Consider the following 113919-nt stretch of genomic DNA (forward strand, 5'->3'; position numbering starts at 1 on the left):
GGCGAAACCGGCCATGGCCGAGCCTCCCATGAATGCCAGCCCGAGGTCACCGGCAAACGCGGTGGCGATCTCGAAAATCGACCAGGTGGCACCCGCAATCAGCCAGATGCGCTTGGCGCCAAAGCGGTCAGCCAGGATGCCGCCGATCAACGCCCCGAGGATGTAGCCGTAACCGAAGTAACCCAGGACTTTGCCCCAGTCGGCCTTGTCGAAACCGTACTCCGGGAGAATGCTCGCCGAGGCATAGGCAATCGCGCCGCGGTCAATGTAGTTGAGCAGTGCCATCAGCATGATCAGGAAGAAAATCTGGTAGCGGAAAGACGGAATAGCTGCGCTCTTCATAGGGATCTGACTCTTCAAAATGATGGCAGAAGTCAAAAAGTCGGCCGCGTCCGGCGTATTTTTATTGTGTTACCCAAACGTTTGGGTTGCCGAAATGTAGATACAGGAAAAGCTTTAGTCAATCGTTTGGGTAAAGGTTTTTTTTCCGGGAAGGGGGCCTGATTGAGGTAGAATCGCGCGCTGAATAATGCACGGTTGGAAGACTCTCAAACATGCCGAATCAATCTCGTCCCGCCACCCTGAAGTCCATGGCGACTGCACTCGGGTTGCACGTCTCCACGGTGTCGCGGGTGCTCAATGGCGACCCGACCGGGGTCGAGCGAGCGGCGTCGGCTGAGGTGGTGGAGCGTATCCGTGCGCTGGCCAAGGAGCTGGATTATCGGCCGAACACGCAGGCATCCAACCTGAAATTGCGCAAAAGCCAGGAGATCTGCGTGCTCATGCCACGCCTCACCGACCTGGTGATGGCGACCATTTATGACAGCATCGACAGCGCGGCGGAGGAGGCCGGCTACCTCACGTTCGTCTCCAATACCGACGACCTGCAGCCGCGCCAACTGGCACGTGCCGAGCACGCCTTGCGCCGCTCAGTGGCCGGGCTGATCGTGGGCGACTCGCACGTGGGTGAAAACCAGCCCTTACTCGATCTGCTCGCACGCAAGCACATTCCCTACGTGCTGGTCAGCCGGCAGATTGCTGGGCACCTCTCGGCGGCCAGCGACGACGAATTGGGCGGCTGGTTGGCGGCCGAACATTTGTATCAGTTGGGTTGTCGCGATGTGGCGATCCTGGCGGGTGAACGGCATGCGTCCACCGGGGCTGATCGTACCCGCGGCTTCATCCGCTATTACCGTGAACAAGGCGTCGCCCTGCGCCCGGAGTGGATCCTCAATGGTCCTTTTGACAGCCACACCGGACACCAACAAGGCGAGTATCTGCTGGGGCTCAATCCACACCCTCAGGCGTTTTTCGCGGTCAACGACTTCCTTGCCATTGGTCTGATGGGCGCCGCCCGCGACAAAGGCTTGCAACCGGGCAAGGACATCGCCGTCGTCGGCTTCAATGACATCCCGCTAGCCAATGAACTCATCGTTCCACTGACCAGCGTGCGCCTGCAGATGGCACAGATGGGGCGGCATGCGGTGGAGTTGCTGCTCAAACGCATCAAGGGCGAGGCCGCAGAGTCGATCATCCTTGCGCCGCAGTTGCAGGTGCGGGCGAGTTCCTCGCTGTTGCGCCGCGATAACTGAGTCGGAGTCAGTCAAATCAAGTGGTCAGGCGCTGACCGATTTCGCCCCAAAAATGTCGATCAACTCTGTCAAGAAGCTGCTCACCAGCTCACTCTGGCGAGTCGAATGTCGAACCGCTGCATGAAAGACGACCTCATAGCGCAACTGCTCTGGGTTAAGTGAGTGCAACTGCCCTAACGCTTCATGCTTGGCGCCGTAAAACTGCGGCAGAAAACCCAAGTGTTGGCCCGACAGGATGAGCAAAGCGGCGCCGTCCATACTGTCGGTAAGCGCCGTCAAACGTTCAATGGACGTGGGTGCCGGCATTTCGGGTAACGGGTGGCTGGGCCAAACCCAGTCGTGCTCCCGAACATCCTCGTTATTGAGCGCCCCGACCTTTTCAAAAAGAGGATGCGTGGGGCCGCAATAGGCGATTTGTGCTTCGTTAAACAATGGAAAGTAATCGAGGTTAGGTAGACGGCGCCAGAAATAACCTATCGCCAGATCGAGATGACCATTGATCAGTTTCTCTTCCAGGAACGATGACGACAGTTCCGTAAAGTGAAAGTAAAGCCCTTCGTGCTCGGATCGTAATCGGGCGATGGCCAAGGCAATTTTTTTATTGACCACGGGATCGATCTGGCCCAGTAACCCGATATTGATGTTGCCGGTGATCTTGCGATTGATGTGCTGGACTTCAATGCGAAATCCCTCCGTTGCGGCCATCAATCGGCGGGCTGCATCGAGGAACTGGTTCCCCTTGGGCGTGACAGAAAAACCTGCACGTCCTCGCTCGCAAAGGCGAAATCCGAGCCTGGCTTCCAGCGTGGCCAATTGCGCGCTGATGGTCGGTTGCGTGGTATTGAGCGCCGTTTGTGCTGCCGAAATTCCTCCCGCCTCAACGACGGCAAGAAACACCCGGATCAAGCGTAGATCCAGTTCCGATACAGTTCCCAGCATACGTGCTCCCGATAGATCAGCTACATAGACAAACATCTATGTAAACAGTTGGCCTGCGATATTTAACAGTTTCGATCAAATCCATACATTTCAAACGGCCGGTACTCAGCCTCAATGCCAGGGAGTGTGAGCGGATGCCTCGTGGTACCGGCGGGCAATGATAGGTCGTGATTGGGCGCAGTTACCACAACGTTTCAGCGACCACATCGCGATGTATTTTGGAGCGCAATCTGATCTGGAAGTCGAGCGAAGGTAGCCGTCGGCACGCACCGACAGCTCTACCCATATAAAAACAATTTCACTATCGATTCCAAGTAAAAGGAGAGTCGTATGTCCGAGACCAAAAGTTCAGCGCGCGCCATCGAGACGGGCGGGGGAATGGCCATCGAAGGCCACTCGATCGATTACATTCCGGAAAACGAACGGCACGCCAAACTCAGGAACCAGGGCCCATTCTGGTTTTTGGGGAACTTCCATTTCTTCACCATTTCCATCGGTTTTGTTGGCCCAAGCCTGGGACTGTCCGCACTGTGGGCTACCTTGGCGGGTACGCTCGGTATCATGTTCGGCACCATTTTTATGGCTTTCCACGGCTCTCAGGGGCCTGAGATGGGCCTTCCGCAAATGATCCAGTCGCGCGCCCAATTCGGCTATCGCGGCGTGATCCTCGCATTGATGGCGACGATGTTTGTGTTCGTCGGCTTCAACGTGGTGAACGTTACGCTCATCATGGGCGGCCTCAAGCATGTCTTCGGACTCGATCCAACCATTGTGGCTGTCACGGTGGTGCTGATCGGTGCGTTGCTGGCGATCTACGGCCACGACATGATGCACAAGGCGTTCAAATGGGCGCTGCTGGCCACCTTACCGCTCTATACGCTCGTCACCATCGCCTTGATGTTTGGCGCAGGCCAAAGTGATGTCGCTCCCGCAACTACCCTCGGCTTCAACTGGGTCGCGTTTGCCAGCATGTTTGCCATTGGTGCCAGCTACAACATCTCCTATGCGCCGTACGTGTCCGATTACTCACGTTATCTGCCTAAAAACACCAGTCGTACCAAACTGATTACCGCCTTGTTCCTGGGGGCATCCTTGTCGGGCGGCTGGATGATCGGCCTTGGTGCCTGGCTTGCGCAGCAGTTGCAGGCGACTGATGCTCTGGTTGCGCTGAATCAGGTCGGTTCCTCAATGATCCCTGGCTTGGGCAACTCACTGGTGCTGTTGTCGGTTTTGGGCTTCCTGCCGATTATCGCGCTCAACACCTACAGCGCAATGCTGACGCTGCTGACCGGTGTCGACTCGATCAAAAAAATCACCCCGACGCCTCGCGCTCGTGTGATATCGATCTTCGCCATCAGCGTCATCCTGTTGGTTTGTGTGCTGTCGATCAAAGGTGATGGTGTCGCGCTGTTGAACACCTTCCTGGTCGTGCTGTTGTATTTCCTGGTGCCATGGACCGCCGTCAACCTGGTGGATTACTTCTTTGTTCGTAAAGGCCGCTACGCCATCCCCCATTTTTTTACTCCCAAGGGCATTTACGGCGCTTGGCAATTTCGCGGGATTGTTTCGTACCTGATCGGATTCGCCGCCATGGTGCCGTTTTTCTACATCTTTGACGCCACTGCCGGCAAGGAAGTGTTCGTCGGCCCGCTGGCGCGCCAACTCGAAGGCGTCGACATTGCCTGGCTGGTGGGCCTGGTGGTCTCTGGCCTGACCTATTTCGTACTCAGTCGATCGATCGATCTTGAGTCCGAGCGCCGGATCATCGATTCAATCACCGAAAGCGATATCGTCTCGATGGCTCAAACGTCGACAGAAAAATGATCGTTGATCACTGCCAGCGAGCGCATGTTCTAACAATGGAAATCTGCACAATGAACACACCCAAAAGCATCACCGTCGCGTGCTGCCAATTGGCGCCGAAGATCGGCGATCTTGTCTATAACCGGACACTCACCGAGCAGGCGATCCGTTCGGCAGCTTCCCGCGGCGCCCAGGTGGTGGTGCTGCCCGAGTTGGTGCAGAGCGGTTACCTCTTTGCTGACCGTAACGAAGCGCTGTTCTCGTCTGAATCGACAGATGGGCCGACCTTACGCTTGTGGGAAGCACTGGCCCGCGAATTGGAGATCGTTATCGTCGCAGGATTCTGCGAGCGGCTGGAGGGCTATGAGGTGGCCAACAGTGCGGCAATGATCGATGCTCAAGGATTGCGCGCGGTTTACCGAAAGGCTCATCTCTGGGGAGCGGAAAACTCGATCTTCAGCGCCGGAAGCGCGCAGCCGCCGGTGGTGGACACTGCCTTTGGGCGAATCGGCATGATGATCTGTTACGACCTGGAGTTTCCTGAGTGGGTACGGCTACCGGCATTGGCGGGTGCGGAGCTGCTCTGCGCGCCTGTCAATTGGCCCGATGGCCCACGACCAGAAACCGAACGTCCAACTGAAGTCATACGAGTCCAGGCCAATGCGGCGGTCAACCGCATGTTCATCGCCGCGTGCGATCGCCACGGCCACGAGCGCGGGGTCGACTGGGTTCAGGGTTCGGTCATCGTCGACGCCGATGGTTACCCTCTGACAGGGCCGACGGAGCTGGCAGGCGAACAGACTTTGCTGGCGACGATGAACCTCGCCGAAGCGCGTAACAAGCGCATCGGTGACCAGAACGACGTGCATTGCGATCGTCGTCCTCAGCTCTACAGCCACCCGATCCAGTAACAGGCAATAGAGGGGGCGCACGGGCAACTTAGCGTGTGTCCTCTATATCCAGCGCTGCCAACTTGACCCGTTCGAGCTGAGGACGATTAGGTAATGGATGGGTGGGGGCCCGCTTGGGTTCGTTCGTGAAGACCCGTTTAAACCTCTGTTTCATTACCTCAAGTTCGCCACATGAACATTCTGAATCAGTCCAAATTCTCGACCAGGCTTTTGTCCTCGTTCGTTATCTGCGCCCTGATCACCCTGGCCGAACTGTCGCGGCTGGCCGTCTCCTTCAATGCCCTGGTAGCGCAGTTCAAGCTTTAAGGTCCTGAGGACGGCTTCACGTCGGCCACCGGTCCATGGTCATTCCGCCTGGCTTCTACCAGGCATGTCTATGCCGTGCTGATGCACCCGGCGATACAGGGTTGCCCGGGAGATGCCCAAAGCCTTGGCGGCGGCGGTGGGTTTCCAGCGGTGACGCACCAGGGCATCGAGCAGTGTCTGGCGTTCCGGGCTCGCGCAGCAATCAATGGTGGCGCCGGCGCTTGGGCCATTAAGCCTGTGGCCTTGCACTTGCTCGGGCAAATGGCTGACCTGAATCAGGTTTGAATCGCACACCGCACAGGCGTAACGCAGCACATGCCGTAACTGGCGAACGTTACCTGGCCAGCGGTAGCCAAGCAGGCATTCCAGAGCCGCGCCTCCCAGTCGCATGGGTTCTGCGCAAAGCGTCGATTCCTCATCGAGAATCCGGTTGATCAGCGCCAGGCGGTCACTGCGTTCGCGCAGCGGCGGCAACTGGAAACGCGCTCCACTCAAACGAAAGTACAGGTCTTCGCGAAACTCCCCCGCGGCGACCAGTGCTTCCAGATCTCGGTGACTCGCGCAGACGACCTGAAGGTCGATCACTTTGCGCCGTGAAGCTCCCAGTGGCGCCACTTCACCCTCGGCCAGAACCCGCAGCAGGCGGGTTTGCAAGGGCAGGGGCATGTCGCCGATTTCATCGAGAAACAGCGTGCCGCCGTCGGCCTGTTCCAGCAGACCTTGCATGCCCTTGCTCGAGGCACCCGTGAAGGCGCCGGCGACATAGCCAAATAATTCGCTTTCGATCAGGTTCTCGGGGATCGCCGCGCAGTTCACCGCAACGAACGGACGCTCACGGCGCTGGCTGGCCTGGTGCAGCTTACGGGCGAAGACTTCCTTGCCGGAGCCGGTTTCGCCCTGGATCAGCACCGGCAGGTTGCGGTCTTTGACCCGCACTGCAAGGCGCAGGCTTTCTTCCAGTCGCGGATCGAGTTCGGCGGGTGTCAGTACCGGGCGCGCGGGGTTGGGTTTCACCCGACGTGGCACGCTGAGTCGTCCATGCAGCACAGGGTGGCCACCTTGGCCGTGAAGTACGCAGAGCGATTCGTCGCTGGCCCGATGCAACAACTGCTGATCGAACACCTGGCCGATGTGTTCCGGCAGTTGGCCAAAGCTTTGCAAAAGCAACTGCCGCGCCGCCGGGTTCAGCGCCTGCAAACGGCCGTCATCGTCCCAGGCGAGCAAGTAATCGGGTTGGCTGTCGACGTAGCCCGGGCTGTTGTGGGCTCGCAGCACCCAGTAACCCTGGGCGCTGTTCATGAAAAACGCCTGTTCTATTTCCCGTGCGCTCTGCACCACCATCTGCCGGGTCAGGTGTTGGGAGCGACGGTCGTCGGGTGAGCGCACCGCCGACACATCGAGCACCCCGAGCAGTTCGCCCTTGGGGTCGAAGACCGGTGCCGCTGAGCAGGTGAGGCCGATAAACGCGGCGCGAAAGTGATCGCGTTTGTGCACCGTGACCGGTGTTCGCGCGGTCAGTACCGCCGCCACGCCACACGTACCTTCCTCACCTTCCGACCAGCAAGTGCCCAGGTAAAGACCGGCCTTGCGGCAGTCATTGCGGATGGAGGTTTCGACGCGGTAGTCGATGGTCTGGCCCTGAGCGTCGGTGAGCAGGACGCAGTAGTCGGCATCGCGGACCCGACCGTGGAGGCGGGCGACTTCTTCACTGGCGATGCGCAGAAACAGCTCGGACCGCTCGCGGCATTCCTGCAACACGTTCTGCGAAAGGATCCGTGGCCCTTGTAATGAGCCAGGGTCCAGGTGGTGCTGCTCCATGGAGCGGCGCCAGGAATCGAGTATCAAGCCCGGCACAGGCAACTGCGGCAGGTGTTCGGCATTTTTCAAAACACGGCTGACGCAATCCACATGCGCCTTCGAGTGTGCGGAAAGCATTAAGGCCTCCGGTTCTATCTTCTTTTAGTTGTGCGGCTATTAAGCGCCGTTCATTGGCCTCGGACAAGCGTCGGGTCACCCAGGGCTGGTGGTGAGACGCAACGTCTCACGGTCTCGCCGCCACCTCATGCAGCCTGACATGACGCGTCTCATTCGGGCTTGATTCCGAGCACCCTCAGGTTCTCGCTGGAGCGCTCTACGACGGGGTTTTGCAGGTGTTTTTGCAGATCTGGCACCGGCCTTGCTCTAGCTCTGGCAACCAGCCCGACTGGCAACCCGATAATAAAAAGAGGTGCCCGATGTCCTGCCGAGACCTTTTCCTTGTTCTGCCCGTGGTGGCGTCATGAGCCGTGCGCCGCTGACCGTCGGCATCATCGCCAACCCGGCATCCGGTCGGGACGTGCGGCGCCTGACCGCCAACGCCGGGCTGTTTTCCAGCACCGACAAAGTCTCGGTGATCCAGCGCTTGCTGGCTGCCTTTGGCGCCACGGGCATCGAACGGGTGCTGATGCCCACCGACATGACCGGCATCGCCGCCGCCGTGCTGAAAAACAGCCACGGTCGCCAGGCTCGCAGCAGTCACTGGCCGGCCCTTGAGTTCCTCGACCTGACCCTGCGCCAAAGTGTCGAGGACACCCGTCACGCGGCACGCTGGATGGCCGAACGCGGCGTTGCCCTGATCGCCGTGCTGGGCGGCGACGGTACTCATAAGGCGGTGGCCGCGGAGGTCGGCGACATTCCGCTGCTGACCCTGTCCACCGGCACCAACAACGCCTTCCCGGAACTGCGTGAAGCCACCAGCGCCGGGTTGGCCGGCGGGCTGTTTGTCAGTGGGCGGATCCCGCCCGAGATCGCCTTGCGCCGCAACAAACGCTTGCTGGTGCGCGAGCCGAGTCGTGGCCTGTGCGAGATGGCCCTGGTGGACGTGGCGGTGTCCTCGCTGCCCTTTGTCGGCGCACGGGCCATCAGTCGCGGGGCCGATCTGGCCGAGGTGTTTGTGACCTTCGCCGAACCTCAGTCCATTGGCATCTCGGCCCTTTGCGGCTTGTGGTTTCCCGTATCGCGTCAGGCTCCGGGTGGGGCCTGGATGCGCCTCGATGCGCAATCTCCCGAAGCGCTGCTGGTGCCTCTGGCTCCCGGCCTGCTGCAAGGCTGCGGCGTGCTTGCTGCCGCAAGCCTTGAACCCGGCGTCGCCCATGGTCTGTGCCTGGCCAGCGGCACCCTGGCTCTGGATGGCGAGCGCGAGATCGAATTCAACGCCAATGACCGCCCCACGGTCACCCTCGATGCCGGCGGTCCGCTGAGCATCGACGTCAATGCGGCCCTGGCCTATGCCGCGCAACAGCGACTTCTGGCCATTGGCCGTGAACACCCGCAACACCCTTTGAACCTTGAAACTTGAGCCTCAAGACAACCTGGAGAATAAAAATGTCGACACAGCTGACCGCTGATCAATTGCTGCATGCCTACCAGGTGATGCGCACCATCCGCGTCTTTGAAGAGCGCCTGCACGTGGAATTCGCCACCGGCGAGATTCCCGGTTTCGTCCATCTGTATGCCGGCGAAGAAGCTTCAGCCGCTGGGGTCATGGCCCACTTGGGTGATGACGATTGCATCGCCTCCAACCACCGTGGTCACGGCCACTGCATCGCCAAAGGTGTCGATGTGTACGGGATGATGGCCGAGATTTACGGCAAGAAAACCGGGGTCTGCCAAGGCAAGGGCGGCTCCATGCACATCGCCGATTTCGAGAAGGGCATGCTCGGCGCCAACGGCATTGTGGGGGCCGGTGCGCCGCTGATCGTAGGCGCGGCCCTGGCCGCCAAACTCAAGGGGACTGACAGTGTGGCGGTGGTGTTCTTTGGTGACGGGGGATCCAACGAAGGGGCGGTGTTCGAAGCGATGAACATGGCCTCGGTGTGGAATCTGCCGTGCCTGTTCATCGCCGAGAACAACGGTTACGCCGAAGCCACGGCCTCCAACTGGTCGGTGGCCTGCGATCACATCGCCGACCGCGCTGCCGGTTTCGGCATGCCCGGGGTCACGGTGGACGGCTTCGACTTCTTCGCCGTTCACGAAGCCGCCGGTGCCGCTGTGGAGCGGGCCCGGGCCGGGGAGGGGCCGTCGCTGATCGAGGTCAAGCTGACTCGCTATTACGGTCACTTCGAGGGCGACGCCCAGACCTATCGGGCGCCGGACGAGGTCAAGCATTTCCGCGAGCACAACGACTGCCTGATGCAGTTCCGCGAACGCACCCTCCGCGCCGGGCGGGTGCAGGCCAGCCAGTTGGACCAGATCGACAGCGAGGTCGACCTGCTGATCGAGAACGCCGTGCGCAAGGCCAAGTCCGACCCCAAGCCGAGCGCGGCCGATCTGCTTTCCGACGTCTACGTTTCCTATCCCTGAACGCCCCCTATAACAAGAATCGAGACCTTCATCATGGCGAGAAAAATCAGTTATCAGCAGGCAATCAACGAAGCGCTGGCCCAGGAAATGCGTCGCGATCCCAGCGTGTTCATCATGGGTGAGGACGTCGCCGGCGGTGCCGGTGCCCCCGGTGAAGACGACGCCTGGGGCGGGGTTCTGGGCGTGACCAAGGGCCTCTATCACCAGTTCCCTGGACGAGTGCTGGACACGCCATTGTCGGAGTTGGGGTATGTCGGTGCTGCAGTGGGCGCCGCGACCTGTGGTGTACGCCCGGTGTGTGAATTGATGTTCGTCGACTTCGCCGGTTGCTGCCTGGATCAGATCCTCAATCAGGCGGCCAAGTTTCGCTACATGTTCGGTGGCAAGGCCTCCACGCCACTGGTGATCCGCACGATGGTCGGCGCCGGGTTGCGGGCCGCCGCCCAGCACTCGCAGATGCTGACCTCGTTGTGGACCCACATTCCGGGGCTGAAAGTGGTTTGCCCGTCGTCACCTTATGACGCCAAAGGATTGCTGATCCAGGCCATCCGCGACAACGACCCGGTGATCTTCTGTGAACACAAAATGCTCTACAGCATGCAGGGCGAAGTACCGGAAGAGCTCTATACCATCCCCTTCGGCGAAGCCAACTTCCTGCGTGATGGCAAGGACGTGACGCTGGTCTCCTATGGCCGCACGGTTAACACCGCGATGGACGCCGCCCGCAATTTGGCCGCGCGCGGCATCGACTGCGAGGTGATCGACCTGCGCACCACCAGCCCGCTGGACGAAGACAGCATTTTGGAAAGTGTGGAGAAGACCGGGCGCTTGGTGGTCATCGACGAAGCCAACCCGCGTTGCTCCATGGCCACCGACATTTCGGCTCTGGTGGCGCAAAAAGCCTTCGCCTCGCTCAAGGCGCCGATCGAGATGGTGACTGCGCCGCACACGCCAGTGCCGTTCTCCGACGCCCTGGAAGACCTCTACATTCCCGACGCGGCGAAGATCGAGAACGCCGTGCTCAAGGTGATTGAGTGGAGCAAGCGTTCATGAGCCAGATCCATACCCTGACCATGCCCAAGTGGGGCCTGTCCATGACCGAGGGCCGGGTCGATGTCTGGCTCAAGGAGGAAGGCCAGGTCATCGCCAAGGGCGACGAAGTGCTGGACGTCGAAACCGACAAAATCTCCAGCAGTGTCGAGGCGCCGTTTTCCGGAGTGCTTCGTCGGCAGATCGCCCGCCAGGATGAAACCCTGGCGGTGGGCGCGTTGCTCGGCATCGTGGTCGACGGCGAGGCCAGCGAGGCGGAGATCGATGCGGTGGTCGAGCAGTTTCAAGCCGCGTTCGTGCCCGGTGACGGTGCCGAGGAAGACAGCGGGCCGAAGCCGCAAAAGGTCGAGCTGGACGGACGGTTGATCCGTTACTTCGAGCGCGGCGAAGGCGGGGTGCCGTTGGTGCTGGTGCACGGCTTTGGCGGTGACCTCAACAACTGGATGTTAAATCACGAAGCATTAGCCGCTGGCCGCCGGGTGGTTGCACTGGACCTGCCGGGCCATGGCGAGTCGACCAAACAGCTGGAGCGCGGGGACTTGGATGAGCTGAGCGGCGTGGTGCTGGCACTGCTCGATCACCTGGACATTCCCGCAGCGCATCTGGTGGGTCACTCCATGGGCGGCGCGGTGTCGCTGAACACTGCGCGTCTGGCTCCGGAGCGGGTCCGTTCCCTGACCTTGATCGGCAGCGCCGGTCTGGGCGAGGACATCAACGGCGATTACCTGCAAGGCTTTGTCGAGGCTGCCAACCGCAATGCCCTCAAGCCGCAGTTGGTGCAACTGTTCTCCAACCCCGAACTGGTCAACCGGCAGATGCTCGAAGACATGCTGAAGTACAAGCGCCTGGAAGGCGTGGACGCGGCATTGAGGATGCTGGTTTCGGGTCTGTTTACCGAGGGCCGGCAGCAGCTGGATCTGCGCCATGTGGTGCAAGAAGGCCAGCAGCCGGTGTTGCTGATCTGGGGCAGTGACGACGCGATTATTCCGGTGAACCACAGCGCCGGGCTGAAGGCCCAGGTCGAGGTCCTGCCAGGTCAGGCGCACATGGTGCAGATGGAAGCGGCCGAGCAGGTCAACCGATTGATTCTGGACTTTGTGCAACAGCACTGACGCCCCCCTCCTGGTGGCCTCTCGCGGGGCGCCAGGTCGATTCCTGCGTAAGGAATGCTATTAAATCAAGGGTTTGCGAGCGAAAGCTGATGCAAACCCTTGTTTGTTTCTGGCTTGCTGTTTTAGCCCGTGGCAGTTATTGACCCGGGCCGCCAGCCCCTGGATTAGCACCGCGTCGATCTTCGCCAGAAGGGTTGCCGGTATCGACAAGCCTTCTCTCGACCAAGACATTTTGAAGGGCCTGGCGGGCTGCCGGATCGAGCTGATGCTCTCTTTCTTTGAGTTCAAGCAAGATAGGGCTGGACCAAGTGCGATAGGTTTTCTCAGCAATACGAATAGGTGTCATCGGTCTCCTCCTTGATCAAGGCGCGCCAACACAGCCGGCGCGATTTCGATTCGATAGAACCCTAGTCGAGAAATCTGTTTGCCGCCAAGCGGCTTCGATTTCATCCCTCATTTGCCCAGGCGCCCGTAGCCGCCGTGCGCCGAACATAGTCGGAAAAGTCCCGCGCCGGCCGACCGAGCGCACGCTGTACGCCATCGGCCACCGGAGTGTTGCGGCCATCCAGCACGGTGGTGAAAAGATAGAGCACCAGGTCGATCAGTTGGGCAGGAAGTTCTTCCTGTTCCAGCGCCTGGCGATAAGCCTCGGGCGGCACTGCGGCGAAACGGATTTCGCGGTTTGTCGCACGGGCGATTTCATCGATGGCTTCGGCAAATGTCAGCGCTCGTGGGCCCGTCAGTTCATAGAGTTGGCCAGAGTGTTCCGGTTTGGTCAGCGCCTCGACCGCGATCTCGGCGATGTCTTCTGCATCGATGAACGGCTCTGCGATATGACCGACGGGCAGGGCCAATTCCCCTTGAAGGATGGGCTCCAGGAAATGCGCCTCGCTGAAATTCTGGAAGAACCAGCTGGCCCGCAGGATTGTCCAGTCGACTCCGCTGTTCTGGATGACGTGTTCGGCCTGCTCTGCTTCGACCTCGCCGCGCCCCGATAGCAACACCAGTTTGCTGACACCGCTTTTGACCGCCTGATCGGTGAATGCCTGAACTGTTTCCAGTGCGCCAGGGACAGCGAGGTCTGGTTGAAAGGAGAGGTAGACCGCGTGAATGCCATCAAGGGCTGCTTCCCAGGTAGCTCGATCTTCCCAGTCGAAGGGTGGGGTCGCCACGCGGGAACCTAGACGCACAGACCGGCCTTCCAGGCGTTGGGCAATTCGCCGCCCGGTTCTGCCAGTCGCGCCGAGGATCAGGGTTTTTTCTTGAGTGGTTTTCATCGCGTTCATCTCCATCGGGTTAATGTGAGTGATGCTCACGTTTAAAAGATGATAAACCCTCATGTTAAGCCGTCAACCGACAGAACCCTGGAAACCGACGTATGGAAGCTACCTGTTGGGCGCTCTGTTGAGCGGTGCTAAGGTGAGCCTATGTCATGTTTGTTGAAAGGGAAGTGCACCTATGCCCAAGAAAATTCCTGAGGTGCTCGAGCCCCTTGGTTCAGAGCCGACACGGCGCAACCCGACGCAACAGCGCAGTCGAGAGCGTCAGGAGCGAATTCTGGCCGTTGCAACTCAACTGATCGCGACCAAGGGCAGCGATCAATTGAAAATGAGTGAAATTGCCGAGCGTTCCGAAATATCGATCGGATCGCTTTACCAATACTTTCCCGACAAGAGTTCGGTGATTTGGATGCTGGCCGAGCGCTATAACGCCGAAAGCCGTCGCTGTATCGAAGAAGCGTTGGGTGCGGTCGAGGACGCGCAAGGATTGCAAGCAGCCTATTCGGAGCTGCTCGATCAGTATTACGAGATTGTTTTGGCTACACCGGCGATGCGTGATATCTGGTCCGGGATGCAGGCGGACAAACAGCTCATGGCGTTGGAACTGCAGGAGAGTCGTATTGCGGGCGGGTTGTTGGCCGACACGATGCTGCGGGTATTCCCCGACAGCGATGCGTTGCGGGTTCGGGAGTCTGCGTTTCTGATCTGGCATTTGGGGGAGGCGACCATGCGGTTGGCTATCGCCTGCGCACCCGAGGAGGGGCGTGGTCTGGTCGAGGCCTTCAAACGCATGTCGTTGCTGGAAATCATGGCGCCAGCGGCCGGATCGAGTGAACTCGATTCAGCCGCCGATGCTGTCAGCTAAACGAAAGGCTGACCGGTAAAACCACGAGGCAATCGTTGCCGTCCTTCCATGGCGGTGAGCCGTTCGACCCAGGCCGCGCGCCAGTCATTGGCGGTATGCGTAACTTTGGCTTTGCGTGCGGCGCGGCGTGCAGCGTTGCGCTGTTCTTTGCGCGCATCCTTGAACGCGTCGGTGTTGCGGCAGCTTCTGCATTTCACCCGGGCCAGTTCGCTGGTTGAAACGAGTTTGCTGCCTTTGTGACCGCAGGCCAGATGCCCGCCGACTTTGAAGTGAGTGACCATCAGACGCCTCCTTCGTGACGTGTGTTTGTTTGACCTCCAGCGTGCGGTGAACGTTCGTTGCCTGTGCAATGTGGACAAAAAAAGGCCCGCATGCGGGCGGGCCAGGGGGATTCTTCAAAGGAGTCCGGTCACTGTAGGGCGTGAGTTGTGAACACAGCGTGAAACAGGCTGCGCAGTCATAAAAAAGCCCAGCGTCAGGCTGGGTTGGGGATGCAGCAGAAAGCGCTCACGCAAGGACGCACCCGGTGACGATAAGGTCGCCGTTCATGCGTCCTGAATCAGGCCGTGTCCTTGAGGATGTCCAGATCGAATCATCTGAACCGCGGCAGGGGCGGGTCGACAGGTTTGAGCGACGACAGCGTATTGCGAATCAGTGGCGTGTCCTTCTCGATGTCGTTCAGACGATCACGGATTCTGAGGGCTGTCGGGTGCCCGCCTTGATGATCGACCCAGTCGGCAATTTCCTTGCATGCCGCTGCCAGGCGAGCCTGACGGGAGTCGAGCAGGGTGAGCAACGTGGTGATGGACTCTTTTTCGGACATGGCAAACACCTCCGTTCAAGAAACCTTTAACTGGCAGCAAAAAGCCCGCGGGGAGCGAGCTGTCTGCCGATGGGGTCGCTAATCCTTCAGCTGTTTTTCAGTATAGACCCGTGAAAGGCAGGTAGCATCAGCCTTGTCGGGCCGTCACTTGCGACCTGGCATTCAGCTGCCGGCATTCACGCAGGGCGTCTTCTTCACGATCGAAACCGTCCCCGATGAAGCCGCGGGTACGAGTATCGGCGATCCGATACCAGACGGCGGCGTCAGGTGGAGGATGATCGGTTTCTCCGGCTCGGCGACCATGGATGATGATCTTGTTGCATCGCTTCACAACGAAAATGTCTTCCATGGCGTCACCGCAGCTCATTCAGGTTCACAACAACTATAGAAGCCATTTGCGATCGTGCAAAAAATGGACAGGTCAGTTCGTCGCTTCAACGGTGGCGGTCATCTTCTCCAAAAACACCGCCAGCCCGACTTCCTCCGCCTTGAGCCCTTTGCGAGCTCGAGGCCTGGGCAGCTCAGCCAACGCCCCCAAGAGAAAACCATCGAGCACCGCCGGGTGGATGTAACACTTGCGGCAGACGGCCGGGGTGTTGCCCAGTTGTTTGGCGACGTTCTTGACCATCTCCACCACATGCCGCTTGGCATCCGACTCGGGCTCCCACTGCAGTTCCCGCAACATCGCCAATGCCAACGCGCTGCCGGCCCAGGTTCGGTAGTCCTTGGCGGTGAAGTCGGCACCGGTGAGGGTTTGCAGGTAGGCGTTGACGTCGGAGGAACTGACGGTGTGTCGCTCACCGTTTTCATCCAGGTACTGAAACAGGTTTTGCCCGGGAATTTCCAGGCATCGTTTGATGATCCGCGCCAGGCGTCGGTCCTTCACGGTGATCTGGTGCTCGACGCCGCTTTTGCCACGGAACTGGAACTGGATCGCGGTGCCGTTGACCTCGACGTGGCGGTTGCGCAGGGTGGTCAGGCCGTAGGATCGATTGTCCCGAGCGTACTGGGAGTTGCCGACCCGGATCAGCGTCGCATCAAGCAAGGTGATGACCGTGGCCATGACTTTGTCGCGACTGAAGCCGGGAGCCGCCAACAGCGTTTCAAGCCGTTGGCGCAGTTTCGGCAGGGCCAGGCCAAAGTCACGCAAACGTGAATACTTGTCGGCATCACGCACCTCTCGCCAGCGCGGGTGATAACGGTATTGCTTTCGACCTCGGGCGTCACGGCCGGTGGCTTGTAGATGGCCGCACGGGTCGGCGCAGATCCATACATCGGTGTACGCCGGCGGTACGGCGAGGGCATTGATGCGTTTGATCTCGTCTTGATCGGTGATGCGCTGACCCGCAGGGTCGTAATAGCAGAACTTGTCGCGCAGTTTCTTGCGGGTGATGCCGGGCTGGGTGTCATCGACGTAATGCAGGTCGGATGGCAGCACATCGGGCAGCGCAGTATCGGGCATGGCGGTAGTCCTTGGCGGTGGATCACGGGCCGTTACAGCCATTGACCGCACGCTGTAGCAGGGGTGCCAGCGGATTTACGCCAGCACCGCCACCGCCTTGATCTGTGCCCAGAGTTGCTGGCCGGGGTGCACGCCCAATTGGTCCCGGGAGTAGCGGGTGATCCGCGCCAGCAGCGGTGTGCCGGCAGCGTCCAGACGGATCAGCACGTGGGCGGCGTTGTCGGCGCCCAACTCACTGATCACGGTGACCGGCAGGCGATTGAGGATGCTGCTTTGCTCGACGCTTTGCAGGCTCAGGCTGACATCCCGCGCCTGAACCTTGCAGCGTAGAGCCTGACCCGGATTCATCGGTGAGTGAGCCACGCGAATGTTCAGGGTCGTGTTCGGCAGTTGCAGGGTCAGCAACTGATAGTCGGGGTCATAGGCACTGACGTGCCCCTCGATCACCACGCCGGCGTCGTCACCCAGCGCCAAGGGCAGGTCGAGACGGGCCAGCGTTTCGCCAATAGCGCCGCTGGCCAGCGCCTTGCCATTGCTGAGCAGAACGAGGTGATCGGCCAACCGCGCGACCTCATCCTGTGAGTGGCTGACATACAGCACCGGGATGTCCAGCTCATCATGCAGTCGTTGCAGGTAAGGCAGGATTTCGTTTTTGCGTTGGCTATCCAATGCTGCCAGCGGCTCGTCCATCAACAACAGTTTCGGGCTGGTGAGCAGGGCGCGGGCGATGCCGACCCGCTGCCGTTCACCGCCGGAAAGGTGTTGCGGATGGCGATCCAGCAAATGGCCGATCCCCAGCAGTTCAGTCGCGTGAGCCATGTCGACCCGTCGCTGCGGGCGAGGAATACGCTTGAGGCCGAACTCCAGATTGGCCAGCACCGACAGATGGGGAAACAGGCTGGCTTCCTGGAAGACGTAACCCAGCGCACGTTTGTGTGGCGGCACGAAAATCTTCTTGTCGCTGTCCTGCCAGACTTCATCGTTGACCTGGATGAATCCCTGCTCGGCCTTCTCCAGGCCAGCAATGCAGCGCAGGCAGGTGGTCTTGCCCGAACCGGAATGGCCGTAAAGTGCAGTGACGCCGCGGCCAGGCAATTGCAGATCCACCTCCAGGGCGAACCCTGAATACTTCAGTTTCAGACGCGTATGAATCATCGATCAGCTCCAGCCCGCTTTGGTTTTACGGCTGGAGTAGAGCGCCAGCAACACCATAAAGGAGAACACCAGCATCGCACCCGCCAGCCAATGGGCCTGGGCGTATTCCATGGCTTCGACGTGATCGTAGATCTGCACCGAGACCACGCGGGTCTTGTCGGGAATGTTGCCGCCGATCATCAGCACCACGCCGAATTCACCGACGGTGTGGGCAAAACCGAGAATGGCAGCGGTGATGAAACCGGGGCGGGCCAGCGGCAGGATCACGCTGAAAAACGTGTCCCAGGGATTGGCGCGTAAGGTCGCGGCCACTTCCAAGGGGCGAGTGCCGATGGCAGAAAAAGCGTTTTGCAGTGGCTGGACCACGAACGGCATCGAGTAGAGCACTGAGCCGATCACCAGCCCTGCAAAACTGAACGTGAGGGTGCCGAGGCCGAGTGATTGGGTGAAGTGGCCGACAAACCCGTTAGGGCCGAGCGCCAGCAACAGATAAAAGCCAATCACCGTCGGCGGCAGTACCAGGGGCAGGGCGACGATCGCCCCGACCGGGCCACGCAACCACGAGCGGGTGCGCGACAGCCATAACGCAATCGGAGTGCCGATGACCAGCAGGATGACTGTCGTCAGCGACGCCAGTTTCAGGGTCAGCCAGATGGCGGAAAAGTCGGCACTCGATAGCGTCATTTAGAGTTGGTAACCGTAGGATTTGATGACAGCGGCGGCTTTCGGACCTTTGAGGTAGTCAACCAGCGCCTTGGCAGCCGGGTTGTCCTTGCCTTTGTTGAGGATCACCGCGTCTTGTTTGATCGGGTCGTGCATGTCGGCTGGAACGATCCAGGCAGAGCCGCCGGTGACTTTGCCGTCTTTGTAGATCTGCGACAAGGCCACAAAACCAAGTTCGGCGTTGCCGGTGGAGACGAACTGGTAGGCCTGGGTGATGTTCTGGCCTTCAACGATCTTGGTTTTGACCTTGTCGGTCAGGTCCAGCTTGGCCAGCACCTGAGTGGCGGCCAGACCGTAAGGTGCGGCTTTCGGGTTGGCGATGGACAGATGCTGATACTGGTTGTCGCTCAACACTTTGCCCTTGGCATCGACGTAACCTTCTTTCGCCGACCACAGCGCCAGGGTGCCGACGGCATAGGTAAAGCGCGAGCCTTTGACGGTGTCGCCTTCGGTTTCGAGTTTTTGCGGGGTGGTGTCATCCGCCGAGAGGAACACTTCGAACGGCGCGCCGTTCTTGATCTGGGTGTAGAACTGGCCGGTTGCACCATAGGCTGCGACCAGTTTATGCCCGGTGTCTTTTTCGAAATCAGCGGCGATCGCCTGAATCGGTGCAGTGAAGTTGGCGGCGACGGCAACCTGGACTTCATCCGCCTGGGCGGACCCGAAAGCGAACACTGCGAGCAGGGTTGCCAGGCAGGTGGGGGCAAAACGTGAGGCACGAATGGTCATGAAACGGCTCCGTTGTAGGCAAGTGCAGCGAGGGGGTAAGCGCTATATAGAGGAATATATAGCGAAATGCCTGCAAACGGAATGTGCTAAATGCGCGTTATTAAGGCCGCGCTGAACCTGTAGCAGCTGCCGAAGGCTGCGTTCGGCTGCGCAGCAGTCGTAAATCCAGCTGCCGCGGTTAGCCTGAAAGACTGCGGTGTCTGGTTTCACGACCGCTTCGCAGCCGAACGCAGCCTTCGGCAGCTGCTACAGGTGAGTGCGTTACCGACCCACCAATTTCGCCAATCCTTCCTCAGCTAACTTCCGGGTCAGTTCAGCCGTAGTCATTTCAACGCCCAGCGTGAATGCCTGACCCGCCCAGAGATTGCTGAAATCCGCTTCTCCCTTGGCCCGCAACGGCATCAGCGCACCACCCGCCAGCGGGAAGGCCGGTGCTTTGGTGCTCATCGGTCCGAGTTCGCGCATTACCCGATTGAGAATTCCGCGCGCCGGGCGTCCGGTGAAAATGTTAGTGACGGCGGTTTCACTTTCCTTGGCCGTGCGCAACGCCTTGTGATGAGACGTACTGACCTTGGCCTCTGGCGTGAACAAGTACGCCGTGCCCACTTGCACCGCCGAAGCCCCCAACAGGAAAGCCGCCGCGACGCCTCGTGCATCGGCAATCCCGCCAGCAGCAATCACCGGCACTTTCACCGCATCAACGATCTGCGGCACCAGCGCAAAGATCCCCACCTGGCTGCTCAGATCATCACTGAGAAACATGCCCCGATGGCCACCGGCTTCATACCCCATGGCAATGATTGCGTCACAACCGTGCTGTTCGAGCCAAATGGCCTCTTCAACCGTGGTGGCCGAGGAGAGCACTTTCGCCCCAGTGGCTTTCACGCGATCCAACAGGGACTTTTCCGGCAGGCCGAAGTGGAAACTCACGACTTCGGGGCGAAATTCTTCGATCACTTCGCAGGCCGCGCTATCGAACGGCGCTCGATTGGACACCGGCGTCGGCGCGTCGAAGTCCACGCCAAGTTCCCGGTAGTAGGGCTCTAGCAGATTCTTCCAGTCTCGAGCGCGTTGCTCATCGGCGGCGGGCGGCTGATGACAGAAGTAGTTGACGTTGATCGGGCGCTGAGTGTGTTGGCGAATCGTTTTCAGCTCCTCGCGCAACTGATCGATGCTCAACATGGCGGCGGGCATCGAGCCCAAGCCGCCAGCGTCACTGGCTGCGATAACCATGGCCGAAGTGGTCGCGCCGGCCATGGGTGCCTGGATGATCGGCAGCTCAATGCCAAGCAGGTCAAGAATGCGGGTATCTGGCCATTTGCTCATTTGAAGGGTTCTCCGACGTCATAACAGGGCAGGGACGGTAGGACAGATTTTGTAACAGCTATGACTGACATAAGGCCAGTCGAGTTTTTGTTCCGTGTGTCACTCTTGGCTTAAAGTCGAGTACGGTGAAATGTTGCTATGTGTTATTTCAACTGCACGAAAACTGAGTGATTCCATCTGGAGGCAGCAATGTTCCAAGGCATTTTGATCGACAAAGACGACAGCGGTTACCGGGCCACACTGCAAGAGATCAATGACGATCAACTGCCCGAGGGCGATGTGACTGTGCGTGTGGCGTACAGCACGCTGAACTTCAAGGATGGCCTGGCGATCACCGGCAGCAGCCCGGTGGTGCGAAAATTCCCAATGGTGCCGGGCATCGATCTGGCAGGCACTGTCGAATCCAGTGAGCATCCGGACTACAAGGTCGGTGATCAGGTCGTACTCAATGGCTGGGGTGTTGGCGAAGGACATTGGGGCGGACTGGCGCAGAAGGCTCGCTTGAACGGCGACTGGCTGATTCCACTACCCAAGGCGTTCACCGCGGCGCAAGCGATGGCCATCGGCACGGCGGGTTACACGGCGATGCTGAGCATCCTGGCGCTGGAACATAATGGCGTGACGCCCGATCAGGGCGAAGTATTGGTCACCGGCGCCAATGGCGGTGTAGGCAGTTTCGCCATCGCACTGCTGAGCAAGCTCGGCTATCGGGTGGTCGCGTCCACCGGCCGAACCTCCGAGCACGATTACCTCAAGCAACTGGGTGCCAGCGAAATCATCGACCGCGCCACGCTGTCCGAGCCGGGCAAGCCCTTGGCCAGGGAGCGCTGGGCGGCGGTCATCGACTCGGTGGGCAGTCACACCCTGGCCAATGCCTGTGCCAGCACCAAGGCCAACGGCACTGTCGCCGCGTGTGGCCTGGCGCAAGGCATGGACTTCCCGGCTTCAGTCGCACCGTTCATTTTGCGCGGCGTAACCCTGGCTGGGATCAACAGCGTGACTCAGCCCAAAGCCAAGCGGATACTGGCCTGGAATCGTCTGGCCAAGGATCTAGACTTCGCCTTGCTGCCGTTGATCAGTCACGAAATCGGTTTGAGTGAAACGATCGAGGCCGCACCGCGTTTGCTCGCAGGTCAGTTGCGTGGTCGGGTGGTGGTCGACGTCAATCGTTGACTGTTGCACCATAATTAAAACAGACAAATGACAGAGACAAGGACTATTGACCATGGATGTAAAGCAGCGTGAAGTACGGCCCTTTAGCGTCTCGGGCCTGCAAGTGCGCACTTGCAATGCCGCAGAGCAGCAACCAGGCACTGCGCGCATTGGTCCGATGTGGGAACAATTCTTCGTTGAGGGGGTTTTTGACAAGATCCCCCACAAACAGCCGGATTCCTTCATGTACGGCGTCTACTCCAACTACGAGTCCGACGCTTCGGGCTACTTCGATGTGACCGCGGGTGTGGCGGTCACCGCGCCCTCCGAGAACTTTGCGCAGATTCAGGTGGAGGGAGGCGATTACCTGGTGTTCAGCGCCAAAGGGGCGATGCCGGAGAGCGTCATTCAGACGTGGGGCCTGATCTGGGCCTACTTTAAGGACAACCCGCAGATTTGCCGTTCGTTCGCCACAGACTTCGAGGTCTATACCAGCCCGGATTCAGTGTCGGTCTACATCGGCATTCAAGACTCAGACGGGTTTTCGCGCTCAAGCAACTGACGCTTGCGCTCCACACCCCAGCGATAGCCCGACAGGTTGCCGTCGCTGCGCACCACGCGGTGGCACGGAATCGCCACCGCCAGGTTGTTCGCGCCGCAGGCTTGAGCCACGGCGCGCATCGCTTTTGGCGCGCCGATTCGTTGAGCGATATCGGCGTAGCTGGCGGTGCAGCCGACGGGAATCTCCCGCAGGGCTTGCCAGACCCGTTCCTGAAAAGCGGTGCCGCGAACATCCAGCGGCAAGTCCAGGCCAAGGGCCGGCGCTTCGATAAAACCAACCACCTTGGCGATCAGTTGCTCGAACGCTTGATCGGCGCCAATCAGATTGGCACGCCGAAACTTGTCCTGTAGATCGCAGACCAGTTGGTGCGGGTCATCGCCCAGCAGGATCGCGCAAACACCCCGCTCACTCTGCGCCACCAGAATCGCTCCCAGGGAACACTGGCCGACGGCGAAACGGATGTCGTTGTTCTGACCGGCGGCGCGGTAATCAGCGGGTTTCATGCCCAATAGTTGATCGGCGGATTCATAGAAACGGCTGTTGGAGTTGAAGCCGGCGTCATACAGCGCGTCGGTCACTGAGTCTCCGTCCGCGAGGCGCTCACGGACCCTGCGTGAACGGTGGGCCGCAGCGTAACCCTTAGGCGTCAGACCGGTAACCGCTTTGAACACCCGATGGAAGTGAAAGCTGCTGAGGCCCGCCGCAACAGCCAGTTCGCTCAGGACAGGCAGATTCTCCGCGGTTTCGATCTGGCGGCAAGCGGCCGCCACAGTCGCAGCATGTTGCGCGGCGATGTCGCTTTGATCCTTCGCGGCGCGTTTGCTGGGGCGATAACCCGCCGCCTGGGCCTGCTCGGCGGTGTCGAAAAACTCGACGTTCTGCGGTTTCGGCAAACGCGCCAGGCTGCTGGGGCGGCAGTAAATGCCGGTGGTTTTCACCGCATACACAAACTGTCCGTCTGCCCGGGGATCACGCGCGACGACGGCGGCCCAGCGAGGATCGTTCTCGGTGGCAATCTTTGTCGAATGGCTTGTCATGGCTTCATGTCCGTTGATCCGTTTCATGCAGATTAGCCAGCCGACGGGGTCGCTGCACCCCGGGTCTTGCGGTCGAATTCGAAGGCTTCATCCGGCGGTACGAAAGGTGAAGTTGATCCGTTGTTCGCCCAGTCGCGGGTGTAGTCCGTCCTTGATCGGCAAGACCCCGTGATAACGCAAACGATCCACGCCACCCCAGACCACGATGTCGCCATGAAACAGCGGTACTCGTTGGCTTTTATCGCCGCGTTCGAAGCCGCCGAACAGGAACATCGCCGGCAATCCCAGAGACACTGAAACAATCGGTGCTGCGTAGGAAGCTTCGTCCTTATCCTGGTGCAACGACATCTTGGCTCCGGGAACATAGCGGTTGATCAGGCAGGAATCCGGCACGAAATCCGCAAACCCCGCTTCCCGCGCCGCCGCTTGTGCCAATTCGAGAAACACCTCGGGCATTTTCGGCCAGGGTTTTCCGGTCAGCGGATCATCGCGGGTATAACGATAACCGCTGCGGTCGGTGGTCCAGCCCAGCACGCCGCAACTGCTCAAGGCGACCGACATGGTAAAGCCCCCGGGCGTGATCATCTGCCGAAACGGTGCCTCCGCCAGAACCGCGTCCAGTGCGGGCAGCAACTGATCCAGCCAGGGCAGGGCAAAGCCTCTGAGGACGCAGGACTGTTCGCCGATACGATCGAGCCTGGGTTGCTGCTCGGGTTCCGCGTCGGCAAACAAGTCGAAGGTGATCGGGTTCATGGGGTCATAACGCGTCGTGAAAGATGATTCCAAGGGTATGCCGTTTTCCGCTGTGCAGGCGACTCACGCCGTGGCGCAGGGTCACTCGGTAATAGCCACGAACGCCTTTGACCGGTCGTTGGTTGACGGCAAAGATCAGCGCGTCGCCTTTCTTCAGGCCAATGACCTGAGGGCGCGACTGCATCCGCGGGCGCTGTTCCGTCAGCACGAACTCGCCGCCGGTGAAGTCGTCGTCCGGCTCTGACAGCAGAATCGCCACTTGCAGCGGGAAGACGTGCTCGCCGTACAGGTCCTGATGCAAGCAGTTGTAGTCCTGCGGTCCATATTGCAGCAACAACGGCGTCGGGCGTTCCTGACCGGCGGCATGGCAGCGGTCGAGGAACGCTTCATGCGCTTCAGGGAAACGGGTCGGCAGGTCCATGTGCTCGTACCAGCGATTGGCAATGGGCACCAATCGAGGATAGAGCGCACGGCGCAAACGGGCGACGATATCCGGCAACGGGTATTTGAAGTATTTGTACTCGCCACGGCCAAAGCCGTGACGAGCCATGATCACTTGCGAGCGAAACGGTTCGGGACTGGCATACAGCGCGCTGATTTCATCACACGTCTCGTGGCTTAAAAGCGACCTGATGATCGCGCAGCCATCCTGATCGAGCTGCTGTGCCAGCGCTTCCCAGTCCAGTTCATCGAGAGAGCGCTCGCTCATCGCTGTGCCTCACGATCCAGCAGTTGCCGTTTACGCTCCAGCCCCCAACGGTAGCCGCCAAGGCTGCCATCCTGGCGCAGCACTCGATGGCACGGCACGATCACCGCCAGCGGGTTTGCTCCGCAGGCATTGGCCACCGCCCGAAAAGCCGTGGGTTGACCCAGTTGTCGCGCGATATCCAGATAGCTGGCGGTTTCACCTACCGGTATTTGCCGCAGGGCATCCCAGACTCGCCGTTGAAAAACGCTGCCTGTCGGGTCCAGCGGCAAATCCAGGGTGATGCGCGGGTCTTCGAGGTGGCGCAGGGTTTGCTCCAGCGCAGGCATCAAGCCTTCATCGCGCTGCGGTGCTTGTTGGCCGGGGAAGCGTTGTGAAAGATCGCGTTCCAGCATTGCCAGGTCATCACCGATCAGCAGTGCACACAAACCGTCGGCGCTGAACGCGAGCAGCAAGACGCCAAGGCTGGAAGTGCCGCTGATGAAGCGAATCGAGGACGTGGACATGTTCTGACTCCTTAACCAAAGGTTGAGGTGGCCAGTCTAGGGAGCGGGGACTTCGTTAACACTCCGGCGCTTGCGGTTGAATTCCAGAGACAGGAGCAGACGTCCATGTTGTCGCTCCGGATCCCGTTACAGCGCTTTGCTGACGCTGATGTCGCTGATGACGTCTTCGCTCGAACCATGAAGAGCATCCAGTGCGGCCTTGGCTTCTTCTTCGGTGCCTTTTTCAAGCTGGGCAAATTCGAAGCGACGTTCACCATTGAGTTTGTATTTGATGACGTACTTGGTCGTTTGGGCCACGGTCATACCTGCTTGTCTTGGTGTTTGGGTGTCACTCAGCTCAGTTTCGTGCTGGAGCGGCGGATGATCTTGATGGTGTGAGTCAGGGTCGGTTTGCGAGTCACGCTGATCGGCCGGCGGTTGACCGTGTCGATGGTGATGTTCCAGAAACCGGTGCTCGGTGCAGTAATCCGGGCCGGGAAGGTGTCGAATGCACCACCGTGGTAAGTATGGCGGCCGCCATTCTTGAAACTGCGGAAATTGGCGTCGTTCATCAAGCGGATATTGCATGTTTGGGAGCATTGAATGACGACGATGTCGTCTTCGTTGAGGTGCTCGCGCTGGTGGATAAATTTCATGAGGCGCCTCCAGAAGGGCTTTTTCTACAAAATCAAAACGATAGCATGTGCGATTGGCGCAGTTTATCAGCCCGAACGGGTTATTATCCGGTCGTCGAGGTCTGCTTTGACAATTAAAAACAGTTATTCGGAATTCTATGAGCGATAAATGCAGCATGCCTCGGAGAAAAACAGCATTTGTACTGTCGGAGTGTCTTTATCGGAGGTGTTGTATGAAGTGGGGTGTGCTGTTCCTGCCTATGGCAATAGCGATGAGTGGTTGTGCGAGTGTCTCGGAGATCAATGAGTCGCTACCGACCATGAACGTAATTTCAGGCAAGAATCCTCATGAGTACGCGCAATGCCTGACCGAAAAACTGGCCGGCAGCCGGGGAGCCCTGCAAGTCGAGCCGCACAAGGACGGGATGCGAGTCATCGTGCCGCAGAAGTTCTCGTCGGGGCCGGCCGCGGTATTTGATATCGAAGACCGCTCCACTGGCAGCAGCATCAAGTTGCATGAACGTATCTCAAATGTGCCGTTGCGTCCCATGGATGTACGCAATGCCGCTACGGCGTGCATTTCCGGCTGATAAACTGTCGCCCGTCAGCACCGATGCCGCCAAAGCAGCGCTTTGGCGGCATTGTCATTTCTGGAGTCGAGCATGAAGCGAGAGCAGGTACGGGAGCGGCATGCAGAGGGTCACATCTCTGCCACCCATGTGATTCAGAATCCGGCGAATCCGGGCGAATGGATCGTGTTTTTCAAGAAAAGCGCCGGGCGCAGTTATTTTCTGGTGGATGAAAACGATGAAGTCGAATCCTTCAGTAGCCTCGATGAATTGATCGAGACGGTGCGCGGTCTCGGGATCAAGTTCGCCGAAATTCACATGTAGGGCAGGGCGCCTTACTTGCAGACCACCACAACGCTGCGGTTCTTGTAGTTGCCGACGTCGACGCCCAGCGTCTTGTCGCTTTCCTTGGTTGAAGGTGTTCCGTCGGTACCGACGATTCGATAGCCGGTGCCGGCGCAAGAGGCATCGGCTAATTCGTAGCAGGTCGCCCAGGAATTGGCTTCCCCAGAGCAGTCGATCGCCAGGCCTTGCTCGCCGTTGTTCAAATAGGTCGTTTCGGAAGTGGCGCAGCCGCTCAGGGCCAGTGCCGCAATCAGTGGCAAGAATTTATTCATGTCGTTGTCGTCATCAGGATGAAGGGGCTGAGCCTGTGACAGCGCTGGCATCAAAAGGTTATAGCGAATGGCCACTTAGTTGCAGGCAATCACAAAAAAGCCCTGCGCAAGGCAGGGCTTGGGCCAAGTCCGGTACTTCTCAGGACTTGTCCTTGCCGCGACGCTTCGGGGCTGGGTGTTCGAGCTCCAGAACGGATGCCACTTCAATCGCCGACGCTTCGGTAGGGAAAGGCCCGGCGATATTTTCGCCGCCTGCACTGTCTACCCACCACTGGCCGTCTTTCGCCTGACTGATCAGGAATCCGTTGACACTTTTTGCTTCCGACATCTATCTGCCTCGTTGGCTGGTTCAATCGCGCAATGATAGCGCCAAATGCACTCAACGGGTGCTGATGGTGTAGGGTGGTCCGATTCGCGGCCGTGCAGATCTGATGGTCTGTGCTATCTATAAAGGCTGCGGAGCTATCTCGGGAACTATCCGCGAAAATATTTCTCTATGATGGCATCGGTTAGCCAGCGCGGGGCATTGTAAGGTGCACGCCGCCTGATTAGACTGCGCCGAAACTCGTACACACAGCCCTATCAAGGACTTATATGATCAAGAAATGCTTGTTCCCAGCAGCCGGTTACGGTACTCGCTTCCTGCCAGCGACTAAAGCCATGCCCAAAGAAATGCTGCCGGTGGTAAACAAGCCACTGATCCAGTACGGCGTCGAAGAAGCACTGGACGCTGGGTTGACCGAAATCTCCATCGTGACCGGTCGCGGCAAACGCGCTCTTGAAGACCACTTCGACATCAGCTACGAGTTGGAAAACCAGATCAAAGGCACCGACAAGGAAAAATACCTGGTCGGTATCCGCAAACTGTTGGACGAGTGCTCGTTCTCCTACACCCGTCAGACCGAAATGAAAGGCCTGGGCCACGCGATCCTGACTGGCCGCCCACTGATCGGTGACGAACCGTTCGCGGTAGTGCTGGCGGACGACTTGTGCGTCAACCTCGAAGGCGACGGCGTGCTGACCCAGATGGTCAAGCTGTATGAGCAGTATCGCTGCACCATCGTTGCGATCCAGGAAGTGGATCCGCAGGAAACCAACAAATACGGCGTAATCGCCGGCGAGCTGATCGCTGATGATTTGTACCGTGTTCGCAACATGGTGGAAAAACCAGCTCCGGAAGACGCACCGTCGAACCTGGCGATCATCGGTCGTTACATCCTGACGCCGGATATTTTCGAGCTGATCAAACAAACCGAGCCAGGCAAAGGCGGCGAGATTCAAATCACCGACGCCCTGATGAAGCAGGCGAAAAACGGTTGCGTGATTGCCTACAAGTTCAAGGGCAAGCGTTTTGACTGCGGTGGCGCTGAAGGCTACATCGAGGCTACCAACTTCTGCTTCGAGAACTTCTACAAGACTGGCAAGGCTTACTGATAGCCTCTGACCCACTTGTATTGAAAAGCCACCTTCGGGTGGCTTTTTCATTTTCCGTCCCCATATCGTTTGCAGCGCTTGCCCAACGGATGTCTGCGGGTATGCTTGTGGACTGCCGAGGAGATTGAAAATGGCCTACGATTTTGACCTTTATGTGATTGGCGCCGGTTCCGGCGGTGTGCGGGCTGCGCGTTTTGCTGCCGGTTTTGGAGCGAAAGTGGCTGTGGCCGAGAGCCGCTACCTGGGTGGCACTTGTGTGAACGTCGGCTGTGTGCCGAAGAAACTGCTGGTCTACGGCGCGCACTTCGCCGAAGACTTCGAGCAGTCTTCGGGTTTTGGCTGGACGCCGGGCGAAGCGAAGTTCGATTGGGCGACGCTGATCGCCAACAAGGATCGCGAGATCAATCGCCTGAACGGTATCTATCGCAACCTGCTGGTTAACAGTGGTGTGACCTTGCATGAAGGCCACGCCAAAATCGTTGATCCGCACCAGGTCGAGATCAATGGCGAGCGCTACACCGCTAAAAATATCCTGATTGCTACCGGTGGCTGGCCACAGATTCCGGAGATTCCGGGGCACGAGCATGCAATCAGTTCCAACCAGGCATTCTTCCTCAAAGAGCTGCCCAAGCGCGTTCTGGTCGTAGGCGGTGGTTACATCGCCGTCGAATTCGCCGGGATCTTCCACGGTCTGGGCGCCGACACCACGTTGCTGTATCGCGGTGAACTGTTCCTGCGCGGCTTCGACGGTGCAGTGCGCAAACACTTGCAGGAAGAGCTGACCAAGCGCGGCATGGACCTGCAATTCAACGCCGACATTGAGCGTATCGACAAGCAGTCCGATGGCAGCCTGAAGGTGACCCTCAAGGACGGCCGTGAGCTGGAAGCGGATTGTGTGTTCTACGCCACCGGTCGACGTCCGATGCTCGACAATCTTGGGCTGGAAAACACCGGGGTCAAACTCGACAAGAAAGGTTTCGTCGAAGTCGACGAGCAGTATCAGACGGCTGAACCGTCGATCCTGGCGCTTGGCGATGTCATCGGTCGGGTTCAGCTGACGCCAGTCGCTCTGGCCGAAGGCATGGCTGTGGCGCGACGTTTGTTCAAGCCTGAGCAGTATCGCCCGGTGGATTACAAGATGATCCCGACCGCGGTGTTCAGCTTGCCGAACATCGGCACGGTCGGTTTCACCGAGGAAGAGGCGCGGGAGGCCGGTCACGATGTGGTGATCTTCGAAAGCCGCTTCCGCCCAATGAAGCTGACCCTGACCGAGTGCCAGGAGCGCACCCTGATGAAACTGGTGGTGGACGCCAAGACCGACAAGGTTCTGGGCTGCCACATGGTCGGTCCGGATGCTGGAGAAATTGTGCAGGGCTTGGCGATCGCCTTGAAGGCGGGTGCCACCAAGCGCGACTTCGATGAAACCATCGGCGTGCACCCAACTGCCGCCGAAGAGTTCGTCACCATGCGCACGCCGGTCGCGGGTTAATCGTCCTTTTTGGGGTCTGATGCGTCTGGCGCTGTCGCAATGACGGCCGCCAGGCGCACGCTTTCATCGAGGCTCGCCTGAGTCTTGAGCAACTCAATTTCCAGCGCTTTGTTAATCTGCGATTGCTCATCGACACTCTGTTTCAGCGACTGGCTTTCCAGCAGGGCAGCGCGCAAGCGTTCCTGGAGGAGGGTGCGTTCGTTGTCGATGCGGTTGACCTGTTCCAGCAACTGATCCTGTCGAGCGTTGGTTTGCTTGAGTTGATCCTGCAGCAGGCTCAATTCTCTCAGGGTGCCACGGTTCTCCGTCAACAAACGTTCGTTGTCGCGGTGCAGTTGCGTGATTTCATCCTGGCGCACCAATGCGCTTTGCTGGGCCTGGCGCAACTCCATCTGAATCTGCTGCACCTGGCTTTCGTGGCGGCGTTGCTCCTGCTCGCGCTGTTCTTTGACGGCGTTGCGGTAATGTTCCAGGGCATCGCGAGCGTGCAGGTGTTTTTCTTCCAGTGAGCGGATTTGCTCATCCTTGTCTTGCAAGCGTAATTCGAAATCGGCCAGCGCCTGGTTCAGTCCGGCGTTGCGGGTTTGCTCGGTCTGCAGCATGGCGCCGGTTTCTTGCAGGGCCTCGGACTCTTGAGTCAGTGCCAGGCTTTGAATCTCGTACTGCTGCTGCAATTGCGTGTTGGCTTGTTGGGCTTCATGCAACTGCGTATCCAGCGCTTTCTTTTGTTTATCGAACTGCTCGCGAGCCTGATCGATAGGCTCCTGAGCCTGCTCCTTGAGTCTTTGAGCCAGCCGCGAGACCAGTCCCGCCAGCTCGTCATCAATCGGTTCTGGCGGCACTTCGGCGCGCTCGGCGCCGTCATCCAGTTCCTTCAAATAGCGATGAATCGTGGTTTTCGAGCCCGTGTTGCCCATTTCGATCCGTACCGCATCGATGCTTGGGTTTTCACCGCGCGCCAGAATTGCCAGGCGCGCCGCTTGCACCACCGCTTTGTTTACACCGCCACGAGCCATGAGTTCTCCTACGATTTCGTACTGTGGTACATGCCACTTAAGTACACAATGTACCACGTCATACAAAAACTTAAAATACGACAAGTATTCATGCGGGATATACTGGTATTACCCCGTGTGATGAGCCCTATGACGCGTTTTCACCTGCCAAAGCGGTACGTTTTAGAGAGTTGAGCCCATGACTGAGCTGGATCGTTACCTGCAAGCCGCCACCCGCGACAACACCCGTCGCAGCTACCGGGCGGCCATTGAGCATTTCGAAGTCAGTTGGGGCGGTTTTCTGCCGGCGACCAGCGACAGCGTGGCGCGTTACCTGGTCGCTCATGCGGGTGTGCTGTCGATCAATACCTTGAAATTGCGTTTGTCGGCGCTGGCGCAATGGCACAACAGCCAGGGTTTTCCTGATCCCACCAAAGCGCCGGTGGTGCGCAAGGTCTTCAAGGGCATTCGCGCGCTACACCCGGCTCAAGAAAAACAGGCCGAGCCGTTACAGCTTCAACATCTGGAGCAAGTGGTTGCCTGGCTGGAGCAAGAAGCGCACACCGCAAAATCTGAACACGATCAGCCGGCTCTGTTGCGAGCCAGACGTGACAGGGCGCTGATCCTGTTGGGCTTCTGGCGCGGTTTTCGTAGCGATGAGTTGTGCCGGTTACAGATCGAGCACGTGCAAGCGGCAGCCGGTTCAGGCATCACGCTCTATTTGCCGCGAACCAAGAGCGATCGCGAAAACCTCGGCAAGACTTACCAGACGCCGGCGTTGCAGCGTCTGTGCCCGGTGCAGGCGTACATCGACTGGATCACCGAAGCCGCACTGGTCCGTGGACCGGTATTCCGGGGCATCGACCGTTGGGGCCATCTGAGCGAGGAGGGGCTGCACGCTAACAGCGTGATCCCGTTATTGCGCCAGGCGCTGGAGCGCGCCGGCATCCCGGCCGAGCACTACACCAGTCACTCCTTGCGGCGCGGCTTTGCCACCTGGGCCCATCAGAGCGGGTGGGACTTGAAGTCGTTGATGAGTTACGTGGGCTGGAAGGATATGAAGTCCGCCATGCGCTATGTTGAAGCCAGCCCGTTTCTCGGGATGACACCGCTCGCGGAAAAAACCATTGGCGCTGCCAAGTAAGTTTTCTTCTATTAATACGTTCGGCTAATAGCGAAAACCAATGAGCAGCATGAGCTTTGCCAATGAGCCATCCGGCAATCGAGTCGGTAGGATCCACTCCATCAACTTCTCAACCAAACTTTTCAACCCTGACGGAGAGTCATCGATGCCTATCATCAACAGCCAAGTAAAACCGTTCAAAGCTACCGCCTACAAAAATGGCGACTTCGTACAAGTGTCGGACGCTGACCTGAAAGGCAAGTGGTCTGTCGTGTTCTTCTACCCAGCCGACTTCACCTTCGTCTGCCCGACCGAACTGGAAGACCTGGCTGACAACTACGACGCGTTCCAGAAGCTGGGCGTCGAGATCTACAGCGTTTCCACCGATACCCACTTTGCCCACGCTGCCTGGCACAACACTTCGCCAGCCATCGGCAAAATCCAGTACACCATGATCGGCGACCCGACTCACGCCATCTCCCGCAACTTCGACGTGCTGATCGAAGAAGCTGGTCTGGCTGACCGTGGCACCTTCGTGATCAACCCTGAAGGCCAGATCAAAATCGTTGAACTGAACGATGGCGGCGTTGGCCGTGACGCTTCCGAGCTGCTGCGCAAAATCAAGGCTGCTCAGTACGTCGCTGCTCACCCAGGCCAGGTTTGCCCAGCCAAGTGGAAAGAAGGCGAGGCCACTCTGGCTCCGTCCCTGGACCTGGTCGGCAAGATCTAAGTCTGTGGATCGCAACATCAGGGCGGGTTTCCGCACCTAAGTAAGCTGCAACCGCCCAATAAAAACGCCCGGGCGAGATTCGCTCGGGCGTTTTTTTATGTCGGCTCTTTATGTAACTGCAAAAAAAGGAAATCGCCCGTATGTTGGACGCCAATCTTAAAGCCCAGTTGAAATCGTACCTGGAACGGGTCACCCAGCCGATCGAGATCGTTGCATCCCTCGATGACGGTGCGAAATCCCAGGAAATGCTCGCTCTTCTGAAAGACGTTGCCAGTCTTTCTACTCAAATTACCTTGCTCGATAACGGTGACGATGCACGTAAACCATCGTTCTCGATCAACCGCCCGGGTGCCGCTATCAGCCTGCGTTTCGCCGGCATCCCGATGGGCCACGAATTCACTTCCCTGGTGCTGGCCTTGCTGCAAGTCGGCGGTCACCCTTCGAAGGCCAGCGTTGAAGTGATCGAACAGATCCGATCGCTAAAAGGCGAGTTCAGCTTCGAGACTTACTTCTCGCTGTCCTGCCAGAACTGCCCGGACGTGGTCCAGGCACTGAACCTGATGGCCGTGCTTAACCCGAACATCCGCCACGTCGCCATCGATGGCGCGCTGTTCCAGGCCGAAGTCGATGACCGTCAGATCATGGCCGTGCCAAGCGTTTACCTGAACGGCGTGAACTTTGGCCAGGGTCGTATGGGCCTGGAAGAAATTCTCGCCAAGATCGACACCAGCGGTATCGAGCGTCAGGCCGAGAAGATCAGCGCCAAAGAAGCTTTTGACGTACTGGTCGTCGGCGGTGGCCCGGCCGGTGCTTCGGCCGCGATCTACGCTGCCCGCAAAGGCATTCGTACCGGTGTGGCGGCTGAACGTTTTGGTGGGCAGGTGCTCGACACCATGGCCATCGAAAACTTCATCTCCGTGCAGGAAACCGAAGGACCGAAATTGGCTGTGGCGCTGGAAGAACACGTCAAGCAATACGACGTCGACATCATGAACCTGCAATGCGCCGACAAGTTGGTGCCGGGCAAGAACGGCGAGTTGCACGAAGTCCACTTCGCCAGCGGCGCGACCCTGAAAGCCAAGGCCGTGATCCTGGCGACCGGTGCGCGGTGGCGTGAAATGAACGTCCCGGGTGAGCAGCAGTACCGTAACAAAGGCGTGGCGTACTGCCCGCACTGCGACGGTCCGCTGTTCAAAGGCAAGCGCGTGGCGGTGATTGGCGGCGGTAACTCCGGCGTCGAAGCGGCCATCGACCTGGCGGGTATCGTGTCCCACGTAACACTGCTGGAGTTCGACGTGCAGCTGCGCGCCGATGCGGTCTTGCAGCGCAAGTTGCACAGCCTGCCGAACGTCACCGTGATCACCAGTGCGCAAACCACTGAAGTGTTGGGCGACGGCCAGAAGGTCAACGGCCTGCGTTACAAGGATCGTCAGTCGGACGAGTTGCGTAGCGTCGAGCTGGAAGGGATCTTCGTGCAGATCGGTTTGCTGCCCAACACCGACTGGCTCAAAGGCACCATCGAGTTGTCGCCTCGCGGCGAGATCATCGTCGATGCCCGCGGTGAAACGTCGATGCCGGGTGTGTTCGCTGCCGGTGACGTGACCACCGTGCCGTACAAGCAGATCGTGATTGCAGTGGGCGAGGGCGCCAAGGCTTCCTTGAGCGCATTCGATCACCTGATCCGGACCTCGGCTCCGGCATAAAACCCGACGCTGAAAACACAAAAACCCCATGAGCGATCATGGGGTTTTTTTTAGGTGGATCAAAAGATCGCAGGCTTCGCCAGCTCCTACAAAAGCCAGGTCAGGCTCGATTCTGTAGGAGCTGCCGCAGGCTGCGATCTTTTTACAGCGGTGCAGGCTGGATGATCTCGACCCAGTACGCATCCGGGTCTTTGATAAAGGCCAGGCTCTTCATACGGCCGTCATTCAGGCGCTTCTGGAAATCGCAGCCCAGCGCTTCGAAGCGCTCGCACGCAGCGACGATATCCGGCACCGAGATGCAGATGTGACCGAAGCCACGCGGGTCGGTGTTGCCATTGTGGTAAGCGAAATCCGCGTCGTTCTCGGTGCCGTGGTTGTGGGTCAGCTCGAGAATGCCGGGGATCGACTTCATCCACTCGGTGCGAGCAGCAGCGTCGGCCGGGATCTGGTTTTTATCAACGAGCGCCAGGAAATACAGGCTGAACTCGGCTTCCGGGAAGTCGCGTTTTTCAACCAGCGAGAAACCCAAAATGCGCGTGTAGAAATCCAGCGACTTGGTGATGTCCTTGACCCGCAGCATGGTGTGGTTGAAGACGAACTTCTGGGTGGCGGTGTCAGGTTGGGCAGTCACGCCTGGGAAGGTGTTCAAATCGTGCAGGCTCATGGGCCCTCCGGAAAATAAGTGGGGCTAACGAATGGCGACAATGATACGCAAGGGCTCTGACATCACCAAACCCAAACAGTCGGCTATTGCCTGACCGACGGGCGAGGCTCAGACTTTACGGTTCAATCCGTGAGTGTTCATTGCAATGATGCGTTTCTGTAAATCAATGTTCGTCCTGATCTGTGTGCTTTCAGCTGTTAACAGCGCTCACGCAGACGAGCCAGTCATGACCTGGCCCAACGGCTGGGAGGTCGAAGCTGTCCCGCAAGATGACGCCAACGCTCAGGTATCCCGCCAGCGCGCGGTGAAAAACGATCAGGTCGGCACGCCGGTGATGGTAATGGAGTTGACCATGACTCAAGTGGAAAGCGGTCATCAGGTGAATCTGCAAGGCGTGTTGCTGGAGATGCGCAAGTCGGTGCAAAAGGACTTCTTTCAAGGCGGTTATCAAAGTGTCTGCAACAAGATTCACCCGGCGACCTTGAGCCGCTTATCAGCGCTGGAAACTACCTGCACGATCACGCAGAACGGAAGGCATGTGCTCTCTCAAACATTGGTTGCCGCCGTGGATGGCGATAAGGCCTATGTTCTTTCCTACGCGGGGCAGGCAGAGGTTTATAAGGCAAGTCAGGATGAAATAGAGACAGCCCGTAACAGCTTGAAACTTTAGTTAAAGATTTCAATGGCTGCCGGTTTCAGCGCATTCTGAAATTTTTAGATACCCAAACGGATTAAGCACAAAGTTATTCAGCAAGTAGCGAGTTGATCGACGCCAATCGTTGCATTTAGAGGGCGTCCATGAAAAAGCCCTGCATTGGCAGGGCTTTTTGGTCACCGCGAGTGCTTAGCCACGCAGCCAGGAATCAACGGTAGCGGCACCGTATTGTTCCTTCCAGGCTTTCAGGCCGCGGTGGTTACCACCCTTGGTTTCAATCAGTTCACCGGTGTGCGGATTCTGATAAACCTTGACCACGCGAGCGCGGCGGGTTTTAGGTGTTGCCTGTTGCAGACCGGATTTTGCCGGGTTCGGATCGAGAATGGCGATGATGTCGCGCAGGCTCTTGCCGTAGGTTTTCATCAGCCCCTGGAGCTTTTCTTCGAATTCGATTTCTTTCTTGAGCCCGGCATCATTCTTCAGGGTTTCCAGCTGCTTGAGCTGCTCTTGAAGGGCCTTTTCAGCTGCACGAAATTCAGCGAGTCTGGACAATATCTTTACTCCAATAGTGTGTTTGGCTGATACCAACCGCAAACAAAGCTATAAGCCAAGAGCCTTGAAGCGACCCGGTGATAGTGGCTCACCTGCCAATCTAGCGCAGGCATGAAAAATTGTAGTAGTTAATTGGCCAAGAGTAAATCCTGTCTTTTTCTTCATGTAACAACAGTAGTCTTTTGATTCAAATTGGTGCGCGATTTCCTTGTATCGTCGCTTAGCGCCGCTAGTTAATGGTGACTTAATACGTTAATGAAGTCCGCGCCGGGCATTGGCCGGCCGAACAGATAACCTTGCAAGAAGTTCACGCCGTGAGCGGTCAGATAATCGGCCGGACCGGACGCCTTCCAAAAAGAGTTGAGGTTGAGGCCATGATAGTTGGCCCTCGGCGCGTGCGCCGCTCAACGGTTGTTCAGGCGCTCTGCCAGTTTGATAAAGGCCAGCGTCGCGGGTGATGACTGGCGCTGATCGAGCACTGCCAGACCCACCTGGCGCGTGACCGTTGGCGACAGCGGTTTTTTCACGTAGCGACTGTCGCGATCATCGGGCAATGAGCTTTCGGCGACGACCGTCAGCGCGTCGCCTCGGCCAACGGTGTCCAGCGTGCTCAGTAGTTGCGAGCAGCGATAACGGATATTCGGTGTCAGCCGTGCGGCGCTGAACAAGCGCGACACCAGTTCCGACGAACCGGCCTCGGTCAACACAAACGGGTCGTGACACAAATCGCTCAAACTCAGGCTGTCGTGGCGGGCCAGCGGGTGATCGACGGGCAGCAGCGCGACCATTTGGTCTTCGATCAGCGCAAAGGTGTCGAACCGCTCCTCGGGCAACACCACGAAACCGACATCGATACGCCGTTCCTCCAGCCACTGGATCACCTGTCGGTCCGGGCCTTCATCTATATGGACCTCAATGCCCGGGTGAGCCGCGCGGTAATGCTGCAGGATCAGCGGCAGCAGTTTGATCGATGAGGTCGGGCCGAACGAGCCGATGCGCAACGTGCCGCGTTTCATCCCGCGCGCATCGGCCGCTTCCTGGCGCAAGGTGTTGGCCAGGCCCAGCATCGCCCGGGCGCGCAGCAAAAGCTGTTGGCCGATGTCGCTGAGTTCGACCCTGGACTGATGCCGGCGCAGCAGCTCGACACCCAATTCCTGTTCCAGCGACTTGAGGGCGTGAGAGACCGCGGATTGGGAAATCCCCAAGCGATTGGCTGCCGCGGTAAAACCGTGAAGCTCGGCGACCAGAGAAAAGATCTCCAGTTGGGTAAGGGTCATGAGTGTTTGCTCATTTTACGATGAGAAGGTATTAGCCGAATGATACGTCATCTCTCCCGATTTCTCGTTCTGGAAACCTATGACAACCTGTGAGCAAAGCCTGTCCAACCGTTCGGATGTCCCGGTTTATCTGAAACTGGCTGCCGTCACCATGATCTGGGGCGGCACCTTTGTCGCTGGGCGGTTTCTGGCCGACAGCCTCAGCCCCTTGTTTGCCGCCAGCCTGCGATTCTTGCTGGCCAGCGTGGCTTTGCTGGTGTTTCTGCTACTGGCCCGCGTGCCTCTTGCAAGGCCCATCCCCAGGCAATGGCTGCAATTGGCGCTGCTGGGGTTTTTCGGGATCTTTTTCTACAACCTGTGCTTCTTTTATGGGCTGCACTACATCAATGCCTCACGGGCGTCATTGATCGTGGCGTTGAACCCGGCCGTGATCGGGCTGGCGTCGTGGCTGTTGTTCAAGGAGCGCTTGAGTCGGGCAAAGGTTTTCGGGATCGCGATCTGTATTGCCGGGGCGAGCCTGGTGATCGTCAGCCGTAACCCACAATTGTTGGCCGGCAACGCCGACGCGTGGATCGGCGATCTGTTGATCTTCGGCTGTGTGCTTGGCTGGGGCGTTTATTCGCTGTTCTCCAAAGATTTGAATCAAACCCTGGGGCCGGTGCAAACGGTGACGTACTCGATTCTGTTGGGCACGCTGATGCTGTGGGTGACCAGTGCTGTTCGCGGTGAGTTGAGTGTGGCTGCACTCGCCAGCCTCGGACCCACGCAATGGCTGAGTTTGATGTACCTGGGCGTATTGGGTTCGGCGCTGGCCTATATCGGCTATTACGACGGCATTCGCAAAATCGGCGCGACCCGTTCAGGCGTGTTCATCGCCCTGAACCCGCTGACGGCAGTGATCCTCGGTGCGCTGCTGTTGGGCGAGCAATTGACCCCGGCGATGTGCCTGGGAGGAGGGCTGATCCTCGCGGGGATTTTCCTGTGCAACAAACCCCTTGCGCGAGCAGGGAAAAAGGGGATTTGATACAGAAGGCGGACAAACCTATTTACGCTGTGTAGAATCGGGTTACGCATATAAGAATAATCGTCTTCTGGCAGCAGAAGCCTCGCCCGCAATAGCCTTGGGTCGACAATGAAGAGTTTTGGGTTTCAATTGATCTACGGTGACTTCCTCGCCCGCAGCGTGCGGGGCATCTCCTGCGCGCCACCCGCCGGTCTCAGCATTGCTAGCAACTAACGATCCGTTAATTGACAAGAAAATGATGAGGCGCCAACCATGGCAGATTTATACGAAAACCCAATGGGCCTGATGGGCTTTGAATTCATCGAATTCGCATCGCCGACCCCGAACACGCTGGAGCCGATCTTCGAGATCATGGGCTTCACCAAGGTCGCGACCCACCGTTCCAAAGACGTGCACCTGTATCGCCAGGGCCAGATCAACCTGATCCTCAACAACGAACCCCACAGCGTCGCTTCGTACTTCGCGGCCGAGCACGGTCCGTCGGTGTGCGGCATGGCGTTCCGCGTCAAGAATGCCCAGCAGGCGTTTGCCCGGGCTCAGGAACTGGGCGCTCAGCCGATTCACATCGAAACCGGCCCGATGGAACTGAACCTGCCCGCGATCAAGGGCATCGGCGGCGCGCCGCTGTACCTGATCGACCGTTTCGGCGAAGGCAGTTCGATCTACGACATCGACTTCGTGTTCATCGAAGGCGTTGACCGCAACCCGGTCGGGGCTGGCCTGAAGATCATCGACCACCTGACCCACAACGTGTATCGCGGTCGCATGGCCTACTGGGCCAACTTCTACGAGAAGCTGTTCAACTTCCGCGAAATCCGTTACTTCGACATCAAGGGCGAATACACCGGCCTGACCTCCAAGGCCATGACCGCGCCGGACGGCATGATCCGCATCCCGCTGAACGAAGAATCGTCCAAGGGCGCCGGGCAGATCGAAGAGTTCCTGATGCAGTTCAACGGCGAGGGCATCCAGCACGTTGCCTTCCTGTCCGATGACCTGATCAAGACCTGGGATCACCTGAAAAGCATCGGCATGCGCTTCATGACCGCGCCGCCGGAAACCTATTACGAAATGCTCGAAGGTCGTTTGCCGAACCACGGTGAGCCGGTTGATCAACTGCAATCGCGTGGCATTCTGCTGGACGGTTCGTCCGAGTCAGGCGACAAGCGTCTGCTGCTGCAGATCTTCTCGGAAACCCTGATGGGCCCGGTGTTCTTCGAATTCATCCAGCGTAAAGGCGACGATGGTTTCGGCGAAGGCAACTTCAAGGCGCTGTTCGAATCCATCGAGCGCGACCAGGTTCGTCGCGGCGTGCTCTCCACCGACTAAGCCATTTCAGATGTAAAAAAAGCCCGGTCAGCAGCAATGCTGGCCGGGCTTTTTCGTGCCGGTCCTACATCGATTTTCGTCGATGCCGGACCAGGTGTTTGAACCCTTCGTACACCAGAACAACAACAGCCAACCAGATCGGAATGTAGGTCAGCCACTCACCGGGCTTGATGCTTTCCCCCAGCAGCAACGCAACGCCGAGCAACAGCACCGGCTCGACGTAACTCAACAACCCGAACAGGCTGAACGGCAACAACCGGCTGGCGATGATGTAAACCACCAGCGCCGATGCGCTGATGACGCCGAGCAACGGGATCAGCAGCGACAGCCACGGGTGTTGATCGAATACAGCGAAACCCTGTTCACCGCCTTGAACGAACCAGAACGCCACCGGAATCATCAAGGCCATGTCCATCCACAAACCGCCGAGGTTGTCGGTCGCCAGTCGTTTGCGCAGGATGAAGTAGAGCGGATAACCGATGACGACCAGCAAGGTCGCCCAGGAAAAACCGCCGACCTGATACAACTCGTTGAGCACCCCGAGGGACGCAAAAAACACGGCAACCTTTTGCAGGTAAGACAGTCGCTCGCCATAGGCGAACCGCCCGGTCAGCACCATGGCCAGCGGCAACAGGAAGTAGCCCAGGGACACGTCGAGGCTGTAGCCGTTGAGCGGCGCCCACATGAATAGCCAGAGTTGCAGGCCAAGCAGCGTCGCGGAAACGATCAGGCCGGCAAGCAATTTTGGTTGGCCAATCAGCCGCCGAAACAGGGCGACCACGCGTTTCCATTCACCGGAGACCACCATGAACACGGTCATGCACGGCAGGGTCAGCAGCATTCGCCAACCGAAGATTTCCACGCCGCTCAAAGGCGTGAGCAACGACGTGTAGTAATACATGACGGCAAACAGCACCGAGGCTGAAACCGATAGAGCGATACCTTTAGACAAACTGTCCTCGCGAAGTTGAACGTGAAACGGCTGCGGAGGATACGTGGTTTTTGTGTTGAATATTGGCCGAGTGATCAATATTCACAACATGGCTTTCTTGTGGGCTGAAGCTTAGCTAACTGATGAGCTAAGAACCTGCGGGAGCGAGCCTGCTCGCGAAGAGGCCGGCACATTCAACACCTTATCTGGATGACCCACCGCTTTCGCGAGCAGGCTCGCTCCCACCTTGATCTGCGCCGAACACAAAATCTGCATCCGCCACGAATCCCCTGTGGGAGCGAGCCTGCTCGCGATCAATTTCACGCCAGACGCGGTTTACGCCCCGACACAAAGTGGCTCACATCATTAAACCCCGGCGTCGACGCATGCCCAGGCACAACCAGCGAATCAATGAACGCTTCATCCTCAGCCGTAATCTTCACCGCTTGAGCCTTGGTGTAGGCATCCCATTGTTCTTCGGTCCGCGGTCCAACGATGGCCGAGGTGACGGCGCTGTTGTTCAGCACCCAGGCGATGGCGAACTCCACGATGCCCACGCCGCGACCCTGGGTGTACTGCTGGATCTGCTGAGCAATGCGCAGGGATTCAACACGCCATTCGGTTTCCAGAATGCGTTTGTCTGCGCGGCCGGCGCGGCTGTTGGCATCCGGCTTCACGTCCGGCGCGTATTTACCGCTGAGCACACCACGCGCCAGCGGACTGTACGGCACCACGCCCAGGCCATAGTTTTGCGCGGCGGTGATCTGCTCGGTTTCCGCCTGACGGTTGACTATGTTGTACAGCGGCTGACTGATCACCGGCCGGTCGATGCCCAGTTGATCGGCCACACGAATCACCTCGGCGATGCGCCAGCCACGGTAGTTCGACAAACCCCAATAGCGAATCTTGCCCTGGCGGATCAAATCGCCGATGGCCGACACCGTGACTTCCAACGGCGTGTTGTGGTCTTCGCGGTGCAGGTAATAGATGTCGAGATAATCGGTGCCCAAACGCGTCAGGCTGGCGTCGATGCCATTGAACAGGTGCTTGCGGCTCAAACCGCTGCGATTTGGAACGCCGTCCACCGGGCCGAAACCGACCTTGGTCGCCAGCACCCATTCGTGGCGGTTCCCGGCAATCGCTTCGCCGACGATCTCTTCGGAGCGGCCGTTGGTGTAAACGTCTGCGGTGTCGATGAAATTGATGCCCTGGTCCCAGGCCTTGTCGATGATCCGCAGGGAATCTTCGGTGCTGGTCTGTTCGCCGAACATCATGGTGCCCAGGGTCAGGGTGGAAACTTGTAAACCCGAATGACCCAGCGTGCGATAGCTCATGACGAAATCCTTTTACCGGTGGGAGAAAGGCTCAATCAAATACCAGAATGGTGGGGCGGGGCAAACGGAAATCTCAAACACCCTCAGATCAAATGTGGGAGCGGGCTTGCTCCGGGCGGCGTTCCGACGAAAGCGGTGTGTCAGCCGAAAAAATGTTGACTGACACTCCGTCTTCGCGAGCAAGCCCGCTCCCACAGGAGATCCGCCGTGATCAGACGCGAAGCGTACGGGTCATGCGCAGCGCCAACAAACTCCCGCACACAATCACGCCCGCCAGCAGGTAAAGCGCGGCATCGGTCGACCCGGTGCTGTCCTTGACCCAACCCACCAGATACGGACTCAGGAATCCGGCCATCTGCCCCATGGAGTTGATCAACGCCAAACCACCCGCCGCAGCGCCCGCGCTCAGCAGCGCAGTCGGTACCGGCCAGAACATCGGCAGGCCGGTGAGGGCGCCCATGGTGGCGATGGTCAGGCCGAGGATGGCGATGGCCGGCGTAGTCGCAAAGTTCACAGCGATCAGCAAACCGACCGCGCCCATCAGCATCGGCACCACCAAGTGCCAGCGGCGTTCTTTACGCAGGTCTGCCGAGCGGCCGACCATCAACATGAACAGCGCCGCCAGCAGGTACGGAATCGCACTGAGCCAGCCGATCACCAGGTTATCGCTGAAACCCAGGTTCTTGATGATCGACGGCAGCCAGAAGTTGATCGCGTAGACGCCGCTCTGGATGCAGAAGTAGATCAGACCGAAGGCCCAGATCGCCGGGTTCTTGAACACGGCCAGCAGCGAGTCGGTGGTGGTTTTCGGTTTGTTGGCCAGATCGATAGCGTGATCGGCTTCCAGCACCGAGCGCTCGAACGGCGTGAGCCATTTGGCGTTGGCGTAACTGTCGCTGAGCAGGAAGTACGCGAGGGCGCCGAGGATCACCGTCGGAATGCCTTGCAGCAGGAACATCCACTGCCAGCCCGCCAAACCCGCCTGGCCTGCGCCAAAGTGATTGAGAATCCAGCCGGAAAACGGGCTGCCGAGCAGGCCGGACACTGGGATCGCCGACATGAACAGTGCCATGATGCGGCCACGGCGGAAGGTCGGAAACCACTGCGAGAGATAAAGCACCACGCCCGGGAAGAACCCGGCTTCAGCCGCGCCGGTGAACAGGCGCAGGGTGTAGAACTCGGTCGGGGTGGTGACGAACAGCAGGCAGGTCGAGAGCGAGCCCCAGACGATCATCATCAGCGCGATCCAGCGGCGCGGGCCAAATTTGGTCAGGGCCAGGTTGCTGGGGACGCCGCACAACACGTAACCGATGAAGAAGATTCCGGCCCCGAGGCCGTACACGGTTTCGCTGAATTTCAGTGCGTCGAGCATCTGCAGCTTGGCAAATCCAACGTTCACCCGGTCGAGGTAGTTGAACAGGTAGCAGATGAAGATGAAGGGGATCAAACGCAGGGTAATGCGTTTGTAGACGGCGTTTTTTTCGTCAACGATGGCCTGGGTAACGGCGGCGCTCTGTGACATGGCGGGCTCTCTCTTTATTATGATTTTTTGCGATGCAAGGGTAACGTTGACCGCCCGGTGAGTCTCGGCCACCGCTTGGGTCATTGTCTTTGTGCCTGAGCACAGGGTTTGCAACCAAGGCCTGTGCGGGTGAACAATCCGCTCCATCACGCTTTCAAGGATCCCCGCTATGTTCGAACTCGATCACGACCTGGCCCAGGACATCGTCGACCGGGCGATGGCTATCCTGCCGTACAACGTCAATGTCATGGACAGCCAGGGCCTGATTCTTGGCAGCGGCGAACCGGAGCGGGTCAACACCCGGCATGAAGGCGCGCAACTGGTGCTGGCCAACGGGCGAGTGGTGGAGATCGACGCCCAAACGGCGATTCATTTGAAAGGCGTGCAGCCGGGTATCAACTTGCCGCTGTTGCTCGATCAGCGTTTGATTGGCGTGCTGGGCATCACCGGTGAACCCGAGCAATTGCGCACCTACGCCGAACTGGTGCGGATGACCGCCGAGATGCTGGTCGGCCAGCGCAATCAGCAGGCCGAACAGCAATGGCGGCGTCAGCGTTGCGACGATCTGCTGGCATTGCTGCTCAGCGAGGCCGGGGATTCGCCGCGGTTGATCGACGAAGCGCAGCAGCTGGGGCTCAAGCCGCAGATGACGCGGGTGCCGTACCTGTTCGAGTTAGGGATGGAACACGGTCCGGGGCAAACCGTCGAGGCGCTCAGCGCCTGGCTGACCTCGCGCTACCCGGACAGTTGGTGCGTGAGTTCAGCCAAGTCATCGTTGCTCTGGTGCCGACCGGCGGCGCAGGCGATCGAGAATGACCGGCTGCTGGAAAAACTCGACGGCCTCGGCTGGAACATTCAGCGCATCGCCGTGGGTGGGCAAGCCGATGGGCTCTCGGGATTGCGCCGCTGCTATCGACGCGTCGGCGACTTGCTGGCCTACGGGCGAGATGTGTTGCCGCACTCTCGTTTGCTGACGCTCAACCGTTATCGGTTGCCGGTGATGCTCTGGCGGCACCGCAACGACGACGCGCTGGACGAGTTGCTCAAACCGCTGCGCAAAGTCATCGCCAAGGATGGCAACGGCCAACTGCTGGCGACTTTGCGCAGCTGGTGCGATCACGATGGTCAGAGCCAGGCCTGCGCCGATGCGCTGGGCATCCATCGCAACAGTTTGCGTTACCGGATGGAACGGATTGCTGAGCTCAGTGGTGTTGATCCGCTGAAGCTGGACGGGATGCTTGCGCTCTATCTCGGCGTCCAGCTCCTGCCCCAAACCGACGCGCCCACCACTCTGTAGGCGCACGGCTTGCCGGCGATGGCGACTCCGAGGATGTCATCGCGAGCAAGCTCGGCTCCTACAGTGATCGGCGTCGTGCGCAAATATGAATTTCACCACGGACCACTGTGGGAGCCGAGCTTGCTCGCGATAGCAGACGATCAGCCAACTCGGAGCTAGATTTGAAAACACGGACTTTGTGGAAATGAACAATAAAGGCCACACCGGCTTGTGCAGCGGACCGGCGTTATTGTTCTTGCCTGCTGGCAGCATGGAACGCATTGGAACTGGAGAATTCGCATGAAAATCGTCATCGCCCCCGATTCGTTCAAGGACAGCCTGAGTGCCCAGGGTGTGGCTGATGCCATTGCTCTGGGGTTGGCGCAGGTGTGGCCCGATGCGCTCCTGGTCAAATGCCCGATGGCGGACGGCGGGGAGGGGACCGTCGAGTCTGTTCTGGCGGCGTGCGAGGGCGAACTGCAGCGCACCCAAGTCCGGGGGCCGCTCGGCGCAACAGTTGAGGCCGCTTGGGGCTGGCTACCCCAGAGCCACACCGCGATCATCGAAATGGCCGAGGCCAGTGGCCTGCAACTGGTTCCGCCGGGTAAGCGTGATGCGTGCTTCAGCAGCACGTTCGGCACCGGCGAATTGATCCGCGCGGCGCTCGATGCCGGGGCGCAACGGGTCATTCTGGCGATTGGCGGCAGCGCCACCAACGACGGCGGGGCGGGTGCGATGCAAGCCTTGGGCGTCAAACTGCTGGACGCACAGGGCCGAACTCTGGCACCGGGCGGCTTGGCCCTCGCGCAACTGGCGCGAATCGACATGAGTGAAATCGACCCGCGTCTGGCCGAGGTGCAATTCGACATCGCCGCCGACGTCAACAATCCACTGTGCGGCCCTCACGGTGCCTCAGCGATTTTCGGCCCGCAAAAAGGCGCGTCGCCCGAGCAAGTCCAACAACTGGATCGCGCGCTCGGGCACTTTGCCGAACGGTGCGCTGAGGTCCTGAACAAAGATGTACGTGACGAACCGGGTAGCGGTGCGGCAGGCGGCCTGGGGTTTGCTGCCAAGGCGTTTCTGGGGGCGCAGTTCAAGGCCGGGGTCGAAGTGGTCGCCGAACTGGTCGGCCTGGAGGATGCGGTCGAAGGCGCCGACCTGGTGATCACCGGTGAAGGTCGTTTCGACGCTCAGACCCTGCGTGGCAAGACGCCGTTTGGTGTGGCGCGTATTGCTCGGCAGCACGGCGTGCCAGTGATTGTCCTCGCCGGGACGCTGGGTGAGGGTTATCAAGCGCTGTATGAACATGGCATCGATGCCGCGTTTGCCTTGGCCAGTGGACCGATGACGCTGGAGCAGGCGTGTGCCGAGGCACCGCGGTTGTTGCGGGAGCGGGCGAGTGATGTTGCGCGGGTTTTGCGGGTGGCTTTGCGTAAGGCCTGAGTCTTGCGTTGAAGTTTAGATCCACCCCTCACCCCAGCCCTCTCCCCACGGGGGAGAGGGGGAAAGGGAGCAGATCTTCAAGCTTTTCAGAACCTGAGTTCGGCTCAAAACTTTCAGGTCGATGTACTTCGAAAAAACGCCTCGGTCAGTCCCCTCTACCCCCTGGGGAGAGGGTTAGGGTGAGGGGCGGTTCCAAACTTGAAATATATTTCCAAACCCCCCGCAACAATCCTCATCCCCAGCCGATACAGATAACAGGCCCACACAAACCTATTCCAACAGTGGCGCCAAACTGAACGCGCGTGCGCTGCCGCCCGCCCTTTCAGCGATCACGCAAGGATGCTCGTAGCCCCATCACCCGAGAATCATCCTATGTCACTGCGTAATCTGAATATCGCGCCTCGAGCTTTCCTGGGTTTTGCTTTCATTGCCTTGCTCGTCATCGTGCTGGGTGTGTTTGCCGTGAACCGCATGACGAGCATCCACCAAGCCTCCATCGACATGGAAACCACGCAGCTGCCCAGCGTCGGGTTTCTCGGTAACCTGACGGAAAACGTCCTGCGTCTGCGCATTCTCTCGTTCCGGGTGTTGGTCAACCGGGATCCGGCCGCGTTGCAGGAAGCCCAGACGCGTATCGGCGTGCTGGTCGACAAGGTTCGCAGCGCACAATCGAGTTATGCCGCGTTGTCGGCCACCCCGGAAGAAGCCGCGCTGTACAAGACGTTCACGGCAACGTTGGACAGCTACATGCAAGCCCAGACCCAGATGCTGGAGCTGTCGCGACAGAACAAGCTCGATGAGATGCGCACGCTGATCAACACCCGGATCAAGGAAGGTACGGACCAGATGGGCGAGCAGCTGAACAAACTGGTGGCGCTGAATAATTCCGATGCGAAAACCGCATCGGACGCAGCGGGCGAGCAGTACCGTAGCGCCATTACCGGCATCATTGCCGTGGCGGTCATCGCGGCGCTGATGACCGTGCTGCTGGCCTGGTTGCTGACCCGTAGCATCGTCACACCGCTGAACCGTGCGTTGCAGGCGGCGCAAACCATTGCCGGCGGCAACCTGACTAACGTCATCGAGGTCGACGGCACTGACGAACCGGCCCGCTTGCTAGGTGCCTTGTCCGCGATGCAGGCCAGCCTGCGCAAAACCATCGAACAAATCGCCGGTTCTGCCACCCAACTGGGTGCCGCCGCTGAAGAACTGAGCACGGTCACCCAGGAAGCGTCCCGCGGGCTGCAACAGCAAACCAACGAAATCGAACAGGCCGCCACCGCGGTCAACGAAATGACCGCCGCCGTGGAAGAAGTGGCGCGCAACGCGGTGTCGACGTCCGAAGCCTCGAACCAGTCGACCCAGGCCGCCCGCGAAGGTCGTGACCGTGTGGTGGAAACTGTCGGCGCGATCCAGACCATGACTCATGATGTGCAAAACACCTCGGTGATGATCGAAGGCCTGGCCGCTCAAGGACGCGACATCGGCAAGGTGCTGGACGTGATCCGCGCCATCGCCGAGCAAACCAATCTGCTGGCGCTCAACGCTGCAATCGAAGCCGCCCGTGCCGGTGAAGCCGGGCGCGGTTTTGCGGTGGTGGCCGACGAGGTCCGGGCGCTGGCCCATCGCACTGCGCAATCGACCCAGGAAATCGAAAAAATGGTCGCCGGCATTCAGAACGGCACCGGCCAAGCGGTCTCCTCAATGCAGCAAAGCAATCAACGCACCCAAAGCACCCTGGAAATGGCCCGCGCCGCCGGTGTGGCGCTGGAGCAGATCACTCAGTCGATCCAATTGATCAACGAGCGCAACCTGGTGATCGCCAGCGCGTCCGAAGAACAGGCCCAGGTGTCCCGCGAGGTCGATCGCAACCTGGTGAACATCCGCGACCTGGCCACCCAGTCCGCCGCCGGTGCCAACCAGACCAGCGCCGCCACTCACGAACTGTCGCGCCTGGCCGTGGATTTAAATGCCATGGTGGCGCGTTTCGTGATTTGAGATAGGGTTGAGGCTTGGAACCTGCGCGACTGGAGAATTACATGCGCTATTCAGCCTTGACCAAACGAATCGCCGGTGACGGCGCTGCGGCCTGGCAAATTCATGACCGAGCACTGGAGTTAATTGAGCAGGGCGTTGATGTGCTGCTGCTATCGATCGGCGATCCCGACTTCGATACGCCGCAGCCCATCGTTCAGGCGTGCATCGATAGCTTGTTGGCCGGTGACACCCATTACCCGTCAGTACGTGGCAGTCGGGGGTTGCGCGACAGCATTGCCAACCGTCATCGGCGTCGCAGTGGTCAAGCGGTGGAAGCCGATCATGTGATCGTGCTGCCGGGCGCGCAGTGTGCGGTGTATTCGGTCGCGCAATGCCTGCTCGACCCGGGCGATGAAGTGATCGTCGCCGAACCGATGTACGTGACCTATGAAGGCGTGTTCGGTGCCTGCGCGGCCAAAGTGGTGCCGGTGGCGGTGCGCCCAGAGAATGGCTTTCGGGTCGATCCGGCGGATGTCGCGGCGCTGATCACACCCAAGACCCGCGCCATTTTGCTTAACAGTCCGAACAATCCTTCCGGCGCCAGTTTGCCGCTGATGGTCTGGCAGGAACTGGCATCGCTGTGTGTTCGTCACGACCTGTGGCTGATCAGCGACGAGGTCTACAGCGATCTGTTGTACGAAGGCGTGCACATCAGCCCGGCGAGCCTGCCGGGCATGGCCGAGCGCACCGCGACCATCAATAGCCTGTCCAAATCCCATGCCATGAGCGGTTGGCGCGTGGGCTGGGTGATCGGGCCGAAACCGTTGGCCGAACACTTGGTGCACCTGTCGTTGTGCATGTTGTTTGGTATTCCGGATTTTATTCAGAACGCCGCGCAATTGGCGCTGGATGAGGATCTGCCGGAAGTGGCGCAGATGCGCGAGGAGTATCGCCAGCGTCGCGACCTGGTGTGCGCGAGCCTGAGTGATTGCCCGGGTATCCGGCCGATCCGGCCTGATGGTGGGATGTTCGTGATGATCGATGTACGCCAGACCGGGTTGTGTGCCCAGGGTTTTGCCGAGCGGCTGCTGGAAGGTTATGGCGTGTCGGTGCTGGCGGGTGAAGCGTTCGGCCCGAGTGCGGCGGGGCATATTCGACTGGGGTTGGTGGTGGATCAGCTGAAACTGGCGGATGCGTGTCGGCGGATTGCGTTGTGTGCGGCGGACCTTCTGGAGGCGCGTCGGGCCTGAAGGATTTACGTTGCCAATGACGGCCTCATCGCGAGCAGGCTCACTCCCACATTTGGAATGCGTTCCCCTGTGGGAGCGAGCCTGCTCGCGATGGCTGACTGACAGGCGCCAAATTTCTTAAGCCTTCCACGCCCCGACATTCACAAGATTCGCCGGCCGCTCACCCGCCAGCGCCGCCAGCAGATTGTCCACCGCACACGTGGCCATCGCCTCTCGCGTTTCATGCGTCGCCGAACCAATGTGCGGCGTCGCCACCACGTTGTTCAGCTGCAACAGCGGCGAATCGGTGTTCAGCGGTTCACGTTCGAACACATCCAGCCCCGCAGCGCGAATCTGCCCCTCACGCAAGGCCTGAATCAGCGCCGACTCGTCCACCACCTTGCCCCGTGAAATGTTGATGAAGATGGTTTCGGGGCGCATCAGGGCAAACTGCTCGGCCCCGATCAGCCCTTCGGTTTCAGCGGTCAGCGGCAAGGTCAGGCAAACGAAATCCGCCTGCTGCAACAGCTCCGGCAGGCTGCGGTATTGCGCATTGAACCGCTGTTCCACCGCCGGTTTCGGCGAGTGACTGTGGTAAATAACCGGCATGCCAAACCCGAAATGCCCACGCTGGGCCAACGCCTCACCGATCCGCCCCATACCAATGATGCCCAGGGTTTTACCGTGCACATCGGTACCGAATTGCGCGGGACCGACATTGCGTTTCCACTGGCCGGCGCGAACCATGTTCGCCAGTTCCACCACGCGCCGGGCGGTCGCCAGGATCAGCGCAAAACCGGTATCGGCCGTGGTTTCGGTGAGCACGTCCGGGGTGTTGCTGAGCAGGATCCGTCGTTCGGTCAGGTAGTCGATGTCGTAGTTGTCGACCCCCACGGAGACGCTGGCGATGGCTTCCAGATCAGGTGCCAGATCCAATAATGCGGCATCCAGTTTCAGGCTCGCACCGAGCAACCCGTGGGCGCGGGGCAGGGCCTCGCGCAGCGTTGCCAGGCCGTCGGCATTGAGGTTGTCGATCAGCGTCACCTCGGTCTGCTCGTGCAGGCGAGCCATCAGCAGCGGCGAGAGTTTCTTGTACAGCACAACCTGCTTTTTCATCGTCATCGTCTCAACTTCAATTCAGGAATGAGCGGCTGTGGACCGTTGCACAACGGCCTTGACCACGACCCGGTCGCTGGCGCCGGGCTTGAGGAAAATCGTCAGCACCACCGAGAGCATCAACGCGCCACTCATCAACAGATAAGAAGCACCCGGCGAGCCGGTGGAGCTGTTCAGGTAACCGACCAGATACGAGCCACCAAACGAACCGAGTGCGCCCATGCTGTTGATCAACGCCATGGCGCCACCGGCCACGTTGGCTGGAAGGATTTCCGGAATAATCGCGAAGAACGGACCGTAAGGCGCGTACATGCAGGCGCCAGCAATTACCAGCAGGGTGTAGGACCACCAGAAGTGTTCAGCACCCAAAGCGTAGGAGCCATAGAAAGCAATCGAGGCGATCAGCAGCGGCGGCCAGACGAAGCGTTTGCGCTTCTGCATTTTGTCCGAGCCCCAGGACACCAGCAGCATGCCAATCACCGCGGCCAGGTACGGCAGCGCAGAGAGCCAGCCGGCTTCGATCATGTCCATCTGTGCGCCAGCCTTGAGGATCGACGGCAGCCACAACACGAAGCCATAGACGCCGATGCTCCAGCAGAAAAACTGCAAGGCCAGGATGATCACCTTGGGCGAACGGAAGGCTTCGGCGTAGTTCTTCACCGCTTTGATGCCCACCTGTTCGGCGGCCAAGGCACTTTGCAGATCCTGCTTCTCTTGATCGCTCAGCCACTTGGCCTGGGCGGGACGGTCATCGGCCAGATGCCACCAGATAAACGCCCAGAGCACCGCCGGCAAACCTTCGATGATGAACATCCAGCGCCAGCTGTAATGCTGCACCAGATACCCCGAGACCACCGACATCCAGAGCATCGTCACCGGGTTGCCGAGGATCAGGAAGGTGTTGGCGCGCGAGCGTTCGGCACGGGTGAACCAGTGGCACAGATAGATCAGCATCGCCGGCATCACCGCCGCTTCGACCACGCCGAGCATGAAGCGAATGACGATCAGCCAGTAGGCGTTGGAGACGATCCCGGTCAGCGTGGCCAGGCCACCCCAGAGAATCAGGCTGGCGAAAATCAGCTTCTTCACGCTGTGCTTTTGCGCGTAGATCGCGCCCGGCACCTGGAAGAAGAAATAGCCAAGGAAGAACAGTGCGCCGAGCATCGACGACAGGCCCGGTGTGATCATCAGGTCGGCGGCCATCCCGGAGGCGGCGGCGAACCCGTAGTTGGCGCGGTCCAGATACGCCAGGCTGTAGGTGATGAACACGATCGGCATGATGTACCACCAGCGGCGGGCGGCGAGTGTTGCGGTTTTCATAGTGGTGCTCCTGAGCTTGTTGTTTTTGTCGCAGCAGGTTCAATAAATCGATTGTCTGTCAGGGCCTCATCGCCAGCAGGCTGGCTCCCACAGGTTGCGTGATCGACACAGATCCAGTGTGGGAGCCAGCCTGCTGGCGATTGGCAGTTTCAAATTCAGTGGAGAGTTCAGCCCTAGTCGGCAACCCCTCCATATCCCCACGGCTCTGCACCGCGCGGCTGCCAATCCAGTTCGCGCGCTTCACGGCGTCGGCAAAGCTGTGGTTTTCCAGCAGGGCACTGATCATGCCAACGGCAAAACCATCGCCGGCACCGACGGTGTCGACCACCGTTTCCACCGGCACGCCCGCCACGAAACCCTGGTCCAGATGCGTGCGGTAATACGCACCGTGCGGCCCCAGTTTGATCGCCACGGCTTCGGCGCCCTGGTCGAGGTAAAACGCCGCGATGTCGGCCGGGTCTTCGAAACCGGTCAGCAAGCGGCCTTCACTCAACCCCGGCAGCACCCAATGGGCGAGGGCGGCGAGGCGGTTGATCTCGCCAATCATCTGTTGTTCGCTGGCCCACAGGCTCGGGCGCAGGTTCGGGTCGAAAGACACGCTGCGCCCGGCATCGCGCATGCGGGTCATCAATTCGAAAGACATTTCCCGAGCCGTTGCGGACAGCGCCGGGGGAATGCCGGTGGCATGCAAGTGCCGGGCGTTCAGCAATTCAGGCGCGATCGACTGCCGCGACAGGTGACTCGCCGCCGACCCACGGCGGAAATACTCGACTACCGGATCGCTGCCATCGTCGGTGCGCGACTTGAGCTGAAAACCGGTGGGGTGCGCGGTGTCGATGGCGACGTTACTGCAATCCAGACCTTCTTTTTCCAGAGTGTCGATCACGAACCGTCCCAGCGAATCAGCGCCCACCCGGCTCAACCAGGCGACGTTAAAACCCAACCGCGACAAGCCAATGGCGACATTGCTGTCGGCCCCGGCAATGCGTTTGTGAAAGTGGCCAACGTCGGCCAAATCACCGTTCTGCTCGGCGACGAACATCGCCATGGTTTCGCCGAACGACAGAATATCGATCTCAGACATGAGCGCTCTCCAACCGGGTTTGACCGAGGCGGGCGAGGGTGGCGACATGCTCGGTGGTCAACTGCACCAGGTCGTCGCCTTGCAGCGGATATTCCGCCGCCCGCATCACGCCTTGGGCCATATGCCGTAGCAGTTGTTCCCACAGATGCAGGTCACTGGCGGCCGGCGGTATGGCGACCAGTTTGCCGTCGGCCCGGCGCGTCACGGCTTTGCAGTGCACATAGCCGACGTGGCGACCAAGCAACCGCGCGGCGCTGGCGGCGGACTGGTCTTGCCAATGCCAGTTGCCGATGTCGAAAGTCATTTTGACCGGCAGCTTATGTTGCTCGATTTCAGTGAAAAAACGCTGGAACGGTTCGATGCGGCCACCGTGCAAGGTTTGATCGTTTTCCACCAGCAACTGCACCGCACTTTTGCCCAGCACGCGGGACAAGGTCTGGAGGTCGCTGTTGTCGGTGAAATAACCCAGGGACACTTTCAGCCATTTGGCACCGAATGCCTGGGCACGCTGCAGCGCAGAGGTCAGTTCGGGATTGGGTTTGGACTGGCCAGCCAGCCACAACTCCATCGGCGAGGAATACACGCTTTCGAGGCCTTGGGCCTGGGTGGCATCGGCCAGTTGGGCGGGATCTTCGACGGTCAGCAGTTCTTCGCGCCATTCGATGCGCGTGGCGCCCGCGGCGGCCAATACGTCGATAAACGATCCCTGGCCGCGTTGGCGAACGAGGTCGGCGCCGTAGCTCGACAGGCTGATGGAAACGGGTGGTTTATTCATTGTTGTATACCTCTGAAACCGGTTTCATTTTTGTTCAAAAAAATATTGATGCTGAGTTGTGCGGTGTTCATCAGGGCCTCATCGCGAGCAAGCTTTGCTCCTACAAGGTTGCGGGTCGTACGCCGCAGCCCTTGTAGGAGCAAGGCTTGCCCGCGATGGGGCCGGCCCAGTCACCGAGAATGTCCATCGGTCGACCCCCGCACAATCAACCGCGCCGAAAAATCCAGGGTCCGCACCGGCCCGTCATCACCGCGCAAACGCTTTAGCAAACACTCAAACGCACTGGCGCCAATTTCAGCCGTCGGCTGGGCGAGGGCGGTGATCCCGCTGCCCACCAGCGGATACCAATCCAGATCATCGAGGGCGATCAGGCCGACGTCCTCGAACAGATTGCACTTCAGTTCACGCAACGAATGGGTGCTGGCCAGCGCGGCGATTCCGTTGGCGCAGAACAGCGCTTTCGGACCGGGACCGGGTGTGTCGAGGAAGGTTTTCAAACGTGTGCTCAGATCGCTGCCGGTCTCGGCGATGGTCCCTTGAAGCGTCGGACGTTGCTCGATCTGCGCCTTGAAACTGCTGACCCGCTCGATCCGCGAACTGGTGCCGTCAAACGGCTCGGTCACCAACAGCACGTCGCGATAGCCGCGTTCTTGCAAATGGGCGAGGGCCATTTCAACGGCAGCCGGATTGTCCAGCCCGACCAGATCACTCTCCAACTGCTCGACCTTGCGATCCACCAGCACCAGCGGCATTTCCCGATGCAGTTCACGTAATTCGTCGCGGTGATGGCCGAGGGTGTTCACGATCAAGCCTTCGATGTTGTAGGAGCGCAGCAGGGCCAGGTGCTGGCGTTCCTGCTCGTCATCGCGATCGGTGTTGCACACCACCAGGCTGTAGCCGTGCTGACGGCAGGCGGTCTCCACCCCGTGCATCACGGCAATTGAATATGGGTTACGGATATCGGCCACCAGCATGCCGATCAGGCGAGTGCGCCCACGTTTCAGACCGCGAGCCATCTGGTTAGGGCGATAGCCGAGTTCGGCAATTGCCTGCTCGATGCGCAGGGCGATGGCATCGGAGAGCAGGGCGCGGTCATCGCCGATGAAGCGCGAGACGCTGGCCTTGGAGACGCCGGCGTGTTCGGCGACGTCGAGCATGGTGACGCGGCTGCGCTGGGCGGCGGAGAAGTCGTTCACGTGGTGGACCTTCTTATTGGTGTTGTTAGTCGCCGGCTGCAAGTTCATGAAACCGGTTTCATAACGTATCAGAATGATTTCGAGCGTCAAGCGCAGTTACGAGCGACTACGCGTCCATATCCGACAGACGGTAGCAAAACCTGTCACATCTGACAGTAGCCGGCGCATACATCTGCGTATTTAATTCAATTGAAAGCCGAGTCATCGCAATCCCAATGTGTTGAATGAACGTAATCACCGATCCAGGAAAAGATGCGATGTCAAAACCTGAGGGAAGGTCAATGAACAAGAACGGAATATTCGCTGTGCCGTTGACCGTCGATGGCGTCGACAGGAACGATCCCGAAGGCCGGGTTCCTTATCTTCTCCTGCTCAACGGCACCATCGCTCGGGTGCCACGTTGGGAAAATTTTTCTACTGTGAGTTCGCGCAGTGACCGACTGATTGTCACTTGGGAGCAGGATGGAATCAGTACCGTCATCTTCGATCGAAGTTATCCAGGCCCGATTACACAGCTGGAGTTCGAGATACCGCTTACTCCGCAGCGCCTGGGTACCGACGGGGTGGCATTGCTTTATTACATAGTCAAGGACGCGGACGAAAACCCCGATCCGGCTTCGGCACCGGTAAAACTGACGATTGATCACAGTCAAATACCGGTGCCCAGTCTGAACTCCGTCGAGTTCCCCCATGCAACGCTCTGGGGCTACCTTAATTGTCAAACCCGGCCAGCGCTTAACCAAGGGGTGACAGTCAAAGTGCCACCGCAAACTATTGGTAAGGATAAGGATGTTTGCAAATTGCAATGGCAGGGCTACCGGAGTTTGAATGGTGTCGGCATTGTTGACGAGGCGTTTATAGAAATTTCTCATGATTTGAGTACAGAAGATCTAGAGAGAGGCTTCAATATAGTTGTGCCTTTTCGGCCGTGTGTACAACCATTGATTGATAATGACTCGGCGTTGGTGGTTATCAGGTTTTACCGGGGGGACAGGCTTATTGCGCAGTCCGCACCCGAGTTGGTCAAGATCGATCGAAAAATCCCGGGGGAACTGCTGCCCTGTTATTCAAATGACTGAGGTGGACGATTCGTAAGTTTCGCCTCCGTATAAGTTGGTGTTGTACAGCAGTAGTTGAATGTTTAAACGTTGATAAGTGCGTGGTCACGGGCAAGTTGCCGCGTGTGGCGATGGTGCCTGTGAGTTAGATGTGCAGCAATGGCAGTTAAGTACCTAAATCGTTGTCTATTATTGGAGTTGATAAAATGACCGCTAAAGAAAATATCGATGCCGGTAAACCGATTGGTGGGGTGTTGTCTGAACCTCCGATTGTTCCAAACAAGATCGACGATGACCGGGTGTTGCGATCCGCGCTCATGTCGCCCAATCTGGTCGTCAACCTCGATGGCTTGTCCAATGCGGCCTTGGGTGGCAAAGCAACATTATATTTGAATCACCCGGGTGGGCGACGGGAACTCATACAGACAAAATCGCTGGATGGGATCAATCAACCTCTCTCATTCGAACTGCCCACGTCAAAAATCCCGGAGCTGGCGGATCCGGCAGACCCGACGGCATACACCGTTGATTTTGAAGTATTCGATGGCGACGGTAACAACGATCACTCCACTGCCCCCACCCCTCTGCGTGTTGACTTGAATCCGCCTTGGCAGACCAAGTCACCGTTCGCACGACTTCGTCCGCCTGTCGTGAGATTCGTCAACGCACCCGCCAACCAGATACTCGATCGCGCATGGTTCACTGCTAATCCCGGCGGGTTGCAATGCATCGCTGACGTGTCTTATCCGTTCCGCGATGGTTTGGATACGTTCAGGTTTTATCTGTCCCCTCGCAGTGTCGCTACTTCCACGTTGACACCGGTGTATGAAGGACCGGTCTCTTCCCTCGGCGAATTCACGGTGCCCCTGGCAATGCTCACGCCATTGGGTAACGCAAATTTTTACTCGATCAATACCGTAGAAGATCGTGTGGGCAACCGAAGCATTGATTCTTCGGCCGTCAGGAATCTGGAAATCCGACTTCCACCAGCGCCTACATTGTTCGCGCCAACCCTACCCGTCACGGGTGTTGATGGCAGCCTTCCGATCACGCTGGCCAGTTACAATCCGATCGGTACCCAGGTGTTTGTGGAAATTCGCCGACCCACCAATGGCGATGTCAATGATATTCTCACTGTTTCTTTGGGGGGGCGTCAGCTGGGCACAGTGAGGATTGAGGATGCCACTACCACACCTCTGCGCATTGCACTGACGTACGACATCTGCGATGTGGTGTTTGGTACTGCAACGCAAGAAATCACGACCGTGCTCAGTTATACGCTGACACGGGGGGCGGACGCTGCGATTCCGAGTCCCGAAACCAATGTGTTTCTTGACCTCATCTATCCTGGCCCGGCCCTGATCCCCGAACCGGATCTGGAAAGCATGAATTTACCTCCGGCCGAAGTGCGCGGTGTCACCAACACACTGAATCACATTGTTCCGGCTGACTTCGGTAAGCCCATCGTTTTCAGGTTCAATAAATGGGACATGGATCTTGGCGATGATCTTATTAGCCAAGCCATCGTCAGCTTCTATTACAACGGTAAGTTCATCGGCGATCAGACAATCGATCCAGGAGAGGATTTCTGCGAATACGAGGCGGCCTTCCAAACTGTCGCGAACGAAGGTCTGGGGAAAAAAGACGCATATTGCACGCTAGAGTATCCGGGTAATCCGAACATTGTTCGGCAAAAAGACCTTACGGAAGTTACGTTTGAGGCTGTTCAGGTGAACCTCAGGGAGCATGTAGCGAGAACCCAAAATACGGACAGAGCAGTCAGCTGCCCGACGTTAGATCTGGTAGCGGGTGCCCTCATATGGAAGGTGACTGCGCCTGCCCAAGCAATACTTACAAACGGGTTGGACGTTATCCTTACTGCGCAAGGGTATGAAGATGTAGGGAAAACTATCCCAATCGGAACGCCCTTTACTCAAACCGCACAGGTGGCAACTAACGGTGCAGCGGTGGACTTTACAGTTCCGTTTGCTTTTCTCCGAGGTCTTCAAGGACCGATCGTGCCGCCCAATCCCACTCCCGGTGGCCCGCAACCGACGCCGATTTTCCACTATATGGAAGTTTGGTATTCGATAACGATTTCCGGAGCGCCGTTCGACTCGCCTAAGGTTCTTCACCGGATCAACGTACGTAATACCAGTAGTCGGTTCTGCGATGGAACGGTTTAGTTTTTTAACGTAATCGTGGTAATTCCGGCCAGCATGCAGCTTGTATCTCATGCTGGCCGGTGTATTTCTTTGGTTGGCCGATATTGGCTCTTTTGATTACGGAGTGCGCAGGATAATTCCGACAATATGTGGGATTTTTCCTACATATCCTGCGGCCTTTCATCTGTAGTCTTCCGGTGCTCTTTTTGTGCTCTAAGTTCCCAAGAGCGACATAGGTTTTTCGCCGAGTTAATCAAATCAAAGGGTCCCTCTCATGACAGCTGTGTTCTTGTTGCCAACTTCTGCGCTCGCGGGATGGCGAGTTACTTCCATTACATTTGTGATGTTGATGGGGTCATCCGCTCAGGCTGCCATTATTCCGCCAGGTGGCACTCAAACCATTACCAACGCAGATCCAATAGAAAACTGGGTGCTTAATCCGGGTTCCACATTGAACGCCATCGGCGCAGACACGCTGGATATCTCAGCAAACAATGCCACCCTGAATGCCACCGGGGGCAGCACCGGGCGAATCAGTGCTCAGATAAACTCCGCGTTGAATCTGACAGCGGTGGCCGTGGACAACTCGACAGGCGCCGGTGCAGCAGTGCTGATCAGTAACAGCACTGCTGACATCGCCGGCAGTCAGTTGACCAGCAACGATATCGGCCTGCAGATTAGTCGTGCCAACTCCACTCAGACAGGCTCCCGGGCCAGTTTGACCGGGGGCACGACCGTGGTTGCATTAAACGGTGGTGCGTTTGTTACCGGCTACAGTCAGTTGAATCTGACCAATTCCTCCGTACAGGGCACAGACGCCGCCAGCTATGGCGTTCGTTTGACCAATGCAGAGATGAACGCAACAGGCAGTACTGTCATCGGTGGCCTCAATGGCCTGCAGATTGGCAGGGAGTTGGCCCTTGCCAGAGCGTCCGCCGTGACGCTCAACCAGACTCGCGTCGAAGGTAAGTCCGGTTCCGCGATTAGTGTCGGTTTCCAAGGTCGGCCGGACGTTACTGCAGCTATCAACGTGCTCAATGGCTCGCAATTGATAGGCGGCAATGGCTCTGTTCTGGAGGTCAATGATGGCGCACATGTCGACCTCACAGTCGATCGAAGTGCACTGACCGGTAATGTGGTAGTTGCCGCTGGCAGCAGCACTAAGGCCCAGTTTCAAAATGGTGCTTCGCTGAACGGCAATCTGCAAAACGTCGCCCAGGTCACCTTCGATGGTCAAAGTACGATGAACGGTGATGTCCTGGCTCAAGTCGGGAGCTCCGCCACGGTGCTTCTGGATAATGGCTCTACGATCAACGGCAATGTCGAAAATGTCGCCAGTCTGTCGCTGAACAAGGCGAGCAGCATGACCGGGAACGTCAACACGGAGACCAATGGCAGCGTGCTGCTGGACAACGGTTCGATGTTGACCGGCCAGATCAACAATTCCGGCAACCTCAATATCAACAACGCAGCGCAGTGGGTGATGACCGGCGACAGCAACGTGCAACGTCTTGCGCTGAATGACGGCGTGGTTCGCATGGGTACCAACGAGCAGTTCCAGCAACTGAACGTGGGTGATCTTTCCGGTAAGGGCACGTTTGTGATGGGCACCGATCTGGGCAACGGTGATACCGATTTTCTGAACGTCACCGGCAATGCGAGCGGGCAACACCAACTGCAAATCACCGCTACCGGTACGACGCCTGTCACGGCCGAAGCGGTGAAGGTGGGTAATATCGCCGCTGGCGACGCGAGCTTCTCGCTGGGCGGTCGTGAAACCGTGGACGCAGGTACGTTTGTGTACCGATTGGCCAAGGAAGGTCAGGGTTTGTACCTGAATACAGATAAAGAAACGGTCAGTACCTCAAGTAATACTGCGTTGGCCCTGGCCGGGAGTGCGCGCAGTGTGCTGAATGCTGAAGCGGCCATGCTTAGCGACCAATTGGGGGACCGGAGCCTGAGCGTCCGACCGGAAGCATCGATGCGCTCGATGAACGACAGCTCGGTAAAAAACCTCAGCAACAGTGTCTGGGTTCGCACTTATGGCAACCAGTACAACGTCGATAATGCCTACGGTGATGGCTACACCCAGAACCAGACGGGTATAACTGGCGGGGCCGACACAACGGTGGATCTGGGCGGCAGGTCGTGGGTGGTGGGCGGATTCGTCGGGTCAAGCCACACCAAAATGGATCTCAAGTACGGCTCCAGCGCCACGGTTGACAGCCTGAATGCCGGTGTTTACGGCAGCACGTTCGATGTTGAAAGCGGTGTGTTCGTCAATGTCATGGCCAAGATCAACCAGTTCGATAACAAGGCCAAAGTGACTATGAGTGATGGCACCCGGGCCAAGGGTGATTACAAGGCCTTGGGCGCGAGCGGCTCCGTGGCGGTAGGCAAGCATATTCGTCTCAAGGATGACTATTTTGTCGAACCTCAAGTCCAGCTCTCGACGGGGGTCACCCAAAGCGATAGCTACAGGCTCGACAATGGTCTCGAAGTAAAAGCCGATACCATGCGTTCCTTTCAAGGCAAGGTGGGTGTTCGTGGCGGGCGTGTCATCACGCTCGATAATGGCAGCCTGCTAGAGCCGAGCTTGTCCACAGCGGTCAATCATGAGTTTGTGAAGACCAATGAGGTCAAGATCAACGACGAAAGCTTCGATGATGATCGCGCCAGCAGCGCTATCGAATATGGCGCCGGCTTGAAGTGGACACCGGCGCAACGCAACTGGCAGGTTTCCGGTCAGGTGGGTGGCAGCAAAGGTACAACGGTCAGTCAGGATTGGAGCGGTAGCTTGAGGCTGAGTTACTTCTTCTAATAGAGGAGGCGTCTTTCCAGTCATTCAACACGAAAATGCCCCGAATGTTTCGGGGCATTTTTGTACCTGTTGTGCTGACGCTGGGCGTCAAGTCAGCGTGAGCCAGGCAGAACCCAGTAGCAGCAGTGCCATTGCCTGATTAAAACGCTGGATAGCTTTTGCCGAACCAAACCACCTGGTTGCTCCCTTTCCCAGCAATGCCCAAACACCCAGGCACGGCAGCGAGACCAGGAAGAATGCCAGCGACAGGCAGACAATTTGAAGTTGACGATTATCGCCGGATCCGGCAAATACGCCGACCACGGCAAATGCCATCATCCAGGTCTTGGGATTGACCAGTTGTAAGCCAGCGGCCGCCCATAATCCAAACCTTTGCTGATGTCCTTCATCAATATCGAAGGTCGTGACCGGCGTATGAAATATTTGCCAGGCCAAGTAACTAAGCCACGCGACTCCGCTCCATTGCATCAGCGATTGCAACCTGGGTAGTCCGGCAAGCGACTGACCAACACCGCTGCCTACTAACAACACAATCAATGCCGCACTCGTGCAAGCTCCGAAAATGATCGGCAATGCGGCTTTGAAACCGTACCTCGCGCTGTTACTCAGCACCAAAATGTTTGTCGGCCCCGGCGTAATGGAGGCGACAAAAGCGAACAGCAAAAATGGCAGCAGCGTGGGAAAGGTGGACAACATGGCAGCGGGCTCCGTGAATGATCTCAGGGGCCGATCCTCACAAAGTCCGGGTCATGCGTCTGGAAGATTTGAGCAGCGCTTGCGATACAACGCTGGCGTCAAGCCATAAGCGCGGACGAACCAGCGGCCCAAGTGACTCTGATCGGCAAACCCCAATTCCATCGCCACCGTCGCCGGTTGCTCGCCACGGGCCAGCATTCGCCGGGCGGTCGCCAGGCGCAGTTGCACGAGGTAGGCGTGGGGTGCCATGCCATAAGCGGCCTTGAAGGCGCGGGTCAGGCGGAAGCGATCAACTCCGGTGACGGCGGCCAGTTGGTCGAGGCCGATGTCGGATCGAGCGTTGGCGTGCAGGTACTCCCGTGCCTTCTGCGCCACCAGCGGCAGGCGCGGATCTTCGCCATAGCGAGCGCGCCAGTGCAGGTGATTGGTCAGGCGTTCGAGCAAACCGTCGAGGGCGGTCTGGCGGACGATTTTCAACTCACCGTGATGCAGGGTTTGAAACGCCAGGCTGGTGGCGTGGGCGAGTCGGGAGTCGCTGGCCAAGGTATTGGCGAAACTCAATTGACTGTTGTCGGGGGCATTTTCGAAGACTGCACTGAGTTCCCGTTTCAGCCACTGCGGGTCGAGGTACAACATGCGGTAGGTGAAACCGTCTTCGGTGGGCGCTTCACCGTCGTGGATATCACCCGGCTCGAGCAGAAACACCTTGCCCGGTGTGCTTTGGTGCTTTGCTCGCCGACAGTGAAACTGCTGAACCCCTTGTTCGGTAACGCCCACCAGATAACTGTCATGCCAGTGCGGGTCGTAGGCATGGCCTTCGAAATGCGCGCGCAGGGTCTCGATGCCGGTGTCGGCGTCCTGGGCCAGGTCGATCCAGTTGTGAGAAGTCATGCTGCACCTGCGAGACGGATTACCGACTTATTTAACGCCCGCGCCGAGGGTGATGACTAGAACGTTTGTGCACGGATCAGTTGAACAGTCCCGCCGCGATGTTGATCGAGAACCCGAGAATGGCTGTGTTGAACAGAAAGCCGATCAGCGACTGCGCCAGGACAATCTTGCGCAAATCCCGAGTCGCCACGCCAACATCGGACGTCTGGACCGCCGCGCTGATGGTGAACGAGAAGTACAGGAAGTCCCAGTAATTGGGCGTTGTCAGACCTTCAGCAAAACGCAGTGCGGGGTCTTTGCCGGCCCAGGTGTAGAACAGACGGGCGTAGTGCACGCTGAAAATCACCCCGATCAGCAGCCATGAACCGATCACGGTCAATGCTGTAAAGCCGTAGTGCAACAGTTTGCGGGTGGTTTCCAGTTCCCTGCTGCCGGCCAGTTCAAAGGCGATGGTCGCCAGACTCGCAATCGCGGCGATACATACAACAAACAGCACCAGCCCGGCGTTTTCGTCTTCGACCTCGGCAATGCGTTTCACATCCGGCGCTTTGGCGCGCGCGGTGAGCCAGAGCATCAGGACCAGGTAAGTCCAGACGCCGGCATTCCAGCCGAAGAGGATTTTGCTGATGATCGAGTCGGCCGGCGCCAGAATGCCCACGGCTATGCCAAGCGTGGCGGCGGAGGAGAGGCGAGGGTGGGTGCGGGCGAGGAAGGGCATGTGAACTCACAGAAACAGAAGTCACCCCACCATAGCCCAGGTAAACGCGCTTTTGTAGGAGCTGCCGAAGGCTGCGATCTTTTGATCTTGATCTTATAAAGAAACATCAAAAGATCGCGGCCTTCGGCAGCTCCTACAGGGGGGGATTAGATGTTCTTATGCCGCTTGCGGACCAGTTTCATCACCACCACAAAAAACACCGGCACAAACACCACCGCCAGCGTCGCCGTGATCATCCCGCCAATCACCCCGGTGCCGATGGCTTGCTGGCTCGCCGAACTGGCCCCGGTGGCAATCGCCAACGGCACCACACCCAGAATGAACGCCAGCGACGTCATCACAATCGGCCGAAGTCGCAGGCGCGCGGCTTGCAGGGTGGCGTCGATCAGGTCATGGCCTTCGTCGTACAGACTCTTGGCGAACTCGATGATCAGGATCGCGTTCTTTGCCGACAGCCCGATGATAGTGATCATTCCCACCTTGAAGAACACGTCGTTGGGCATCCCGCGAAAAGTCACGGCCAGTACCGCGCCGAGCACGCCAAGTGGCACCACCAGCAGCACCGAGGTCGGAATCGACCAACTCTCATACAACGCGGCCAGACACAGGAACACGATCAGCAGCGACAAGCCGAGCAGGATCGGAGCCTGACTGCCGGACAAGCGTTCCTGCAATGACAACCCGGTCCATTCCTGCCCCAACCCCGCCGGCCCTTTCGCCACCAGACGCTCGATTTCCGCCATGGCTTCGCCGGTGCTGTAACCGGGCGAGGGTTCACCGGAAATGCTGATCGCCGGGTAGCCGTTGTAGCGAGTCAATTGCGCCGGGCCCTGAGTCCATTTGGCCTGGACGAAGGCCGACAACGGCACCATTTTCCCGGCGCTATTGCGCACGTGAATTTTCAGTAGATCGGCGACTTGACTGCGTTGATCGCCCTCAGCCTGCACCACCACACGCTGCATCCGCCCCTGATTGGGGAAGTCGTTGATGTAGGCCGAACCGACGGCGGTGGACAGCACGTTGCCAATGTCGGCAAAGGACACGCCCAGCGCGTTGGCCTGCTTGCGGTCGACTTCCAGTTGCACCTGCGGCGCCTCGGCCAGGGCGCTTTCGCGCACGTTCATCAGGATCGGACTTTTCTCGGCGGCAGCGAGTAATTCACTACGCGCCTGCATCAACGTGGCATGGCCAAGGCCGCCACGGTCCTGCAAGCGGAACTCGAAACCGCTGGAAGTACCGAGGCCATCCACCGGCGGTGGCAGTACCGCAAACGCTACGGCGTCCTTGATCTGGCTCAACGCAATGTTGGCGCGGTCGGCAATGGAACTGGCCGAGTCGTCGCTGCCCCGATCAGACCAGTCTTTGAGCGTGGTAAACGCCAACGCGGCGTTCTGCCCGCTACCGGAGAAGCTGAAACCGAGAATCACCGTGCTGTCGCCGACGCCGGGTTCAGTGGCGTTGTGGGCTTCGATCTGCTCGACCACCTGCACCGTGCGGTTCTTGCTTGCACCCGGCGGCAGTTGAATGTCGGTGATGGTGTAACCCTGATCCTCCACCGGCAGGAACGAGGAGGGCAGGCGACTGAAGCACACGCCCAATCCGATCAGCAGCACGCCGTAGATCAGCAGGTAACGGCCCGTGCGTTTCAGCGCATAGGCAACCCAGCCCTGATAACGCTCGGTCAGTTGCTCGAAACGCCGGTTGAACCAGCCGAAGAACCCGCGTTTCTCGTGGTGTTCGCCCTTGGCAATCGGCTTGAGCAGCGTTGCGCACAACGCCGGGGTCAAGGTCAGGGCGAGGAACGCCGAGAACAGAATCGACGTCGCCATCGACAAAGAGAACTGCCGGTAAATCACCCCGACCGATCCCTGCATGAACGCCATCGGAATGAACACCGCTACCAGCACCAGCGTGATGCCGATGATCGCCCCGGTGATCTGCTTCATTGCCTTGCGCGTTGCCTCTTTGGGCGACAGGCCTTCGGTGGCCATGATTCGCTCGACATTCTCCACCACCACGATGGCGTCATCCACCAGGATGCCGATCGCCAGCACCATGCCGAACATGGTCAGCACGTTGATCGAAAACCCCAGCGCCAACATGGTCGCAAAGGTGCCCATCAGCGCCACCGGCACCACCAGGGTCGGGATCAGCGTGTAGCGGATGTTTTGCAGGAACAGGAACATCACCGCGAACACCAGCAACATCGCCTCGCCAAGGGTGTAAACCACCTTGGTGATCGAGACTTTGACGAAGGGCGAGGTGTCGTACGGGATCTTGTATTCCACGCCAGCCGGGAAGTAGCGCGCCAGTTCGTCCATCTTCGCCCGCACCAGCGTGGCAGTGCTCAAGGCATTGGCGCCCGGTGCCAATTGCACGCTGACGGCGGTCGACGGTTTGCCATTTAGGCGCGTGGAGAACTGATATTCCTGACTGCCGATTTCGACGCGCGCCACGTCTTTGATGCGCACAGTTGAGCCATCGGGATTGGCTTTCAGGACGATGTCGGCGAATTCTTCCGGCGTCGACAACTGGCCTTTGACCAGAATGGTCGCGGTGATTTCCTGGGTGGTGCGGGTCGGCAAATCGCCGATGCTGCCGGCAGAGACTTGTGCGTTCTGCGCGACGATGGCGGCGTTGACGTCGGCCGGGGTCAGGTTGAAACCGATCAGCTTCTGCGGGTCGATCCAGATTCGCATGGCCCGTTCGGCACCGTACAACTGCGCCTTGCCGACGCCGTCCAGGCGCTTGATCTCGTTCATCACGTTGCGCGCCAGGTAATCGCTGAGCGCCACGTCGTCGAGCTTGCCGTCGCTGGAGGTGAGGGTGATCAGCAGCAGGAAACCGGCGGAAACTTTCTCCACCTGCAAGCCCTGCTGCGTCACCGCTTGAGGCAGACGCGACTCGATCACCTTCAGGCGGTTTTGCACATCGACCTGAGCCATTTCCGGGTCAGTGCCCGGCTGGAACGTCGCAGTGATGGTGGCACTGCCGAGGCTGCTCTGGGATTCGAAATACAGCAGATGGTCAGCACCGTTGAGTTCTTCCTCGATCAGGCTGACCACGCTTTCGTCCACGGTTTGCGCCGAAGCACCGGGGTACACGGCGTAGATTTCAACTTTCGGCGGCGCGACGTTGGGGTATTGCGCCACCGGCAACTGTGGAATGGCCAGGGCGCCGGCCAACAGGATGAACAGGGCAACCACCCAGGCGAACACCGGGCGATCGATAAAGAACTGCGGCATAAAGAAGCGTCCTGCTTACTGACCAGAAGCCTGGGCAAGTGGAAGAGGGGTGTCGTCGATCTGCACTTTTTCGCCGGGGCGGGCGTGCTGCAGGCCTTCGGTGACAATGCGGTCGCCGGGCTTGAGGCCGCTGGTGACAATCCAGCGATCGTTCTGCACGGCGCCCAGTTCGACCGGTTGCTGGCCGACCCGCTGTTCGGCGTCGAGCAACAGCACTTGGGCGATGCCGGCGCTGTCACGCTGAATGGCCCGTTGCGGTACGCTGATGCCTTGCTGAATGACCGCTTGCTCCAGACGCACGCGCACGAAGCTGCCCGGCAGCAAGTCGAGGTCCGGGTTGGGGAATTCGCTGCGCAGAATGATCTGACCGGTGCCGGGGTCGACGGTGATGTCGGCGAACAGCAACTTGCCGGGCAACGGATAGAGACTGCCGTCGTCCTGGATCAGCGTGGCTTTGGCCTGGTCCTGACCGACCTGCTGCAACTGGCCGGAACGGAACGCCCGGCGCAGGTCGTTGAGTTCGCGGGTCGATTGGGTGAGGTCGGCGTGGATCGGGTTCAGTTGCTGAATCAATGCCAGCGGTGTGGTTTCGTTCTGTCCGACCAGTGCGCCTTCGGTCACCAATGCGCGGCCGATGCGCCCGGAGATCGGCGCCGTGACCGTGGCGTAACCCAGGTTGAGTTTCGCCCGCTCCACGGCGGCTATGTTCGCGGCGACGTCGGCAGCGGTTTGCCGGGCACTGGCCCGGGCGTTGTCATAATCCTGGCCGCTGATGGCATTGCCTTCGATCAACTGCGCGTAACGCTGCTCTTGCAGGCGCGCCTGGAACGCATTGGCTTGCGCCTTGCGCAGCGCCGCTTCAGCGCTGTCCAGGTCTGCCTTGAACGGCGCCGGGTCGATACGGAACAACACTTCGCCTTTTTTCACATCACTGCCTTCACGGAACGCCCGTTGCAACACCACCCCGGCAACCCGGGCGCGGACTTCGGCAATGCGGGGCGCGGCAATCCGCCCGCTCAGTTCACTGGTGATCGACAGGGGGCTGGCCTGGATGGTTTCGATGCGAACCGTGGCCAGAGGCGCCTGTTCTTCGGCCGTCGAGGCCTTGTCACAAGCGCTCAGCGTCAGCGCCAGTGCAATCAGGCTGAGCCTGGCAAGCAGATTCTTTGACATGTAATACCCCAATAATGACCCCCCGCATCCTACGGGGAGGCGCCGAGGGTAGCGGTGAAGCTTTGTTGGTGCTGTGTGAAATTGTGTAAGGGTTTTACTCAGGCGGGCGTGAGGGCGTATATCCTTGAATCCTTTTGAGACTGATGCGCCGCCATCGCGGGCAAGCCTTGCTCCTACAGGTTTCAGTGGGAAGCGGTATGTGCTAACGACGCAGATCCGTAGGAGCAAGGCTTGCCCGCGATGGCGGTCTGACCGTCACCACTGCACTCCCTGGAAACACCATGCCCAACATCCTCCTGGTCGAAGACGACACCGCGCTCTCCGAACTGATTGCCAGCTACCTGGAACGCAACGGCTATAGCGTCAGCGTGATCAGCCGTGGTGACCATGTGCGCGAACGTGCGCGGGTCAATCCGCCGGATTTGGTGATCCTCGACCTGATGCTGCCGGGGCTCGACGGCCTGCAAGTCTGCCGCTTGCTGCGCGCCGATTCGGCCACGTTGCCGATCCTGATGCTGACCGCCCGCGACGACAGTCACGATCAGGTGCTTGGCCTGGAAATGGGCGCCGACGACTACGTCACCAAACCCTGCGAACCGCGCGTGTTGCTGGCCCGGGTGCGGACTTTGTTGCGGCGCAGCAGCCTCACCGAACCGCAGACGGCCAACGACCGTATTCTGATGGGCAATCTGTGCATCGACCTGTCCGAGCGCACCGTGACCTGGCGCGAGCAATTGGTCGAACTGTCCAGCGGTGAATACAACCTGCTGGTGGTACTCGCTCGGCATGCCGGCGAAGTGCTCAGTCGCGACCAGATTCTGCAACGCCTGCGCGGCATCGAGTTCAACGGCACGGACCGCTCGGTGGACGTGGCGATTTCCAAGCTGCGGCGCAAGTTCGACGACCACGCCGGCGAAGCGCGCAAGATCAAGACCGTGTGGGGCAAGGGTTACCTGTTCAGCCGTTCCGAGTGGGAATGCTGAGTCGATGTTCAGGATCCTGTTTCGTCTGTATCTGGTGACCATCGTTTCGTACAGCGCGGCGATCTATCTGGTGCCTGACGTGGTGATCAAGGTTTTCCAGGAACGCTTTGTCACCTACAACCTCGATTATTCGCGCGGGCTGCAAACCCTCATCGTCAAACAGTTTCACGCCGTGCCCCCGGAACAGTGGCCGGCCTTGGCCGCGGAGATGGACAAGGAATTCCAGCCGCTGGACATCGTCCTGACCGGTAACGACGATGCCGATTTCACCCCTGATGAGCGCAAGCGTTTGCAGCGTGGCGAGAATGTCGTCCGCATTGGCGACTGGGGCTGGCGCACCCTGGCGGTGGCGCCGCTGAACGAGCGGACGGTGGTGGAGATGGTCGTGCCGCCGGACCCGATGGACGTCAGCCTGTTGTACTGGAGCATCAACGTGCTGATCGGCGCAACGATGCTCGCCTGTCTGTTGCTGTGGTTGCGCCCGCACTGGCGCGACCTGGAGCGCCTCAAAGGTACGGCTGAACGTTTCGGCAAGGGCCACTTGAGCGAGCGCACACAGATTTCCAAAAGCTCCAATATCGGTAGCCTGGCCAACGTCTTTGACACCATGGCTGGCGATATCGAGAACCTGCTCAACCAGCAGCGGGACCTGCTCAATGCCGTCTCTCACGAATTGCGCACGCCCCTGACACGACTGGATTTCGGCCTGGCGCTGGCTCTGTCCGACGATTTGCCTGCCGCCAGCCGCGAGCGTCTGCAAGGTCTGGTCGCGCACATTCGCGAACTCGATGAGCTGGTGCTGGAACTGTTGTCCTACAGCCGCCTGCAAAACCCGGCGCGGCTGCCGGAGCGGGTCGAGGTGTCGCTGGATGAGTTTATCGACAGCATCCTTGGCAGCGTTGACGAAGAACTGGAATCCCCGGACATCGTTATCGATGTGCTCCTGCACGGACAACTCGAACGCTTCGCCCTCGACCCAAGGCTGACTGCCCGCGCCATTCAGAACCTGCTACGCAATGCGATGCGCTACTGCGAAAAACGCATTCAGATTGGTGTGCGGGTGTGTGCCAAGGGGGCTGAAATCTGGGTGGACGACGACGGGATCGGTATTCCGGATGACGAGCGTGAGCGGATATTTGAACCGTTCTATCGGCTGGATCGCAGTCGGGATCGGGCCACGGGCGGGTTTGGTCTAGGGTTGGCAATCAGTCGGCGAGCGTTGGAAGCTCAGGGCGGCACGCTCACCGTTGAAGCATCGCCGCTGGGAGGCGCACGATTTCGTTTGTGGTTGCCCACCTCAGCCTGACGCATTCTGTGTAGCAGCTGCCGAGCCCCCTCGCCACAGGAGCTCGGTGTTAGTTGCAACGTTGTTCAGACGTTGAGACGTGAGCGCAACAATTTCGCCATGTCCTCCAGTTCCGCCACCGGGTTATGCCCGATCAACATCCAGGCATGTTGCATGTCAGCCCAATAGACAATGTTCATCCCGTACCGGCGCTCCTGGGCGAAATGCCGGCTGCCGCTGTTGGAGCGGGTGACGCACAGCGCCATGGGGCCGTGCGCCGGGTCCAGGTAGGTGATTTGGGCAATGGCGACGCCATCGTACTCGAGGATTTGCGCGCGCTTGAACTCGGAGCGTGGCAGGGCCAGTTGTGCCGGCACAAGATTCAGGCCCAGACGCGCATCGATGGTCCGCAGTTGTGCTCGCTGAGCGGCTTCGTCAGTGGGCAAGTGGTCCAGGGTTTGCGGCACGTAGAGCGACATGTACTCGGCCACCAGTGCGCGCCAGTTGTTCTTTTGCTGGCTCAACTGCCAACCGAGGAACAGCCGATCCGCCACCACGCCACTCACCACCAATCCGGCGGCCGCTGCGAGGAACCAGCGCCGATTCATGGCCGGGCGCTCAGGTGAAGGCAAGGTGTCGAGCATCGATTGCAGGCGGTCCATGGGCGCCTGTCGGCCCAACTCGTCGTAGGCCTCCTTGAACGGCAGGCTGCTGCGGGCCAGCCATTGCAGGCGCAAGTTGAGCGTTGGGTCTTCAAGGATGGCTGCGTCGATGCGGGTGCGCTGTTCGCTGTCGAGCTGGTCGTCGAGGTAGGCCACCAGTTGCTCATCCGAGGGGAACGACGGGCGTGCGTGATCGTTCATCGACGTTCTCCAGTGTAAGGATTCGGCACGGTGTGCAATGGCGGGTATTCGGCCAGTTTCGCGCGTGCCGCAGCCAGGCGACTCATGACCGTGCCAATGGGCACGTCCAGCACGTCGGCCACTTCGCGGTAGGACAAACCTTCGACATAGGCGAGAAACACCGTTTCCCGCTGGGATTCGGGCAGGGCATCCACTCGCCTGATCACCTGAGCCGCGAGGACATGGGTTTGCGCTGCGTATTCACCGTCGAACGACAAGGCGTTGTCGGCATCCACCAGCCCCTGTCCATGACGCACTCTTCGGGAGCGAACTTCGTTGAGCCAGATCGAATGCAGAATACTCATCAACCAGCGGTCCATGCGGGTACCCGGGACAAACTGCCCGGCACGTTCAAGCGCCCGCACGCAGGTGGCCTGCACCAGGTCTTCGGCGACATGCCGTTGCCGGGACAGCAGCAGGCCGTAGCGCCATAAACGCGCCAGGTGCTGGCCCAGTTCTGCCCGTATTGCCTGATCGCTGGCGATGGCGACCTCCGTCTGCTCGGTGTGTCAGGTTTTCGATGAATCGTTGATGGCTTCGGCCAGGTCCTGGTATTCCTCGCAGGTGGTGCTGCCGCAGATGGATTTGATCTGCTGCAACTGTTCCTGAGCGAGGTCCAGCCGACCTTTGATCACATACGCTTCGCCGAGGTATTCGCGAACTTGCGCGTAGTGCGGGTCAAGTTTGACCGATTGCAGGTAATAGCTGATGCCTTCGTCGGTGCGCCCCAGTTTACGCGTGGCGTAGCCGCGATAGTTCAAAGCCTTGGCGGTGTTTGGCTGTTTGAGGGTGTCGAGCAGGGCCAGCGCTTCCTCATAGCGACCGTCCTTGGCCAGGCGATAGGCGTAATCGGTGCGGTCGGCGTCCGGGACCAGGCTGCTGGTTTGCTTGAGGCATTTGTGCTGCTTGCTGTCCCAGACCTGGCCTTTGGGGCAGTTGGGTTTGGCCGGCTCTTCGTCGTCGCCATTGGCGAATGCAAGCGAGCTGGAAAACGCGACGGCGAGCAACAGCGGGGCGGTAAAAACAGCAAAACGGATAGTCATGGGCGATGCTCCACAGGTTAATTCGCTTCAGTTCGTACCACGCCCTGGCTTCAGGTTTGGGTTGTTCATGGGCAATTCTCAGGGGCGATGAAAGGTGAACACCGCAGGGTGAACAATTATTCATTTCTTTCTGGTGGTCTGTGTTGCGGTGAAGGGCAGTTAAATCGGTGGTGAGGCCATTCGCGAGCAGGCTCGCTCCCACATTGATTTTGTGAACGACACAGATCAAATGTGGGAGCGAGCCTGCTCCGGGCGGCGTTCCGACGAAGAACGATGACTCGGTATCAGCTCAGTACGCGGATCGGCTCTCCCGCAGACCAGGCTTGAATGTCCTCAATCATCTGTGAAAAGAACTGGTGATAGTTCTGCTGGCTGACATACCCGACGTGGGGCGTGGCCAGCACAGTCTCCAGGGTTCTGAACGGATGATTAGGCGGCAAGGGTTCCTGCTCGAAGACATCCAGCGCAGCGCCTGCCAGTCGCCGTTTCTGCAACGCCTTGATCAACGCAGCCTCATCGACAATCGGACCACGGGCCGTGTTGACCAGCAGCGCCGTGGGTTTCATCCAGTCCAGCGCCTGGGCGTCCACCAAGCCACGGCTACGCTCGCTGAGCACCAGATGGACTGACAGCACATCGGCCTGTTCGAACAGTTCCTGTTTACTGACGTAGGTCACGCCGACTTCGGCTGCGCGTTCGGCGGTCAGGTTCTCGCTCCAGGCAATCACCCGCATGCCGAACACCTGACCGAACTGGGCAACGCGAGTGCCGATGCTGCCCAGACCCAGGATCGCCAGGGTCTTGCCGTGCAGGTCGCCACCCAGGCTTTGCTGCCATAAACCTGCGCGCAGGGCGTTGGCTTCGACCACCAGGTTGCGGGTCGCCGCCATGATCAGCGCCCAGGTCAGTTCCGGCGCGGCGTGCTTGTAGCTGTCAGTGCCACAAACCTGGATGCCCAGCGCGGCGGCGGCTTTCAGGTCCAGGGCGGCGTTGCGCATGCTGCCGGTGACCAGCAGTTTGAGTTTCGGTAAGCACCGCAGCAGGTCCTCATCGAACCGGGTGCGTTCGCGCATCACGCAGATCACCTCGAACTCGCCCAGCCGTGCCGCCAGGGTTTCGTTGTCGGCAGGGTAGTCATGGATGAAGCTCACTTCACCGATGTCGTCCAGCACCGACCAGTCCACCACGTCACGGGCCACGTCCTGCCAGTCATCAATCACCGCAATCTGCACTGCCATCAGCCTTACCTCATCAATGAACGGGGTTGGTTTTGTTCAGCCAGGCGAGCAGGGCCTGGTGAAATTGCGCCGGTTCTTCCATTTGCGGCGCGTGGCCCATGTCGGGGAATTCGACCAGCGTCGACCGGGGAATCAGTTTCGCTACCTGCTTGCCGAGGACGTCGTAGTGACCGAGTTTCGCCTTGACCTCGGGCGGTGCGATGTCGCTGCCGATGGCCGTGGTGTCGGATGTACCGATCAGCAGCAGGGTCGGCATCTTCAGGTCCTTGAACTCGTAGTACACCGGTTGGGTGAAGATCATGTCGTAGATCAGCGCCGAATTCCACGCCACCTGCGTATGCCCCGGTCCTTTGTTCAGCCCGGCGAGCATGTCTACCCAGCGATCGAATTCAGGCTTCCAGCGGCCGCCGTAATAGGTGTTGCGTTCATAGGTGCGGATGCCATCGGCGGTGAGTTTCAGCTCGCGCTCATACCATTGATCAACCGTGCGATAGGGCACGCCGAGGGCTTTCCAGTCTTCCAGGCCGATGGGGTTGACCAGTGCCAGTTGTTCGACTTGATCGGGGTATTGCAGCGCATAGCGAGTGGCGAGCATGCCGCCGGTGGAGTGCCCGAGAACACTGGCCTTTTGAATGCCGAGGGCCTTGAGCAATTGCTGGGTGTTGGTCGCCAGTTGCTGGAAGCTGTACTGATAATGGTCGGGTTTGCTGGAGGTGCAGAAACCGATCTGGTCCGGGGCAATGACCCGGTAACCGGCCTCACTCAGGGCCTTGATCGAACTGTCCCAGGTGGCACCGCAGAAATTCTTGCCGTGCATCAGCACCACGCTGCGTCCATTGGCCTTGCCGTGGGCGGCGACATCCATGTAGCCCATTTGCAGGGATTTGCCCTGGGACTCAAAGGCGAAATGCTTGACCGTGTAGGGGTACTCGAACCCTTGCAGCTGCGGGCCATATTCCGGGCCTTCGGCGTGGGCGATGACAGGCAATGCAGCGGTCAGCAGCAGGCCGGGCAGCCAGCGGGAGCGGGTGAGGGACATGGGCGGACTCCATTGGAAATCGGCCGATGCTGGATCGGCATGATTAGGGCGACATTAAACACAGGCAATCGCCGTGGATGATCGTTCAACCCATCCAGCCCACTGTGGCCATGGCCAACACACCATAACGGGCGCCTTTGGCAAGGGTCACGATCAGCAGGAATCTCCCCAGCGGCTCGCGCATCACGCCGGCCACCAGGGTCAGCGGATCACCGATCACAGGTACCCAGCTCAGCAGCAACGACCAATGACCGTAACGCTGATAATGGACTCGGGCTTTTTCCAGATGGCGCGGGCTGACCGGAAACCAGCGCCGGTCACGAAACCGCTCGATACAGCGCCCCAGCCACCAGTTCAGCAGTGATCCCAGAACATTGCCCAGTGTCGCCACGGCGAGCAGCGACCAGAGCCAATACTTGCCGCTGAGCAACAGCCCCACCAACACCGCTTCGGACTGCAAGGGCAGCAGGGTGGCTGCGCCGAATGCAGCGAAGAACAGCCCGATGTACGCACCGAACATCAATGGGCGGGGTAGTCCGCCACCACCACGTCAGTGCCGTCTTTTTTCAGGCCGATCACTTGATACGCATCGCTCATGCCGTCCATTTCCATGCCGGGTGAACCCATGGGCATGCCGGGGGCGGCAACGCCCAACAGATCGTCGCGCTTGCTCAAGGCCAGCACCTGATCGGCGGGGACATGACCTTCAACGAATTTGCCGTTGATCAAGCCGGTATGGCACGACGCCAGGCGCGGAGGCACGCCGTGCTGTTGCTTGAATTCGCTCATATTGGCTTCGACGTGATCGTCGACTTTGAAGCCGTTGGCTTCCAGATGACTGATCCATTTTTTGCAGCAACCGCAATTGGCATCGCGGTGAACCTCGATCGGAATCAGGTCGGCGGCCTGGGCCAGGGAGGAGATGAACAGGGCGCTCAGGGCGACCAGACGCAGGTGGGTTCGCATGGGGAATCTCGTCTCGAATTGCGGCCAAAAAAATGCATTTTGACCATTTTAGCCAGCATCGAGGCAGGAGATTGTTTCGAAGTAATACGGTCGACGCAAAATCATTTGTGGCGAGGGGGTTTATCGGAACGCCGCATCGCCCCGTTCGGCTGCGCAGCAGTCGTAGATTTTATGGGGCCGCTTCGCAGCCCAACGGGGGTAAACCCCCTCGCCACAGGGATTGTATGTAACTCAACAGCGGTTAACGAACCTTGAACCGCCCCATCAGCACGGACAAGAACGCCGCGAGGTACGGACGGTGCGCAGTGAGAGATGTCGTAATTTATACAAACTAACTAACCAACAGGTTAATAGTACATATTTAGTGTCTGTACCACTTTCTAAATTAATCTATAGACCAATGAAACAGGGCACTTGCCCGGTTGTATCTTAAATGTACGAGAATTGTAAAAAGTCGGAAATAATTGTTGGTGTGGCTAGTGGCCAGGCTGATACTCGCCCGCTCTAAACCAGACTAAACAAGGAACTTTCTATGGTCGCCTCACACGGACGTCTGCATCAGGTAACGCAGTCGGGAGTTCGGTCATGACTATCGGCTATACCGGGGCCTGGACGGCCAAGGCAGGTTTGCTGGTCAAGGACACGGGCGCCGGCAAGCCTGTGACGCAAAGCGCCAGGGTCAGGCAGATGCTGGCTTTGGTGGGTACCAATCCAACTTTGCTGAACACCGCGAAAATGGATGAGCAGAAACTGCACAGAAACATCAAAGGTTTCGACCCGGAAAATGTCACCGCCAAACAACTGGGCAATCTCAGCGCCTTCTTGAGAGGTAAAGGCCTGATTTCCGATATTACGTCGATGACGCTAATGAATGCCGGTGACAAGTTTGACCGGTTTGGGGTTCAGAAAGACCCGGATGCGAAATTCAACGCACTGGAGTATTTCGCCACGCAACTGGACACGATTCAGAACAACAGTATCAGGGGTGACAAGTACGCTGTCGGCCTGATCCCGGAATACAAGACGGCGATCTACGTGCTGCAAAATTTACACACTTACGGCAAGGGTAACGGCACGACGGTGCCGACCGACAAGGGCGTCAGCTCCAAGGCGTGACGCCTGATTGTCCTGGCCCACTCAACGTGTCGAATGGGCCAGGCGTCGGCTACCGGTCAAGCAACTCCATGACTTCTTCCGGGTAACGTAAACCGGCCGTGGCATTGGCCGGGAATATCGATTCCAGCGCTTGCAAGTCTTCGCCGCTGAGCTTCACATCCAGCGCGGCCACATTTTCTTCCAGGTATTTACGCTGTTTGGTTCCCGGAATCGGGATCACGTAATCGCCCTGAGCCAGTACCCATGCCAGCGCCAGTTGGCCGGCGGTCACGCCTTTTTCTGCGGCCAGGTCTTGCACTTGCTGCACCAACAACAGGTTTTTGGCGAAGTTCTCGCCTTGAAAGCGCGGGCTGAAGCGCCGGTAGTCGTCTGCCGCGAAATCATCAGGGCTTTTTAGGGCTCCGGTGAGAAAACCACGGCCCAAAGGGCTGTAGGGGACGAAGGCGACACCCAGACGCTGACATGCGGCCAGACAACCGTTTTCCTCCTGATCACGGCTCCACAACGAATACTCGCTCTGCAGTGCACTGATCGGATGAACCTTGTGTGCTCGCTCAAGCGTTGTGACCGAGGCCTCGCTCAAACCCAGGTACCGAACCTTGCCGGCTTTCACCAGTTCGGCCATGGCACCGACGGTTTCCTCGATGGCCACCTGCGGATCGATGCGGTGCTGGTAGTACAAATCCAGGGTCTCGACACCGAGGCGCTTGAGGGTGCCGTCGATAGAGGCGCGAATGTACTCCGGTCGGCCGTTGACGCCCCGCGCAACCGGATTGCCCGGGTCGCGGACGATCCCGAATTTGCTGGCCAGGAACACCTGGTCGCGTTTGCCGACGATGGCCTTGCCGATCAGTTCTTCATTGGTGTGCGGGCCATACATGTCAGCGGTGTCGAGCAGGTTGATCCCCAGCTCCAGCGCGCGGTGCAGAGTGGCCGTGGCTTCGCGGATGTCCACACCCGTCGTGTAGAAATCGGTCATGCCCATGCAGCCCAGACCCATCGCGCTGACGAGTGGACCGTTTTTGCCCAGTTGACGTGTTTGCATAAAATCAGCTCCCTGTGAATGTGGAGTCCATTGTTGACCTCGACAGAAACAAGATAAACCGGCTAAAACTGCTATCACTGTTCGTAATTTCTAAATAATCAGCCGGTAAGCAAAAACAATGGACCGTTTTAACGCGATGCGCGTGTTCACTCGAATCGTCGAACTGGGCGGCTTCGCCAAGGCGGCAGATAGCCTGCAGTTGCCCCGTGCCTCAGTGACCATTCTGATCAAACAGCTGGAGGCGCATCTCGGTGTGCAATTGCTGCAACGCACGACGCGGCAGATCAGCCTGACGCTCGACGGCGCGGCCTATTACCCTCGTTGTGTACGGTTGCTGGCGGACCTGGAGGAAACCGAAGCGGTGTTCAGCGCTGCACGCAATAACCCCAAGGGACTGTTGCGCGTGGACATGCCGGCGGGCGTGGGACGCTTGATGGTGATTCCGGCATTACCGCAATTTACTGCTCGATATCCCTTGATCGAGCTGGAAATCGGCTTGAATGACCGGCCAGTCGACCTGATACGCGAAGGCGTCGATTGCGTGCTGCGGGGCGGTGACTCACTGGACGATTCACTGGTGGCGCGACCGTTGGCGATGCTGGATCAGGTCACGTGTGCCAGCCCCGACTACCTGAAGCGATTCGGAACGCCTCAGTGTCTGGCTGACCTTGAAGGCCATCAGATGGTGGAGTACTTCTCCAGCAGCAATGGCAAGCGTTATGGGCTGGAGTTCATGGTCAATGATCAGGTTCAGCTCATTGATCTGCCCAAGCAAGTTTCGGTCAACAGCGCCGATGGTTACCTGGCCGCGTGTGAGGCGGGGTATGGTCTGGTCCAGACTCCGTATTACCACGTAGCCCGCCAGCTGAGCGAAGGCCGGTTGTGTGAAGTCCTCAGGGCGGTGCCGACACCGGGGATGCCGCTGACGGCGCTTTACCCGCCACACCGCCAGTTGTCCCGGCGGGTGAGGGTGTTTGTCGACTGGCTGGTGGAGCTTTACGCGCAGCCGGGCAATGACTTTTATCGAAAAGCCTCACGCGGCTGAGCGGGCTCTGTTCAGCGCTTCGGCGCTACTCTGCGTGCTGGCGTTTTGCTGTAAATCGTCATGCAAGTGTTGCATGTGCGGACAGTGCAGGGTGAGGTGTCGAGACTGCGCCCCTCGATGAAACAGTGCGAGCCACCCTTTACTGTAGTGCGTGGGCATCAGCCCGGTGAAGGTGAAACCAAGGGCCGACAAATTGTGTAAATCTTCGGCAAAGTGCCAGGACAGTTCGAGTTTGACCGAGATCAGCCAGTGCCTGGGCAGGAGTCGGATTTCATCCAGGAGATGATTGTTCAAGCGCTGTATGAGTATTTCGAACCGTTCATGGTGTTGTTCAATTTGCATGGGTGGATGGACGCAAGGCGCCATGCCCTGGTGAGTGCCAAACACTGAACAAAGGTGCTGCATGAGCGCGCGGCAACTGTCGGGCCATGGGATATTGGGGAGCGGGCGTTCGTGCCCTTCATTGATGTGATAACCCATCACCATGGTTTCCCGCAACGGTTCAGTGAGTGGCGAAGCGATGTAGTCGGGAAGCAAACCCGTGCTGTGGAAACCGATTTTTTCTGCCATGCGTTGAGTGTACGGGTGGTGAGTCACTTGCTTGATCGAAAGGCTTTCGAGTTTCAAGGACTCTGAAAGCTCGATGAGTTGCGAACCAAGAAGCGTTGCCACACGTTTTCCCTGAGCGGCGGGATGCACCGCCATGAGCGCCATTTCAGCGGTTAATGAAGTCGCATCAAGGCACAACGCGGCGTGTCCCAGTACCCGCTTGTCGTCCACCGCAACGACGGATTGCCAGCGGCCCTCGGCATTGTGCTGACTGATCATGGCCGGCAAGTAAATATCTGGCCTGCCGTAATGATCGCCGTAGATCTCGCGAAGTAACTGGCTGACGGCCTGTGCGTCGGACGGCTGGTAGCGCCGAAAAATCAACCGGCTCATTACTCGGGCTCCGGCGAGGGGGCGTCATACACTCGTAAGTCCAGGATCCTCGGTTGTTTGCCGGAGCGGGGATGCAGGCTCAAGTCTTTGACTGCGCAGGGCAGGACCCGGAACTCGAGCAGCCCATCGCGACTCAGGTCGTCGATGCCGGGGTATTGGGTGACCAGCGCTTCCTGTAATACTTGGCGCATTGGTTCGACATTATATGGGTGAGGCTCGGGTACCCATTTCAGACTTAGAATATCCTTGTAACCGGTATGTTCGATCAGTAACTGCCATTGGTCGCTATTGGCAGTCCGCTGGACGATCTCGCTTATTTCGCTGGGAAACAGCGACAGCACACCGACTCGTATCCGCTGGCTGTCGGCACTTCGCCCCTTTAGCGCAAATTTACGCCTCGGGGTCGCGCTGGGTTCTCGCCAGCAGGCACGATCACCCACCGGATAACGCAGCAGTGGCATGAGTCGACGAGTCAGATTGGTCACCACTAACAAGCCGGTGCGATCGCATTCCTCGATGACTTCACCGGTGAGTTCATCGACGATTTCCAACAAGGTATGTTGGTCGAACCCCCGGTGTTCACCCAAGGCACAGTCGCGATCGGAGGCCCCGATGAGACCGGCGTCCACGCTGGCATATCCAATCGAAGCGATGCGAGCGTTGGGGAACACTTCGGCGAAGATTGCCAGTTGCGCAGCAAACAGGCTTTCTCCTGCATAAAGCAGCGTTTCGACCCCGCACAGCACTTGCCGATGCTGTGCCAGGTACGCGGAGAATCGCAGTAGTTGTGCCGGCACCCCGGCCAGAACATTGATTCTATGCCGGGCAATGGCGTCTGCCAGTCCATCCAGTTCGACTTGGCCGGTAAACGGGAATTCGCAGATGGATTTCCCGACATGCGCCAATGAGTGATGTGTGAACAGAAAACTGGCGTAAAGATCTCCGGAAAAAAACAGATTCGCGACCCGGTCACCGTGGTTGAGTTGAGTCGCGAGACTTTGACCAAACGTACTCACCATGGCGTGCCATTCGTCGCGGGAGTAAACCGAGAGTTTACCCTGTTGGGTCGACCCTCCCGTTTTAAACACCAGAGCATCATCGACAGTGCGTGTCAGGACCGGCCAGTGTTGCAGGTCATTGCTGTCGGCCCAATAGTCGGTCACGTTGATCAGTGGTAAATCTTTTAAATCAGTACTGTTCAGTGGTAAATGTTTCAGGCGTGTGCAGTAGAACTTGGAGTGTTGCCGTACATAAGGCACAAGTTGTTCAAGCGAGTAAGGTAGTTTCACTGGGTTCTCTTTTTTTATCAGGCGTCTAGGCGGTTAAAAAACACGTTGTGAGTAGCTGGCTGTATTTTTATTTTCTGTTATCAATAACCAACGGTGTTTTCCCGCTGTGTTTGTTTCGAGTGAACGCTTGCTCCATGCACACTTGAACTTCGACAGAGACCAGGTTGGCGTTTACGGCAGTGGCCAGCGCTTCATGGCTCAGCAATGCGTTGCGAACGTGGTGGATGTCTGCATCCGTTAGAACGTTGAGTCGCTCGACGCCATCAGGGGTGTGGTCCAGAACAATCTGAATGGGCGCGCCGACGCTATCCTGCAGAGCCGACGGCGAAATGAACACCGTGCCCATTCGCACCAGTTTGCCGTGGCGCTGGAGCAGTTCGAAGCGGGGTGAGTCCAGCCCGCACGGACAGGCTCCGGGTACCCAGCGACCGGTATCGCCCACGTCATATCGGCGCACGGATTGGCCTTGCCGCGCTCGTGAAGTAAACAGCAGGCGACCGATCTCATTGGCCTGAACCGGTTCATCCTGTTCGATCTGCACAATTTCCAGATGCTGGGCATCGCACATCAAGTGAAACACCCCGCTCGCGGTGGCTGCGCACGCATGCCCCAAGGGACCGGCGTCGACGGAACCATAGATCGCCGAGCGGATCATCGAGACGCCGCAGCTTTCCATGAGGCTCAGGCTGGTTTGGCCCGGATGCTCGCCGCCGAGGAACACTTTGCTGATACCGGCGTACGCGCGGAGCCGGGTCTGTTCGTTGAAGAACAGACGATGCAAGGTGTTCGGCATGCCAATCAGCACGTTGACACCCTGGTCGACGATCAGTTGGGCGATTTCGCTGAAGTCATCGTCCAGGGGCCCACCCATGGGGAAATGAGTGACGCCCATCTGTTCCAGTATTTTGGTAAAACTGAGGAAACCTCCGTACAGGCTGCCGCCGTAAAGCAGGTTCATGACCCGGTCCTGTGCAGGATCGAGCCCGGCGGCGAACAGGCCGTCTGCCGCTGCGCGCATCTGCCGTTGAAAGTCGCGATAGCTGTACCCGGCGAGAGCCGGAGTGCCGCTGCTGCCTCCAGAGCGAAAATACAATTGTGCTGCGGTACCCATCGGCTGGGTCGTGAAGGCGTTTTTGTCCATGATCGGCGCATGGGCGGTGTCAAGGGCGGGCGGGGCCGGGTCGAGCGTTGCATGGCCCGTCAGCACATCAGGTGCCAGACTCACCGAGAGGCGGCGACTCAGACGCGTCAACGCGTAGACGCCATCATGGGGCTCACCGGCGTAGCCGTCATGAATCCCGCCACACGCTGCAATACGGGTAACGCCGGCGTTGACCAGCGCTCGAGCAAGTCCTGGCGTTTCTGTCGCAGAGCAAATCAGTGCGCAGCTTTGCAGGACCGTGCGCCAGGGCAACAGCGTCTCGGCGATCAAGTGTTGCGGTACGGGTTTGAGCAGCACCGTACGAAACAGCGGCGAAGGCGCGAGCGTCTGATGGTGTTCCCAGATGATCCGCCACCCGTGGCCGGCCCAGACCTGGCCGGTCTGGTTCGCAAAACAGTAATCCAGTTGCGCCATGGCCGTGCGGGTGGTGATCTCGCACGCTTCCTGGTCCGTGGGCACCAGCGCCGGCCAGTGCGACGCGCGACGTTTGAAGGCATCGCTCAAACGCTCGCCCAAGTCCTGCAGGATGGCCGGATCATTGCTATCCACCAGCACCCATTGCGGGCTGGAACACGCTTGTTGATCCAGACTGCACACTTCATCCACCAACGCATCCAGCGCCGAAGGGCTGGCCGCGTCAGGCGACAGATAAGCGAAACTGATCCTGTGCCCCCAATCGATCCAGCGACATCCGGCGGGGATCTGCTGACGTATCGCTTTGAGCGCCTTTTCACCGCCCCAGGCTGACACGCCATCGGCCTGAGCGCAGAGTTCGGCTATCCAGGAAGTGCCCACGGGCAACACCGCGACGAATTCGGCAAGCCTGGCGGTGGTGTCGCACTTCACAAAGGCAGCCAGCAATTGCGCAGTCAACCCCGCATCGCTGGCGCTGGGGCGTAACCAGTTGATATTACCGGCCAGCAGGCTTTCGAGAACCGCGCAGAACGCGAGCATCGGCGCATTGCCTGGCGTCACATGCACCACCAGTCCCAAGGGGTGCCAGCTTTCAAAGTGTGGCCGCTGGTAGTCGATACGTCTCAGCGAACGGGGTTGCGAGCCCAGTTCTCGCTCAAGCTTCATGTTCAGGTTGCTGCGCTGGCAGAACTCGATCAACCCCTGACATTGATCGTTGTCCAGAGGCAGGTTCAGGCTGCGAGTCTGTAATTGCGTGGCGAAACGAGCCGCGGCTTCGATGACGGTCTCGCTGTCGATCGGTGCAGAAAGCAACCCGGGTAATTGTTTTCGAAGGCTGTCGAGGGCGCTTTCCGGGGTAACGTCGTCACGCAGTTGGCCATTGATGAGTAACATATCAAGCTCCTCCCAGCAATTCGGAAGCCGCCATGGCGCAGCTGCGACTGGCGGTGGTGCCGGCGCGTCCGTGCAGCTCGAACCAATCGGTCGTCAGGCCGCATCCGCAATGTGCACCGGGGTGTAATGTCGCCAGATCGCCCATGACCACAGCGTGAGCAGGGCTTGACGAAATGTACGGGGAGACGAATTCCAGCAAGCCGCGCTGGCCGTATGGCTGGACCGTGAAATCGGATGGGTTGCGCACGAAAACCTTCGAGTAAATGGGGGCATGAAAATGATGGCGGGCACATTGGATATAGGGCACGGCATGCTCGACGGCACCGTAGCCATCCCGACAGCGGGACAGGTCGATACCTAATTGCCGGTTGATTCGGGCATACAGCTCAAGCAGGGGAATCTCTTGGGCTGCCTGGTTTTTCCAGCCGCCCCCCAAAAACACCAATGACTGAGCGGGAAGCTCGAGATTCGGTGCGCAGGTGTTTTCCATGTGCTGTAGCGCATGGGAAAGGAATGCAGGAAATCCGAGAATCCTCACGGGCAATCCCTCGTCGGCAAACTCCTGCAAGGCGCGAATCACGCCAAACAGGTCGAACTCGTGACCTTTACCCGTCCGCCGCAATCCGTAGACGACCCGATTGACGGGCGCATAGCTGCAGAGAAACTGGTCGGTGTAAGCGGTGCCCAAGGTGATGGCAGCCTCGGGCTCGTAGCTCAGAAGCAAATAATTGCAGGGGCTGTGCGGAGTCTCCCAGCCGTAATGCCGGAAAATGTGGCTCACCATGCCTTGAGCCGCTGCCATGCTGCGAAGGTCATAGCGCATGCGACTCTTCTGGCCGCTGGTGCCGGATGAGGTCAGCTCCAGCGCGCCTTCGCCGGTGGGGCTGAACAACAGGTGACGTTTGAAATAGTTGGCGAAGATCGGCGGCAGTCTTGACCAGTCATCCAGTGTCTCCAGGTCCTTTGCATCGAGCCCGTTGGCGTTTAGCCAGCGTTCGTAGCCAGGCGTGTGGTGACAATGAAACAGGCTGATTTCCCCCATCGCCTGGTCGAACAGGCCCTCGGGTACGGAATCCAGGCAATAGGGTTGCGTTAACGCGCAGAGCGCATCGGTGTGGGGTAAATGGATCATCAAAAGACCTACTGTGTGGTGTCAAACGGCAAGCGCGATGTGAGAACGCCGCAGAAACAGGCGTAGGGGCGCGAGGCTCAGAAGCCCCGCAAGGCCCGCCATCAGGGCGAAGGATTCGTGGCTGTCACCGGCGCCGGCGGCCGCAACAAGCGAGCCGCCGCCGCCCATGACGGCGATCGAGATCATGCCGATCATGGCCGAGACCAGGCCTTTACTGTCGTCGCTGGCAAACAGCGCAAGGCGGTACAGCGCGGCATTGCTCATGCCAAGCCCCACGGCGTAAAGCGCCAGGCAACTGATCAGCACGACTGTCGAAGCGCCATAGACGCTGACGGCGACTAACGCGATGAGCCCGCCGCAAAACGGCCAAAGCGCGTAGCGAATCAGCTGTGGCAGTTCAACGTTGGCAATCAGTCGGTTGAGGATCAGATTGCCGAGAATGACGGCCGCGAACACCGGGATTTGCCACAGGCTATAGTGCAGCGTTGAAAGCCCCTGGTTGTGGATCAGCAAGAGCGGCGCCAACCCGATCCAGGCAATCAACGGCAGGCTCATCACGCCCAGCGCGACTGCGGCGCACAGGAATCGCGGGTTAGTCAGCAACGCGATATAGCGGCGCACGGTGCCGTGCCATTCAAAGCGTACGGCTTCCAGTCGCTGACCGTCGTGGCGCAGGGTGCCCACGGTTTCCGGCATGAACAGGTAAAGCCCGAGCCAGACCATCACGCCGCCGAGACTCAACAGCAAAAACAGCTCCCGCCAGGACAACCATTCCAGCAGCAGACTGCCGAGCAACGGTCCCAGAAGCGGGGAGAGCAGCGCGACGTTCCCCAGCAACGCCATGATTTTGACCGCGTCGGCTTCGCAGAAAACTTCTTGCAGGGCCGGGTAGCTGACCGCGATGACAAACCCCAACCCCATGCCCTGAATCAGTCGCAAGCCGTTGAACGCATAAATGCTTTGCACGTTGAACGCGGCGGCACAGGCCAGGGCAAATACCGCACAACCGATGAGCAACATCCGGCGACGGCCGAAATGATCGGACAGCGGGCCAATAAGCCATTGCAGAAGAATGCCGCCGGCCAGATAAAGATTGAAAGCGTAGGGGACATGATCAGGACTGGCATCTAGTTGATGGGTGACGGTCAACATGGCCGGCATGATCATGTCGCTGGCCATATACGTCAGAAGTTCGAACATTGTGATTGCAAGGCAAAAGCCCAGTAGATGGCGGGGGCTGATGTTGATTAAAGGATTGTGCATGGCATCCCTGTTCTTGCTCGAAGTTTAATAACGGTTTATTGCAGTGCGCCGAGACTAAACATTGAATATGAATAGCTCCAATCAACTATTGAGACTCAAGGTTTCAATAGTTTTCGTTATGTTTCGATATTCGATGAGTAGGAAAAGGTAAATATGCACGTACGAAAAATGCCCGCGACAGGGCGGGCATTTATTTAGCAGTTATCGGATGGGGTATTTAGCTTACGAATGAAGGTTCAATTACTCACGTTATCGATGCTGGTAATACCCCGGCCCGCCACGGTCGTAATGGTGACCGCCGTGCCAGCCACCGTGGGGGAAAACGATGCAGCCGCTCAGGGTCAGGAGAGCGAGCAGGGGAATCAGCAGAGTGATTCGACGGAACATTTCAAAATCCTCATGGGGCAATAAAGCCAAATCTATTGATCGGCTGTAACATGAGACCCCGTTTGTAGCGTCCCATCCCCGGAGAAAGGTAGGGTCTTGGTATGCATTTGGATACAAACCGGATACATTTTTTCAGGTTCAGGAACTCGCAATGACTCAGTCGCAACGTTTGAAATACTCGATTCTGATCTCCCTCGTGGTGTTGGGGATCATGTTCGGCCTTTCGTATCTGCAAAACGCAGGCGTCATCAGCGAGAAGCTGTTTCAGTACATCGCCATCGGTGTGGCGGTGATCGTAGTGGTGATCAATGGCGTGATGCGCCGCAAGGTCAAACCCTGAGCGACGCACCTTGAGCGGATCACTCGCGATGGAGCATGGCTGCGGCGTGCGGATGCAGGCTGTAGCTTTTGTCCGGATTGAGCGTGATAACGCCCTCGCTGCACAAGCGTTTCAACACTTCCCGCACACTGAGAAAGGACAGGGGGATATCCAGGTCCAGCAAGTGGCTGTGCACGCCGCGCACGCCAAGGCTACGGTCGCTTTCGGCGGCGGTCAGCAAGGCGTCGATGACTTTGAGGCGGATCAGACTGGTTCGCAGACCATAGCTTTTGAGCAGCAGCCTGATCCGCTCGTTGCCATTGCGCTCGTTGCGCTGACTGAAAACACCTGAGCCCATGGCAGAGCCCTTTGGCGCATTGCTACCGTCCGTTGGCAGTTGCGAGTTGTACATGCAAAAACTCCTTTTCCGAGCCGGCCAGGAAATGTGATGGGTGCTCTCACTCAATAAGACGTATGAGCAAGGCGAATAATGAAGCCCCGAATGTAGAAATTTTGTCGCCATCACGTCAGCGGCCTGTGAGATGCCCGTGAAAAGCGCCTTTCACAGCCTAAATTTTTGTCCTTTGTTTCGTTCCTAGGGGAAGGCGCTGTGCGTGTATGACGCAGGGTGTTTGTCTTTTCGATCAGGAGCGAGCGTGATTATTTCCAGGCAGTTAACCCGGTTGAGCCTTGCAGGCGTGTTGGTGGGCTTGAGTCTTGCGGCAAACGCACGCAGTCAGCCGGAGCAGGCGAGCGCCGACATTCGCCGGACCAGTTTCGGCGTGCCGCATATCCGTGCCGACAACGAGCGCGGGCTCGGTTATGGCATTGGTTACGCCTACGCTCAGGACAACCTGTGCCTGCTGGCCAATGAGATCACTACTGTGAACGGCGAACGTTCACGCTATTTCGGCCCGGATCAGTTCACGGTCGAAGAACGCGAAAACCTGGTCAGCGATCTGTTTTTCAATTGGCTGAACACGCCACAGGCCGTCGAGGGTTTCTGGCAGGCGCAAACCCCGGCAGTGCGCGATCTCATCGAAGGGTATGTGTCGGGCTTTAACCGTTCGCTGACAGAGCGTCGGGCGCAGGGTTTACCGCAGCAGTGTCAGGGCGACTGGGTACGCGAGATTACCGCCCAGGACCTGGTCAAGTTGACGCGACGCCTGCTGGTCGAAGGCGGAGTAGGGCAGTTTGCCGAAGCCCTGGCCGGCGCGACGCCACCCAAGGCCGTTACTCAGGTGGCAGGCGATCCCTTGTCGTTCCAGGTGGCTGCCTCGCGCATGCAACGGTTTGCCCTGGACCGCGGCAGCAACGCCGTGGCGGTCGGCAGTGAACGTTCGTTCAATGGCCGGGGAATGTTGCTGGCCAATCCGCATTTCCCTTGGGTCGGCGGGATGCGTTTCTATCAAATGCACCTGACCATTCCCGGCAAGCTGGACGTCATGGGCGCGGCGCTGCCGGGGCTGCCGATGATCAACATCGGTTTCAACCAGCACCTGGCGTGGACCCACACTGTGGACTCGTCCAAGCATTTCACCTTGTATCGCCTGCAACTCGATCCCAAGGATTCGACCCGTTATCTGCTCGACGGCAAGTCATTGCCAATGAAGAAACAGACCCTGACCGTGAACGTGAAACAACCGGATGGCCAGACCAGACCGGTTTCTCATGTGGTCTACAGTTCGCAGTTCGGTCCGATCGTGCAATGGCCCGGAAAGCTCGACTGGGACAACCAGTTCGCCTACAGCTTGCGCGACGCGAATCTGGATAACGACCGGGTCTTGCAGCAGTGGTATGCAATGAACCGCGCGGTCAGCCTCAAGGACTTTCAGGCCTCGGTGCACAAGATCCAGGGGATCCCGTGGGTCAACACCCTGGCGACGGATGATCAGGGGCAGACGCTGTACATGAACCTCTCGGTCGTGCCGAACGTCAGTGCCGACAAACTGGCCCGGTGCAGTGATCCGCGGGCCGGGTTGCAGATGATCGTCCTCGACGGTTCCAACAGCGAGTGTGCCTGGGACATCGACCCGACGGCTGCACAAAAAGGCATTTTTGCGGCAGACAAGTTGCCGCAGCTGTTGCGCAAGGATTTTGTGCAGCACTCCAACGATTCGGCCTGGATGGCCAACCCGGCGCAACCGCTTACCGGTTTTTCGCCCCTGATCAGCCAGGATGGCCAGCCATTGGGGCTGCGCTCGCGTTTTGCGCTGGATCGCCTGAACACGTTGAACAAGGCCGGCCCGATAGCCGCGACGGATCTGCAACACATGGTGATGGACGATCAGGTGTATCAGGCGGCACAAGTGATGCCGGACCTGCTGCAGTTCTGTACGGCGGCACCGGGGACCGATGCGCCAGCGCTCACGCCGCTGTGTGCCAGTCTCAAGGCCTGGGATCGCAGTGCGAATCTGGACAGTGGTCTGGGGTTTGTGCATTTCCAGAATGTCATGGCGTCGCTAGAGGAAACGCCTGATCTGTGGCGTGTGGCGTTCGATCCGAAAGACCCGCAACACACGCCGCGTGGCCTGGCAGTGGATCGCGTGGACGTCGCAAAGGCGGTTCGCGAAGCGATGCTGGCGTCGGTCGCGCAGATCAACAAGATGGGGCTTACGGCCGATAGCCGCTGGGGTGATATCCAGGTCGTCAGCAGCGGCGGCCAGCAGACGCCGATTCACGGTGGACCTGGCTCTCTTGGAATTTATAACGCCATTCAGAGCGTGCCGAGAACCGACGGTAAACTCGAGGTCGTCAGCGGTACCAGCTATTTGCAGGTGGTGACCTTCGATGACAAGGGGCCGCAGGCCCAGGGGCTGCTGGCATTCTCGCTCTCCAGTGACCCGGCCTCCAGGTACTCCAGAGATCAGACCGTGGCATTTTCCAGGAAGCAGTTGAGTGTGTTGCCGTTCACCGAACAGCAGATCACGTCCGATCCGCAGTACCAGGTTCAGACGATCCGCGAACAGGATAAAAAAGCCGGGAAGGTGGCCGCAGAGTAACGCTGAAGATATTTGAACCGGGAAATGAAGGCCGCACCCCGCAAAGGGTCGCGGCCTTCAGCTTTTCGGGGCTTGTTGCGGAATGGAGTTGAGGACCGGATTGCCATCCTTGTTGCGGGTCAGGTAGACCGGCAATACCTTGGGCAGGGAAGCCACCAGGTTGTTGAGCTCTTTGATGTTGTAGATGCCGCCGATGCGAATCGAGCCGGTACTGTGGTCGGCCACCATCACCGGTTTGCTCAAGTAGCGATTGATCAATGGCAATGCGTCGGTCAGCGCCAGGTCATCGAGCACCAGTTTTCCGCTGCGCCAGGCCAGTGAGTTTTCATTGTCGTAGGTCTGACTGATCCGGGGAGTGAAGTCGCCGCGTCTATAGCTCGCCTGCATTGCTGGCTCGAGGTGCAAACCGTCACCCGCAACGGCGTCATTACTGCTCACCAGCACCGAACCTTCTATCAGGTTCACCCGGACCTGATCTTCATACATCCAGACGTTGAATTTGGTTCCGGTGACTCGAATCCTGCCTTCGGCCGCTTTGACAATGAAGGGGTGTTCAGTGTCATGGCTGACGCTGAAGAAGGCTTCGCCTTTTTTCAGCGTGATCCGACGTTGATCCTTGTAGTTGCTGAACGTCAGCTCACTGCCCAGGTTCAGTTCCACCTGACTGCCATCGCTCAGGGTGACCTGGCGGACATTGTCGTTCGCCTCGAAATGTTGGTAGGAATTGGGTAGCCAGCCCAGGTTCCAGCCGCTATAGGCCGCCAGCGGCAATGCCATGGCGCAAACCGCGGCGGCGATACCGAAGGTGCGCCAAGGCGTAGCAGGTTTGGCGCGGACCATCGGGGCCACGAAAGTTTCTGGTCGTGGCAGGTCCCCCGCGACATCCCAGATCTCCAGCATGGCCTCGTACTCGAACGCGTGAAGCGGATGAGCGTCATGCCATTGCTCGAATGCCAGCCGCTCTTCAGCGGTGCAATCGTTGGCGTGCAGACGCATGCACCAATGCGCAGCGGCATCGGTGACAGCGTCGTATTCGGCTTGCGAGAGAGGGTTGTCGGTCATTGACTCATCCTGATTTCCTGCATTCTAACCTTGAGGGGAAGTCTGCGAGAACAACGGTCATGGCATTTACCCATCAAACGGGCACTTATTTTTCGATTCACGGGGTAGTGGTATGCAGTTGGCGCCCCATATGGCTGATGAGCCATGCAACGCTGTCGGCGTTACCGAGTTGCACCTTGAGTCTGACCAGTGGGTCTCTCTTGAAAATTTTGCGGGCAGCGCTCAGGTTTTCTCCGCCGGTCAAGGTCAATAAATGCGCTTTTACCCGATCAGTATTTTCATATGAAGTGCTGCCCGGATCCTCCCATACACCGGTATCAGGATCTTCGGTCATGAACAGCTGAGTCAGGGGTGTCTTGATCGAGAGTGCGGTGTCCTGAAGGGTGATCAACGCGTCCTTGAGGTCACTGGCGGTTGCGCTGGTCGTTTCAATCAGATGGGGAAATGGTCTGACGGGATCGAAGTAAGCAATGTCTTCGGATTTGCAGACGATATGGGAAAGCTCATGAATAAGGGTTACTGCTCGGGCATGCGTGTTGATAGGGAAGGCTGGGTCGCTAAGATGTGGGCGGTAAATATCGAAACCGGGGTCGAAGAACTTTTCCGCCAGATAAATTTTCTGCTTTGCATCCGTTGGAACGGTGAAAGCGAATGAAGATGCCGCTCCACTGACCAGCCTGCCGATTGCAAAACGACTGCTCTTCGGCTTTCTGAGTGAGGGGTCCAGCAAGGCCGCAAAAATGTCGCCCAAGACTTTTTCAAGCTGCCCCACATGCGCGGACTGCACTTGCGGTACGTCAATAAAATCCATGATGAGTTGATGCACGGGGGTAACTGTGTTGTCGGAAGACTTCAGCAATTGCAGGTTTTGAAAGCAGTTCCAGGCATAGGTGGTTGCCAGGTCCAGCGCTTCGTCAATCTGACGAGCCTTTTGCGGAAACAGTCGGCGGATTTCGGGCATGCCATTGGCATCGACGTTCATGCCCTCCCAAACCGAATAGGCGGTGCGCAACCGATTGCCGATGCTGAACCGGGGTGCTGGCGCTTGCCTGTCCAGAACCCATTGTTTCGACACGTTCTGACTCAGCCGAGGACCGCGAGTGTGTGTGTCGGCGATGCGCCAGTGAGTGCCGAGCTTTGCGACCGGATAGACCTTTCCTTCAACCGGTGCATAGGTTTTTTTTGTCGTCGGATGGGTATAGAGCCCAAGACTTGAGTTTAATGTGAGCGAATTCAGATCGACGTCGATGCTTTCATGACGCTTCAACTGCGTACGTTCGGGGGCTGTAATGGCAACGTTCTGCCATTTGAAGCGGGTATCGGGCGTTTCAGGCGCAGGTGTACCTGGCGTAGAAGAGGGTTGCGCTTGCAGCGATAGTCGCAACGTGGCGAGTTGTGCAATGCCGCTGATAAATTCCTTTATCGCTGCTCCCCATTTGTGCGTTTGAAGGTCCTCGGCGGACTGCTTGATGTCTTGGTAACTGCGCCACACCGTGATCGGGTAGGCAAGCTTGCCCGTCAAGAACGTAAATGCCTCCTGAAAATCTTCACCCAGCACATGCTTGAGGGTTGCCCATTCACTCTGCTTGTTGTCATCGGACTGACAACCGAGCAGTCGGGCTAACAACTCGGCGTTGTCTTTGAACAAGTGTCCGAACAGATTCCCCTTGATCGGATTGGACGCCAGCGTCACTTCGGGGGGGCGGCTATTGGAGGTCGCCATCCTGAGTTCAAGCAGTATTCGTTCAGGCTGCGAGAGGTTCATGAGTACCCAGTCGAGCAGACCGCCGCGGGTCTTCAGTTCAGTCAGCAGTTGTGTTTCATTCTCGTATTCTTTCACCCCGTGCCTGGGACTGTGAGGCGCGAGAAGGACCTGTGGCGCTGCGCTATCGGCCGACGAACCGATCAGATAGACGCCTGGTACTTTGATCGTTTGCCCGTTCTTGATACCCAGGAACTCAAGTGGACGGATGATTGCGTGGGCACCGTCGACTGCCGCGCGGGCGATAGCGTCAGGCATGTCCATGACTTGGCGTATCAGATCAAACCCCGTCTCGCTCAGGCGCTCCTGCAGTTTTTCCGTGTGGGCGTAATGCATCAGTTGCCAGGGTAACTGCGTGTAAAACCGCTTCTTGCGGTCCGTTGCGTTCGCTTGGGTATCTGCAAAGGCTTCGTTCAATGTTTTCTGCTGATGTTCGCCCAGCTTCAAGTTTCGTATCAGGTCTCTGATGTAGCTTTGGTCCATGTCCTGGGGAATCACGGTGTTATCAAGCGACACCAGCGTGAAATGGGTTTTGTCCAGATCCTTGAAGTGGGTCAGTGCAAAGTCGGTCAGGGTCTGGGTGCTGGCCGCAGACCTCGAGCGTGCGCTGATCAGGATCTGGACCTTATCCGGATCGATGTCGAACGTATCTGCCTTGAGTTGTTTTTCAAGTGCATCGTGCGCCGTGCGCGCCAGGGAGCGTATGCCTGTGAGGTAGTCCTGGTCGTCGGTAACGTTGTTGAGGTATTGCTGAAGCAATTCCGCATGCAATATCTGGTCTTGAATGGACGCCTTGGCCAGCCATGCCGGCAGTTTTTGCTGAGTGATCAGGGATTGGGCAATGTCTGTCGCGCGGTCTAATCCGGTCATCGGTTGGCGTAACGCCACCAGCTTCAGGAGACTGGCCAAGGGCGTCGCGGGAAGCTTCGTGACCAGCGCACGGATGACGCACGCCTGATCCAGCTGGACATAGGACTTTTGCACGTGATCGAGAAAATGCCCATCTATTCGCTGCAGCGGTGCCAGGGTGTAAATCCGCCCAGCCACTCTCTCGCTACGTCCAAGGTTCTCCAGAAGGGTGGTGCGAACATCGATGTCCTTGAGGCGTCGATCCAGCTCGGTCAGCAACGGAGTCAATGCCCTGAAGGCTTCAAATCCCGACGCTGGCGTCCACAAAATCGCCTTGCCCGAATGCTTCGGGTCCAGGCCTCCACGTTCAGTCAGCACAAAACAACTGGCCAGCTTCAACGGGGCCGTAGCGTCGCCTGCCTTCAGCGCCAAGGAAAATACGTCCGGCAAAAAACCGCTCAATGCAGCTCGCTGCAAGCGTACCGGGGTATCAAGCACGGTTTTGATGATCGCCTGTTCCGTCGCACCCAGGGTGCGCATGATGGTGTGCAGCTTCAATTCACTGTGCAATGCCGTTGACAGGGTTCGGGTGAAACGCGATTGCAGGCTCCCGAGTGATAAATTGACGATACGCTGCACTTCGGCAATCGTGCGGGTGGTCGCGGGAATGACCGGCTGGTGTTCGAGGAATAGGTCGAGCGGCAGCTTGGCGGTGGAGAGAAGGGTCAGATGCTCTTTGGCCGACTCTCCACGAACGGTGTCTGGTTGCGCGCTCAGGCGGCGGTCTGCGTGTGTACTCCAGCGTTCTTTGGCATCGGCCGCCAGCAGTCGATCGTCGATCAGGCCCCGGACATCCAGTGCCTTGTCGAACAAGGCACGGGGATCCTGTGTGCCATCGCTTTCACGGCAATGGCTCAGCGCATGGGACAGATTCTCTCGCTGCTTGCCAAGGATGTCGGTCATCAACTGTTCAAACACCGGGCCGATGATTGGTTCACCGACAATCACTTGTTCATCCGGCTTCATTGAAAGAAACGTAGTGCGTTCGTCCAGGGACATGAAGTTGAGCAGCGTGTCTTCATGCCCTTGGCTTATCAACATCTGCGCAACGATTTTCCTGACGGCGGGCAGGTCGCTCGTTGCCTCGATGCCTCTGGACGGGGTGTACAGAAAACCCAGCGTGTCGCTGCTGCCGATCATCACGGTCGAGGCGAGCTCGACGTATGGCTTGAAGGGGGCGGTGATACGTACTTTTTCGCTACGAAGAGGATCGTTGGCGTCAGGTTCGAGGCTGAGATTCATCAGTCGCAGGTATTCCTGTGTCGTTAGAACACCTTGCTGACGCTGTAGCAGGAGCTTCACGTGAAAGGTATCGCGCAAACCCCCGGCAAATAGCTCCCTGCGGGACTGCCCGTTGCTCATCGATGTGTTCCAGAACGTCTTGAGCAGGCCTTGCAAGTGAGGGGTAAAACTTTGCGCGATCTCTTTGATTGCGCTTTCCCAGGCCTGGGTATCGGCGTCGCTGCTCACACTGTGTCGGGGATTGGAAAAGACTCTGGAATCGCCAGTCGGCCACTGGTTGGTCAGGTAGTAATGCAGCAGGGTATCGCTCAGTGAATGCGAGGAAAGCAATTGTTGGTCATCGCTGTCGATGACGAAGCTATCCAGTCGGGTAAGGCGTTGGTCCAGTTTGGGGAACGGTTTATGCAGCGCGTTCTTGAGGGTTTCGTCCAGCATCGATTGCAGCGTTGGCAGCTTGACCAGCTCACCCATCATCGTCTTGATGTTCTGAGCCTGATTGCGCTCGAGGGTGAGCTCCTGGTCTCGGAACACCGCACCGTCGATTGTTTGCGTGGCAATGTCTGGCGCAGTGGCGGTGGGTAAAGCGCTGCGTTGTTCGATGGAGAGAAAGCGCAGTAGCTCACGCTTTCCAGCGGCCTGTGCCAACCATTCCTTTAGTTTGCTTTTGAGGCCCTTCATGTCCGCGAATTTGATCAGGCCTTTCCACGGCGTGTAGAGCGTGACTTCTCCGTCGTTGGGCCGGCTCATGGCAAAAGCGCCGGCCAGGGGGATGCCTGGCGCATCAGGTACGCTTAAAAGCAGCTGGTCAACGTGCATGGGCTCGCTATTGGCGATACGGGCTGCATGCGTCGCCAGATAAACAGCATTCAACCACTGCAGGTCATCAAGCGTGAAGGACAGTGCCTTTTCGCGTTCACCGGGCTGTTCGGCTTGGGAGGCAAGTACGGCCTCGTCGAAAAAATACGGCAGTGGGGGAGCAGACATGGGTTTTCCTCGATGTGCTGCGATCGGCGGGTAATCGCAGGCTGTTGGATTGAGGAAAAACAGTACGGTCAATGGAAGGCTCGGGTGCGGTACATATTGCTTGATGCGAACAGGCTGTCGAGACTTGACAGGACGCCGGTAGAACAGCGCTTAATCGACAACTGTTTTGGGTTGCCCTGCAACCCGTTTCACCCTGTTGCCCGTACTCAATAATAAAACTGGAGCTTCAGATGACCGCAACGCCCGAAGTGGCCGTCAGTTCGAACACTCAAACGCTCGATTTCGACGCGCTCGTTCTTTTGCTTGAGCAGATTTTTCAGCGCCATGGCACCTCCGCCGATGTCGCCAGGACACTGGCCCTCAACTGCGCCGGCGCCGAACGCGATGGCGCCCATAGCCATGGCGTGTTCCGCATTCCCGGTTACGTGTCGACGCTCCAGAGCGGCTGGGTCAATGGCCAGGCCGTGCCGGTGGTCGAGGACGTGGCTTCAGGCTTTGTCCGGGTCGACGCCGGCAATGGTTTCGCCCAACCGGCCCTCGCCGCAGCACGCGGTTTGTTGGTGGAAAAAGCCCGCAGTGCCGGCATTGCGGTGCTGGCGATTCGTAACTCCCACCATTTCGCCGCCTTGTGGCCGGATGTCGAGCCCTTCGCCTATGAAGGCCTGGTGGCGCTGAGCGTGGTCAACAGCATGACCTGCGTGGTGCCGCACGGTGCCGATCGTCCACTGTTCGGGACCAACCCGATTGCTTTCGCCGCTCCTCGGGCTGACGGCGATCCGATTGTCTTCGACCTGGCGACCAGCGCCATTGCCCATGGCGATGTGCAGATCGCCGCGCGCAAGGGCGAGCGTTTGCCGCCAGGCATGGGGGTGGACGGTCTCGGCCAGCCGACCCAGGACCCGAAAGCGATTCTTGAGGGCGGCGCGTTGCTGCCGTTTGGCGGCCATAAAGGTTCGGCGCTGTCGATGATGGTCGAGCTGTTGGCGGCGGCGTTGACCGGCGGCAATTTTTCCTTCGAGTTCGATTGGTCGAACCATCCGGGGGCCAAGACGCCGTGGACGGGCCAACTGCTGATCGTGATCGACCCGAGCAAGGCGGCTGGGCAGAGTTTTGCCGAGCGCAGTCAGGAACTGGTCCGGCAGATGCACGGTGTGGGGCTCAAGCGTTTGCCGGGGGATCGACGTCACCAGCAACGGGCCAAGTCCAGTACCGAAGGCATTAAGCTCGATGCTCAGACGTTGGCGGATCTGCGGGAACTGGCCGGGCTCTGAGCCCTGCATACTCTCAGTCTGCATAAAAGCCGGGCATGAAAAAGGCGAGCTGCGTGCTCGCCTTTTTGCTGGGTACTGATTAAAACAGGGTCGCTTAACGCCGACCCAGCAACAACCCGACTACCAGGCCGAAACCGGCAGAGATCGCCACGGTTTGCCACGGATGACCACCGATGTAGGTTTCAGTGGCTTCGACCGCCGGTTTGGTCCGGTCACGAACGCGGGTGACGGAGTCCCGAGCCTGTTGAAGTTTCTGGGCGATTTGCCCACGAAGTGTGTCCGCTTCCTCACCCACGAGTGAGGCACTGCTTTTGAGCAGCTTCTCCGACTCTTCGATCAGAGCCTGAAGTTCGCTGAAGGCCTGATCCTTGATTTGATCTTCGGCGATTTGTGCGCGGGTTTTGCGGGCCATTGAAGTACTCCTTGCAGATAAATGGACAGTGAACAGTGGAGTCTGTCGTCAGCGAAAAAGTTGCAGTGAATTTTCGCGTTGACCCAACCTTGACGAAAAATCCTGAGTCGGACATTTCTTCCTACAGTGTAAGATGTCGCCTATTTTACGCAGCAGGTAACTCCCATGAGCTTCAATCTGGCCGACAAACCCCTTGCCGAGCGCGCTGCGCTGGAAGATGAGAAATCCCGTCTGTTTGATCTATGGCAAAGCAACCTGGGCAAATCCAAGGGCGAAGCCGCGCGGTTGTTCGGTGAACGCGCCAAGCGCAAAGGCAAATGGGCCGAGTGGGTCCGCGCCGAACTTGACGGCATGTCGCCCCCGGAATTTGCGAACATGGTGCGCAGCGAAGTCAATCGCCTGATGGCTGCTAAATAAATTTCTACCTGACACTACTCCCGCGTAGGAGCTGCCGAAGGCCGCGATCTTTTGATTTTGCTTTTTTAAAACAAGATCAAAAGATCGCGGCCTTCGGCAGCTCCTACGCGCTCGCGAAGCTCGCGACAATCGCTTCCCGTACTTTCAACACCACTGGATCGAGCTGTGTACTGGTGCGCCAACCCAGTTCGATCGGGTATCGCGGCAACGCCAGAGGGCAGGGCAGCAGTGCCAGTCCGCTGAGCGCGGCAATGCTTTGGGCCGCATGGGCCGGAATGGTCGCCACGGCCTGACTGCCCTTGAGCAAGTGCGGCAACGCGGCAAAGTGTGTGGTCGAAGCGCATACCCGCCGAGTCAACCCCAGCGCCGCCAGCCCCTCATCGGTGATCCCGATAAAGCCACCTGACGACACCAGAATGTGCTCGCGGGCGACGAACTCATCCAGGCTGAGGGTCTGTTGTCCCTCGGCCAGGCTGAGCGGGTCCGCCAGGCACAGATAGCCGCCTTCTCCCAGCACCTGACGGCTGAGCAAGCGCTCGGCAAACCCACCGGCGGTAATCGCCAGATCGATGCTGCGTTCCATCAACGCTTGCGCGACGATCTGACTGTGGGTCTGGCGAAAGATCAGCCGCAGCTTCGGCGCGACGCGGGCGATTTCTTCGATCAGCCGGCGGCCATAAGCGATTTCGAAATCATCGGACATACCCACGGTCACCGAGCGCCCGTCGTAATGGTGGGCGGCCGGATCGACCATCGCCAGGCTCTGCCGGCATTTGTTCAAGGCATCGCTGACCACCGGTTTCAACTGGTTGGCCTTGAGCGTGGGCGCGAGTCCGCGGCCGGTGCGCACGAACAGCTGATCGCCATACACTTCGCGAAGCCTTCGCAGTGCCGCGCTGACCGCCGATTGCGTCACGCCCAGACGCAACGCAGCCCGGCTGGCGCTGGACTCCTCGTGGAGCGCTTCGAAGACTTTCAGCAGGTTGAGATCGACGGTGGCGATATTCATTTGGTTCATATCATTCAGCAGCAAACGGGGCTTTATTCATGATCCGGTGGCGCCGGAGAATGAGCAACACCTCATTGCTTTCGGAGTTACTGCGATGCCCAAGTCAATCGTTGCTGCACTGCAAATCGGCGCCTTGCCCGGTGGCAAGGCCGAGACCCTGGAACAGATCCTTTCTTGGGAAAACGCGATTATCGAATCCGGCGCGGCGCTGGTGGTCATGCCCGAAGCGTTGCTCGGCGGTTACCCCAAAGGCGAGGGCTTTGGCACTCAGCTGGGTTATCGCCTGCCGGAAGGGCGTGAAGCCTTTGCCCGGTACTTTGCGAATGCGATCGACGTGCCCGGCGCGGAAACCGAAGCGTTGGCCGGGCTGTCAGCGCGCACCGGCGCCAATCTGGTGATCGGTGTCATCGAACGTGCCGGCAGCACCTTGTTCTGCACTGCGTTGTATTTCGATCCGCAGGCCGGGCTGGTCGCCAAGCACCGCAAACTGATGCCCACCGGCACCGAACGGTTGATCTGGGGCAAAGGCGATGGCTCGACGTTGCCGGTGATCGACAGTCAGGTCGGGCGGATCGGCGCGGTGATTTGCTGGGAAAACATGATGCCGCTGCTGCGCACCGCGATGTACGCCAAAGGCGTGGAGGTCTGGTGCGCGCCAACGGTGGATGAGCGGGAAATGTGGCAGGTCAGCATGCGCCATATCGCCCATGAAGGACGCTGCTTTGTGGTCAGCGCCTGTCAGGTTCAGGATTCGCCGCACGCCTTGGGCGTGGAGGTTGCCAACTGGCCGGCGGACCGCCCATTGATTGCCGGTGGTAGCGTGATCGTCGGGCCGATGGGCGACATTCTGGCAGGACCGCTGCGTGACAGCGCCGGTTTGCTCACCGCAGAAATCGACACCGATGACCTGATCCGCGCCCGTTACGACTACGACGTGGTCGGGCACTACGCGCGCCCGGACGTGTTTGAGCTAACCGTAGATGAGCGGGCCAAACCCGGCGTCCGTTTCAATACATAACTACTGTGGGAGCGAGCCTGCTCGCGATAGCGGTGGGCCAGGCAACTAATGTGTTGAATGTACCGCCGTCATCGCGAGCAGGCTCGCTCCCACAGTTGATGGGTGTCGCTTGTCGGAGCAGGCTTGCCCTTACCAGGTGCCGGTCGTCGACGTTGGCAGGCTGAGTTTGCCAGTGTCCACGAAACGCAGGGTGCCGAACACGCCGCCCGCGAGTTTGCCGCGCAGGACGTAGGGCAGGTTGTCGAGGGTTTGGGTTTTGCTCAGGCCCAGGGTCTGGCGCAGCACGGAGAACGCCGAAACACTCACCGGCACGGTCAGCACGGTTTCGGAAAAACGTGCAATCGAGCCCGATTGATCGCTGACACCGGTGGCAAGTGGCTGGCCGTTGACTTCCAGATCCAGGGCCACGCCGTTGTAATTGATGGCGGTTTCGTTGGGATTTTGCACGCGTATTTTCACGGCGAAGCGTACTTCCATGTCCTGGCTTTGCAACGGCTCGATGCCGACGACATCGATGTTCAGTGGATCACGATTGGGCAGCAGGGCGCAGGCGCTCAGGGAGAGCAATAGCAACGAGAGGGATAAAGCGAGGAGTCTGCGCATGAAGGGTTCTCGACAGAAAAGGGACCGAACCGCTGACGGCTCGTCCCTTGAGCAGCGTTCAGCGGTTCACCTGTGCGACCACGCTCACTGTGAGGTGTTCGCCGCATGCTGTCACTTCTTCATGAACGGCGCGGCATCAGCTGCCTTTGACCGGCGTCGGCAAGGTCACGAGCTTCACATAATCATCCCAGAACTGCTTCTGGTCGATGGCAAACACCACCTTGGCTTTTTGCGTGCCCACGGGTGGACTTTTCTTGTAACCGAGGGCACGACCGTAGTCGGCACCGAACTGGGCATTGACATCGACCCACAGCTCGCGGGATTCGGTGACGATGCCCGGCTCGACCAGAAACAGGGCTGGCAGGCTGTCCCAGGTAAAACTGTGATAGCCGGGGTCTTTGCTGAACAACGGAGCGAATTCGTGTGTGTACAGATCGGCAATCGGTCCCGGCCGGGCGATGACGCGCTGGTAGATCGAGGCATCGAAGGTGACCTTTTCGCACACGTCGTTGGGAAAAATGACGTGTTCGATGGGTGAGCGCAGGACGATCTTCGCCGCCTCGGGGTCGAACCACCAGTTGAATTCGGCGGCTGGTGTGGTGTTGCCAGGAATCTCGATGGCCCCGCCCATGTACACGATGCGCTTGATCAACGGCACGATGTCGGGGGCGGTGCGAATGGCCAGGGCGATGTTGGTCAGCGGGCCGACCGCCAGCAATGTCACCTCATGAGGATTGGCGCGCACGCTGTCGACGATGAACTGGGCGGCGGTTTCCTTGCGTAATGAAGTGTGGGTCGCCAGGCCATCCGGCGGAGCGATCAGTTGCGCGGCGGAAGTCGGACGCGGCGCCTTGAAAGCACCCGGCCAGCCGGCTCCGAACAGGGCTTTTTCCTGTGGGTAGGTGGCGAAGTCATGAAGCAACGGGTAGGCCGCCCCGGAATACACGCCGACGTCCTTTTCCACGCCCATGCGCTCTACCGCCTTGAGGGCATCCACCTGTTCCTGGTCAACCCAGGCATTGCCGCTGACCAGGGTCATGCCGAGCAGGTCGATGCGTTTCTGGGCGTGGAGTTGGGCGAGCATGATGAAGGCCTGGCCGTCATCGTTGAGCACGTTGAAGTCGGTGTCGAAGATGACTTTTTCCGCCGCTTGCAGGGAACCGGCGCAGAGGCCGGCAGCGACAAGCAGGGCACAGCGTTTGATCAAACCTTGCATGGGAACTCACCTGATAATTTGAATGAACACCCGTAGGAGCACGGCTTGCCGGCGAAGGCGTCCTTGAGATCGCCATCGCCGGCAAGCCGTGCTCCTACAAAAGCGGTGGGGATCAGCGGTTGACCAGTTTGGCCGGCAAGGCGATCACCAGAAAGCTGCTGAGGATCAGGCAGCCGGCAAAGAACCACAGCGCGCCGGCGCTGCTGCCGGTGACGTCGATGGCGACTCCCATCAGCGAGTTGCTGACCAGCCCGGCGATGTTCGCCAACGAGCAGGCGAGAGCGAAGCCGGTGGCCGCCGCGGTGCCTTTGAGAAAGGTCGCCGGCAGACTGAAGAACACCGGCACCGCACCGATGATCGCCGCCGACGCGATGGCGAACAGCGCTACGGTCGCCACCACGTTGTGGACGAAGAACGGCGCACTGGCCATGGCGGCGGCGCCCACCAAAAACGGCACGATGATGTGCCAGCGACGTTCGCGGTGTTTGTCGGAGCTGGCGCCGATCAACAGCATGCCCAACAACGCGGCGATGCTCGGCAGCGCCGTGAGTACGCCGATGTGAAAGGTGTCGATGATGCCGGCATTGCGGATGAAGGTCGGCATCCAGAAACCCATGGCATAGGCACTCAGCAGGATCGAGAAGTCGATCCCGCCGAGCATCCAGACCTTCAGGTTGAAGAAGCCGTCGCGAAAACTGTGTTTGCTGTCCCCGCCACTGGCCTCATCGGCGCGCAGTTCTTGCTCCAGCAGGTTTTTTTCATCGTCGTTGAGCCATTTGGCCTGGCGATAGTTGTTGGGCAGGGCCCAGAAGGTCAGCACGCCGAGCATGACACTCGGTACCGCTTCAATGAGGAACAGCCATTGCCAGCCATGCAGGCCGCCAAAGTTATCGAAATAACCCATGACCCAGCCAGACAGCGGGCCGCCAATCACGCTGGACAGCGGCAGGCCGATCATGAACAACGCAATGATGCGGCCGCGTCGATAGGTCGGAAACCAGGTCGTCAGGTAATACAGAACGCCTGGCAGAAAGCCTGCTTCGGCGGCGCCGAGCAAGAAGCGCAGGATGTAGAACTGAGTGGTGGACGTCACGAGCATGGTGCAGGCCGACAGCAGGCCCCAGGTGATCATGATGCGGGCGATCCAGATCTTGGCGCCGACTTTCTCCAGCACCAGGTTGCTCGGCACCTCGAACAGGATGTAGCCGACAAAAAACAGGCCGGCTCCGAGGCCGAAGGCGGTTTCGCTGAAGTGCAGTTGATCGAGCATCTGCAGTTTGGCGAAGCCGATATTGATCCGGTCGAGGTACGCGGCCAGGTAGCAGAAGCACAGGAAAGGGATCAGCTTCCAGGTGATCTTGTGGTAAAGCGCTTGAATCGGGTCGGCGACCGTGGTCGCAGGTGTTGCATTCGCAATGGGCATTGGGTGTCTCCTGGCGGTGACTTATGGTTTTTATACAGCCGCTTTTTTCCAGCGCTCTGGCGCGCTGAAAGCGGCGTCCAAAGGCAGTGTCAGAAGACTGAGGGCCCATCTGTAGGAGCAAAGCTTGCTCGCGATGGCATCCTTGAAATCGCCATCGCGGGCAAGCCTTGCTCCTACAAGGTTTGCTCCTCAGTTTTTTACCAAGACCTGCGCTCTATGGCGCGGTTCTTGTGGTACGCATCAGCATTTCTCGAAGTGCGCGATGGCCTCCTGCTTGCTGACGACATCGCCGTACTTGCTGTCGATGTCGAACAGGTTGGCTTCATGGGGCGCCGGATGCCGGTCGCCGACGCATTCGCGCACGACGATGGTGCGAAAACCGTGTTGCACGGCGTCCACCGCTGTCGCCCGAATGCAGCCGCTGGTTGAGCAACCGGCCAGCACCACGGTGTCGATGCCTTGGGCGTGCAGCATCGAGGCCAGGCTGCTGCCGAAAAAGGCACTGGCGTACTGCTTGCTGATCACCACTTCATCCTTCTGGGGTAGTACCTCTTCGCAAAACGCCGCCAAGGGGTTGCCCTCGACCATATCTTTCATCACCGGGGCTTTTTTAACCCAGATGCCACCGTCGGCGAAATGGCCGGGATGGTAGCGGATATTGGTGTGCACCACCGGGATGCCCTGACGACGGGCGCTGGCCAACAGTTCAACGCTTTCGGCCACGGCACTGACCACGCCGGGTGCGAACAGCGGCGCCCCTTCAGTGGTGTAGCCACGCATGAAATCGATCATCAGCAATGCGGCTTTCTGGCCGAAACCGATGCGCTGGCCCCACACGCCCTGGTAGTTGTCGTTGGCGGTTTGTTCGCTCATGTCGCTGACCTCTTAATAGGCGCCGGAGAGCAGGGCGCCTGCACCGGGAACAATCGGTTCCAGGTCCAGGGCCTTGAGCATGGCGTAGGTGGTGGCAATGGCGGCGGTGAGCACGGGTTTTCCGGTTTGCGCTTCGACCTGCGCCACCACCGGCAATGACTGCATCTGCACGCAGGCCGAAAGCACAATCACGTCGACGCCTTCCAGGTTCATGCCGGCTACGATGCCCGGCAGATTCGCCGGATCGTGACGGGCCACGGCAAGGTTGTCGGGAATTTCCAGTGCGCGCCAGTCCACGACTTCGAAGCCTTCTGCGCGTATGTAATCCACCACCAGTTCGGTCAGCGGTTTCATGTACGGCGCGACGATAGCGATGCGTTTGGCGCCCAGCACTTTCAGGCCTTCGATCAAGGCGCCGGCGCTGGTAATGACCGGCGCGTTGCCGTCGTTATCGGCAGTGGCCTTGCGCAGCCGCTGCTCGGATTTGCGGTGATAACCCAGACCCATGGCCATGATCGCCACCAAGCACGCGTAACCCAATACGTCGACCTTGGCGTCGGACAACTCCACGGCGCAGCGGTCGGATTCGCCGTCCATCGCCGCCAGCTCTTCCTTGCGCACTTGCTTCATGCGCATGCGGCTGGAGTGAAAGGTGAAGCGTTCCGGGCGGATCAACTGACGCGCGGTGAGCATCGCCGGGATCTCGGTTTCCATGGTGGTGTTGGAGCTCGGCACAATCTGGCCGATGCGGTAAGGCGTGAGCATAAAAGTCTCCGGATTCGATTAGTTCAGGCGTGGGCCAAGGAAATCACCGAAGGCACTGAAGAAGCCTTCGAGGTCATCCCAGGGAATCATGTGTCCGGCGTTTTCGACGTGGACACTGCGAATGTTCGGTTGCAGGTCGAGGATTTCCGCTTCGTCCTCGGGCTGAATAACACCACCTCGGCCGGCGATCATCAGTAACGCCGGGGCCTGGAGTTTCGGCAGGTCCTGATGGAAGTCCACGTCGTGGAAATCGTTGAAGGCCCGCACGATTGCTGGTTCGTAGCAGGTGTGCAGCCATTCGGCGCGCAGTTGCAATTGTTCCTCGGACCAGGTGGCGCAGAAAGCGCGCATGGCCTCGGCATTCATCCCGCTCAACGACTGGCGAATCGAATCGACATACCACGGCAGTTTGCTCGGATACTCGCGCCGGCCAGGGCCGGACACCGGTGGATCGATCAGCACCAAACGGTTAACCCCGGCCGGATGCCGCACCGCGCTGCGCACGGCAAAACGGGCGCCCATGGAGTGGCCGACCAGGTTGTAGCTGTTCAGCTTCATGGCTTTGGCGAAAGCGCCGATGTCGTCGGCGCAGGCGTCAGCGCTGTAGTCCAGCTCGGGCCCGGTTGAGGAGAGGCCGCGACCGCGAACGTCCAGCACGTAAGTGTCGAAATGCTCGCCTAAGCGCTCCGCGACAAACCCCCAGGTGATCGCCGGGCTGGTGATGCCGGGAATCAGAATCAGCGCCGGACCTTTACCGCCATAGCGCAGGTAGTGCTGGCGAATGCCGTTGGCCTGGACGTTGCCGCCATGGATGAACGTACTCACGCGGCCACCCCCGATTTCAACGGCTGGGCGTACAGGTCATAGCCATAAACCCAGGCCGGATCTTCCTGAGTGCGCAGCCAGGTGTTGGCGTTGGACACGGACTGCACGCGGGAGGCGCGTTCCTTGCGATTGGCTTCATAGAGTTCGAACGCGGTGCGGTAATCGCCGAGCCCGGTTTCCTGCAGGCAACGCGTCAGCATCGCGGCGTCTTCGATGGCCATGCCGGCGCCCTGTGCCATGTGCGGCTTCATCGGGTGGCACGCGTCACCCAGCAACACCAGTCGCCCACGGCTCCACAGCGGCAACGGGTTGCGGTTGCGCAAGGGCCATTTGGTGACGCTTTCGGTGGATTCGATCAGCGCCTGGACCGTCGGGTGATACCCCTGGAACGCCTCAAACATTTCTTCGCGGCTGCTGTCGACGAACGCGCCCTGGAAATCCCATTCCGGATGCGGCACGCCGGTGACGTAGTAGTACTCGTCGCGCTTGCCGGTGGTGTAGTAGACCATCATGTGTCGGTCCTCGGTCCACCACTTGATGCAGTCTTCGAACTTCAAATCGTATTTGGCCAGTTGATCGCCACGGATCAACGCGCGATGCGCCACCCACCCGCTGTACAGCGGTTTTTCCGCGCCGAGCAACTCTTCACGGATCTTCGAATTGATGCCATCGGCGCCGATGACGATGTCGGCGTAGGTCACTTCGCCGTCACTGAAGGTCAGGCGTACCTGGCTGTCGGTTTCTTCCAGGGTTTCCAGGCGTTTGTTGAAGTGCACGGTGCCGGGTTTGATCGTCGACATCTGCAGGGCGTGCAGGTCGCCGCGGTGCACGGTGATGTAGGACGCGCCGTATTCCTTGCGAGCGAAATCTCCCAATGGGATGCGTGACAGGTAATCGCCACTCAAACCGTCACGGCTGAACCAGTGATCCGGATGTGAGCCCATCAGATCGAGCTGTTGCTCGATGCCCATGCGCCGGAAGATTTTCATGATGTTGGGGCCCATGTGAATCCCGGCGCCGAGGCGGGAGAACTCGGGTGCCTGTTCGTAGATGTCCACCTCGAACCCGGCTTGTTGCAGCAGCGTCGCAGCGGCGGCACCGCCCAGACCTGCACCGACGATGGCGATTTTTTGTGTTCTTGCCATGGGGCTTGTTCCTCTTCTTCGAATGGTCGCTGGCGGTGTCGCCGCAAGGTTTTTAAAGTGTATACGCTATAAAATTTAAAAAGAAAGGTCCGTTTGGAAAAAATAATTTTCAGGGTTATTTGTCTGTAGTCACCAAATGTAACCCGTAAATATTGAATTTGTGTGGGTTGGTAACGTTGTGGTCTGACGCTTGCAGTCAGTCTTCTTTTAGGGTCTTATCACTAATAAGTGGCGTATACGCTATAAAAATGCACTGGAGTGAGGCGGCGCGCTTCGACTTGGTGCACAACAAACGATCGAGGAGACAGGAAATGCCGGTAAGCGATTGCGAATTGACCCAGATGTTCGAGCACGTGTTGAAGCTGTCGAAAGTCGACCCGACCCAGAGCGTCGCCGTGCTCAAGAGCCATTATTCGAACCCGCGCACCGTGCGCGCCGCGATGGATGCGGCGCAGCGGCTGGGGGCCAAGGTCTACGCGGTGGAGTTGCCTTCTTTCAACCATCCGACGGCCATGGGCAATGACATGACGGCCTACTGCGGCGATACCGCGCTGACCGGCAACATCGCGGCGCAGCGGGCGCTGGAAGCGGCGGACTTGATCGTCGACACGATGATGCTGCTGCACTCACCGGAGCAGGAGCAGATCCTCAAGACCGGCACGCGAATTCTATTGGCCGTCGAACCGCCGGAAGTCCTCGCGCGGATGCTGCCGACCGAGGCCGATAAGGTGCGAGTGATGGCGGCGGAAACGCTGCTCAAGCAAGCGCGCTCGATACACGTCAAATCAAAGGCCGGCAGCGATTTCCGCGCCGCGCTGGGGCAATATCCTTCAGTCACCGAGTACGGCTTCGCTGATGAGCCGGGGCGCTGGGATCACTGGCCCAGCGGTTTTCTGTTCTCCTGGCCCAACGAAGAAACGGCTGAGGGCGTGCTGGTGCTGGATGTCGGCGACATTGTGCTGCCGTTCAAGAACTACACACGGGAGAAAATCACCCTGGAAATCGAGAAGGGCTTCATCACCTCGATCCACGGCGGTTTCGAGGCCGAATACCTGCGTGACTACATGAAGTACTTCAACGATCCAGAGGTCTACGGTATTTCCCACATTGGCTGGGGATTGCAGTCACGGGCGCAGTGGACTGCCATGGGCCTGCACGACAAAAACGATGGCATGTGCATGGATGCCCGGGCGTTCTACGGCAACTTCCTGTTCTCCACCGGACCGAATACCGAAGTTGGCGGCACCCGCAAAACCCCGTGCCACCTGGATATTCCACTGCGCCATTGCGATGTGTACCTGGATGACCAGGCGGTGGTGATCGGCGGGGACGTGGTGGCACCTGAGGCTTCGCGGGTTCGCTGAAATCAACTGTGTATGTGTTTGCTGAAACGCTGAAACCTGTAGGAGCAAGGCTTGCCCGCGATAGCGAGCTCAAGTGCGCCATCGCGGGCAAGCCTTGCTCCTACGAAAAGCGGTTAAGGTGTTTGCCCAAACCGCTCTTGAGTCCACCCGCCAACCTGTCCATCATGCCTTCCCACTACACATCGTCTTTCGAGTCTGCCGTGCCTGAAACTCCTGATTCTTCCTACGTTTTCTCCGAACAAGTCGGGCATTTGCTGCGCAAGGCCTATCAACGGCACATGGCGATTTTTCAGCAGAACGTCGGCGACTCCCAGCTCACCGCGGTGCAGTTCGTCACCCTGTGCGCCGTGCGTGATCACGGCCCCAGTTCGCTGACTGAACTGGTCAAAGCCACAGCCGTGGACCAGGCAACCATTCGCGGCATCGTCGAGCGGCTCAAGGCCCGGGAACTGATCACCCTTGAACCCGACCCGCAGGACCGACGAAAAGTCATTGTCGGGTTGTCCGAAGCCGGCGATCAACTGGTGCAGCAAACGGTGCCCTGTGCCGGGAAAATCACTGAGCTGACCATGAGTAACCTCAACCCCGCAGAGCGGGTTGCCGTGCTGTTTTTGCTGCGCAAAATGATCGACGACCCACAGGACTGATCAACGCATCAAGTCTCTGGCATCGTTTTTGCTCTCTTTTCATGTAGTAACCACTTCACCACTCGAGTGTGTCGCGACGCCACAAACTGATGTTGGCCCGCGACCTTTTCTTCGACCTTTTGGTGTAGTGGATACTTCATCAACTGAAGCGGGCGAAGCGAATGACAAGCCAGGAAATCACGGTAGCGCTTGAGGTCAACGGCCACACCACCACCGTCACCGCGATGGCGGATACGCCGTTATTGCTGATCCTGCGCAATGATCTGCAACTCAACGGCCCCAAGTACGGTTGTGGCCTGGGCGAGTGCGGCGCGTGCACGGTGATCATCGATGGCGTGGCGGCGCGCTCTTGCGTGTTTCCGCTGGCCGGCGCCGTGGACCGGCAGATCGTCACTCTCGAAGGGCTCGGCACCCGAGCCGATCCGCACCCGGTGCAGCAAGCCTTTATCGACGAACAGGCGGCGCAATGCGGCTACTGCCTCAACGGCATGATCATGACCGCCAAAGCCTTGCTCGACCGAATCCCGCACCCCAGCGAAACCCAGATCCGCAACGAACTCTCGGCCAACCTCTGCCGTTGCGGCACCCATATCGAAATCCTCCGCGCGGTGCTGCGTGCCGCCCGTCAAACGCCTTGAACGTGGATCGATGACCATGACTGACGCAATCCCTACCCGCGACCAATGGCTGGCCAAGACCGGCGTTCTGCTGATCGTCGACGACATCCTGCCGCCATCAGGCCCGGTGGCCAAAGGCGGTACGCCGCTGATCAAACCCAAGGAACTGGGGCTGTTCATCGCCATCAGCGATGACGGACGGGTGTATGCCTTCAACGGGCATGTCGACCTCGGCACCGGTATCCGCACTTCGCTGGCGCAGATCGTCGCCGAAGAACTGGACCTGCGACTGGAGCAGGTGTGCATAGTGCTGGGCGACACCGAGCGTGTGCCCAATCAGGGCGCGACTATTGCCAGCGCCACGCTGCAGATTTCCGCGATCCCGCTGCGCAATGCGGCTGCCGAGGCCCGGCGTTTTCTGCTGGAGCGGGCGGCAGAACGCTGGTCGGTGGAGGCGGGCAGTCTGAAGGTCGACGCCGGGGTGATTGTCGCAGCGGACGGACGCACCACGTCCTACACCGATCTGGTGCGCGGTGACCACGTTGAACTGCGCCTCTCAGGCACCGCGCCACTCAAGTCTGCCGAAGACTATCGGCTGGTCGGCAAGGGCGCCGCGCGGGTGGATATTCCGGCCAAGGCTACTGGCGAACTGACTTACGTCCACGACATGCGGGTGCCGGACATGCTCCACGGCCGGGTGATTCGCCCGCCCTATGCCGGGCTCGATTGCGGTGACTTCGTCGGCAACAGCTTGCTGGACGTCGATGAATCCTCCATCGCACATATCGCCGGGATCGTCGCAGTGGTGGTGATTCGTGATTTCGTCGGGGTGGTGGCGCTGCGCGAAGAGCAGGCGATCAAGGCTGCCCAGGCGTTGAAAATCACATGGAAAGCCTGGAACCATAAATTGCCGGACATGAGTAATGTCGAACAAGCCATCCGCGATAACCCGCGTGTGCAGCGTGTCGTTCTCGACCAGGGCAACGTCGACGACGCCTTGGCTGGGGCCCATCAGCGCATGCCGCGAACGTATTTGTGGCCGTATCAGATGCACGGCTCCATCGGTCCCTCCTGCGGGGTGGCGGACTATCAGCCATCGGGCACTCGCGTGTGGTCCGGTAGCCAGAATCCGCATTTGCTGCGGGCTGACCTGGCCTGGTTGCTGGAGTGCGCAGAAGAATCGATCGAGATTATTCGCATGGAAGCGTCGGGCTGTTATGGGCGTAACTGTGCCGACGATGTCTGCGCCGATGCCTTGCTGTTGTCCCGCGCCGTGGGCAAACCGGTCCGGGTGCAATTGACCCGCGAGCAAGAGCACCTGTGGGAACCCAAGGGTACCGCGCAACTGATGGACGTCGACGGCGGCTTGAACGCCGATGGCAGTGTGGCTGCTTACGATTTCCAGACCAGCTACCCGTCCAACGGCGCGCCGACCCTGGCCTTGCTGTTGACCGGGCGGGTCGAGCCGGTGGCGGCGATGTTCGAGATGGGCGATCGCACGTCGATCCCGCCTTATGACTTCGAACACATGCGCGTGACCATCAATGACATGGCGCCGATTGTCCGGGCTTCGTGGATGCGCGGGGTGTCGGCGCTGCCCAATACCTTCGCCCACGAGTCGTATATCGATGAACTCGCATTCGCGGCGGGCGTCGATCCGGTGGAATACCGGCTGCGCTATCTGCGCGACGAGCGCGCCATTGACCTGGTGAAGTCCACCGCCGAGCGCGCCGCCTGGACCCCGCGTACCGCGCCAATGCAAACCCCGAACGACGATCAGTTTCTGCGCGGTCGCGGCTTTGCCTACGCGCGCTACATCCACAGCAAGTTCCCCGGTTTTGGTGCGGCGTGGGCAGCATGGGTGGCGGACGTGGCGGTGGATCGCCAGACCGGTGATGTGTCCGTCACGCGGGTGGTGATCGGTCATGACTCGGGGATGATGATCAACCCGGCGGGTGTGCAGCATCAGATCCACGGCAATGTCATTCAATCCACCAGTCGGGTGCTTAAGGAGCGGGTGACGTTCGAGGAATCGACGGTGGCGAGCAAGGAGTGGGGCGGTTATCCGATCCTGACCTTCCCTGAAGTGCCGCAGATCGACGTCTTGATGATGCCGCGTCAGGACCAGCCGCCCATGGGCGCTGGTGAATCCGCCTCGGTGCCGAGCGCGGCAGCGATTGCCAACGCCATTTATGACGCCACCGGGATCCGGTTTCGCGAACTGCCGATTACCCCGGAACGGGTGCTGGCGGCGCTGAACGCTGGTACCTGTGACGAGCCACCGAAGTCACCGGCCAAACGCTCGAAGTGGCTGTTCGGTTCTCTGTTTGCGGCGTTCGGCGCGGTGCTCGGTATGGCCGCCACCGCGTGGCCGTTTCACGGTGAAATCGCGCCGATTGCGCCGCCAAGTGCTGGCACCTGGTCGGCGGCTACCCTTGAGCGCGGGCGTTTGCTGGCGGCCGTCGGCGATTGCGCGGTGTGCCATACCGCGCCGGGTGGCGCGACCAATGCCGGAGGTCTGGCGATGCAAACGCCGTTCGGCACGCTCTATAGCAGCAACATCACGCCCGACGTGAAGACCGGCATCGGCAGCTGGTCGTACCCGGCGTTCGAACGGGCGATGCGCGATGGCATTGGCCGCGACGGTCGCAATCTGTACCCGGCGTTTCCCTACACCGCGTTTCGCAATATCAACGATGCCGACATGCAGGCGCTGTATGCGTACCTGATGTCGCAAGCGCCAGTCAGCCAGCCGGCGACAGCCAACGACATGCGTTTTCCATTCAATCTGCGGCCGTTGATGGCGGGGTGGAATGCGTTGTTTCTGCGTAAAGGTGAAATCAGCGTGCAGCCAGAACGTAGCGAGCAATGGAATCGCGGCGCCTATCTGGTCAACGGTCTGGGGCACTGCGCGGCGTGCCATTCGCCGCGCAACCTGATGGGCGCGGAGAAGGGTGGTGCGTCGTTTTTGGCCGGAGGCATGGTCGATGGCTGGGAAGCGCCGGCGCTGAACGGTTTGTCGAAAGCGCCAACGCCATGGACGGAGAATCAGCTGTTCGACTATCTCGGTACCGGCTATTCCGACGCCCATGGCGTGGCGACCGGCCCCATGGGGCCGGTGGTCAGTGAGCTGGCGAAATTGCCCAAGACGGATATCCGGGCGATGGCGGTGTATCTGGCGTCACTCAACGGCGCGCAGGCTGAAGCGCAGGTGGTGGAGAAAGCCACTCAGCCGTCGTCGGTCGCGAGCCTGTCATTGAGCAACGGTCAGCGGGTGTTCGAAGGTTCGTGCAAGGCCTGTCACGCGGATGGCCTGGGGCCGAAACTGTTTGGTGTGAGTCCGTCTCTGGCGAGCAATACCAATGTGCACAGCGATCAACCGGACAACTTGATCAAGGTCATCCTGCAAGGCATCGACGCACCGGCCACCAAGGACCTGGGCTACATGCCCGGTTTCAAGGACAGTTTGTCCAATACGCAGGTGGCGGAACTGGCGGCGTATTTGCGTAATCGGTTTGCTTCAAATGCGCCGGGTTGGGAAGGGTTGGAACAGAAGGTTGCACATCTGCGGGCGAATCCGGGGAGCCATTAGAAGCATCGCGAGCAAGCTTTGCTTAGATCCTGTAGGAGCAAGGCTTGCCCGCGATTGGGGCCGGCACATTCACCCCGAATTCTGCTCCGGCAACCGCATCACCCCCCGCACCACCAGATCCTTGATAAACCCCAACCAATCCTGCTGCTGCCCCTTTTCCGCCAGATCCTCCCCAAGGAAGGAACTGAGGGTGTATCGGTTGGAGTTATAGAAGTAGCAAAGCGAGGCGATCATCAGATACACATGCTTGATGTCCAGGTCCTGACGAAACAATCCCTGAACCTGACCCGCCTCAATGATCGGCCGCAACACGCCGACCGCCTCTCCCGACAACCTGCGCAACTCGCTGGACTGTTGAGCGTGCTTGCCGTTGTGCAGGTTCTCGTTGCTGAGGATGGCGACGAATTCCGGGTGTTCGACGTAGTAGTTCCAGACGAACGCCACCTGATCCTGCAGGGCCAACAGCGGTGTGCTCAGGTCCAGCTTGAGCTGGCTTTCGGCTTTATTGAATTGCTCGTAGGTGTGTTCCAGCACGCAAATGAACAGCTGCTCTTTGCTGCCGAAGTAGTAATAGAGCATGCGGTCGTTGGAATCGGCCTCGCGGGAAATACTCTCCACCCGCCCCCCGGAGTAGCCGTCGCGGGTGAATACTTTCACGGCCGCTTCGAGAATCCGGGTTCGGGTTTGATGGGCCTGAGCGGCCCGGATGCCGGTTTTCTTGTTCAACGTGCGGTCAACCTTCTACCAAGCGGAGTCGCAACGAATGTAGCACGGTCCCTTCAGCGGTTCAGGCTGGCGGCTGTTTCAGTGGCCGGCGGATTTTCCATGACTTGCAGGATCGAGGCTTCCGGATCGAAGTCATCTTCTTCCAGCTCGATGAATTCCTCGGGCAGGAAGATATTCAGCACGATTGCGCACAACGCGCCGACGGTGATCGGCGATTCAAAGATGTTGTGCAGCGCCTTCGGCAACTCGCGCAGCACTTCCGGCACCGCCGCGACACCCAGGCCCATGCCGAGGGAAATCGACACGATCAGCATGTTGCGTCGATGCAGGCCGGCTTCGGCGAGGATCTTGATTCCGGCGACGGCGACGGTGCCGAACATCACCAGTTCAGCGCCACCGAGTACCGGTTTGGGCATCAGTTGCAGCACCGCGCCGATCATCGGGAACAACCCCAGCACCACCAACAAACCGGCAATGAAGAACGCCACGTAGCGGCTGGCCACGCCGGTGAGCTGAATCACGCCGTTGTTCTGGGCGAAGGTCACCATCGGCATGCTGTTGAACACGGCGGCCATGGCCGAGTTGAGGCCGTCGGCGAGCAGGCCGGACTTGATCCGGCGGATGTAGATCGGGCCTTTGACGGGCTGCCGGGAAATCATCGAGTTGGCGGTCAAGTCACCGGCGGCTTCCAGC

At 59.0% G+C, this 113919-nt stretch carries 107 protein-coding genes (2 of these 107 cut by a window edge); 41 read left to right on the plus strand and 66 right to left on the minus strand.

Annotation, left to right across the window (positions count from 1 at the left end; genetic code table 11):
• Positions 1–342, minus strand: partial view of an MFS transporter gene (locus PMI27_RS23510; protein WP_008153697.1) — the start only. The gene continues 990 nt to the left of window position 1, outside the view; 342 of the gene's 1332 nt are visible here — the first part of the coding sequence; it begins with the start codon at positions 340–342; the stop codon falls past the left edge of the window.
• 212 nt (positions 343–554) lie between these two features.
• Here PMI27_RS23510 and PMI27_RS23505 point away from each other — a divergent pair, with 212 nt between their 5' ends.
• A complete protein-coding gene (locus PMI27_RS23505) occupies positions 555–1592 on the plus strand; it encodes a LacI family DNA-binding transcriptional regulator (RefSeq protein WP_008153698.1) in 1038 nt (345 codons plus the stop codon).
• A gap of 24 nt (positions 1593–1616) precedes the next feature.
• Here PMI27_RS23505 and PMI27_RS23500 read toward each other — a convergent pair whose 3' ends face one another.
• Positions 1617–2531: a LysR family transcriptional regulator gene (locus PMI27_RS23500; protein ID WP_008153699.1), complete on the minus strand. Its 915-nt coding sequence runs from the start codon at positions 2529–2531 to the stop codon at positions 1617–1619.
• Between the two features lie 330 nt (positions 2532–2861).
• Here PMI27_RS23500 and PMI27_RS23495 point away from each other — a divergent pair, with 330 nt between their 5' ends.
• From PMI27_RS23495 to PMI27_RS32225, 3 genes are all read left to right on the plus strand, one after another.
• Positions 2862–4355, plus strand: a complete 1494-nt coding sequence (locus tag PMI27_RS23495; RefSeq protein WP_008153700.1) for a purine-cytosine permease family protein — start codon at positions 2862–2864, stop codon at positions 4353–4355.
• Positions 4356–4405: 50 nt separating this feature from the next.
• A complete protein-coding gene (locus PMI27_RS23490; protein WP_008153701.1) occupies positions 4406–5245 on the plus strand; it encodes a nitrilase family protein in 840 nt (279 codons plus the stop codon).
• A 171-nt stretch (positions 5246–5416) separates the two neighbouring features.
• Positions 5417–5551: a hypothetical protein gene (locus PMI27_RS32225; RefSeq protein WP_008153702.1), complete on the plus strand. Its 135-nt coding sequence runs from the start codon at positions 5417–5419 to the stop codon at positions 5549–5551.
• A 39-nt stretch (positions 5552–5590) separates the two neighbouring features.
• On the opposite strand, the gene PMI27_RS23485 is transcribed toward PMI27_RS32225, so the two are convergent.
• A complete protein-coding gene (locus tag PMI27_RS23485; protein ID WP_008153704.1) occupies positions 5591–7486 on the minus strand; it encodes a sigma-54-dependent Fis family transcriptional regulator in 1896 nt (631 codons plus the stop codon).
• 343 nt (positions 7487–7829) lie between these two features.
• On the opposite strand from PMI27_RS23485, the gene PMI27_RS23480 reads away from it, so the two are divergent.
• The 4 genes from PMI27_RS23480 to PMI27_RS23465 are packed head-to-tail and all read left to right on the plus strand — an operon-like array spanning position 7830 to position 12054.
• Positions 7830–8888 carry an ATP-NAD kinase family protein gene (locus PMI27_RS23480; RefSeq protein ID WP_008153705.1) on the plus strand — a complete coding sequence of 353 codons (1059 nt, stop codon included), beginning with the start codon at positions 7830–7832 and terminating at the stop codon, positions 8886–8888.
• 26 nt (positions 8889–8914) lie between these two features.
• Positions 8915–9892 carry a thiamine pyrophosphate-dependent dehydrogenase E1 component subunit alpha gene (locus PMI27_RS23475; RefSeq protein WP_008153706.1) on the plus strand — a complete coding sequence of 326 codons (978 nt, stop codon included), beginning with the start codon at positions 8915–8917 and terminating at the stop codon, positions 9890–9892.
• 33 nt (positions 9893–9925) lie between these two features.
• A complete protein-coding gene (locus PMI27_RS23470) occupies positions 9926–10945 on the plus strand; it encodes an alpha-ketoacid dehydrogenase subunit beta (RefSeq protein ID WP_008153707.1) in 1020 nt (339 codons plus the stop codon).
• The gene (locus PMI27_RS23465) at positions 10942–12054 is read left to right on the plus strand and encodes an acetoin dehydrogenase dihydrolipoyllysine-residue acetyltransferase subunit (protein ID WP_008153708.1); all 1113 of its coding nucleotides are present in this window, start codon (positions 10942–10944) and stop codon (positions 12052–12054) included. The genes PMI27_RS23470 and PMI27_RS23465 overlap by 4 nt, the downstream gene beginning before the upstream one ends.
• Positions 12055–12190: 136 nt before the next feature.
• Here the strand turns inward: PMI27_RS23465 and PMI27_RS0229200 are convergent, their stop codons facing one another.
• Both PMI27_RS0229200 and PMI27_RS23460 read right to left on the minus strand, forming a co-directional pair.
• Positions 12191–12400: a hypothetical protein gene (locus PMI27_RS0229200; protein ID WP_008153709.1), complete on the minus strand. Its 210-nt coding sequence runs from the start codon at positions 12398–12400 to the stop codon at positions 12191–12193.
• A gap of 100 nt (positions 12401–12500) precedes the next feature.
• Positions 12501–13331 carry an NAD(P)H-binding protein gene (locus PMI27_RS23460; protein WP_008153710.1) on the minus strand — a complete coding sequence of 277 codons (831 nt, stop codon included), beginning with the start codon at positions 13329–13331 and terminating at the stop codon, positions 12501–12503.
• 181 nt (positions 13332–13512) lie between these two features.
• Here PMI27_RS23460 and PMI27_RS23455 point away from each other — a divergent pair, with 181 nt between their 5' ends.
• On the plus strand, positions 13513–14199 hold the full coding sequence (locus PMI27_RS23455; RefSeq protein ID WP_008153711.1) for a TetR/AcrR family transcriptional regulator: 687 nt from the start codon (positions 13513–13515) through the stop codon (positions 14197–14199).
• Here the strand turns inward: PMI27_RS23455 and PMI27_RS23450 are convergent.
• The 8 genes from PMI27_RS23450 to PMI27_RS23415 form a co-directional block, all read right to left on the minus strand.
• On the minus strand, positions 14196–14480 hold the full coding sequence (locus tag PMI27_RS23450) for a hypothetical protein (RefSeq protein WP_008153712.1): 285 nt from the start codon (positions 14478–14480) through the stop codon (positions 14196–14198). The two genes, PMI27_RS23455 and PMI27_RS23450, sit on opposite strands and share 4 nt — an antisense overlap.
• Before the next feature lie 311 nt (positions 14481–14791).
• Positions 14792–15022: a hypothetical protein gene (locus PMI27_RS23445; RefSeq protein ID WP_007946177.1), complete on the minus strand. Its 231-nt coding sequence runs from the start codon at positions 15020–15022 to the stop codon at positions 14792–14794.
• 127 nt (positions 15023–15149) lie between these two features.
• Positions 15150–15371 (minus strand): hypothetical protein, encoded by a 222-nt coding sequence (locus PMI27_RS23440; RefSeq protein ID WP_033053080.1) that lies wholly within the window; start codon positions 15369–15371, stop codon positions 15150–15152.
• A gap of 72 nt (positions 15372–15443) precedes the next feature.
• Entirely contained in the window at positions 15444–16484 is a 1041-nt protein-coding gene (locus PMI27_RS23435; protein ID WP_008153714.1) for a DNA topoisomerase IB, read from the minus strand.
• A 75-nt stretch (positions 16485–16559) separates the two neighbouring features.
• Positions 16560–17639 (minus strand): molybdenum ABC transporter ATP-binding protein, encoded by a 1080-nt coding sequence (gene modC, locus PMI27_RS23430; RefSeq protein WP_008153715.1) that lies wholly within the window; start codon positions 17637–17639, stop codon positions 16560–16562.
• A 3-nt stretch (positions 17640–17642) separates the two neighbouring features.
• A complete protein-coding gene (gene modB, locus PMI27_RS23425) occupies positions 17643–18323 on the minus strand; it encodes a molybdate ABC transporter permease subunit (protein ID WP_008153716.1) in 681 nt (226 codons plus the stop codon).
• Positions 18324–19091, minus strand: a complete 768-nt coding sequence (modA, locus tag PMI27_RS23420) for a molybdate ABC transporter substrate-binding protein (protein WP_008153717.1) — start codon at positions 19089–19091, stop codon at positions 18324–18326.
• 261 nt (positions 19092–19352) lie between these two features.
• Complete coding sequence (locus PMI27_RS23415; protein WP_008153718.1) at positions 19353–20417, minus strand: NAD(P)H-dependent flavin oxidoreductase; 1065 nt, start codon at positions 20415–20417, stop codon at positions 19353–19355.
• A 189-nt stretch (positions 20418–20606) separates the two neighbouring features.
• Between PMI27_RS23415 and acuI the strand changes: the two genes are divergently transcribed.
• Positions 20607–21590 (plus strand): acrylyl-CoA reductase (NADPH), encoded by a 984-nt coding sequence (gene acuI, locus PMI27_RS23410; RefSeq protein ID WP_008153719.1) that lies wholly within the window; start codon positions 20607–20609, stop codon positions 21588–21590.
• A 52-nt stretch (positions 21591–21642) separates the two neighbouring features.
• Positions 21643–22131, plus strand: a complete 489-nt coding sequence (locus PMI27_RS23405; protein WP_008153720.1) for a GyrI-like domain-containing protein — start codon at positions 21643–21645, stop codon at positions 22129–22131.
• On the opposite strand, the gene ada is transcribed toward PMI27_RS23405, so the two are convergent.
• From ada to PMI27_RS23380, 6 genes are all read right to left on the minus strand, one after another.
• Positions 22095–23168 carry a bifunctional DNA-binding transcriptional regulator/O6-methylguanine-DNA methyltransferase Ada gene (gene ada, locus PMI27_RS23400; RefSeq protein WP_008153722.1) on the minus strand — a complete coding sequence of 358 codons (1074 nt, stop codon included), beginning with the start codon at positions 23166–23168 and terminating at the stop codon, positions 22095–22097. The genes PMI27_RS23405 and ada overlap by 37 nt on opposite strands.
• An 87-nt stretch (positions 23169–23255) precedes the next feature.
• A complete protein-coding gene (gene alkB, locus PMI27_RS23395) occupies positions 23256–23921 on the minus strand; it encodes a DNA oxidative demethylase AlkB (RefSeq protein WP_008153723.1) in 666 nt (221 codons plus the stop codon).
• A 4-nt stretch (positions 23922–23925) separates the two neighbouring features.
• Positions 23926–24630, minus strand: a complete 705-nt coding sequence (locus PMI27_RS23390; RefSeq protein ID WP_008153724.1) for a 2OG-Fe(II) oxygenase — start codon at positions 24628–24630, stop codon at positions 23926–23928.
• Positions 24627–25133 (minus strand): methylated-DNA--[protein]-cysteine S-methyltransferase, encoded by a 507-nt coding sequence (locus PMI27_RS23385; RefSeq protein WP_008153725.1) that lies wholly within the window; start codon positions 25131–25133, stop codon positions 24627–24629. The genes PMI27_RS23390 and PMI27_RS23385 overlap by 4 nt, the downstream gene beginning before the upstream one ends.
• A gap of 126 nt (positions 25134–25259) precedes the next feature.
• A complete protein-coding gene (locus PMI27_RS31740) occupies positions 25260–25436 on the minus strand; it encodes a hypothetical protein (protein ID WP_160171629.1) in 177 nt (58 codons plus the stop codon).
• A gap of 29 nt (positions 25437–25465) precedes the next feature.
• Complete coding sequence (locus tag PMI27_RS23380) at positions 25466–25768, minus strand: DUF1883 domain-containing protein (protein ID WP_024164534.1); 303 nt, start codon at positions 25766–25768, stop codon at positions 25466–25468.
• Positions 25769–25980: 212 nt separating this feature from the next.
• Between PMI27_RS23380 and PMI27_RS23375 the strand changes: the two genes are divergently transcribed.
• On the plus strand, positions 25981–26337 hold the full coding sequence (locus PMI27_RS23375; RefSeq protein ID WP_008155096.1) for a hypothetical protein: 357 nt from the start codon (positions 25981–25983) through the stop codon (positions 26335–26337).
• Between the two features lie 72 nt (positions 26338–26409).
• A complete protein-coding gene (locus PMI27_RS23370; RefSeq protein WP_008155098.1) occupies positions 26410–26640 on the plus strand; it encodes a hypothetical protein in 231 nt (76 codons plus the stop codon).
• Positions 26641–26651: 11 nt separating this feature from the next.
• On the opposite strand, the gene PMI27_RS23365 is transcribed toward PMI27_RS23370, so the two are convergent.
• A complete protein-coding gene (locus PMI27_RS23365) occupies positions 26652–26933 on the minus strand; it encodes a hypothetical protein (protein WP_008155099.1) in 282 nt (93 codons plus the stop codon).
• 139 nt (positions 26934–27072) lie between these two features.
• Positions 27073–27261: a hypothetical protein gene (locus tag PMI27_RS23360; protein WP_008155102.1), complete on the minus strand. Its 189-nt coding sequence runs from the start codon at positions 27259–27261 to the stop codon at positions 27073–27075.
• Positions 27262–27527: 266 nt separating this feature from the next.
• Between PMI27_RS23360 and galU the strand changes: the two genes are divergently transcribed.
• Together galU and gorA are read left to right on the plus strand one after the other, a co-directional pair.
• A complete protein-coding gene (galU, locus tag PMI27_RS23355) occupies positions 27528–28367 on the plus strand; it encodes a UTP--glucose-1-phosphate uridylyltransferase GalU (RefSeq protein WP_008155104.1) in 840 nt (279 codons plus the stop codon).
• Positions 28368–28497: 130 nt separating this feature from the next.
• Positions 28498–29856 carry a glutathione-disulfide reductase gene (gene gorA, locus PMI27_RS23350; protein ID WP_008155105.1) on the plus strand — a complete coding sequence of 453 codons (1359 nt, stop codon included), beginning with the start codon at positions 28498–28500 and terminating at the stop codon, positions 29854–29856.
• Here gorA and PMI27_RS23345 read toward each other — a convergent pair.
• The gene (locus tag PMI27_RS23345) at positions 29853–30872 is read right to left on the minus strand and encodes a DNA-binding protein (protein ID WP_008155108.1); all 1020 of its coding nucleotides are present in this window, start codon (positions 30870–30872) and stop codon (positions 29853–29855) included. The genes gorA and PMI27_RS23345 overlap by 4 nt on opposite strands.
• A 178-nt stretch (positions 30873–31050) precedes the next feature.
• Here PMI27_RS23345 and PMI27_RS23340 point away from each other — a divergent pair, with 178 nt between their 5' ends.
• The 3 genes from PMI27_RS23340 (at position 31051) to ahpF (ending at position 34407) form a co-directional block, all read left to right on the plus strand.
• Positions 31051–31995 (plus strand): site-specific integrase, encoded by a 945-nt coding sequence (locus tag PMI27_RS23340; protein ID WP_008155110.1) that lies wholly within the window; start codon positions 31051–31053, stop codon positions 31993–31995.
• Positions 31996–32140: 145 nt separating this feature from the next.
• A complete protein-coding gene (gene ahpC / locus PMI27_RS23335; protein ID WP_008155117.1) occupies positions 32141–32704 on the plus strand; it encodes an alkyl hydroperoxide reductase subunit C in 564 nt (187 codons plus the stop codon).
• Between the two features lie 140 nt (positions 32705–32844).
• Positions 32845–34407 carry an alkyl hydroperoxide reductase subunit F gene (ahpF, locus tag PMI27_RS23330; RefSeq protein ID WP_008155119.1) on the plus strand — a complete coding sequence of 521 codons (1563 nt, stop codon included), beginning with the start codon at positions 32845–32847 and terminating at the stop codon, positions 34405–34407.
• A gap of 142 nt (positions 34408–34549) precedes the next feature.
• On the opposite strand, the gene gloA is transcribed toward ahpF, so the two are convergent.
• A complete protein-coding gene (gene gloA, locus PMI27_RS23325; RefSeq protein ID WP_008155121.1) occupies positions 34550–35071 on the minus strand; it encodes a lactoylglutathione lyase in 522 nt (173 codons plus the stop codon).
• 166 nt (positions 35072–35237) lie between these two features.
• Here gloA and PMI27_RS23320 point away from each other — a divergent pair, with 166 nt between their 5' ends.
• Positions 35238–35741: a DUF4946 domain-containing protein gene (locus PMI27_RS23320; protein WP_443200781.1), complete on the plus strand. Its 504-nt coding sequence runs from the start codon at positions 35238–35240 to the stop codon at positions 35739–35741.
• A 174-nt stretch (positions 35742–35915) separates the two neighbouring features.
• Here the strand turns inward: PMI27_RS23320 and PMI27_RS23315 are convergent, their stop codons facing one another.
• Entirely contained in the window at positions 35916–36278 is a 363-nt protein-coding gene (locus tag PMI27_RS23315; RefSeq protein ID WP_008155126.1) for a histone-like nucleoid-structuring protein, MvaT/MvaU family, read from the minus strand.
• A gap of 404 nt (positions 36279–36682) precedes the next feature.
• Positions 36683–37555: a LysR family transcriptional regulator gene (locus PMI27_RS23310; protein ID WP_008155134.1), complete on the minus strand. Its 873-nt coding sequence runs from the start codon at positions 37553–37555 to the stop codon at positions 36683–36685.
• A gap of 79 nt (positions 37556–37634) precedes the next feature.
• Here PMI27_RS23310 and PMI27_RS23305 point away from each other — a divergent pair, with 79 nt between their 5' ends.
• Entirely contained in the window at positions 37635–38579 is a 945-nt protein-coding gene (locus tag PMI27_RS23305; protein ID WP_008155141.1) for a DMT family transporter, read from the plus strand.
• Positions 38580–38831: 252 nt separating this feature from the next.
• Complete coding sequence (gene hppD, locus PMI27_RS23300; RefSeq protein ID WP_008155142.1) at positions 38832–39908, plus strand: 4-hydroxyphenylpyruvate dioxygenase; 1077 nt, start codon at positions 38832–38834, stop codon at positions 39906–39908.
• A gap of 64 nt (positions 39909–39972) precedes the next feature.
• Here the strand turns inward: hppD and rarD are convergent, their stop codons facing one another.
• The 3 genes from rarD to PMI27_RS23285 form a co-directional block, all read right to left on the minus strand.
• Complete coding sequence (rarD, locus tag PMI27_RS23295) at positions 39973–40860, minus strand: EamA family transporter RarD (protein ID WP_008155143.1); 888 nt, start codon at positions 40858–40860, stop codon at positions 39973–39975.
• A gap of 299 nt (positions 40861–41159) precedes the next feature.
• Positions 41160–42173 carry an aldo/keto reductase gene (locus PMI27_RS23290; protein WP_008155144.1) on the minus strand — a complete coding sequence of 338 codons (1014 nt, stop codon included), beginning with the start codon at positions 42171–42173 and terminating at the stop codon, positions 41160–41162.
• Between the two features lie 211 nt (positions 42174–42384).
• Positions 42385–43695 carry an MFS transporter gene (locus PMI27_RS23285; protein WP_033053086.1) on the minus strand — a complete coding sequence of 437 codons (1311 nt, stop codon included), beginning with the start codon at positions 43693–43695 and terminating at the stop codon, positions 42385–42387.
• A 169-nt stretch (positions 43696–43864) separates the two neighbouring features.
• On the opposite strand from PMI27_RS23285, the gene PMI27_RS23280 reads away from it, so the two are divergent.
• The 4 genes from PMI27_RS23280 to PMI27_RS23265 all read left to right on the plus strand — a co-directional run bounded on the left by PMI27_RS23280 (position 43865) and on the right by PMI27_RS23265 (position 49641).
• Positions 43865–44992, plus strand: coding sequence for a sugar diacid recognition domain-containing protein (locus tag PMI27_RS23280; RefSeq protein WP_008155146.1), 1128 nt, complete (start codon positions 43865–43867; stop codon positions 44990–44992).
• 279 nt (positions 44993–45271) lie between these two features.
• Positions 45272–46414 carry a glycerate kinase gene (locus PMI27_RS23275; RefSeq protein WP_008155149.1) on the plus strand — a complete coding sequence of 381 codons (1143 nt, stop codon included), beginning with the start codon at positions 45272–45274 and terminating at the stop codon, positions 46412–46414.
• 372 nt (positions 46415–46786) lie between these two features.
• Entirely contained in the window at positions 46787–48412 is a 1626-nt protein-coding gene (locus PMI27_RS23270; RefSeq protein WP_008155151.1) for a methyl-accepting chemotaxis protein, read from the plus strand.
• Positions 48413–48453: 41 nt separating this feature from the next.
• Complete coding sequence (locus PMI27_RS23265; protein ID WP_008155153.1) at positions 48454–49641, plus strand: pyridoxal phosphate-dependent aminotransferase; 1188 nt, start codon at positions 48454–48456, stop codon at positions 49639–49641.
• Between the two features lie 117 nt (positions 49642–49758).
• On the opposite strand, the gene PMI27_RS23260 is transcribed toward PMI27_RS23265, so the two are convergent.
• The 5 genes from PMI27_RS23260 to PMI27_RS23240 all read right to left on the minus strand — a co-directional run bounded on the left by PMI27_RS23260 (position 49759) and on the right by PMI27_RS23240 (position 55111).
• Complete coding sequence (locus tag PMI27_RS23260; protein ID WP_008155155.1) at positions 49759–50736, minus strand: bifunctional glyoxylate/hydroxypyruvate reductase B; 978 nt, start codon at positions 50734–50736, stop codon at positions 49759–49761.
• A gap of 21 nt (positions 50737–50757) precedes the next feature.
• Positions 50758–52056, minus strand: a complete 1299-nt coding sequence (locus PMI27_RS23255) for an MFS transporter (RefSeq protein WP_008155157.1) — start codon at positions 52054–52056, stop codon at positions 50758–50760.
• 58 nt (positions 52057–52114) lie between these two features.
• Positions 52115–53140 carry a sugar kinase gene (locus tag PMI27_RS23250; protein ID WP_008155160.1) on the minus strand — a complete coding sequence of 342 codons (1026 nt, stop codon included), beginning with the start codon at positions 53138–53140 and terminating at the stop codon, positions 52115–52117.
• Positions 53133–53915 (minus strand): sugar phosphate isomerase/epimerase family protein, encoded by a 783-nt coding sequence (locus PMI27_RS23245; protein ID WP_008155161.1) that lies wholly within the window; start codon positions 53913–53915, stop codon positions 53133–53135. Before PMI27_RS23245 ends, PMI27_RS23250 begins: the two co-directional genes overlap by 8 nt.
• Before the next feature lie 170 nt (positions 53916–54085).
• Positions 54086–55111: a LacI family DNA-binding transcriptional regulator gene (locus PMI27_RS23240; protein WP_033053284.1), complete on the minus strand. Its 1026-nt coding sequence runs from the start codon at positions 55109–55111 to the stop codon at positions 54086–54088.
• A 224-nt stretch (positions 55112–55335) separates the two neighbouring features.
• Between PMI27_RS23240 and PMI27_RS23235 the strand changes: the two genes are divergently transcribed.
• The 3 genes from PMI27_RS23235 (at position 55336) to PMI27_RS23225 (ending at position 61155) form a co-directional block, all read left to right on the plus strand.
• Positions 55336–56190 carry a hypothetical protein gene (locus tag PMI27_RS23235; protein ID WP_238545885.1) on the plus strand — a complete coding sequence of 285 codons (855 nt, stop codon included), beginning with the start codon at positions 55336–55338 and terminating at the stop codon, positions 56188–56190.
• A 185-nt stretch (positions 56191–56375) separates the two neighbouring features.
• Positions 56376–58355: a hypothetical protein gene (locus tag PMI27_RS23230; RefSeq protein WP_008155169.1), complete on the plus strand. Its 1980-nt coding sequence runs from the start codon at positions 56376–56378 to the stop codon at positions 58353–58355.
• 253 nt (positions 58356–58608) lie between these two features.
• Positions 58609–61155: an autotransporter outer membrane beta-barrel domain-containing protein gene (locus PMI27_RS23225; RefSeq protein ID WP_008155171.1), complete on the plus strand. Its 2547-nt coding sequence runs from the start codon at positions 58609–58611 to the stop codon at positions 61153–61155.
• 87 nt (positions 61156–61242) lie between these two features.
• Here PMI27_RS23225 and PMI27_RS23220 read toward each other — a convergent pair whose 3' ends face one another.
• From PMI27_RS23220 to PMI27_RS23200, 5 genes are all read right to left on the minus strand, one after another.
• On the minus strand, positions 61243–61851 hold the full coding sequence (locus PMI27_RS23220) for a LysE family translocator (RefSeq protein ID WP_008155173.1): 609 nt from the start codon (positions 61849–61851) through the stop codon (positions 61243–61245).
• 51 nt (positions 61852–61902) lie between these two features.
• Positions 61903–62742: an AraC family transcriptional regulator gene (locus PMI27_RS23215; protein ID WP_008155175.1), complete on the minus strand. Its 840-nt coding sequence runs from the start codon at positions 62740–62742 to the stop codon at positions 61903–61905.
• Positions 62743–62818: 76 nt separating this feature from the next.
• Positions 62819–63460, minus strand: coding sequence for a DUF1345 domain-containing protein (locus PMI27_RS23210; RefSeq protein WP_008155177.1), 642 nt, complete (start codon positions 63458–63460; stop codon positions 62819–62821).
• Between the two features lie 146 nt (positions 63461–63606).
• Positions 63607–66705 (minus strand): efflux RND transporter permease subunit, encoded by a 3099-nt coding sequence (locus PMI27_RS23205; RefSeq protein ID WP_008155180.1) that lies wholly within the window; start codon positions 66703–66705, stop codon positions 63607–63609.
• Positions 66706–66720: 15 nt separating this feature from the next.
• A complete protein-coding gene (locus PMI27_RS23200; RefSeq protein ID WP_008155182.1) occupies positions 66721–67878 on the minus strand; it encodes an efflux RND transporter periplasmic adaptor subunit in 1158 nt (385 codons plus the stop codon).
• Between the two features lie 281 nt (positions 67879–68159).
• On the opposite strand from PMI27_RS23200, the gene PMI27_RS23195 reads away from it, so the two are divergent.
• Positions 68160–68861 carry a response regulator transcription factor gene (locus PMI27_RS23195; RefSeq protein ID WP_008155184.1) on the plus strand — a complete coding sequence of 234 codons (702 nt, stop codon included), beginning with the start codon at positions 68160–68162 and terminating at the stop codon, positions 68859–68861.
• A 4-nt stretch (positions 68862–68865) separates the two neighbouring features.
• Positions 68866–70167, plus strand: a complete 1302-nt coding sequence (locus PMI27_RS23190) for an ATP-binding protein (RefSeq protein WP_008155185.1) — start codon at positions 68866–68868, stop codon at positions 70165–70167.
• Positions 70168–70232: 65 nt separating this feature from the next.
• Here PMI27_RS23190 and PMI27_RS23185 read toward each other — a convergent pair whose 3' ends face one another.
• The 7 genes from PMI27_RS23185 to PMI27_RS23155 all read right to left on the minus strand — a co-directional run bounded on the left by PMI27_RS23185 (position 70233) and on the right by PMI27_RS23155 (position 75334).
• Positions 70233–71009: an anti-sigma factor family protein gene (locus PMI27_RS23185; protein WP_008155187.1), complete on the minus strand. Its 777-nt coding sequence runs from the start codon at positions 71007–71009 to the stop codon at positions 70233–70235.
• Positions 71006–71503 (minus strand): sigma-70 family RNA polymerase sigma factor, encoded by a 498-nt coding sequence (locus PMI27_RS23180; RefSeq protein WP_202962622.1) that lies wholly within the window; start codon positions 71501–71503, stop codon positions 71006–71008. The genes PMI27_RS23185 and PMI27_RS23180 overlap by 4 nt, the downstream gene beginning before the upstream one ends.
• Positions 71504–71557: 54 nt before the next feature.
• Positions 71558–72091 carry a tetratricopeptide repeat protein gene (locus tag PMI27_RS23175; protein ID WP_008155191.1) on the minus strand — a complete coding sequence of 178 codons (534 nt, stop codon included), beginning with the start codon at positions 72089–72091 and terminating at the stop codon, positions 71558–71560.
• A 284-nt stretch (positions 72092–72375) separates the two neighbouring features.
• On the minus strand, positions 72376–73329 hold the full coding sequence (locus tag PMI27_RS23170) for a D-2-hydroxyacid dehydrogenase family protein (protein ID WP_008155193.1): 954 nt from the start codon (positions 73327–73329) through the stop codon (positions 72376–72378).
• A 13-nt stretch (positions 73330–73342) separates the two neighbouring features.
• Entirely contained in the window at positions 73343–74368 is a 1026-nt protein-coding gene (locus tag PMI27_RS23165) for an alpha/beta fold hydrolase (protein WP_008155194.1), read from the minus strand.
• Between the two features lie 85 nt (positions 74369–74453).
• Positions 74454–74888: a YqaA family protein gene (locus PMI27_RS23160; protein WP_008155196.1), complete on the minus strand. Its 435-nt coding sequence runs from the start codon at positions 74886–74888 to the stop codon at positions 74454–74456.
• The gene (locus PMI27_RS23155) at positions 74888–75334 is read right to left on the minus strand and encodes a DUF411 domain-containing protein (RefSeq protein ID WP_008155198.1); all 447 of its coding nucleotides are present in this window, start codon (positions 75332–75334) and stop codon (positions 74888–74890) included. The genes PMI27_RS23160 and PMI27_RS23155 overlap by 1 nt, the downstream gene beginning before the upstream one ends.
• A 585-nt stretch (positions 75335–75919) precedes the next feature.
• Between PMI27_RS23155 and PMI27_RS23150 the strand changes: the two genes are divergently transcribed.
• Positions 75920–76450 (plus strand): hypothetical protein, encoded by a 531-nt coding sequence (locus PMI27_RS23150; protein ID WP_008155200.1) that lies wholly within the window; start codon positions 75920–75922, stop codon positions 76448–76450.
• Between the two features lie 49 nt (positions 76451–76499).
• Here PMI27_RS23150 and PMI27_RS23145 read toward each other — a convergent pair whose 3' ends face one another.
• Positions 76500–77495, minus strand: a complete 996-nt coding sequence (locus tag PMI27_RS23145) for an aldo/keto reductase (RefSeq protein ID WP_008155202.1) — start codon at positions 77493–77495, stop codon at positions 76500–76502.
• Positions 77496–77613: 118 nt separating this feature from the next.
• On the opposite strand from PMI27_RS23145, the gene PMI27_RS23140 reads away from it, so the two are divergent.
• Positions 77614–78540 carry a LysR family transcriptional regulator gene (locus tag PMI27_RS23140; protein ID WP_008155205.1) on the plus strand — a complete coding sequence of 309 codons (927 nt, stop codon included), beginning with the start codon at positions 77614–77616 and terminating at the stop codon, positions 78538–78540.
• Here the strand turns inward: PMI27_RS23140 and PMI27_RS23135 are convergent.
• The 6 genes from PMI27_RS23135 to PMI27_RS31845 form a co-directional block, all read right to left on the minus strand.
• On the minus strand, positions 78529–79482 hold the full coding sequence (locus PMI27_RS23135) for a GNAT family N-acetyltransferase (RefSeq protein ID WP_008155206.1): 954 nt from the start codon (positions 79480–79482) through the stop codon (positions 78529–78531). The genes PMI27_RS23140 and PMI27_RS23135 overlap by 12 nt on opposite strands.
• Positions 79482–80771, minus strand: a complete 1290-nt coding sequence (locus PMI27_RS23130; protein ID WP_008155207.1) for a phenylacetate--CoA ligase family protein — start codon at positions 80769–80771, stop codon at positions 79482–79484. Before PMI27_RS23130 ends, PMI27_RS23135 begins: the two co-directional genes overlap by 1 nt.
• Before the next feature lie 67 nt (positions 80772–80838).
• Positions 80839–83241: an aldehyde dehydrogenase family protein gene (locus tag PMI27_RS23125; protein WP_008155209.1), complete on the minus strand. Its 2403-nt coding sequence runs from the start codon at positions 83239–83241 to the stop codon at positions 80839–80841.
• A 1-nt stretch (position 83242) separates the two neighbouring features.
• Positions 83243–84373, minus strand: coding sequence for a LuxE/PaaK family acyltransferase (locus PMI27_RS23120; protein ID WP_008155211.1), 1131 nt, complete (start codon positions 84371–84373; stop codon positions 83243–83245).
• A gap of 21 nt (positions 84374–84394) precedes the next feature.
• Complete coding sequence (locus PMI27_RS23115; RefSeq protein WP_008155213.1) at positions 84395–85636, minus strand: MdfA family multidrug efflux MFS transporter; 1242 nt, start codon at positions 85634–85636, stop codon at positions 84395–84397.
• A 249-nt stretch (positions 85637–85885) separates the two neighbouring features.
• Complete coding sequence (locus PMI27_RS31845; protein WP_008155215.1) at positions 85886–86023, minus strand: hypothetical protein; 138 nt, start codon at positions 86021–86023, stop codon at positions 85886–85888.
• Between the two features lie 151 nt (positions 86024–86174).
• On the opposite strand from PMI27_RS31845, the gene PMI27_RS23110 reads away from it, so the two are divergent.
• Positions 86175–86363, plus strand: coding sequence for a hypothetical protein (locus PMI27_RS23110; RefSeq protein WP_008024801.1), 189 nt, complete (start codon positions 86175–86177; stop codon positions 86361–86363).
• Between the two features lie 19 nt (positions 86364–86382).
• Here PMI27_RS23110 and PMI27_RS23105 read toward each other — a convergent pair whose 3' ends face one another.
• Positions 86383–86754, minus strand: coding sequence for a hypothetical protein (locus tag PMI27_RS23105; RefSeq protein ID WP_008155218.1), 372 nt, complete (start codon positions 86752–86754; stop codon positions 86383–86385).
• 244 nt (positions 86755–86998) lie between these two features.
• On the opposite strand from PMI27_RS23105, the gene pvdQ reads away from it, so the two are divergent.
• Positions 86999–89344 carry a bifunctional acylase PvdQ gene (gene pvdQ, locus PMI27_RS23100; protein ID WP_008155220.1) on the plus strand — a complete coding sequence of 782 codons (2346 nt, stop codon included), beginning with the start codon at positions 86999–87001 and terminating at the stop codon, positions 89342–89344.
• A gap of 57 nt (positions 89345–89401) precedes the next feature.
• Here the strand turns inward: pvdQ and PMI27_RS23095 are convergent, their stop codons facing one another.
• Positions 89402–90406 carry a FecR family protein gene (locus PMI27_RS23095; RefSeq protein WP_008155222.1) on the minus strand — a complete coding sequence of 335 codons (1005 nt, stop codon included), beginning with the start codon at positions 90404–90406 and terminating at the stop codon, positions 89402–89404.
• 97 nt (positions 90407–90503) lie between these two features.
• A complete protein-coding gene (locus PMI27_RS23090; protein ID WP_008155223.1) occupies positions 90504–95303 on the minus strand; it encodes a dermonecrotic toxin domain-containing protein in 4800 nt (1599 codons plus the stop codon).
• Between the two features lie 230 nt (positions 95304–95533).
• On the opposite strand from PMI27_RS23090, the gene PMI27_RS23085 reads away from it, so the two are divergent.
• Positions 95534–96574, plus strand: a complete 1041-nt coding sequence (locus tag PMI27_RS23085; RefSeq protein ID WP_008155225.1) for an Ldh family oxidoreductase — start codon at positions 95534–95536, stop codon at positions 96572–96574.
• A gap of 94 nt (positions 96575–96668) precedes the next feature.
• Here PMI27_RS23085 and PMI27_RS23080 read toward each other — a convergent pair whose 3' ends face one another.
• Entirely contained in the window at positions 96669–96986 is a 318-nt protein-coding gene (locus tag PMI27_RS23080) for a DUF883 family protein (RefSeq protein ID WP_008155227.1), read from the minus strand.
• 165 nt (positions 96987–97151) lie between these two features.
• Between PMI27_RS23080 and PMI27_RS23075 the strand changes: the two genes are divergently transcribed.
• On the plus strand, positions 97152–97403 hold the full coding sequence (locus tag PMI27_RS23075; protein WP_008155229.1) for a hypothetical protein: 252 nt from the start codon (positions 97152–97154) through the stop codon (positions 97401–97403).
• 103 nt (positions 97404–97506) lie between these two features.
• Here the strand turns inward: PMI27_RS23075 and PMI27_RS23070 are convergent, their stop codons facing one another.
• Positions 97507–98421 (minus strand): LysR family transcriptional regulator, encoded by a 915-nt coding sequence (locus tag PMI27_RS23070; protein WP_008155230.1) that lies wholly within the window; start codon positions 98419–98421, stop codon positions 97507–97509.
• Between the two features lie 85 nt (positions 98422–98506).
• Between PMI27_RS23070 and PMI27_RS23065 the strand changes: the two genes are divergently transcribed.
• Positions 98507–99430, plus strand: a complete 924-nt coding sequence (locus tag PMI27_RS23065; protein ID WP_008155232.1) for a carbon-nitrogen hydrolase family protein — start codon at positions 98507–98509, stop codon at positions 99428–99430.
• Between the two features lie 129 nt (positions 99431–99559).
• Here PMI27_RS23065 and PMI27_RS23060 read toward each other — a convergent pair whose 3' ends face one another.
• The 7 genes from PMI27_RS23060 to PMI27_RS23030 all read right to left on the minus strand — a co-directional run bounded on the left by PMI27_RS23060 (position 99560) and on the right by PMI27_RS23030 (position 106280).
• Entirely contained in the window at positions 99560–100033 is a 474-nt protein-coding gene (locus tag PMI27_RS23060; RefSeq protein ID WP_008155233.1) for an LEA type 2 family protein, read from the minus strand.
• A 136-nt stretch (positions 100034–100169) separates the two neighbouring features.
• A complete protein-coding gene (locus tag PMI27_RS23055; protein ID WP_008155236.1) occupies positions 100170–101249 on the minus strand; it encodes a nucleoside hydrolase in 1080 nt (359 codons plus the stop codon).
• A 112-nt stretch (positions 101250–101361) separates the two neighbouring features.
• Positions 101362–102672 (minus strand): MFS transporter, encoded by a 1311-nt coding sequence (locus tag PMI27_RS23050; protein ID WP_008149886.1) that lies wholly within the window; start codon positions 102670–102672, stop codon positions 101362–101364.
• Between the two features lie 240 nt (positions 102673–102912).
• Complete coding sequence (locus PMI27_RS23045; protein ID WP_008149889.1) at positions 102913–103545, minus strand: N-carbamoylsarcosine amidohydrolase; 633 nt, start codon at positions 103543–103545, stop codon at positions 102913–102915.
• Positions 103546–103557: 12 nt separating this feature from the next.
• The gene (locus tag PMI27_RS23040; RefSeq protein ID WP_008149891.1) at positions 103558–104310 is read right to left on the minus strand and encodes a maleate cis-trans isomerase family protein; all 753 of its coding nucleotides are present in this window, start codon (positions 104308–104310) and stop codon (positions 103558–103560) included.
• Positions 104311–104328: 18 nt separating this feature from the next.
• Positions 104329–105135, minus strand: coding sequence for an alpha/beta fold hydrolase (locus PMI27_RS23035; RefSeq protein ID WP_008149893.1), 807 nt, complete (start codon positions 105133–105135; stop codon positions 104329–104331).
• A complete protein-coding gene (locus PMI27_RS23030) occupies positions 105132–106280 on the minus strand; it encodes an FAD-dependent monooxygenase (protein WP_008149895.1) in 1149 nt (382 codons plus the stop codon). The genes PMI27_RS23035 and PMI27_RS23030 overlap by 4 nt, the downstream gene beginning before the upstream one ends.
• A 311-nt stretch (positions 106281–106591) precedes the next feature.
• On the opposite strand from PMI27_RS23030, the gene PMI27_RS23025 reads away from it, so the two are divergent.
• The 4 genes from PMI27_RS23025 (at position 106592) to PMI27_RS23010 (ending at position 112500) form a co-directional block, all read left to right on the plus strand.
• On the plus strand, positions 106592–107644 hold the full coding sequence (locus PMI27_RS23025; RefSeq protein ID WP_008149897.1) for a 2,5-dihydroxypyridine 5,6-dioxygenase: 1053 nt from the start codon (positions 106592–106594) through the stop codon (positions 107642–107644).
• Between the two features lie 164 nt (positions 107645–107808).
• A complete protein-coding gene (locus PMI27_RS23020; RefSeq protein WP_050595021.1) occupies positions 107809–108291 on the plus strand; it encodes a MarR family winged helix-turn-helix transcriptional regulator in 483 nt (160 codons plus the stop codon).
• A gap of 161 nt (positions 108292–108452) precedes the next feature.
• Positions 108453–108929 (plus strand): (2Fe-2S)-binding protein, encoded by a 477-nt coding sequence (locus PMI27_RS23015; RefSeq protein WP_008149902.1) that lies wholly within the window; start codon positions 108453–108455, stop codon positions 108927–108929.
• A gap of 16 nt (positions 108930–108945) precedes the next feature.
• Complete coding sequence (locus tag PMI27_RS23010; protein WP_008149904.1) at positions 108946–112500, plus strand: molybdopterin cofactor-binding domain-containing protein; 3555 nt, start codon at positions 108946–108948, stop codon at positions 112498–112500.
• 69 nt (positions 112501–112569) lie between these two features.
• Here the strand turns inward: PMI27_RS23010 and PMI27_RS23005 are convergent, their stop codons facing one another.
• Entirely contained in the window at positions 112570–113226 is a 657-nt protein-coding gene (locus tag PMI27_RS23005; RefSeq protein ID WP_008149906.1) for a TetR/AcrR family transcriptional regulator, read from the minus strand.
• Between the two features lie 53 nt (positions 113227–113279).
• Positions 113280–113919, minus strand: partial view of a nucleobase:cation symporter-2 family protein gene (locus tag PMI27_RS23000; protein ID WP_008149907.1) — the 3' end only. Its footprint extends 809 nt past the window's final position; 640 of the gene's 1449 nt are visible here — the last part of the coding sequence; its start codon lies off the right edge, out of view; the stop codon is at positions 113280–113282.

Source organism: Pseudomonas sp. GM41(2012) (assembly GCF_000282315.2).
Taxonomy (GTDB): Bacteria; Pseudomonadota; Gammaproteobacteria; order Pseudomonadales; family Pseudomonadaceae; genus Aquipseudomonas.

Bases quoted from the DNA above. Each gene is read 5' to 3' on its own strand.
- PMI27_RS23275 (WP_008155149.1), top strand. From the start codon at position 45,272: ATGAAAATCGTCATCGCCCCCGATTCGTTCAAGGACAGCCTGAGTGCC.
- PMI27_RS23320 (WP_443200781.1), top strand. From the start codon at position 35,238: ATGTTCGTCCTGATCTGTGTGCTTTCAGCTGTTAACAGCGCTCACGCA.
- PMI27_RS23165 (WP_008155194.1), bottom strand. From the start codon at position 74,368: ATGTCCCTCACCCGCTCCCGCTGGCTGCCCGGCCTGCTGCTGACCGCT.
- PMI27_RS23265 (WP_008155153.1), top strand. From the start codon at position 48,454: ATGCGCTATTCAGCCTTGACCAAACGAATCGCCGGTGACGGCGCTGCG.
- PMI27_RS23450 (WP_008153712.1), bottom strand. From the start codon at position 14,480: ATGGTCACTCACTTCAAAGTCGGCGGGCATCTGGCCTGCGGTCACAAA.
- PMI27_RS23195 (WP_008155184.1), top strand. From the start codon at position 68,160: ATGCCCAACATCCTCCTGGTCGAAGACGACACCGCGCTCTCCGAACTG.
- PMI27_RS23485 (WP_008153704.1), bottom strand. From the start codon at position 7,486: ATGCTTTCCGCACACTCGAAGGCGCATGTGGATTGCGTCAGCCGTGTT.
- PMI27_RS23085 (WP_008155225.1), top strand. From the start codon at position 95,534: ATGACCGCAACGCCCGAAGTGGCCGTCAGTTCGAACACTCAAACGCTC.
- ada (WP_008153722.1), bottom strand. From the start codon at position 23,168: ATGACAAGCCATTCGACAAAGATTGCCACCGAGAACGATCCTCGCTGG.
- alkB (WP_008153723.1), bottom strand. From the start codon at position 23,921: ATGAACCCGATCACCTTCGACTTGTTTGCCGACGCGGAACCCGAGCAG.
- PMI27_RS23225 (WP_008155171.1), top strand. From the start codon at position 58,609: ATGACAGCTGTGTTCTTGTTGCCAACTTCTGCGCTCGCGGGATGGCGA.
- PMI27_RS23370 (WP_008155098.1), top strand. From the start codon at position 26,410: ATGAAGCGAGAGCAGGTACGGGAGCGGCATGCAGAGGGTCACATCTCT.
- PMI27_RS23380 (WP_024164534.1), bottom strand. From the start codon at position 25,768: ATGAAATTTATCCACCAGCGCGAGCACCTCAACGAAGACGACATCGTC.
- modB (WP_008153716.1), bottom strand. From the start codon at position 18,323: ATGACGCTATCGAGTGCCGACTTTTCCGCCATCTGGCTGACCCTGAAA.
- PMI27_RS23285 (WP_033053086.1), bottom strand. From the start codon at position 43,695: ATGTCACAGAGCGCCGCCGTTACCCAGGCCATCGTTGACGAAAAAAAC.
- PMI27_RS23010 (WP_008149904.1), top strand. From the start codon at position 108,946: ATGACTGACGCAATCCCTACCCGCGACCAATGGCTGGCCAAGACCGGC.
- PMI27_RS23185 (WP_008155187.1), bottom strand. From the start codon at position 71,009: ATGAACGATCACGCACGCCCGTCGTTCCCCTCGGATGAGCAACTGGTG.
- PMI27_RS23390 (WP_008153724.1), bottom strand. From the start codon at position 24,630: ATGAGCGAGCGCTCTCTCGATGAACTGGACTGGGAAGCGCTGGCACAG.
- PMI27_RS23245 (WP_008155161.1), bottom strand. From the start codon at position 53,915: ATGAATAAACCACCCGTTTCCATCAGCCTGTCGAGCTACGGCGCCGAC.
- PMI27_RS23365 (WP_008155099.1), bottom strand. From the start codon at position 26,933: ATGAATAAATTCTTGCCACTGATTGCGGCACTGGCCCTGAGCGGCTGC.
- PMI27_RS23080 (WP_008155227.1), bottom strand. From the start codon at position 96,986: ATGGCCCGCAAAACCCGCGCACAAATCGCCGAAGATCAAATCAAGGAT.
- PMI27_RS23205 (WP_008155180.1), bottom strand. From the start codon at position 66,705: ATGCCGCAGTTCTTTATCGATCGCCCGGTGTTCGCCTGGGTGGTTGCC.
- PMI27_RS23190 (WP_008155185.1), top strand. From the start codon at position 68,866: ATGTTCAGGATCCTGTTTCGTCTGTATCTGGTGACCATCGTTTCGTAC.
- PMI27_RS23250 (WP_008155160.1), bottom strand. From the start codon at position 53,140: ATGTCTGAGATCGATATTCTGTCGTTCGGCGAAACCATGGCGATGTTC.
- PMI27_RS23120 (WP_008155211.1), bottom strand. From the start codon at position 84,373: ATGATCCATTTACCCCACACCGATGCGCTCTGCGCGTTAACGCAACCC.
- PMI27_RS23455 (WP_008153711.1), top strand. From the start codon at position 13,513: ATGCCCAAGAAAATTCCTGAGGTGCTCGAGCCCCTTGGTTCAGAGCCG.
- PMI27_RS23030 (WP_008149895.1), bottom strand. From the start codon at position 106,280: ATGGCAAGAACACAAAAAATCGCCATCGTCGGTGCAGGTCTGGGCGGT.
- PMI27_RS23070 (WP_008155230.1), bottom strand. From the start codon at position 98,421: ATGAACCAAATGAATATCGCCACCGTCGATCTCAACCTGCTGAAAGTC.
- PMI27_RS23145 (WP_008155202.1), bottom strand. From the start codon at position 77,495: ATGCAAACACGTCAACTGGGCAAAAACGGTCCACTCGTCAGCGCGATG.
- PMI27_RS23345 (WP_008155108.1), bottom strand. From the start codon at position 30,872: ATGGCTCGTGGCGGTGTAAACAAAGCGGTGGTGCAAGCGGCGCGCCTG.
- PMI27_RS23375 (WP_008155096.1), top strand. From the start codon at position 25,981: ATGAAGTGGGGTGTGCTGTTCCTGCCTATGGCAATAGCGATGAGTGGT.
- PMI27_RS23305 (WP_008155141.1), top strand. From the start codon at position 37,635: ATGACAACCTGTGAGCAAAGCCTGTCCAACCGTTCGGATGTCCCGGTT.
- PMI27_RS23290 (WP_008155144.1), bottom strand. From the start codon at position 42,173: ATGAGCTATCGCACGCTGGGTCATTCGGGTTTACAAGTTTCCACCCTG.
- PMI27_RS23150 (WP_008155200.1), top strand. From the start codon at position 75,920: ATGACTATCGGCTATACCGGGGCCTGGACGGCCAAGGCAGGTTTGCTG.
- PMI27_RS23415 (WP_008153718.1), bottom strand. From the start codon at position 20,417: ATGAGCAAATGGCCAGATACCCGCATTCTTGACCTGCTTGGCATTGAG.
- PMI27_RS23170 (WP_008155193.1), bottom strand. From the start codon at position 73,329: ATGGCAGTGCAGATTGCGGTGATTGATGACTGGCAGGACGTGGCCCGT.
- ahpC (WP_008155117.1), top strand. From the start codon at position 32,141: ATGCCTATCATCAACAGCCAAGTAAAACCGTTCAAAGCTACCGCCTAC.
- PMI27_RS23505 (WP_008153698.1), top strand. From the start codon at position 555: ATGCCGAATCAATCTCGTCCCGCCACCCTGAAGTCCATGGCGACTGCA.
- PMI27_RS23480 (WP_008153705.1), top strand. From the start codon at position 7,830: ATGAGCCGTGCGCCGCTGACCGTCGGCATCATCGCCAACCCGGCATCC.
- PMI27_RS23020 (WP_050595021.1), top strand. From the start codon at position 107,809: ATGCCTTCCCACTACACATCGTCTTTCGAGTCTGCCGTGCCTGAAACT.
- hppD (WP_008155142.1), top strand. From the start codon at position 38,832: ATGGCAGATTTATACGAAAACCCAATGGGCCTGATGGGCTTTGAATTC.
- PMI27_RS23045 (WP_008149889.1), bottom strand. From the start codon at position 103,545: ATGAGCGAACAAACCGCCAACGACAACTACCAGGGCGTGTGGGGCCAG.
- PMI27_RS23135 (WP_008155206.1), bottom strand. From the start codon at position 79,482: ATGAGCCGGTTGATTTTTCGGCGCTACCAGCCGTCCGACGCACAGGCC.
- PMI27_RS23090 (WP_008155223.1), bottom strand. From the start codon at position 95,303: ATGTCTGCTCCCCCACTGCCGTATTTTTTCGACGAGGCCGTACTTGCC.
- PMI27_RS23115 (WP_008155213.1), bottom strand. From the start codon at position 85,636: ATGCACAATCCTTTAATCAACATCAGCCCCCGCCATCTACTGGGCTTT.
- PMI27_RS23405 (WP_008153720.1), top strand. From the start codon at position 21,643: ATGGATGTAAAGCAGCGTGAAGTACGGCCCTTTAGCGTCTCGGGCCTG.
- PMI27_RS23075 (WP_008155229.1), top strand. From the start codon at position 97,152: ATGAGCTTCAATCTGGCCGACAAACCCCTTGCCGAGCGCGCTGCGCTG.
- PMI27_RS23280 (WP_008155146.1), top strand. From the start codon at position 43,865: ATGTTCGAACTCGATCACGACCTGGCCCAGGACATCGTCGACCGGGCG.
- PMI27_RS32225 (WP_008153702.1), top strand. From the start codon at position 5,417: ATGAACATTCTGAATCAGTCCAAATTCTCGACCAGGCTTTTGTCCTCG.
- PMI27_RS23065 (WP_008155232.1), top strand. From the start codon at position 98,507: ATGCCCAAGTCAATCGTTGCTGCACTGCAAATCGGCGCCTTGCCCGGT.
- PMI27_RS23310 (WP_008155134.1), bottom strand. From the start codon at position 37,555: ATGACCCTTACCCAACTGGAGATCTTTTCTCTGGTCGCCGAGCTTCAC.
- gloA (WP_008155121.1), bottom strand. From the start codon at position 35,071: ATGAGCCTGCACGATTTGAACACCTTCCCAGGCGTGACTGCCCAACCT.
- PMI27_RS23255 (WP_008155157.1), bottom strand. From the start codon at position 52,056: ATGAAAACCGCAACACTCGCCGCCCGCCGCTGGTGGTACATCATGCCG.
- acuI (WP_008153719.1), top strand. From the start codon at position 20,607: ATGTTCCAAGGCATTTTGATCGACAAAGACGACAGCGGTTACCGGGCC.
- galU (WP_008155104.1), top strand. From the start codon at position 27,528: ATGATCAAGAAATGCTTGTTCCCAGCAGCCGGTTACGGTACTCGCTTC.
- PMI27_RS23490 (WP_008153701.1), top strand. From the start codon at position 4,406: ATGAACACACCCAAAAGCATCACCGTCGCGTGCTGCCAATTGGCGCCG.
- PMI27_RS23105 (WP_008155218.1), bottom strand. From the start codon at position 86,754: ATGTACAACTCGCAACTGCCAACGGACGGTAGCAATGCGCCAAAGGGC.
- PMI27_RS23215 (WP_008155175.1), bottom strand. From the start codon at position 62,742: ATGACTTCTCACAACTGGATCGACCTGGCCCAGGACGCCGACACCGGC.
- PMI27_RS23270 (WP_008155151.1), top strand. From the start codon at position 46,787: ATGTCACTGCGTAATCTGAATATCGCGCCTCGAGCTTTCCTGGGTTTT.
- PMI27_RS23055 (WP_008155236.1), bottom strand. From the start codon at position 101,249: ATGCAAGGTTTGATCAAACGCTGTGCCCTGCTTGTCGCTGCCGGCCTC.
- PMI27_RS23235 (WP_238545885.1), top strand. From the start codon at position 55,336: ATGAACGTAATCACCGATCCAGGAAAAGATGCGATGTCAAAACCTGAG.
- PMI27_RS23140 (WP_008155205.1), top strand. From the start codon at position 77,614: ATGGACCGTTTTAACGCGATGCGCGTGTTCACTCGAATCGTCGAACTG.
- PMI27_RS23125 (WP_008155209.1), bottom strand. From the start codon at position 83,241: ATGTTACTCATCAATGGCCAACTGCGTGACGACGTTACCCCGGAAAGC.
- PMI27_RS23160 (WP_008155196.1), bottom strand. From the start codon at position 74,888: ATGTTCGGTGCGTACATCGGGCTGTTCTTCGCTGCATTCGGCGCAGCC.
- PMI27_RS23175 (WP_008155191.1), bottom strand. From the start codon at position 72,091: ATGACTATCCGTTTTGCTGTTTTTACCGCCCCGCTGTTGCTCGCCGTC.
- PMI27_RS23500 (WP_008153699.1), bottom strand. From the start codon at position 2,531: ATGCTGGGAACTGTATCGGAACTGGATCTACGCTTGATCCGGGTGTTT.
- PMI27_RS23435 (WP_008153714.1), bottom strand. From the start codon at position 16,484: ATGCCCGATACTGCGCTGCCCGATGTGCTGCCATCCGACCTGCATTAC.
- PMI27_RS23475 (WP_008153706.1), top strand. From the start codon at position 8,915: ATGTCGACACAGCTGACCGCTGATCAATTGCTGCATGCCTACCAGGTG.
- modC (WP_008153715.1), bottom strand. From the start codon at position 17,639: ATGATTCATACGCGTCTGAAACTGAAGTATTCAGGGTTCGCCCTGGAG.
- PMI27_RS23360 (WP_008155102.1), bottom strand. From the start codon at position 27,261: ATGTCGGAAGCAAAAAGTGTCAACGGATTCCTGATCAGTCAGGCGAAA.
- PMI27_RS23440 (WP_033053080.1), bottom strand. From the start codon at position 15,371: ATGGAAGACATTTTCGTTGTGAAGCGATGCAACAAGATCATCATCCAT.
- PMI27_RS23260 (WP_008155155.1), bottom strand. From the start codon at position 50,736: ATGAAAAAGCAGGTTGTGCTGTACAAGAAACTCTCGCCGCTGCTGATG.
- PMI27_RS23495 (WP_008153700.1), top strand. From the start codon at position 2,862: ATGTCCGAGACCAAAAGTTCAGCGCGCGCCATCGAGACGGGCGGGGGA.
- PMI27_RS23230 (WP_008155169.1), top strand. From the start codon at position 56,376: ATGACCGCTAAAGAAAATATCGATGCCGGTAAACCGATTGGTGGGGTG.
- PMI27_RS23385 (WP_008153725.1), bottom strand. From the start codon at position 25,133: ATGTCCACGTCCTCGATTCGCTTCATCAGCGGCACTTCCAGCCTTGGC.
- modA (WP_008153717.1), bottom strand. From the start codon at position 19,091: ATGACCATTCGTGCCTCACGTTTTGCCCCCACCTGCCTGGCAACCCTG.
- PMI27_RS23025 (WP_008149897.1), top strand. From the start codon at position 106,592: ATGCCGGTAAGCGATTGCGAATTGACCCAGATGTTCGAGCACGTGTTG.
- PMI27_RS23110 (WP_008024801.1), top strand. From the start codon at position 86,175: ATGACTCAGTCGCAACGTTTGAAATACTCGATTCTGATCTCCCTCGTG.
- PMI27_RS23465 (WP_008153708.1), top strand. From the start codon at position 10,942: ATGAGCCAGATCCATACCCTGACCATGCCCAAGTGGGGCCTGTCCATG.
- PMI27_RS23200 (WP_008155182.1), bottom strand. From the start codon at position 67,878: ATGTCAAAGAATCTGCTTGCCAGGCTCAGCCTGATTGCACTGGCGCTG.
- PMI27_RS23470 (WP_008153707.1), top strand. From the start codon at position 9,926: ATGGCGAGAAAAATCAGTTATCAGCAGGCAATCAACGAAGCGCTGGCC.
- ahpF (WP_008155119.1), top strand. From the start codon at position 32,845: ATGTTGGACGCCAATCTTAAAGCCCAGTTGAAATCGTACCTGGAACGG.
- PMI27_RS23220 (WP_008155173.1), bottom strand. From the start codon at position 61,851: ATGTTGTCCACCTTTCCCACGCTGCTGCCATTTTTGCTGTTCGCTTTT.
- PMI27_RS31740 (WP_160171629.1), bottom strand. From the start codon at position 25,436: ATGACCGTGGCCCAAACGACCAAGTACGTCATCAAATACAAACTCAAT.
- PMI27_RS23155 (WP_008155198.1), bottom strand. From the start codon at position 75,334: ATGCGAACCCACCTGCGTCTGGTCGCCCTGAGCGCCCTGTTCATCTCC.
- PMI27_RS0229200 (WP_008153709.1), bottom strand. From the start codon at position 12,400: ATGACACCTATTCGTATTGCTGAGAAAACCTATCGCACTTGGTCCAGC.
- PMI27_RS23040 (WP_008149891.1), bottom strand. From the start codon at position 104,310: ATGCTCACGCCTTACCGCATCGGCCAGATTGTGCCGAGCTCCAACACC.
- PMI27_RS23060 (WP_008155233.1), bottom strand. From the start codon at position 100,033: ATGCGCAGACTCCTCGCTTTATCCCTCTCGTTGCTATTGCTCTCCCTG.
- PMI27_RS23445 (WP_007946177.1), bottom strand. From the start codon at position 15,022: ATGTCCGAAAAAGAGTCCATCACCACGTTGCTCACCCTGCTCGACTCC.
- PMI27_RS23050 (WP_008149886.1), bottom strand. From the start codon at position 102,672: ATGCCCATTGCGAATGCAACACCTGCGACCACGGTCGCCGACCCGATT.
- PMI27_RS23015 (WP_008149902.1), top strand. From the start codon at position 108,453: ATGACAAGCCAGGAAATCACGGTAGCGCTTGAGGTCAACGGCCACACC.
- gorA (WP_008155105.1), top strand. From the start codon at position 28,498: ATGGCCTACGATTTTGACCTTTATGTGATTGGCGCCGGTTCCGGCGGT.
- PMI27_RS31845 (WP_008155215.1), bottom strand. From the start codon at position 86,023: ATGTTCCGTCGAATCACTCTGCTGATTCCCCTGCTCGCTCTCCTGACC.
- PMI27_RS23460 (WP_008153710.1), bottom strand. From the start codon at position 13,331: ATGAAAACCACTCAAGAAAAAACCCTGATCCTCGGCGCGACTGGCAGA.
- PMI27_RS23095 (WP_008155222.1), bottom strand. From the start codon at position 90,406: ATGACCGACAACCCTCTCTCGCAAGCCGAATACGACGCTGTCACCGAT.
- PMI27_RS23340 (WP_008155110.1), top strand. From the start codon at position 31,051: ATGACTGAGCTGGATCGTTACCTGCAAGCCGCCACCCGCGACAACACC.
- PMI27_RS23210 (WP_008155177.1), bottom strand. From the start codon at position 63,460: ATGCCCTTCCTCGCCCGCACCCACCCTCGCCTCTCCTCCGCCGCCACG.